Raw genomic sequence first — 114208 nt, 5'->3', positions numbered from 1 at the left:
TTCATCGACGTCGAGCTCACCCCCGAAGGCGCCGGCGAGCCCGCGGCGCACGCGACCACGGTCTACGCCTTCCCCGGCTGAGGCGGCCGGCACCGGTCCGGCAGCTCCCTTACAGCCCGCTCATCACCGTATCGCTGAATTCCCCGCCGTGCGCGGCGTGGTGGTGCGACAACCCGGCCGGGCCCGGCAACCATTGACCTCCCGTCAGATAATCGGTTTTTTTCGGGCTGGAGCGACGTGACTCGACGACCCCGCCGGGTGCGCCTGGCGATCTCGGTGGTGCTGGCGTGGAGCGCCCTGCTCGGCGGCGCGAGCGGTGCCGCCGCCGCGGTCGCCGGGGACGGACTGCGTTACGGCGCGATCAGCGTCCTCGCCTCGGGTGTGAACTACCGGACCTTCACCTACCGGGGAGCCCACGGCACGGTCCGCGGGCACCTGCTGACGGTGGATCTGCGCACGCCCGGCGTCGCGGTGGACCTGCTGCATCCCGGCGTCGTCGCCGGACGCGACAAGGTCTCGAAGCTCGCCGACGCCGCGGGCGCCGTGGCCGGCATCAACGCCGACTTCTTCAACATGAGCGAGAGCCAGCACCCCGGGGTGCCCGCGACCGGCGCCCCGGTCGGCCCGGCGGTCGCCGCGGGACGGGCCTTGAAATCGGCGGTGCCGCTGGGCCAGCGCTTCGGGCCCAAGCTGCCGCCGGGCGCGTCCACCGAGGACGTTCTCGCGGTCGGCACCGACGGGGTCGCGCGGCTCGACCGGCTCGGGCTGGCCGGTTCGGTCAGCTTCGCCGAGGGCACGGTGCCCCTCGGCGGCCTGAACCAGTACGCGCTCCCGGTCGGCGGCGTGGGCGTGTACACCCCGGACTGGGGCAGCGCCTCCCGGCTCCGCGCCGCCTGCGGCAACGACACCAAGCGCGCGGCGCCGTGCAGCGGCGACACCTACGAGGTCACGGTCAGCCAGGGCGAGGTCGTGGACGTCGGCGAGAGCCCGGGAGGGGGCGAGATCCCGCCCGGCACGGTGGTCCTCGTCGGCCGGGAGGCGGGCGCGGAGGCGCTGCGCCTGCTGGAGCCCGGCGACGCGGTCGACGTGCGGCAGCGGCTGGTGGCCTCCGCGTACGGCGGCGGCTACCGCTTCGCCGTCGGGGGCTGCCCGATCCTGCACGACGGCTACCCGCCGGCCGGCCTGGACGACGGCGTCGCGGCGACCCGCACCGCGGCGGGCTTCGGGGACGACGGGCACGTGATGTACCTCCTGGCCCTGGACGGCAGGGCCGAGTCCGGCGCCGGCCTCACGGTCCTCGAACTCGCGTCCGTGATGTCCGGCATCGGCGCCCAAGCCGCCGTCAACCTCGACGGCGGCGGCTCCTCCACCCTCGTCACGCGCGATCCCGGCGCGCCCCGCGTCAAGGTCCGCAACCATCCGTCGGGCGGCACGGAACGTCTCGTCGCCAACGGCATCGGCGTCTTCGCCGGCGGCTGAGTCCGCCCGCCACGGACGGCCACCCGGGGCGTCAGCCCCCCAGGCCCGGCGCGCCCCAGAGCGGGAACCAGCGGCCGAGGTCCTCCTCGAGGCGGAGGTCGTCGCCGAGCAGGGCCTTGACCTGGAGCTCCAGGGGGTTGTCGCGCTTCTCCCCCGGAAGCGGTGCGAACGGGTAGAACGAGCCGCGTTTGTAGAGGTAGACCAGCGCCAGGGTGCGCCCCGCGTCGTCGCGGAAGGCGGCCAGGGAGCAGAGCAACTGGGGGCCGTAGCCGTGCCCCTCCAGTGCCGAGTTGACCGCGTGGAGGTCCCCCACCAGAACCGGCAGGTCCTGCGCCGGGCGCCGGACGACCAGCCAGGTGTACCCGTACGCGTCGCGGACCGGCTCCACCGGGACGGCGCCCTGGCCGGTGTCCATGTCCAGGAGCGCCCGCACGTCCTGCTGCACCTCGGCGAACGCACCGCCCTCGACCGCGGCGAAGCACACCGAGCCCACACCGGTGGGCCGGAAGCCGGCCGCGGCCTCAAGGGTCACGGCCGCCGAGGGGAGCCCGAACAGCTGGTCGAGGTCGGGTCTGACGGGCTTGCTGCGGCCGAGCAGCGCGTCCAGGAACCCCATCAGCGCCGCCCCAGGTCGACGGAGATCCGGCCGAGCTGCTGCAGCCGCTGCTCCAGGGTGGGGTGCGTGGACAGCAACTGGGCCAGGCTCTGGCCACCGGCGAAGGCGGGGACGAAGTAGAAGGCGTTGAACGGCTCGGCCTTGCGCAGGTCCTCGGTGGGGATGCGCGCCATCTGGCCGGAGACCTTGGTCAGTGCCGAGGCCAGGACGGAGGGCCGCCCGGTGAGCAGTGCGGCGGAGCGGTCGGCGGACAGCTCGCGGTAGCGGGACAGCATCCGGGTCAGCAGGAAGCTGACGCAGTAGACGAGCGCGCTGACCAGCGGGATGAGGACGACCACGATCGCGGTGCCGGGGTCGCGGCTGTTGCGCCCGAGGCCGCCCCACAGGCCGATGCGGGTGACCACGCCGGCGAGAACGCCCAGGAAGGAGGCGATCGTCATGACCGCCACGTCCCGGTGCGCGACGTGGGAGAGTTCGTGGGCGATGACGCCCTCCAGCTCCTCGGGCTCCAGCCGGCGCAGCAGACCGGTCGTGGCGCACACCAGCGCCGCCTTCTCGTTGCGCCCGGTGGCGAAGGCGTTGGGGACGTCGCTGTCGGCGATGGCGACGCGGGGTTTGGGCATGTCGGCCAGGGCGCAGATCCGGTCGACGACGCCGTGCAGTTCGGGGGCCTGCTCGGGCGTGACCTCGCGGGCGCCCATGCTGAAGGCGGCGATCCTGTCGCTGAACCAGAACTGGGCGACGAACAGCCCGCCCGCGACGATCAGGATCAGCGGCCAGGCCCCACGCAGCAGTGCCAGCAGGACACCCACGAAGACGACGTAGAGCAGCCCGATCATGAACATGGTGACCACCATGCGGGTGGTCAGCCCCCGGTCGGGGGCGAAGCGGGTCCTGTCCATGGCCCCTCCCGTTCCTCCGGGCCGCCGGCCGCGGCTTCGTGCTCCGCTGTCGATTGTGCCTCCGCGCGGACGCGAACGGCGGCGGCGCGGACGCGGCCGGGCCCGTAGAGGTCAGCCTGCCGGGTCGAGCGTGAGCTTGCCGTAAGTACGGCGGGCACGCAGGTCCTCGTGGGCGCGGGTGACCTCGGACAGCGGGTACCTGACGCCCTCCTGGGGCCTCAGCCGGCCGTCGGCGGTCATGTCCAGCAGCTCGGCCATCGGCTCCCGGTACATGCCGGGGCGCCCCAGGCAGTGCATCAGCCAGAAACCGACGACGGCGCGGGAGCGGCCCATGAGCTGCGCCGCCTGGACCGGGGCCGGGGGAACGCGGGAGGCGAGTCCGTACGTCACCAGGCGGCCGAAGGGGGCGAGCGCGGCCAGCGAGGCGTCGAAGACCGGGCCGCCGGTCATCTCCAGCACGATGTCGACCTTCCTGCCGCCGTTGGCCTCGACGAGCCGCTCCTTCAGCCCCGCGGCGTCCGTGGGGTCCGCCTCGATCGCGACGTCCGCGCCGAGCTCCAGCGCGAGGTCGCGCTTCTCCTTGGAGGAGGCGGTGGCGATGACCCGTCCCGCGCCGAACTCCTTGGCGAGCTGCACGGCGAGCGAGCCGGTGCCGCCCGCGGCGGCGTGCACGACCACCGACTCGCCCTCCGCCATGCGGGCGCAGGTGCGCAGCAGGTGCCAGGCGGTGAGGCCCTGGACGACCAGGGCGAGCGCCTGGCCGTCGGTGACCCCCTCGGGCACGTCGTGGGCCAGGTACTCCTCGACGACGGCCCGCTCGGCGTAGCCGCCGTTGTCGGTGAGCGCGACAACGCGGCGGCCGCCGGCGGTGCGGCCGACCACCTCGGCGCCGGGCACGAGGGGCAGGGTCGCCTTGGCGAGATAGGAGTTCTCCACCATGTGCGTGTCGGCGTAGTTGACCCCCGCCGAGGAGACCTCGACCAGCAGTTGCCCCGGCCCCGGCACGGGTTCGGGCAGCTCGGCCTGCCGCAGCACCTCCGGCCCGCCGAACTCGGTGATCTGGATCGCGCGCACCGCGACTCCCTCCGCGTACGTACCTACGTCGTCCGGGCCACGATATCCCGTAACACCGACCAGTCGGTATGTGACTTTCCCCGGAGCACCGGGAGAATGTGGGGCACCCGCGCACCGCACGTCGTCCTCCGTCCCTCGTCCGGCATCGCAGGGAGAGCCCATGCTCAGGCGCACCAAACTGTTCGGCCGCAAGACGCGGATCACCTTCGCCCTCCCCGCCGGCCACCCGCCCGGCACCGTCAGCGTGGTCGGCGACTTCAACGGCTGGGAGCCCGGCCGGCACACCCTCGTCCCCCGCCGGGACGGCACCCGCACGGTGTCGGTGATCCTCCCGGCGGGTGTGCACCGCTTCCGCTACCTCGCCACTGGAGCGGTGTGGTTCGACGACGAGTCGGCCGACCGCGTGGACGGCCGGGGCAGCCTCCTGGAGCTGTAGTCCCGGCCCGCCCCGGGGGCGCGTCCGCACCCCGCCACCACGTGACGGCCGGATGCGCCGCCGGATGAGCGGTACGAGTCGCCGCACCGTATACGCATGGTCGCGCGTAGGTACGGCAGGGGTTGCGCCAGGGAGCGCCGCACGGCAGCGCGGGCGACCGCGGCGGAAGGGCACGAACGGCATGTGGCGGCGCCTTTCAGCGCGTCAGATCCTCGGTGCGGAACCGCTGTTGGCGGTCGCCCTGATCGTCCTGCGGCAGTGGCCGATGACGGACGCCGGTACCGGCCGGCTGGGTTCCGCCGACGCCGGGTGGCTGCTGGCGGCCGGGGCGGCGACGCTGCTCGCCCGAGTGTGCTCGGCGGCCGCCCGGCAAGGCGCGGTGCCGGAGCAACTGCCCGCGGGACGGCCTGGTCTTCTGCCGGCCACCCTTCGCCGCGCCCGCGGCCAACCACATCCTCCCGGCGGGCGTCTGCGGCGACGCCGTCAACCTGCGTTTCCCGTCGCCGGCGGGCGCGGCGCCGGCGTTACGGTACTCGTCATGTCCAGCAGCCCCGGCCCGGCAGCCGTCACCCGCCCCGCGCGACCCGCCGACCTGCCGTACCTGCTGCGGTGGGAACGCGAGTACATCCGTACCGTCGAACCGGCCGCCGAGGCGGCCTGGACCGGGGCGATCGACCGCAACCTGGCCCTGTGGGTGGACTGCCTGGACCGGACCCTGGTCCTGGAGGCCGACGGAGAACCGGGCGGCTCCATGATGTGGCTGCCCGCGGACGGCAGGGCGACGCTGGTCGGCATCCATGTGGTGCCCGCCCTGCGGCGCCGCGGCTTCGGCCGCCTGCTCCTCGACGCGTTCGCCACCCAGGCCCGCGCGGCCGGCCACGGGACGCTGGCGCTCGGCGTCCACCGGGACAATCCCGCCCTCCACCTCTACAAGGGCGCCGGCTACCACCGCACGGGCGAGGACGGCGACTACCTCCTGCTGGAACGCCCCGCGGCGCCCTGACCGGTCCGCGCGGCGGTCCGCGGCGTCACGCCGCGGGCACCGGCTGGGGCGGCACGGGGCCGACGTAGCGGGCCGCCGGGCGGATGATCTTGCTGTCCTCGGCCTGCTCCAGGACGTTGGCGCACCAGCCCACGACGCGGGCGCAGGCGAAGGTGGGGGTGAACATCTCGCGCGGCAGGCCGCACAGTTCCATGACGACGCCCGCGTAGAACTCGACGTTGGTGTGGAGTTCGCGGCCCGGCTTCAGCTCGGCGAGGATCGCCTCGACCCGCGCCTCGACCTGGACGGCGAGGTCGACGAGCGGCCCGCCGAAGGAGCGGGCGATCCCCTTGAGCATGCGGGAACGGGGGTCCTCGGTGCGGTAGACGGGGTGACCGAACCCCATGATGCGGTCGCCGGCCAGGACGCGTTCGCGGATCCACGGGTCGATGCGGTCCGGGGTGCCGATGGCGTCCAGGGTGTCCAGAGCGCGACTGGGGGCGCCGCCGTGGAGCGGGCCGGACAGCGCGCCGACGGCACCGGTGAGGCAGGCGGCGAGGTCGGCGCCGGTCGAGGCGATGACGCGGGCGGTGAAGGTGGACGCGTTGAAGCCGTGGTCGACGGTGGAGATCAGGTAGCGCTCGACGGCCCTGGCGCGGGCCGGGTCGGGCTCCTCGCCGGTGAGCATGTGCAGGTAGTTGGCCGCGTACGGCAGGTCGTCGCGTGGTTCGACCGGCTCCAGGCCCTGGCCGAGCCGGTACAGGGCGGTGAGCAGCGTGGGCACCGCGGCGGTCGCGGCGAGGGCGTCGGACAGCCGCCGCTCGGGGCCGACGTCGTACAGCGGGCGGAAGCCTTCGGCCGCCCCCAGCAGGGACAGTGCGGAGCGCAGCCCCGCGAGGGGGCCGCTGAGCGCGCCGGACCGGGCGACGGCCGGCAGCGCGTCGCGGACGGCGCCCGGGAGCCGGCGCAGCGGGGCGACACGCCGGGCGAAGGCTTCGCGCCCGGCCGCGTCGGGCAGCGTGCCGAGCAGCATCAGGTGCCAGACGTCCTCGAAGGTGCGGCTTCGCGCCAGGTCCACGGCCGAGTACTGGCGGTAGTGGTAGAAGCCCTCGGTGCCGCGCACGTCACCCAGCGCGGTCTCGGTGACGACGACTCCCTTCAGGCCGCGGGGTACGTCGGGGGTGACGGGCGTGACGGTCACGGTGGTCCTCCGGTCCTGCTGCGAACAACTCGACATTGATCAGACCATCCACCATTGATTCAATCCTCGTCAATATTGATTGGATCAATATGTGATGGGATGGAGTCATGACGACGGAGGAACGGCTGAGCACGCGCGCGGCGGCCGAACGGCTCGGGGTCAAGCCGGAGACGGTGTACGCCTACGTGAGCCGCGGCCTGCTGAGCAGCCGGCGCGCCCCCGGCGGCCGGGGCAGCACCTTCGACCCCGGCGAGGTCGACGCCCTGGCACGCCGCAACCGGCGCGCCGCGCAGCAGCCCGCCGAGGACGCCGGCACGGCCGCGGTGCGCACGGCGATCACCCTCATCGAGGCGGACCGCTACTACTTCCGCGGGGTCGACGCCACGGCCCTGGCCGGGCGGTACGGCTACGAGGAGGTGACGGAGTGGCTGTGGACCGGCGTCCTGCGCCACGGGGTGCGCTTCACCGCGCCGCCGGAGGCGCTGAAGGCCGCCCGGCGGGCGGTCGCGGCGCTGCCCGCGCACAGCGGCCCGATGGACCGCTTGCGGGCGACCGCCGTCGCGGCGGCCGTGGCTGACCCGCTGCGCTTCGACCTCTCCCCCGGGGCCGTGCTCGGCGCCGCCCGCGGCCTGATCCCCACACTCGTCCGCGCTCTGCCCGCGGCCGGGATCCCGCACCCGGGCGAGGGCCGGCTGGCCTGGCGGCTGTGGTCGCGGCTGTCCGGCCGGCCCTGCGACGAGGCGTCACTGCGGGTGCTGGACGCGGCACTCGTCCTGCTCATCGACCACGACCTGGCCGCCTCGACGCTCGCCGTGCGCATCGCCGCCTCCGCCCGCGCGCACCCGTACGCCGTCGTCTCGGCCGGCCTCGGGGCCCTCGACGGCCCGCTGCACGGCGCCGCCAGCGGCCTCGCCCACCGCATGCTGGCCGAGGTGCTCGACCGCGGCAGCGCGGCCGCCGTCGTCGCCGACCATCTGCGCGCCGGCCGCGGTGTCCCGGGGCTGGGCCACCGCCTCTACCGGGGCGAGGACCCGCGCGCCGTCATGCTCTTCCGGCTGCTCGAGGACGTCCCGTACGCGGAGCAGGCCCTGGCCGCCGCGCGCGAGGTGGCCGCCACGACGGCCCGCCACACCCCGCTCCACCCCAACGTCGACCTCGCCCTCGCCGTGCTCTCCGTCTCCGCCGGCATGGTCCCCGAGGCCGGCGAGACGGTGTTCTCCGTCGCCCGGACCGCGGGCTGGATCGCCCACGCCCTGGAGGAGTACGGGGAACCCCCGCTGCGTATGCGCCCGAGCGGCCACTATGTGGGGCCCCGCCCACCGGTGCCGGTGCCCTAGCCGTTCTCGTCCGGCCGGGGCTGGTGCGGTGCCCGTCAGCCGGCTGCCCGCCGCTTTGCGCCCGGAGGGCGCGAGACGGCCGGACATCTGACCCTCCGCCCGCGCCCACTCGCAGGGCCGACAGCGCGGGACCGGTCAAGGCGCCTGCGGCAGACGCACCTCGTACGTCAGGCCGTCACCCGGTGCCGTGCGGCGATCCACCGCCGCCGCGCGGGCGGCGGCGCGGACGTCGTCCTCGGCCAGGGCGAAGAGCGCCAGCTCCGGGGCCGGACCGGTGACGACGAGCCGGCCGCTCTCCGCCCGCATCGACAGCCGCGCCTCGGACTTGGCCCTGCGGACGGCGGTGATCGCGTCGCGGGCGGTGGCCAGCACGCGCGGGTCGCCGTCGCCGGCGAGGACCCGCAGCGCGTCCGCCTCGGGCCACTCGGCGCGGTGGACGGAGCCGTCCCGCCACCAGGACCAGACCTCCTCGGTGACGAAGGGGAGGAAGGGCGCGAACAGCCGCAGCAGGACGGACAGGGCGGTGCCCAGCGTGGCGAGGGCGGAGGTCTCGCCGTCGTACGCGCGGGACTTGACCAGCTCGACGTAGTCGTCGCAGAAGTCCCAGAAGAAGGTCTCCACGCGTTCCAGGGCGCGCGCGTGGTCGAAGTCCTCCAGGGCGTCCGTGGCGGCGGCGACGGTGGACGCGAGAGCCGCCAGGAGCGCGCGGTCCAGCGGCGCCGTGATCGCCGGGGCGTCGGCGTCCGCGGCGGCGCCGGAGGTGAGCACGAAGCGGCCGACGTTGAGGACCTTCATGGCGAGGCGGCGGCCGATCTTCATCTGGCCGGTGTCGAAGGCGGTGTCCGTGCCGGGCCGGGCGGCGGCCGCCCAGTAGCGGACGGCGTCGGAGCCGTGCTGCTCCAGCAGGTCGCCCGGGGTGACCGCCTTGCCCCGGGACTTGGACATCTTCTTGCGGTCCGGGTCCAGGATCCAGCCGGAGATCGCGGCGTGCCGCCACGGCAGGACGTCCTGCTCGGCATGGGCGCGGACGACGCTGCCGAACAGCCAGGTGCGGATGATCTCGTGGGCCTGGGGCCGCAGGTCCATCGGGAAGACCTTGGCGAACAGCTCGTCGTCGCTGCCCCATCCGGCGGCGATCTGCGGGGTGAGCGACGAGGTCGCCCAGGTGTCCATGACGTCCGGGTCGCCGGTGAAGCCGCCGGGCGCGCCGCGCTGCTCCTCGCGGTAGCCGGCGGGGACGTCGGTGCCGGGGTCGACGGGCAGCGCCGACTCCTCGGGGACCAGCGGCTTGTCGTGGACGGGCTCACCGGCGTCGTCCAGCGGGTACCAGACGGGGACGGGGACGCCGAACCACCGCTGCCGGCTGATCAGCCAGTCGCCGTTGAGCCCCCCGACCCAGCTCTCGTAGCGGACCCGCATGTGCTCCGGGTGCCAGCGCAGTTCGCGGCCGCGCTCCAGCAGCCGGTCCCGCAGGGCCTCGTCGCGGCCGCCGTTGCGCAGGTACCACTGGCGGGTGGTGACGATCTCCAGCGGCCGGTCGCCCTTCTCGTAGAACTTGACGGCGTGGACGACCGGTTCGGGCTCGCCCTCCAGTTCGCCGCGTTCGCGCAGCATCCTCACCAGCCGCTCGCGGCCGGTGTGCGCGGTGGCACCGGCCAGCTCCCCGTACGCCTCGCGGGCCCGCGCCGTGTCCAGGGCGGGCGGCGGCGCCGGCAGGAAGCGCCCGTCGCGGCCGAGGACCGGACGGGTGGGCAGCCGGAGTTCGCGCCACCAGGTGACGTCGGTGGTGTCGCCGAAGGTGCAGATCATGGCGATGCCGGTGCCCTTGGCCGGGTCGGCCAGCCGGTGGGCGTGGACGGGGACCGCGACACCGAAGACGGGGGTCGTGACACTGGTGCCGATCAGCCCGCGGTAGCGCTCGTCGTCGGGATGCGCGACCAGGGCGACGCAGGCGGGGAGGAGTTCGGGCCGGGTGGTGGCGACGACGACCCGGCCGCCGTCGGGGCGGTGGAAGGCCAGCCGGTGGTAGGCGCCGGGCCGTTCGCGGTCCTCCAGCTCCGCCTGGGCGACGGCGGTGCGGAAGGTGGTGTCCCACAGGGTGGGCGCCTCGGCGGAATAGGCCTCGCCGCGCGCCAGGTTGCGCAGGAAGGCGCGCTGGGAGGCGGCGCGCGAACGGGCGTCGACGGTCTGGTAGGTGAGCGTCCAGTCGACCGACAGGCCCAGGCGGCGCCACAGGTGCTCGAAGGTCTTCTCGTCCTCGGCGGTGAGGGCCTCGCACAGTTCGATGAAATTCCGCCGTGAGACGGGCTCCTGGTGCCTGCCCGGGCGCTCGGGCGGGGTGAAGCCGGGGTCGTACGGGAGCGAGGGGTCGCAGGCGACCCCGTAGTGGTTCTGGACCCGGCGCTCGGTGGGCAGGCCGTTGTCGTCCCAGCCCATGGGGTAGAAGACGGTCTGCCCGCGCATGCGCCGGTAGCGGGCGACGGTGTCGGTGTGGGTGTACGAGAAGACGTGGCCGATGTGGAGCGATCCGCTGGCCGTGGGCGGCGGGGTGTCGATGGAGAAGATCTCCTCGCGCGGCCGTGACCGGTCGAAGCGGTGTACCCCCGTCTCGTCCCAGCGCCGCGACCATTTCGCTTCGAGCCCGTCGAGGGAGGGCTTGCCGGGGACGTCGTGATGAAGAGACGGGGGGTTCATGCCCCCTCATGGTAGGCAGGCGGGCCCGCGCGGCCGAACGATTTATCCGCCGGATCATTCGTGCCACCGACGATTCGGTAACGGACCTTTTTGCTAGGCTCGGACCATGGGTCCCACGGCATCCGCGCCCGACTTCACCGGGCTGCTGCAATACGCCAGCCACGCCATGACGAACCGGCTGGCGGCCGCGCTGGCCGAGGTCGGGCTCACCCCCCGCGGGTACTGCGTGCTGCTGCACGCGCTCCCCGGGCAGCTGACACAGGCTCAACTCGCCGAGATCTCCCAGCAGGACAAGACCACGATGGTGGTCACCGTGGACGAGCTGGAGCGGGCCGGCCTCGCCGAGCGGCACCCCTCCCCCACGGACCGCCGGGCCCGCATCATCACCGTGACCGAGGCGGGCCGGGAGCTCGTCGCCCGCGGCAGGGAGATCACCGCGCGCGTCCACGGCGACCTGCTGGGAGCCCTTCCCGAGGACGAACGGGCGGTCTTCGCCTCCGCGCTGCAGCGGCTGGTGGACGGGCATCTCGCCGCCGCCGTGGATTCGCCGCGCCCGGTGCGGCGCGCGCGGCAGTCGCGCAAGTAGGCTCGGAACGTGAGCGACAAGGCGGCTTTCGAGCGGGGCACGGACGGTCCCAAGGTGATCGTGGCGGGACTGGACGGCTCGGAGTCCTCGTGGCGCGCCGTGGCGTACGCGGCGGGGCTGGCGCGCCGCCAGAATGCGCTGCTGGCGATCGTGTACGTGCAGCCGGTCCTGGCGGCGGGGGCCGCCTTCGGCGCCCCGGTCGCGGAGGCGACCGCCGAGATCGCGGACCAGCTCAAGGCGGAGATAGAGAAGGCCGCCGCCCGCTTCCAGGCGGTGTCCAGCCTGCGCTGGGAGTTCCACACCTTCACGGGCGACCCGTTCGGCGGGCTGTCGCAGGCCTCGAACGAGCTCAAGGCCGACGCGGTCGTCGTCGGCGCCTCCGAGAAGGCCGGGCACCGGATCGTGGGCTCGGTCGCGGTGCGGCTGGTCAAGGCGGGCCGCTGGCCGGTGACGGTCGTCCCGTAGGCTCCGCCCCGTCCCGGCCCGGGCGGTCAGACCCCGTCGGCGACGTGGATGACGACCTTGCCCCGGCGGTGCTCGTGCTCCAGTGCCTCATAGGCGGCGCGGGTCTCGGCGAGCGGGACCACGCGGTCGACCCGCGGGGTGAGCTTGCCGCCGTCGATGAGCCGGGAGACCGCCTCCAGGCCCGCCCGGTCCGGCTCGACGACGAAGAAGACACCGCGGGCGCCGTGTGCGCGGGCGCTCTCCGGGTCGGGCGGGGACACGATGCTGACCAGCAGTCCGCCGGGTCGCAGCACCGACCAGGAGCGGTCCTGCGTGTCCCCGCCGACGGCGTCGAAGACGACGTCCACGTCCGTCACCTCGTCCTCGAAGCGGCTGCCGGCGTAGTCGACGACCCGCTCCGCGCCGAGTGCGGCGACGAAGCCCGCGTCGCGCGCGGCGGCGGTCGCCGTGACCCGCGCGCCGAGCGCGGCGGCGATCTGGACGGCGAAGGAACCGACGCCTCCCGCCGCGCCGTGGACGAGGACGTGCCGACCCGGGGTGACTCCGGCGTGCCGGGCCAGCGCCTGCCAGACGGTGAGCGCGGCGAGCGGTACCGAGGCGGCGGCGTCGTGGTCGATCCGCCGGGGCTTGGGGGCCAGGATGCCCGCGGGGAGGGTGACGAACTCGGCGGCGGCGCCGTCGTGGACGAAGGGGATCAGCGCGTAGACGGCGTCCCCGACCCTCGGGGTGATGACGCCCGGGCCCACCTCGGCGACCACTCCGGAGACCTCGTGCGAGGGGATGGTGGGGGTGCGGTCGCGGCCCGAGCCGTCGAAGCTGTCGGTCCAGGTCGCGTCCCAGTAGAGCTCCCCGGCGGTCACGGAGGCGGCCCGCACCGCCACCAGCGCCTCGCCCGGGTCCGGCACGGGGCGGGGCGCGAGCTCGTAGTGGAGCTGTTCGGGTCCACCGCGCCGATGGGCCCGTACGGCGTGCATCGTCGTCACCATCGGCCGCTCCCGTGGTTCGCTCCCGCGCCTGCCCGGCGGGGGCGCATCGTGTCCCCGCTCCTTCCAGCATCCGGCCCCGGACGGCTCCCGGCATCCCGTTCAGCGGGGCGGCCCGGGGGGACGCGCCGGGGGACGCGCCGGGGACGGCGTCCGGAATAGCGCAGCGCTGCCTTCGGTTACGGTCAGTGGGTCCCGACCGACGGCACCCGGAAGCAGGTAAGGGAAACATGAGCACTGTTGAGCTCACCAAGGACAACTTCGACGAGGTCGTGGGCAACAACGATTTCGTACTGATCGACTTCTGGGCGTCCTGGTGCGGCCCGTGCCGGATGTTCGCCCCCGTCTACGAGGCTGCCGCGGAGAAGAACACCGACCTCGTGTTCGGCAAGATCGACACGGAGGCGCAGCCCGAGCTGGCCGCCGCGTTCCAGATCCAGTCCATCCCGACGTTGATGATCATCCGCGACAAGGTGGCCGTCTTCTCCCAGCCCGGCGCGCTGCCCGCGCCCGCGTTCGAGGACCTGATCAAGCAGGCCCGCGACCTGGACATGGACGAGGTCCGCAAGTCCATCGCCGAGCAGGGTGCGGGCCAGGAGGCCCCGAAGGGCTGACCTCGCACGAGGCACCAGCTGTGGTGCGACCGTATGGCGCGCACCGTCGCGGAGTCCGTCCAGCGCCAGTGAGGTGATCGGCGCCCCGGGCCGCCGTACGGGGCGCGCGGGCTCAGCCGCCATGACGTGGCAGCGGCTTCCGCCGCCCGCACGGCGCTCCTGGGCCCGCTGCCGCCCGGCGCCGAACCGCACGCGGGTACTCCTGGGCAACGTCCCGGAGTTCCCGCTCCGGCCCCGGCGCCGCGGCGTGTGCGGGGGCCTGGGCGGCCCGTCCCGGCGCGGTGCGGAGCCGGCCCGGGACATCACGCGCGCCTCATGCTCGCCGCGGGTCCCCGGTCGCGCGCACCTTTCGTCGCCGCGCGGACATCGCGCTCTCGCTGCCCGGGAACGGATCCTGGCCGTGGACGACCCGGCGTGTGCGGCCCAGCTCCGCCCGTACCAGGTCGCCGGTCCGCCGCGCGGCCGCGGACATCTCGTCGGCGAGGTTCCGCATCCGCCCCTTACCTGGGCAGACGCTCTCTGGAGATGCGCGCCGCCGGGTGGCGGTCCACTCTTGATTCGGACCGGACGGCAGAGGCCCCCCTCGACTCGGGTGTCACCTGCCGTCCCTCGCCCGTTCGTATGGGGCGCTCTTGAGCGGCCCGCACCGAAGGGCTTAGGTGGTACGGACACCGCCCGGCCGCGGCCGGGCGGATACGGAGAACCGCCTTCGACGGGAGGTCCCGCCCATGCCCGGCACCAGTCAGCGGATGGAGACATCCGAACCGATCAGCGAGACAGCGGCGGAGGATCATATACAGGGCATCTGTTTCAAGACCGGCCCGCCCCGCCGCATAGGCGTGGAACTGGAATGGTTCCTCCACGACCCGCACGACCCGGCCCGCCCGGTGGGCCCCGCACGGCTCGGCGCCGCCGTCGCCGGACTGCGTGACCTGTACCTCCGCTCCCGGCTCACGACCGAGCCCGGCGGACAGCTGGAGCTCAGCTCGCTGCCCGCCCCCTCACTGACCGCGTGCGTCAATGCCGCGGCCGCCGACCTCCACTCCGTACGCCACCGGCTCCGCCGGGAGGGCCTGGCCCTGGCGGGCCACGGCCACGATCCCTGGCGGCGGCCCCGCCGGCTGCTGGACGAGCCCCGGTACGCGGCGATGGAGGCGTATTTCGACCGCTCCGGACCCGCGGGCCGGGCCATGATGTGCTCCACGGCCTCCGTCCAGGTCTGCCTGGACTCGGGCACGGAGGAGCCCGGGCCCTTCGGGCTCGGCAGACGCTGGCTGCTGGCCCACCTGCTGGGCGCCGTCCTGGTGGCCGCGTTCGCCAACTCCCCGCTCAGCGAAGGCCGTCCGACCGGCTGGCGGTCCACGCGGCAGGCGGTGTGGAGCGCACTGGACCCGGGGCGCACCCTCGCCCCGCCCGCCGGGACCGACCCGCGGACGGCCTGGACGGCCTACGCCCTGGACGCCCCGGTGCTGTGCATCCGCGGCGACGAGGCACCCTGGACGGTGCCCGACGGGCTCACCTTCCGCGACTGGATCCGTGACGGGTCGCACCGGCGCCCGACCCTCGCGGACCTGGACTACCACCTGTCGACGCTGTTCCCGCCGGTGCGACCGCGCGGATACCTGGAGCTGCGCATGATCGACGCGCAGCCTGGGCGGGACGGCTGGATCGTGCCGCTGGCCGTCGCCGTGGCGCTCTTCGACGACGCCGCCGCCTCGGAGGTCGCCTACCGGGCGGTGAAGCCGCTCGCCGACGCGGCGGGCGGGGACCCGGCCCCCCGCAACCCGCTGTGGCGGCGCGCCGCCCGGTACGGCCTGGCCGACCCCGAACTCCACGCCATCGCCATGACCTGCTTCGCCGCGGCCCGCGAGGCCCTGCCCCGGCTCGGCGCGGACCGGGCAGTGCTGCGGGCGGTGGACGACTTCACCGAGCGCTATGTCGAGCGCGGTCGATGTCCCGCCGACGACCTGCTCGACACCTTTCGACGCAAGGAGAGCCGCACGTGACCGCACCCGCGCTCGACCCCGAAGTCCTGCGCCGGCGTGCGCTGGACGCCCTGACCACCGCCCGTGACCGCACCCGGGGACTCACCACCTGCGTCGACGATCATGAACTGACCGCGCAGCACTCCCCGTTGATGTCCCCCCTGGTCTGGGACCTGGCGCACATCGGCAACCAGGAGGAGCAGTGGCTTCTGCGCAACGTCGGCGGCCGTGAGGCACTGCGGCCCGACATCGACCCCATCTACGACGCCTTCGAGCACCCGCGCTCGGAGCGGCCCACGCTGCCGCTGCTGCCGCCCGCGGAGGCGCACGCCTACGCGGCGCAGGTGCGCGGCCGGGTGCTGGACATCCTGGAGCGGGCGCCCCTGCACGGCACCCCGCTGACCGACGCGGCCTTCGCCTTCGGAATGATCGCCCAGCACGAACAGCAGCACGACGAGACGATGCTGATCACCCATCAGCTGCGGCGCGGACCGGCGGCCCTGACCGCGCCCCCGCCGCCACCCGCACCCGCGGACGCGGCGCTGCTGCCGGCCGAGGTCCTGGTCCCCGGCGGTCTGTTCACCATGGGCACCTCGACCGAGCCGTGGGCGCTGGACAACGAACGTCCCTCGCACGTACGCGAGGTGGCGCCGTTCTTCATCGACACCGTGCCGGTGAGCAACGGCGCGTACCTCGCCTTCCTCGAGGACGGCGGCTACGAGGACGAGCGCTGGTGGACCGCGGCCGGCTGGGCGCACATCCGCGAGCACGGTCTGTTCGCCCCGCTGTTCTGGCGCCGGGAGGGCGGTGTGTGGCTGCGCCGCCGCTTCGGGGTGACCGAGCCGGTGCCGCACGAGGAGCCCGTGCTGCACGTGTGCTGGTACGAGGCCGACGCGTACGCCCGCTGGGCCGGGCGCCGGCTGCCCACCGAGACGGAGTGGGAGAAGGCCGCCCGGCACGACCCGGCGACCGGCCGCTCCCGCCGTTACCCGTGGGGCGACGCGGATCCCGGCCCCCAGCACGCCAACCTCGGACAGCGGCACCTGCGGCCGGCCCCGGTGGGCAGCTACCCGGCCGGTGCGTCACCGCTGGGCGTTCGGCAGCTGGTCGGCGACGTGTGGGAGTGGACGGCGAGCGACTTCCTGCCCTACCCGGGCTTCGCCCCCTTCCCGTACAAGGAGTACTCGGAGGTCTTCTTCGGCCCCGACCACAAGGTGCTGCGCGGCGGCTCCTTCGCCGTGGACGCCGTGGCCTGCCGGGGCACGTTCCGCAACTGGGACTACCCGATCCGGCGGCAGATCTTCTCCGGCTTCCGCACCGCCCGCGACGCCCGCCCGGAGCAGGTGTGAGCGCCGCGACGAGAGGGGGGCGCGGCTGATGTGCCGGCACCTGGCGTACGTCGGCCCGCCCGTCGCGCTCCGCGAACTCGTCATCGACCCGCCGCACTCGCTGTACCGCCAGTCGTGGGCGCCGCGCCGGCAGAAGTACGGCACGGTCAACGCCGACGGCTTCGGTGTCGGCTGGTACGCGGACGGGGATCCGCTGCCCGCGCGCTACCGGCGCTCCGGGCCGGTCTGGGACGACCCGTCCTTCGCGGACGTGTGCCGGGTGACGCGTTCGGGAGCGCTGCTCGGGGCGGTCCGCGACATCACCGAGGGCTCGGTCGCCGACGAGTCCGCCGCCGCCCCGTACACGGCGGGCCGCTGGCTGTTCAGCCACAACGGCGCGCTGCGCGGCTGGCCGCACTCCGTCGCCGAGGCGGCCCGCGCGCTGCCCGCGGAGGAGCTGCTGGCCCTGGAGGCGCGCTGCGACTCGGCCCTTGCCTGGGCGCTGACCCTGCACCGGCTGCGGGCCGGCGCCCCGGCGGACGAGGCACTCGCCGACACCGTCGGCCGGCTGGCCGCGCTGACCCCCGACTCACGTCTCAACTTCCTGCTGACCGACGGCCGGGCGATCGCCGCCACCGCCTGGGGCGACACGCTCTGGTACCTGGAGGTGCCCGGCCGCTCCCTCGTCGTGGCCTCCGAGCCGTACGACGACAGTCCGCGCTGGACCGAGGTCCCCGACCGCCACCTGCTGTACGGCGATCCCACCGAGGTCCTGCTGATCCCGCTCAAGGAGCCGCACCTGTGAGCCCGTTCACCCTCACCCGCACCCTGCCCGCCGACGCCACCGCGGCCGCGTTGCGCGCCGACGTGGCCCACGGGCTGACCCGCGCCCCCAAGCAGCTCCCGCCCAAGTGGTTCTACGACGCCCGCGGCAGCGAGCTGTTCGAGGAGATCACCCGGCTGCCCGAGTACTACCCGACCCGCGCCGAGCGGGAGATCCTGCAGGCGAGGGCGCCGGAGATCGCCGAGGCGACCGGCGCCCGCACCCTGGTCGAGCTGGGCTCCGGTTCCTCGGAGAAGACCCGGCTGCTGATCGGCGCGCTGGGCGCGCCGCTGACGTACGTGCCGGTCGACGTCAGCGAGTCCGCGCTCACCGGCGCGGGCGAGGCCCTCCTGGCCGACCACCGGGACCTGACCGTGCACGCGCTCGTCGCCGACTTCGAGCACGGGCCGGCCCTGCCCGAGACGCCCGGCCCACGGCTGGTCGCCTTCCTCGGCGGCACGATCGGCAATCTGCTGCCGCAGGAGCGGGCGCGCTTCCTCGCCTCGGTCCGCGCGCTGCTCTCCCAGGGCGACGCGCTGCTGCTCGGCACCGACCTGGTCAAGGACGAGGCGACGCTGGTGGCGGCCTACGACGACGCGCAGGGCGTCACGGCCGCCTTCAACAAGAACGTCCTGTCGGTCATCGACCGCGAGCTCGGCGCGGACTTCCAACCGGACGACTTCGACCACATGGCCGTGTGGGACCGCGAGGAGGAGTGGATCGAGATGCGCCTGCGGGCGCGCGCCGACGTGACCGTGAAGGTCCCCGCGCTCGACCTGTCCGTGGACTTCGCCCGTGGCGAGGAGATGCGCACCGAGGTCTCCGCCAAGTTCCGCGAGGAGGGCGTGCGGGCCGAGCTGGCCGCCGCCGGTCTCACCCTGCGGCACTGGTGGACCGACGCCGAGGGCCGGTTCGCGCTGTCGCTGGCTTTCCCCGCCTGATCCGTGCGAAGCGGTGGCCGGTCCCGGAACGGGGGGCCGGCCGCCGCGTTCGCGGGCGCGTGGCCGGCCGGCCGCCGGCTGGACACCCTCGTCGGCGCCGCGGCGGACCTGCCGGCCTTCGCCGTGCCGAACCGCCGGGCGGGGCACCGGGCGGGTGCCGCGCTGCGGCGCCTGGCGGAGGATCTCGCCGCTTTCGTCACCCGCGAGGCCGGCTCACGACGGCCCTGCTGGAGCTGCGCGAGGGCCGCCGGCACCGCCTCCGGCGAGTGGCGGACCCGGGCCCTGCCCCAGCGCCGGATCGCCGCCGCGGAGGAGCGCGGGCGCCTGCTGCCGGCAGGTCGGCGCGGGGACGACTGGTCCGTCACCGTGCCGTGACGACGCGTACGATCATGCGGACGCCGCCGGAGCCGCCGGCGTACGGAGGAAGGACGACGCGCGTGGAGGACGCCCTCGCGACGGTGCTGCGCCAGTGGCAGGACGTCTACCCGGACCTGGACTTCGGGCCGGTCGCCGTCATCGGCAGGCTGACCCGCTGTGCCGCCCTGCTGCAGCAGGTCACCGAGACGCCCCTGGGTCGCGAGGGCCTCACCCGCCCGGAGTACGACATCCTCATCGCCCTGCGCCGCGTCGGCGGCGAGCTGACACCGGGCCGGCTCGCCCGGGAGACCTTCGCCTCGGGTGCCGCGGTCACCAAGCGGATCAAGCTGCTCGAGGAGCGCGGCCTGGTCGCCCGCCGCCCGGACGGCCGCGACCGCCGGGTCTCCCACCTGCGACTGACCGAGGAGGGGAGGGCGCTCGTCGACCGCGTACTGCCCGAGCAGCTGGCCTACGAGACGGGGCTGCTGTCCGGGCTCCCGGAGGGCCGCCGCGAGGAGCTGGCGGACATCCTCGGCGAGCTCCTGCTGCTGCTCGAAGGCCACCTGGGCGCGCTTTCCGGGTGAAGCGGGCGGCCGGTGGACCCACGGCACCGGCACTTCAGCGAGCGCACATCTGCGCGCTCCGCCAAGGACACGCCAAGGCAAGGCCGCGACGGGACAGATAGGGGTGTCCCCCTCCCCCTGACCAGGGAATCGCGCCATGACCGCTTCGTACGAACTCGCTCCCGTCGTCGACACCCCTACCGACCGTCCCCGCTACTCGGTGAGCCTCGCCCAGGACGAGGCGGAGGTGCGGGCCGCGCAGCGTCTGCGGCACCAGGTGTTCGCCGGGGAGATGGGGGCCGTGCTGGACACGCCCGAGCCGGGCCTGGACGTCGACGCCCTCGACGCCTCCTGCGACCACCTGCTGGTGAAGGAGGACGCGACCGGCGAGGTCGTCGGCACCTACCGGCTACTCACCCCCGCCAACGCCCGCCGCGCGGGCCGCACTTACTCCGAGTCCGAGTTCGACCTGAGCCGGCTCGCGCCGATCCGGCACGACATGGTCGAGGTGGGCCGCTCCTGCGTGCACGCCGCCCACCGTGACGGGGCCGTCGTGGCGCTCATGTGGGGCGGCATCACCCGCTACATGGCGACCACCGGCCACAAGTGGCTCGCCGGCTGCTGCTCGGTGGGACTGGCCGACGGCGGCGCGACGGCGGCCGGCGTGTGGGACCGGGTCTCCGCGAGGAACCTGGCCCCTGAGGAGTACCGGGTCAACCCGCACCGCCCCTGGGACCCGACGGGCACAGCCCGCCCGGCCCGCACCGTACTGCCCCCGCTGCTCCGCGGCTACCTGCGGCTGGGCGCCTGGGTGTGCGGCGAGCCCGCCCATGACCCGGACTTCGGCGTCGCCGACCTGTTCATCCTGCTCTCGCTGGAGCGCACCGACGAGCGCTACCTGCGCCACTTCGGCGCCCTCGGCTCGCCCGGGTCGCTCGGGTCGGTCTGAGATGGCCGCTGCGTGGTGGTCGCCGGTCGCGCCCTGCACCCCGCGGGCGTGCATGACCGGCGACGGGCCGGAGGTGGGCCGGGTCCGGCGGCTGCTGCGGTACGCCGCCGCGCTGGTGGTGCTGCTCACCGGCGTCCTGCTGTCCGTGCCGCTCGGCGCGCTGTGCGGCACGGCGGGGCGCGAGCGGCTGATCCGGCGGTGGACCCGCTCGGTGGTGGCGGCCTTCGGCGTCCGGGTGCGGCTGCCCGAGCCGGCGCCGCGTGAGCCGGGCCGCGGCCTGCTGGTGGTCTCCAACCACGTGTCGTGGCTGGACGTCCCGCTGATCGCCGCGGTCTTCCCGGGCCGCAACGTCGCCAAGCGGGAGATCCGCGACTGGCCGGTGATCGGACGGCTGTGCGTGCGCGGCCGAACGATCTTCATCGACCGGGAGCGGATCCGCTCGCTGCCGGACACGGTGGCGGAGATCGCGCAGGCGCTGCGCTCGGGCGCGACGGTCGTGGCCTTCCCTGAAGGCAGCACCTGGTGCGGCCGTGAGGAAGGCCGTTACCGCCGGGCGCTGTTCCAGGCCGCGCTGGACGCGGGCGCCGACGTGCAGCCGCTTCTCATCCGCTACCGGCACGCCGACGGGACGCCCAGCACCGAGGCGGCGTTCCTCGGCGAGGACACCCTGATGGACTCGGTGCGCCGGGTGGTCGCGGCCCGCGGCCTGAGCGCGGAGGTGGCGGCGTTCCCGCGCATCGCGGCGAACGCGCTGCCTGACCGGCGTTCGCTCGCGGCCGCCGCCCGTCACGCCTGCGTCGTCCCCGCGCCGCGCGCGGCCGTACCGCTCCAGGCCGGTCCCCACCAGGGCGGGACGGGCGGCCGGACCGGCGCTCCGCCCGCCGGCCGGACGAGCGGGAAACGGGAGCGGGCTGCGCCCCGGTCGTCCACAGCGCGAAGTCGAACGGCGTCCACTCGTACCGGGCGCGCGACATGATCCCCAGCCGGTCCCCGAAGGCACCCGTACGCGAGCGGCCCCCTGGCCAGGGCCGTCACCTCGGCGCGGAACTCGGCCGCGGTCACGTCCCGCCGGCGGCCGTCCTCCTGGCGGCCCAGCCGCGCCCCGTCCGGGGCCTGCGCCGCGGTCTCGAACACCACGTCGGCGAGGCCGCCGGCGAGGGTGGCGGGGACCGGCGCGGGCAGACTGGATTCGCGCACGCGGGCACCTCGTGGGAGCCGGCGGGCGGAGAAACGTGACGTAACGGATCTCTCACGCACTGTCGGCCCGGGGTCGGTCACCGTCCTCCTTCTTCACCAAACCTCCCCCGGCGAGAGATCATGGATACAGGAGGTGACCTCCATGACCACCAGGATCCGACTCCACGGCGGCCCCGGGGACGGTCTCACCCTCGGCATCGCCCTGCGAGCCGGGGGGCAGCCCCCCGAGGGCATCCTGTACGACCCGCTGGCCATCAGCGTGCAGGACGCCGGGGCGCATCAGGCGTGGCCCGACAGCGCCGCGTACTACAAGCGCCTCGAGCACATGGCCGACGAGCCGTGGGACTACGAGTACGAGAGCGAGGCCACCGCTCCCCTGGAGTGACCCACCGGCACGCCGCGGACCGCCCCGGTGGCGCCCCGGGGAGCCGCCTGCGGCCGCCGGACACCGCACGGGCGAAAGCCGCCGTTTTGGCCGGGCGCCGATGCCTCCGTAGAGTTCCGCAGGACACCAGTGGGAACACACGATCCAGGGAACGACGGCGGGCATGACGGCGACCGAGAACGAGCAGAGCACGGCCACGGCATGGGACGGCGTCCCCGGCATAGACCCGGTACGCCTCGAACTGTGCCTCAGCGTGCTCAGGGAACTCGACGAGCTGCCGCTGGACCACCCCGACGCGATCACCGTGCGCAAGGCCACGGCCGGCATCTACCGGACCGTGAAGCAGCGCCGCCGCCAGGAGCGCCGGTCCGCCAAGACCGCCCACGACAAGTCCGTCACCGAGGCCACGGCCACCGGCTCCGCGGAACGCATCGACGACGAGACCCAGGGGCTGCTGCCGTCCTCGTCGACGATCGGCGAGATCGCCGGCATCCTGCAGCGGCCGCGCTCCTGCTACGTGTGCAAGAGCCGCTACGTCGAGGTCGACGCCTTCTACCACCAGTTGTGCCGGGACTGCGCGGCCTTCAACCGCGCCCGGCGGGACGCGCGCACCGACCTGACCGGCCGGCGCGCCCTGCTCACCGGCGGCCGGGCCAAGATCGGCATGTACATCGCGCTGCGGCTGCTGCGCGACGGTGCCCACACCACCATCACCACGCGCTTCCCCGCGGACGCCATCCGCCGTTTCAAGGCGATGCCGGACAGCGACGAGTGGATCGGCCGTCTCAAGATCGTCGGGATCGACCTCCGCGACCCGGCCCAGGTGGTGGCGCTCGCCGACTCGGTGGCCGCGCAGGGCCCCCTCGACATCCTGATCAACAACGCGGCGCAGACCGTGCGCCGCTCCCCCGCCGCGTACGCGGAACTGGTGGCCGCCGAGTCCGCGCCGCTCCCGGCCGGGGCTTTGCCGGCCTCCGAGGTCTTCGGCGCCTTCGGCAGCGGTGCCCAGCCCGCGCTGCCCGCCCCGCGTGCGGAGCTGTCGGCCCGGGCCCGGGAGGTCACGGACCTGGCTCTGGTGAGCGGTTCGGCCTCGCTCGCCCGGATCGAGGCCGGCACGGCGATCGACGCCGGCGGGCTGATCCCCGACCTGGACGCGGCGAACAGCTGGACCCGGGCCGTGGGCGAGGTCGACCCGGTCGAGATGCTCGAAGTGCAGCTGTGCAACGAGACCGCGCCGTTCATCCTGGTCAGCAGGCTGCGCCCGGCGATGGCCGCCGCCGCTGCGCGCCGCAAGTACGTGGTGAACGTCTCCGCGATGGAGGGCAAGTTCAGCCGCGGCTACAAGGGCGCGGGCCACCCGCACACCAACATGGCGAAGGCCGCGCTCAACATGCTGACCCGCACCAGCGCGCGGGAGATGCTGGAGACCGACGGCATCCTGATGACCAGCGTCGACACCGGCTGGATCACCGACGAGCGCCCGCACCCCGACAAGGTCCGCATGGCCGAGGCCGGCTTCCACGCCCCGCTGGACCTCATCGACGGCGCGGCCCGCGTCTACGACCCGATCGTCCGCGGCGAGCAGGGCGAGGACCTGGCCGGGGTGTTCCTCAAGGACTACGCGCCGACCGAGTGGTGAGGGCACCGGCACCGTCCCCCGGGGCCATGTGACGGCCCGTCGCGGGACGGACGGGACAGGCGGGGCGGCCGGTCCGCGGCTACGATCGAAGCGTGGCCGAGCGAGGTTTCGCGCCCACGGCGCCCAAGCTCGTGCTCGAGACCGACGGGGACACCCTGATCCTGGTCCCGGGTCGGGACTACCACGTCGGTCGCGACCCCGACGGGGACGTCGTCCTCGACGACCCCCGGGTGTCGTGGCACCACGCGGTGATCCGGCCCGCGGGGGACAGCTGGATGCTGAACGACATGGGCAGCACCAACGGCACCTTCGTCGGCGGCAGGCAGGTCCGGCAGTGGGGTGTGGGTCCGGGCAGCGTCATCCGCTTCGGGCACGCCGAGCAGGGACCCTGCGCCCGGCTGAGCAGCGCCGAGGCCCCCACCGGCGTCTACCGGGCGCCGCCGATGGCATCCCCCGCGGCGACCGGCACCTTCCGCCGGCCGACGTCGGTGCGGTCGCTGCCGCACCGCACGATCCACATCGGGCGCGCCGCCGACAACGATCTGGTCGTCTCGGACCTGCTGGTCTCGCGGCACCACGCCGAACTGCGGTCGCTGCCGGACGGCGGCTACGAGATCGTCGACCTGCACAGCCACAACGGCACCTACCTGGACGGCCGGCGCGTCGAGCGGGCGCCCGTGCACCAGGGCGACATCATCGACGTCGGCCACGCGGTGTTCCGGCTGGTCGGCGACAAGCTGCAGGAGTTCACCGACACCGGCGAGGTCTCGCTCAACGTCCGCGACCTTTCGGTGCGGGTGGGCGACGGCGGCAAGGTGCTGCTGGACGACATCAGCTTCCCCGTCGGCGAGAAGTGCCTGCTGGCGGTGGTCGGGCCGAGCGGCTCCGGCAAGTCGACGCTGCTGAACGCGCTGACCGGGCTGCGTCCCGCGAACGAGGGCACGGTGCTCTACGACGGGCGCGATTTGTACCGCGAGTACGCGGACCTGCGCCAGCGCATCGGCCTGGTCCCGCAGGACGACATCCTGCACCAGCAGCTCCCCGTGGGCCGCGCCCTGTCGTACGCCGCCGAACTCCGCTTCCCCGGCGACACCGCCAAGGAGGAGCGGCAGGCCCGGGTGGACGAGGTGATCGCCGAACTGGGCCTGGAGGCCCGGGTGAAGCAGCCGGTCCACACGCTCTCCGGTGGCCAGCGCAAGCGGGTGAGCGTTGCCCTGGAACTGCTGACCAAGCCCTCGCTGCTCTTCCTGGACGAGCCGACCTCGGGCCTGGACCCGGGGATGGACCGTTCGGTGATGACGATGCTGCGAGAGCTCGCCGACGACGGCCGCACGGTCATCGTGGTGACGCACAGCGTGCTCAGCCTGGAGGTGTGCGACCGCTTGCTGGTGATGGCCCCCGGCGGTCGCATGGCCTACTACGGGCCGCCCAGCAAGACGCTCCCCTTCTTCGGCTTCCGGCAGTGGCCGGAAGCCTTCGAGGCGTTCGAGAACGAGGAGAACCGCGACTGGGCCGGCCAGTATGAGGCCTCCCCGCTCTACGACGAATACATCGCGGCGGCACTGGAGCCCGCCGGCCCGGGGACCCCGGCGGAACTCGAACCGCTCGAGCCGCCCAAGCCACAGAGCTGGGGCGGCCAGTTGTGGACGCTGGTGCGCCGCTACACGGCGTCGCTGGCCGCCGACCGCACCTTCCTGGCGATCATGGTGGCGCTGCCCTTCGTGATGGGCGGGATGGCGCGGGCCCTGGCCGGCGGTTCGCTGGGCCGGAACAACGCGCTCAACGTGCTGCTGATCCTGTGCGTCGGCTCGGTGCTCACCGGGGCCGCGAACGCGGTCCGCGAGCTGGTCAAGGAACGCGTCATCTACCAGCGGGAGCGGGCGGTGGGCCTGTCCCGCTCGGCGTATCTGGCGTCCAAGGTCGTGGTGCTGGGGCTGGTCACCGTCGCCCAGGCAGTGGCCCTGACGATGGTCGCCCTCGTCGGCGTGCGTCTGAGACCCCAGGGCGGCAGCGGGGTCCTGATGCCGCCGCTGCTGGAGATCACCCTGGCGGTGGCGCTGCTGGCGTTCACCTCGATGATGCTCGGGCTGCTCATCTCCGCCCTGGTGCGCAAGGAGGAGGTGACCATGCCGCTGCTGGTGCTGCTCGCCATCGTGCAGGTGGTCTTCTGCGGTGCGCTGCTCCCCCTGCACGGGGTCCCGGGCCTGGAACAGCTGGCCTGGCTGGTGCCCTCGCGCTGGGCGCTGGGTGCGATGGCCGCCACACTGGACCTGCATGCCATCACGCCGAGCACCGTGACGTCGGACCCGCTCTTCCGGTCCGTCCCCTCGATGTGGCTCCTGGACATGGGCATGCTCGTGGTGCTGTCGGCGGTCTTCGGTCTCGTCGTCACCAGGCTGCTGCGGCGCCAGGAACCGGCCGTCATGCGGAGGTAGCCCGTGATGTACGAGCCGGAGTTCGTCCCGACCCACGTCGCACCCGCCGCGGGGCTGCCCACCTGGCGGGCGCCGGACGACTCCAGCCCGTCCGCCGGGCTGGACCCACTGCTTCCGGTGCGCGTCACCGAGCACCGGGGCGACTGGGCGCGGATCGTGTGCTCCAACGGCTGGTCCGCGTGGGTGGACGGGCGCCTGCTGATCACGGTGCCGCAGAGCCCCCCGGCGGTGGGCGGCTCCCCGGCGCGCACCGCCGACGCCCGCCCGCTGCTGGGCAGGCTCGTGGAGGCGCTCGACTCGTACCGGGCCATGGTGCAGGACCTCGCGGCCGGGAGGATCGACCTGGAGACCTTCGACCGGGTGACCAGCGGGATACGGATCGGCGCCGTCGTCGACGGCGACGCCGTCTGGCTCTTCGACGCCGAGCACGACCGCTGGTGCTACTGCGACGGCGCCCGCATGGCGACGTACGCCTCCGCCGAACCACCCGCCATACGGCCCGGCGACGCCCCGACCCCGGCGGAGCCGCCGCCCGCCAGCGACTCGTCCCCGACCCAGACCCATCCCATCACCTGGACGCACGAGCCCTGAGAACTCGCGAGCGGGCAGGCCGCGCCGCCCACCGCCGCGCGAAGCCGAACGCGGGCGACATGCCTCCGAGACCGGCCGCCGGCGCCCGTGCGCCGGCACCTGGACCGCGACCGGTCCGACCTGGCGGAGGGCCGACGCCCCAGGCACGTGCACGCGGCGGCGGGCGGGGGGGAGCCCTGAGGACGGCCGCCGCGAGGCGGCGTCAGCGGGGTGGGCGGGATCGTGCCAGGAGGCGGGTGGCCATGCTGCCCAGCAGGCCGGCCGCCACGCCCCACAGCGCGGCGATGCCGATCGCGGGGAGCAGGTTGGGGAGCAGGACGATCGAGCCGCCGAGGCCACCGGTGTCGGAGGGGTCGCCGATGCCGAACAGCGACAGGCCGTAGTGCGCGTCGATCCGGGTGAGCACGCCGATCAGCAGCATCGCCACCGCGGACGCCGCGGCCAGATGGAGGGCGTTGCGCACGTGCCCCGTGCCGGGCGGCGCGCGCCGGGCGGTGGCCCAGCCGGCGCCCAGCATCGCGACGACGGCGGCGACCACCAGCCACCACGCCCTGCCGTCGCGCTCGGACAGCGACGCGAGGTCCAGCGTGACGTCACCGTCCCCGCTGCGCAGGACGGCGGCCAGCGCCTCCGGCATCGGCACACCGAGCGCCCCCTGCACGCTGCCGTGCCAGGAGGCGCCCATGCCGATACCGAGGGCGAGCCAGGCCACGTTGGGCAGGCCGAGGAAGACGACGGCGAAGCTGTCGGCGGGCTCCGCGCGGGTGAAGGCGGTGACCACCGCGATCACGGCGCCGACGGCCACGTAGACGAGCAGCACGCCCACCATGGCGCGGGCGGCCGGCCGGACGACGCTGTGCACGGGCACCAGCCGGGAGGGCAGCGGCGCCCTCCGCGACACGGCGAAGGCCAGCAGGAGGACGATGGCCAGCCAGAGCAGCCCGGCGACGACCGTGACCGGGACGTCGGCGCGGAAACCGACGGTGGGCGTGATCCCGAGCAGATCGCCGAGGTCGCCCAGGAAGTCCTCGCCCGTGGAGACGGTGAAGGTGTGGCGCGCGCCGAGGGCGATCAGCAGCGTGACGAGGGCCCACAGCACACCCGTGCGGACGAAGAGCCACAGCAGCCGGTCCCCGGAGACCACCGCGTGCCGGCGCAGCGGGCGCACGACCACGTAGGCGGTGACGAGCGCGCCGGCGAGGGCGACGGACAGCGGGACGGCGGTCACCGCCGCGTCCGACTGGGCGATGGCTCCCGCGCCGCCCTCCAGGCCGATGCGGCCCCCGACGGCCATGACCACGGTGGCCGCGATGACGGGCAGGAAGGCGCCCTGCGGCAGCTCGGAGGCCCCCGCGAGCCAGAGGCCCAGGGCCGCCAGGACCACCATGACGGCGTACCCGGCCACCACCGCCGCCAGGGCGTGCAGCCAGCCGTGGGTGAGCCCCGGGGCGGGGTGCGGGGCGGGGGCCGGATGCCGGGTCACGGTGTCAGGCTAAGCAGCCCGGCGACAGCCCGCCCGTCCGGATTGCCCCGGCTTGCGGTCCCGTCGGAGCGTGGACGGAGAATGCGGGAGTGACGTCGCCCCCGCCCCAGGAGCCCCCCGGCGCGCCCGGCCCCGGCCAGGACCCGCCCGCGCACGCGCGCCGACGCTGGTGGACGTCGAGTGCCGGGCTGTCGGCGCTCGCGGCGCTGGGGGCCGCCGCGCTCGTCCTGGCGGTCTTCCTGGCCACACGGGGCGGGGACGGGGGCTCGGCCGCGCCGGAGCGGAGCCCGTCACCCACCCGGCCGCAGATCGTCCTCCAGCCGGCGCAGGCGGCGGGCCTCGACGCCTTCACCACGGGCACGGCCAGGGAGTTCCTCCCCCCGGACGCACCGGCGCCCACCCTGACCCCCAAGCCCTCCGCCACCTACGGGGCGCCGAGCGTCTCCGGGGGAACGCGCGCCCTGTACGGCGGCACCAAGGGCAAGGCGCCCTGCGCGGTCACCGAGCAGGCCGAGCACCTGACCGCGGACCCCGGCAAGGCGGCCGCCTTCGCCCGGGTGGCGGGCGTCCACGCCGACGGGATCGGGCGGTACCTGAAGTCGCTCACCCCCGCGCTGCTGCGCGCCGACACCCGGGTCACCGACCACGGCTTCGCGGACGGCTCCGCGACCTCCTTCGCCGCGGTGCTGGAGGCGGGCACGGCGGTGCTCGTCGACGACCGCGGGGTGCCCCGGGTGCGCTGCGCGGGCGGCAATCCGCTGTCGGCGCCGAAGGCGATCGCCGGTGCCGGCCACACCGGCCAGCCGTGGCCCGGCTTCCGGGCCTCGGAGGTGGTCGCGGTGCGCCCCGCCCCCGCGGCGCACCGGTCGTTCGTCCTGTACGACGCGGGACGCGACGAGCTGTTCCGCCGCCCGGTGGGAACCAGGGGCGCCGACGACACCTGGGTGAGGTGAGCCCCGGCTCCGGGGCTTGAGCCTCCAGCCGCTGGAAGGTCCAGACTCGTCGCCGGCCGTGCGGAGCGCTACCGGCAGTTGCCGGCGGTGCTCGCCGGTGAGCCGCCGCGTCCCACACGTGGCCGAATTCCGATGGCTGGCCGAGGCCCTCAGGTCGCGCCCCTGACGGCCGGCGGTGCCCTCAGGAGTGCTCCTGCAGGCGCGGCCCGTACATGTCGAGCATCCGCGCCCGGGCCGCCGCGAGCCGCTGGGAGATGGTCTGGGCCGCGGCCAGCACGATGGCCTGGCCCAGCACCGGGTCGTCCCGGCACAGGTCGCGGATCTCGGCCGCGTTGAACTCGTACGCGCCCACGGAGCCCAGCGCGTGGGCGCCGACCTGCCAGCGGTAGGGAGGGAACAGCCAGGACCAGCCGATGAGTTCGCCGGGACCCAGGGTCTCGACGGAGACCGCACCGCGGCCCGGCACGTCCATGTCGATGGAGACGGCGCCCGACTCGACCACCCAGAACCGGTCGGCGAATCTGCCCTCGCCGCAGATGCGCCAGCTCTGCGGGAAGCTGACCTTCCTGGCGTGTTCCAGGAAGGTCCTGCGGTGGGCCGGCGGGAGTGAGTCCAGCATGGTCACCGTGCTGCTCATCGGCGCATCCTCCTACTCCCGTCCGCACCCCTGACCTCAGGGTACGGTCATGGACCGGCCGTCGCAGGGAGGTGCCCGGCCAACCAGTCGCGGGCCAGGTGCGCCACCTCGTCGAGCGCTCCGGGCTCCTCGAACAGGTGGGTGGCGCCGGGCACCACGTGGAGCAGGCTGGGGCAGCTGAGCGCTTCCTGGGCACGCTGGTTCAGCTCCAGGACGGTGGTGTCCCGGCCGCCGACGATGAGCAGGGTGGGCGCCCTGACCTCGCCGAGCCGGGGCATGGCCAGATCGGGACGGCCGCCCCGGGACACCACCGAGGAGACGTACGGGGCGGCCCGGGGGTCGGCCGCGGCCCACAGCGCGGCGGCCGCGCCCGTACTGGCCCCGAAGTAGGCGAGCGGCAGGTTCTCCCCGCGGGCCCATTCGGTGACGTCGACCAGGCGGGCGGCGAGCAGTTCGATGTCGAAGACGTTGGCCCGGTCCGCCTCCTCGGCGGTGGTGAGGAGGTCGAACAGCAAGGTGCCGAGGCCGGCCTGGTTGAGGGCGGCGGCCACGGCCCGGTTGCGCGGGCTGTGGCGGCTGCTGCCGCTGCCATGGGCGAAGATCACCAGGGCCCGCGCGTCGGCGGGCATGGTCAGCGTCCCGGCGAGCCGCGCCCCTGTCTCGCCGCCCACGGCCAGATCCACCTCGGTGGTCCGCGGTCCCCGGGCGGCGGCCTGCTTGAGCAGCCCGGACACCTCGTCGTCGGCGGTCTGGGAGAAGTCGTCAAACCACTCCCCCACCGCGAAGAAGGCGCTCGGCGCCGACAGGCACACCACGTCGTCGGCGGCGTGCCGCAGGGCGGGCAGCGCCTGCGGCGAGGCCACGGGCACGGCGAGCACGACCCGGGCGGCGCCCTGGGCGCGGGCCACCTCGCAGGCGGCGAGGGCGGTGGCGCCGGTGGCGACGCCGTCGTCGACGAGGAGCACCGTGCGGCCGGCCAGTGGCGTGCGCGGGCGCCCCTCGCGGAAGCGGTGCGCCTGCCGGGCCAGCTCGGCCTCCTCGCGGTGCTCGACGGTGTCGATGTCGGCGCGCGAGACGTGGCTCATGCGGACGATGTCGTCACTGAGCACCTTGGCGCCGCCCTCACCGATGGCGCCGAAGCCCAGTTCCCGGTGGTACGGGACGCCCAGCTTGCGGACGACGATCACGTCCAGGGGGGCGTGCAGGGCCTGCGCCACCTCGTAGGCGACGACCACGCCGCCGCGCGGCAGGCCCAGCACGATGGGGTTGTCGAGGTCCAGATGCCGTAGCCGCTCGGCGAGCTGCCGTCCGGCATCCGCGCGGTCTGTGAAGTGCATGGTTCCACCCCCGCGAGCGGGGAGATGCGCGACTCCTTACGTCCTACCCTGAATAGGGACCAGCAAGCAACCGGCAGGGACCACGCGATGTCCGTGCTCGTGGGAACCTCGGGGTGGCAGTACCGGGACTGGCGCGGCGTGCTGTACCCGCCCCAGGTGCCGCAGCGGCTGTGGCTGGAGGTGTACGCGCGCCGGTTCGGCACGGTCGAGTGCAACAACGCGTTCTACCGGCTGCCGTCCCGGGAGACCTTCGCGAGCTGGCGCGAGCACACGCCCGAGGGCTTCGTGATGGCGGTCAAGGCCAGCCGCTACCTGACCCATATGAAGCGGCTGCGCGACCCCGAGGAGCCGGTGCGGCGGCTGCTGTCCCACGCGGCGGGCCTCGGCGACCGGCTGGGCCCGGTCCTGCTGCAGCTGCCGCCGAACCTCAGGGCCGACGCCCGCGTCCTGGAGACGTGCCTGCGCTGCTTCCCGCAGGGCGTGCGGGTGGCCGTCGAGCCGCGGCACGCTTCCTGGTGGACCCCCGAGATCCGCGCCCTGCTGAAGCGCCGCGGCGCCGCGCTCTGCTGGGCCGACCGGCGGGCACGCCCGGTGACCCCGTTGTGGCGTACCGCGGACTGGGGCTACGTACGCTTCCATGAGGGCATCGCCCGGCCGTGGCCCCGCTACGGCTCCCGGGCGCTGACCACCTGGGCACACCGCATCGCGGACACCTGGCCGGAGGGCTCCGACGTGTTTGTGTACTTCAACAACGACCCCGGCGGAGCGGCCGTCCTGGACGCCGACGCCTTCCGCGACGCGGTCCGCCAGGTGCGGCCGTCGTGATCCGGCGGCGGGTGGTCGTGTCGGGTGACGTGCAGGGGGTGTACTTCCGGGACACCTGCCGCACGACGGCGGCCGACACCGGTGCCGCGGGGTGGGTCCGCAACCGGCCGGACGGCACGGTCGAGGCGGTCTTCGAGGGCCCACCGGAGGCGGTGGAGCGGATGGTGGCGTGGTCACACGAGGGCTCTCGGCTGTCCATCGTGGACCGTGTGGAGGTCGTCGAGGAGGAGCCGGAGGGGCTCACCGGCTTCGAGATCCGTCCCACCCCGTGGCGCGGCTGAGGGCCTGCGCGACGAGGGCGTCCAGCCGCCCGTGGTGGGCGCCGGGCCAGTAGATCCGGGCGCAGTCGGCGCAGCGCGCGAAGGCGTCCTGGGTCCTGCGGGTGCCCGGTTGCAGCAGGTGGGCGATCTCGTCCTTGGCCACCGGCGCCAGGACGCCGTTGCAGGCGGTGCAGCGGGTCCACGGCGCCAGCGGGGGCGCGAACCGGTCCAGGACGTCGGCCAGTTGCTCGTCGGCGCGGTCACCGCGCACATAGGCCCCGCGGCGCAGGGCGCGGCGCGCCAGCAGGCCGCGGTCGCGGGTCAGCAGCACCCGCCCCTCGGCGTTGGCCCTGGCGACCAGTGTCGCGTCGTCGAGGTCGTTGCCGTACGCGGTGTCCAGGCCGAGGATCCGCATGCGCCGGGCGAGCTTGCCCAGGTGCACGTCGAGCAGGTAGCGGGCGGCGGCGGGCTGGGGCCTGGTCGCGGCGGCGACCTCCACCAGTTCCCCGCCCCGCGGCCGGTACGCCGGCCCGGCCGGACGCCCGTCCGCCGCCATCGCGCCGACCTCGGTCAGCGGCACCCCCAGCGACTGCACGACGTGCCCGAGCGTGGACACCCCGTCGGCCGCCACCCGCACCTCCCGTCCGCGCCGGGGCGCGGAGAGGAACGTCCCCAGTTCCGCGGCGAACCGCAGCCGCAGCCGGCTCCGGGGCGTGCGGCCGGGGCCGTCACCGGACATGGCGCAGGCTCTCGAGGTCGACCGGGGGCAGGTACTCGCGCACCAGGCTCCGCTCCCACCAGGCCCCCGTGGCGCGCAGGGTGCGCCAGTCGGTGAAGCGGTAGTGGTAGAGGCGGGCACGGACGTAGGTCGGCGGGGCGTGCGGGAAGGGGTTGCTGCGCAGCAGGCGGAGCGTGCGGGGATCGTTCTCCAGGAGCTTGACGACGAACGGGATGAACCAGCCCCACGCGTAGGCCGAGGAGATCCCGGCGAACCACATCAGCCAGTCCAGCCTCAGGTGGTACGGGGCGAACTGGCGCGGCATCCGGTGCCGGTCGGTGGGCTTGCCCTTGAAGCCGTACTCCTTCCACACGGCCTCGGGGCCGGGTTCGGCGGCGTCGGTGCCCTCGACGACGACCTCCAGGCGCATCCGGTTGATGCTGCCGAAGGCGCCGTAGGAGTTGACCAGGTGCAGCCGGTTGAAGGACACGTTCATCATCTGGCCGCGGGAGACCAGGTTGCGGGCCGGCCAGTAGCTGAGGACGGCGACGAGGACGGTGGCGGCGATCACCAGGGCCGCGTACCAGGCGGGCGGGGGGGCGGACGCGGCGGGCGGCGGCGCGGCGAGGTACGAGCCGTCGAGCGCGGCGACGGCGAGGACGATCGTCAGCCAGTTCAGCCAGGCGAAGTTGCCCGAGAGCACCAGCCACAGCTGGGTGACGATGACGACGCAGGCGGCGAGGCTCGCCACCGGTTGCGGGGTGAACAGGGCGACGGGCACCACCAGCTGGGCGAAGTGGTTGGCGGCGGTCTCCACCCGGTGGGCTCCGCGCGGCAGGTGGTGGAAGAACCAGCTGAGCGGGCCGGGCATGGGCTGCGTCTCGTGGTGGTAGTACAGGCAGGTCAGGTCGCGCCAGCAGGCGTCGCCGCGCATCTTGATCAGTCCGGCGCCGAACTCGACGCGGAAGAGCAGCCAGCGCATCAGCCACAGGACCAGCACCGGCGGCCCGGTGTCGCCGTTGCCGAGGAACACCGCCAGGAAGCCGGCTTCCAGCAGCAGGGACTCCCAGCCGAACGCGTACCAGGTCTGGCCGACGTTGACGATCGACAGGTAGAGCAGCCACAGCGCCGTCCAGATCACCATGGCGGCCCACAGCGGCACGAGGTCGGTCGCGCCCGCGACGACGGCGGCGGCCAGCGCGACACCGCCCCACGCGACGGCGGCGAAGAGGCGGTCGGAGTAGCGGAGGTGGAACAGGCTCGGCGCGTGGCGGAACGGCACTCGCCGCAGGAAATGCGGGACGGGCAGCAGTCCGTGCTCGCCGATGAGGGCGCGGAACTGGTTCGCGGCGGCGAGGAAGGCGACCAGGTAGAGCACGCCGAGACCGCGCTGGACGACGACGCGGCTCAGCCAGTGATCGGGTGCCGTGAACCAGTCCATGGCCGCTGCTTCTCCATTGCCCCGCCGGGGTGTCCGCGACCCGGCGGGACGCCGGCGGGGGGAGGTTCATCCGATGGGACGCGGGCGGGCGCGGGCTACTGGTGGTCGGCGACGAGGGAGAGCAGTCCGCCTTCCGGGTCACGGATGCCCGCGACCCTGCCGTAGGCACTGTCGAGCGGTTCGCCGGTGACCTCGCCGCCGAGGTCCTTGGCGCGCCGGACGGCCTCGTCGACGTCGGTGACGGTGAAGAAGACGTGCCACCGCGGGCGGACCTTGGGGTCGGCGGCCGCCTCGACGCCGCCGCCGCGGATGCCCGCGACGCTGTGCCCGTCGACGTAGAGGACGACGCGGTCGTTCTCCCATTCCACGACGTAGCGGGGGCCGCGCCGGTCCCAGTGGAAGACCTCGCCGTAGAACAGCGCCGCGGCGAAGGCGTCGCGGGTGCGCAACTCGATCCAGGAGGGGGCGCCGTGCAGCCGCAGTTTGCGGGCGGGGCCCTGCTCGCCCTCCCAGAGGCCGAAGGAGGCGCCCATCGGATCGGCGACCAGGGCGAGGCGCCCCGCGTCGAAGTCGAGCGGGCCGACGGCCACCGTGCCGCCGCGGTCGCGGATGTCCGAGGCGGTGGCGTCGGCGCTCTCGACCCCGAAGTACGTGGTCCAGGACACCGAGGTCTCCCAGTCCCTGGCGATGGCCCCGATGCCGGCGACCTCCGTGCCGTTCACCAGCGCGCGTTCGTACGCGCCCCAGCGCGAGGGCCCGGGTTCGAACTCCCAGCCGAGCAGTGGTCCGTAGAACGCCTTCGCCACGTCCAGGTCGCGTGCCATCAGGCTGACCCAGCACGGGGCGCCCGCCACACAGCAGATCTTCGTGGTGGACACGTACCGGCCTCCTTGTCCTGCCCCGTTCCCAGAATGGCGGCAGCAGGTCCCCGAGGCATCTTCGGCGGGTCCGTCGCACGAACGTCGTACGTACTGGTGGGCGGGTGCCACGTACTCCGGCCCGGTGGGTCAGTGGCCGAACAGGTGCATGCCACGGCGGCGGCCCGAGGCCGTGGGGGTCTTCTGGGCGGTGTCCGTCTCGTCGTCGGTCCTGGCGGTACCCGCGGCGGTCGTGGTACCGGTGGTGCCAGTGGTCGCGGTGGTACCGGTGGTGGCGGCCCGGCGGCGCAGCCGGCGCAGCTCCGCACGGCGGCTGCGCTCGCGTCCCGCGCCGGCCAGGGCGATGACCGAGGCCAGACAGAACACCAGGGCGAGCGCGAGACCGGCGAGGAACGCGCCGAGGGTGTCGACGGTGGCGACGTCCGAGCCGAACAGCGTCACGGTGTAGTCGGGACCTCCGCCGAGGTTCTCGGCGATCAGGAGTCCGGTGAAAGCGGCGGTGGCGCCCATGAGCACGAATCCCAGCAGCAGCATCGTGTCCTCCTCGATGTCGGGCGTGGTACGGGCCCTCACTGCCGCGCCTACCCCGGGCACGGTCACGGATGCGTACGGCTGCCCTTGCGCAGGAAGCGCCGCAGCCGGGTGAGCGGCCAGGCGTTGACGACGTCCTCCTCGGTGAGCCAGCCCCGCTGGGCCGTTCCGACGCCGTAGCGCATGAAGTCCAGGTGGACGGTGGAGTGCGCGTCACTGTCGACGGCGAACTTCACGCCGTACCGGCGGGCCCGCAGGATCAGCTCGTCGCCGAGGTCCAGCCGGTCGGGCTGGGCGTTGACCTCCAGCGCGGTGCCGGTGCGGGCGCAGGCGGCGAAGACCTCGTCGAAGTCGGCGTCTACGCCCGGGCGCCTGCCCAGCAGCCGGGCGGTGGGGTGGCCGATGATGTTGACGTAGGGGTTCTCGGCGGCCCGCACCAGGCGCCGGGTGAGGGCCTCGCGGTCCTGGTTGAAGTGCGAGTGGATCGAGGCGACGCACAGGTCGAAGCCGGCCAGGAACTCGTCCGGCCAGTCCACGCCGCCGTCGGGGTCGATGTTGAGCTCGGTGCCGTGCAGGACGCGCATGCCCTCGTGCGCGCGGTCCAGGCGGCGGGCCTCCTCGCGCTGGGCGAGGATCTTCTCGTCGGTCATGCGCTGCATGTACAGGTTGGGCGCGTGGTCGGTGACCGCGTAGTAGGCGTAGCCGCGCGCGGCCGCCGCGGCCACCATCTCCTCCAGGCCGGCGAGACCGTCGGTGAGGTCGGTGTGGGTGTGCAGGTCGCCGCGGACGGCGCGCGGGGCCAGCGGCTCGGGGAGCTCCCCGGCCAGCCCCGCCTGGATCTCGCCCCGGTCCTCGCGCAGGGTGGGCGGTATCCAGGGCAGGCCGAGCCGGGCGTAGACCTCCTCCTCGGTCCGGGAGACGACGCGCTCGCCGGTCCCGGTGTCGAAGAGCCCGTACTCGGAGAGCTTGAGGCCGTGGTGGACGGCCATTTCGCGGGTGCGGATGTTGTGGGCCTTGGAGCCGGTGAAGTACTGCAGCGCGGCGCCCCAGGATTCGGGCGGCACCACCCGCAGGTCGACCTGGAGGCCCTTGGTGGTACGGATCGAGGTCTTCTTGGCGCCCCGCACGATGACCTCGGCGGTGGTCGGCATCCGGGTGAACGCCTCCATGAAGGGCCCGGACCGCTCGGCGGCGACGAGGACGTCGACGTCGCCGACGGTCTCCCGCATGCGACGCAGCGAGCCGGCGTAGGTGCAGCGTTCGCAGCCGGGGAGCGCGGAGAGTTCGGCGACGACCTCCTCGGCGACCTCGGTGGCGACGTTCAGCGGGACCCGGCCGCCCGAGGACTGCATCAGGCCGATGCCGTGCAGGATGTTCTCCTCGGTGCGGGCACCGAAGCCGGGCAGGTCGCGCAGGCGTTCGGCATGGATGGCGTCGGCGAGTTCCCGCACCGAGGCGATGTGCAGCTCCTCGTAGAGCATCATGGCCCGTTTGGGGCCGAGCGACGGGATCGCGGTCATCTCCCGCACGCCCGCGGGGATGCGGGCACGTAGCTCCTCGACGGCGGGGACGGTGCCGGTGCGCAGGTACTCGGTGACCTTCTCGGCCACGGACTTCCCCACGTTGGGGATCTTCCGCAGCTCCTTGTCGTCGAGCCGGGAGACGTCCTCGTGGTAGCCGCCGATGGCGCGGGCGGCCTTCTCGTAGGCGCGCGCCTTGTAGGCGTCGCCGCCGGTGATCTGGATGAGGTCGGCGTACTCGCGGAGCAGGGCTTCGACCTCGTCGTTGGCCCTGGCCATGTGGAGCCCCTTCCCGTGACACGCCGTGGGCTAACGCCCCGGGGCGTCCTTCCCCTCGCGGCCCGACGGGCGGTGAGGCACCGTGGAGGAGCGGCGTCACCGCCCGTCCCACCGATGAGGGAGGCCCCATGACCGACCACACCTACCGGGTGACCGAGATCGTCGGCTCCTCCAGCGAGGGCCTGGACGCCGCCATCCGCAACGGGATCAGCCGCGCCTCGGAGACCCTGCGCAACCTCGACTGGTTCGAGGTGACGCAGATCCGCGGTCACCTGGAAGGCGGACGGGTCGGGCACTACCAGGTCGGGCTGAAGGTCGGCTTCAGGATCGAGGAGAGCGGCTGAGCGACTGTCGTACCCGTCGGGCAGCATGGGCCCCACCGGTGCAGGCACCGGGCGGGCCACTTCGACGGAGGCACACCATGGTCGCGTTCCAGCTCACGATCGACTGCGCGGATCCGGAGGTGCAGGCGCGCTTCTGGGCGGACGCGCTACGTTACCGGCTCGAGGACGCGCCGGACGGCTTCCCCACCTGGCGGGAGTACTGGCTCTCCATCGGTGTGCCCGAGGAGGAGCTCGGCGACGGGGACTGCTGCGACTCCATCGTGGACCCGGCCGGTGACGGGCCCCGGATCTGGTTCCAGCGGGTGCCCGAGGGCAAGGTGGTCAAGAACCGGCTCCACCTCGACGTCAAGGTGGGCGGCGACCGGGCCGAGGTCCCCCTGGAGACCCGCAGGGAACGGGTCGAGGCCGAGGCCGGCCGGCTGGTCGCGGCGGGGGCCTCCCGGCTGCGCGTGCTCGCCGAACCGGGCGTGGACCACTACGGGGTGGTGATGCGGGACCCGGAGGGCAACGAGTTCTGCGTGGTGTAGCCGGCGGGCCGGGGAGGGACCATCGGCGACGAGCCGCGCCGGCCGCGCTCAGGAGCCGGCGTCGCGGCGGCGCGGACGGCGGCGGATGTGGCGGGCGGTCAGGACGGCGGCGAGGAGGGCCACGGCGATCAGGGCGTAGAGCTGGAAACGGGTGAGCCAGGCGTAGAGGGCTCCGATCCGGGTTCCGGCGGCGTAGCCGAGGGCGGCCCAGACGCCGACCCAGAGGATCGCGCCGAGGGTGTTGCAGAGCAGGAAGCGCCACCAGGGCATGCCGGCGGTGCCGGCGATGATGCCGTTGGTCTGGCGCAGGACGTCGACGAAGCGGGCGAGGAGGACGACGAGGTCGCCGCGCCGGGCGAAGAACTCCTCGCCCCGCCGGAAGCGTTCGGGGGTCAGCAGGACGTAGCGACCCCAGCGGTGGACGAAGGCGCGGCCGCCGCTGCGGCCGATGAGGTAGCCGAGGCAGTCGCCCGCGACGGCCGCGGCGACGGCGACCGCGACGACGCCGGCGAGGTCCGTCCGCCCCGTGCCCGCGTAGGCTGCCGCGACGACGAGGATGGTCTGGCCGGGCACGGGGATGCCGCAGTTGTCGAGCACGACGAGGACGCCGACGGCCAGGTAGCCCCCGGCGTCGAGGAGCGGGGCCAGGTCCGCGAGGGGGCCGGGGAGGGGTGATGGGGCGGTGGCCGGGGCCATGCGCTCAGCCCGCGGTCGTGTCGCGTGGGCGTCCGGGAAGCGTGAGGTTGTCGCCGGTGGCCGGGTCGAAGACATGGGCCTGTGCGGTGTCCAGCCACAGCCGCAGGCGTTCGCCCTCGCGGGCCCGGGTCCTGGTGGAGAGCCGGGCGACGACCTCGGGCCCGCCGGCGCCGGTGTCGGCGAGGCCGGAGTCGGCGGCGAGCTCGGCCAGTTGCTCCGCGGCGGCCGCGCCGCCCTCCTGGGCGAGGTGGACGTAGACGTCGGAGCCGAGGGACTCGCGGACGTCGACGGTGGCGGTGAACGTGGCGCCGCCGCGGTCCCGGCCGACGAGCGCGGCGTCCTCGAAGTGCTCGGGCCGGAGGCCCACGACGACCTCGCGCGGCCCGGCGCGGCGGGCCAGGGCGGCGCGGAGGCGGTCGTCGAGGGGCAGCTCGCCGAGCGGGGTGCGCAGTCGGTCCTCCTCCACCACGGCGGGCAGGAAGTTCATCGCAGGCGAGCCGATGAACCCGGCGACGAAGAGGTTGCGCGGGCGGTCGTACAGCTCCTGCGGCGAGCCGCTCTGCTGGACGACCCCGCCGCGCATGACGACGACCCGGTCGCCGAGGGTCATGGCCTCGGTCTGGTCGTGCGTGACGTACACCGTGGTGGTGCCCAGGCGCCGCTGCAGCCGGGCGATCTGGGTGCGCATCTGGACCCGCAGCTTGGCGTCGAGGTTGGACAGCGGCTCGTCCATCAGGAAGGCCTTGGGCTCCCGGACGATGGCGCGGCCCATCGCGACGCGCTGGCGCTGCCCGCCGGAGAGGTTGGCGGGTTTGCGGTCGAGGTGGCCGGTGAGGTCGAGGACCCGGGCGGCCTCCTCGACCTTCTCCTTGATGACGGCCTTGTCCACGTGGGCCAGCCGCAGGGCGAAGCCCATGTTCTGGCGGACGGTCATGTGGGGGTAGAGGGCGTAGCTCTGGAAGACCATGGCGATGTCACGGTCCTTGGGGGCCTTGTCGTTGACCACCCGGCCGCCGATGCGGAGGGTGCCCTCGGTGATGTCCTCCAGCCCGGCGATCATGTTGAGGGTGGTGGACTTGCCGCAGCCGGACGGCCCCACCAGGATCACGAACTCGCCGTCGGCGATGGCGAGGCTGACGTCGCGGACGGCGACTGCGCCGTCGGGGTAGCGCTTGGTGACGCCTTCGAGGGTGATCTCGGCCATGTGCGGTCCTTCAGCCCTTCACTGCGCCGGAGGTCAGCCCGGCCACGATGCGCCGCTGGAACAGCAGCACGAAGACGACGATCGGGACGGTGATGACCACGGCGGCCGCCGCGATCGAGCCGGTGGGCTGCTGGAACTGGGAGCTGCCGGTGAAGAAGGCGATCGCCGCCGGGACGGTGCGCGCGGCGGTGGTGGAGGTCAGCGAGATCGCGAACAGGAAGTCGTTCCAGCAGAAGATGAAGACCAGGATGGCCGTGGTGAACACCCCGGGCGCGGCGAGCGGTGCGATGACCAGCCGGAAGGCCTGGGCGGGGGTGGCCCCGTCGACCTTGGCCGCCTTCTCCAGGTCCCAGGGGATCTCGCGGAAGAACGCCGAGAGCGTGTAGATCGCCAGCGGCAGCGAGAAGGTCATGTACGGGATGATCAGCCCGGCCCAGGTGTCGAACAGCCCGAGGAAGCGCTCGATGTCGAACAGCGGCGACACCAGGGAGATCGGCGGGAACATCGCGATCAGCAGCGAGGTGCCGATCAGCAGGCCCTTGCCGGGGAAGCGCAGCCGGGCCACGGCGTAGGCGGCCATGGTGCCCAGCGTGACGGCGACGACGGTGGAGATCAGGGCGATCCCGATGGAGTTGACCAGCGCGCGGGTGAACTCGGAGGTCGCGAAGATGCCCCGGTAGTTCTCCAGCGTCCAGGCGCGGGGGACGAAGCTGCCGTCGGAGAGCGTGGCGGGGTCCTTGAAGGACAGGGCGACGATCCACCACACCGGGAACAGCGCGTACAGCACCACGACGGTGTTGACCACGCTCCACCGGGCGATCCGCCGCCGCTGCGCCGGGCTCGTGCTCATCGACCGGTGTCCTCCGATCCCGGGGCGGCCGTGCCGAACAGCCGGATGAAGGCGAAGGCGATGACCGCCACGCAGAGGAAGATCAGCACGGAGATCGCCGAGCCGATGCCGAGGTTCAGGGCCGTGAAGAGATTGTCGTAGCCGAGGATCGACACGGAACCGGTGCCGTTGGAGCCCTGGGTGAGCACGTAGATGTTGTCGAAGATCCGGAACGCGTCGAGGGTGCGGAACAGCAGCGCCACCAGGATGGCGGGTTTCATCAGCGGCAGCGTGACCAGCCGGAAGCGCTGCCACCGGCCGGCGCCGTCGACCATGGCCGCGCGCAGGGTCTCCTCGGGCACCAGCGCCAGCCCGGCGAGCAGCAGCAGCGCCATGAAGGGCGTGGTCTTCCAGACCTCGGCCAGGATGATCAGCCCGATGGCCTTCCACTGGTCGGTCAGCGGGGCCTCCCCCGCCGCGTCGACGAGGTAGCCGATTCCGGGGGTCCAGGCGTACTGCCAGGAGAAGGCGGCGACGACGGTCACGATGCCGTACGGCAGCAGGACCGCGGTGCGCACCGCGGAGCGGCCGAGGATCGCCCGGTGCATGACGACGGCCAGGCCCATGCCGAGGGCCAGTTCCACCGCGACGGAGACGACGGTGATCAGGCAGGTCACCCAGAAGGCCTCCCACCAGAAACCGGAGCTCAGGACCGCGGCGTAGTTGTCCAGGCCCACGAAGCGGGCGAGCTGCGGGAAGCGCAGGTCGTAGCGGTGCAGGGACAGGTAGACGGCATAGAGGACGGGGTAGGCGGTCACGGTGAGCATGACGAGCACGGCGGGGGCGCAGAGCAGCAGGCCGAGCCGCCGCTCCTGCCGGGCACCCTCCGAGCGCCGCGTCACGGGACCAGCCCCTTGGACTGCAGGGCGTCCTCGATCTGCTCCCGCAGGTCCCGGATGGACTCGGCCGGCCGGATCGCGGCGGGCGGTGACAGGGTGTGGGACACCGCGATGGACACGTTCTGGTACGCCGGGGTCTGCGGGCGCAGGGCGGCGTTCTCCAGCTCGGCGAGGATGTCCTGGGCGAAGGGATAGCTGCGCTCGATCTCGGGATCGGCGTACAGGGGGCGCAGGGTCGGCGGCAGGCCGCCCCGCAGCGCGGCGGTCCGCTGGTTGTCCCGGTCGCGCAGGCACAGCGCCGCCTCGAAGGCCAGCTCGGGCCGCCGGCTGTAGGAGCCGACGGCGAGGTCGATCCCGCCGATGGTGACCCGCGCGGGGCGGCCGGCGTCGACCCGCGGGTAGCGGGCCCACCGGAAGTGCCGGAACAGCTGTGGGTTGTCGGCCTTCATCGCCGGATACACGAAGGGGTAGTTCAGCTCGAAGGCGGCGCTGCCGGACTCCATGGCCAGCCGGTTCTGGTCCTCCATCTGGTTGGGCAGCGACGGGTCGGCTGCCGGTGAGACGGCCAGGTCCCGCATGACGCCCGCGGCCCGGACCGCGGGCGGGCCGAGCGAGGGCGCGGTCGCTCCGGCGTCGAGGATCGATCCGCCGGCGCTGGCGACGAGCGTGTTGAACCAGACGGTGAGCCCCTCGTACTGGGCGCCCTGGACCTCGATCCGGTGGGGCTTGCCGGCCTTCGCCAGGGCGCGTGCCGCGTCGAGCATCCCGGCCCACGTCGTGGGTGGCTCCGGCACGAGGTCCGCGCGGTACCACAGCAACTGGACGTTGGTGTTGTACGGGACGGCGTAGAGGCGGCCCTTCCACATGGCCGTGCGCAGCGGGGCGGAGAGGGTGTCCCGGACGGCCTCGGCACGCCGGGTGCCCGTCCACGGGCGGATCCAGCCGGCCTCGGCGAATTCCGGGGCCCAGGTGACGTCCAGGCCGAGGATGTCGAGCGCGGGGTCGTGCGCGGCCAGCCGGCGTACGAGCTGCTGCCGTTGGCCGTCGGCCGTCCGGGGGAGTTTGTTGTAGCGGATGACGTAGCGTCCGCCGGAGGCACGGCTGCAGCGGTCGGCCGCCTGCTGCAGCGCGCCGGAGTCGTCGGGGAAGTTGTACCAGTCGAGTGTCGCCCGTCCGGAGGTCCGCGACGCACCGCCGGCGCACGCGACCGCGGCGGCCGCGAGGACGAGGACCGCGGCAAGGGCCCGGGAGCGCCGCACCGCGCACGCCATAGGCACCTCGCTCCCCTGCTCGGACACACTCCGGCCCCAGGCCATGAAGCCCCCGCCGGGGCCGCCGACGGCGTCTCAGAGGCGTGTCGGCGCCGGGTATTCACGCGGTCGGCGCAACCGTCCCCGCTGCCCCGGTGCCGACGTCCCGCCCCCGGGGAGACTGGCAGGGTGCCCGGCGTCCTCCCCGCCCCGCTCGCCGACCTCCTGCGGCGCAACAGCGACCCGATCGTCGTGCAGACGGTGCGCTCCACCGTGGCCGCGGTGCTGTCGTACGCCGTGGCCGTCTGGCTGCTGCCCAACCCCGCGCCCCTGACAGCGCCGCTGACGGCCCTGCTCGTGGTGCAGGTGACGCTCTACACGACGGTGACCACGGGCATCCGACGGGTGGTCAGCGTGGTGGCGGGCGTCCTCATCGCGGTGGGTTTCGCGGAGCTCATCGGGCTGACCTGGTGGAGCCTCGGGCTGATCATTTTGGCGTCGCTGGTGGTCGGTCACTGCATCCGCGTGGACGAGTTCGTGGCCGAGGTCGCGATCAGCGCCATGCTCATCCTGGCCGTCCCCGCCCCCTCCGGTGAGGCGGTGGACCGCATCCTGGAGACCCTGGTCGGAGCGGTCGTCGGGGTGCTGCTGAACGTCGTCGTGCCGCCCCCCGCCTTCGTGGAGCCGGCCGGAGACGCGGTGCGCGAGCTGGCCGAGCACATGCGGGCGCTGATGCTCCGTATGGGCCGGGAGGTGCGTGGCGGCGCCACCGCCGGGCAGGCCCGCTCCTGGCTGATGGACGCACGCCGGCTGGACAACGAGATCGCGCGGTTCGACGCCTCGCTGCGCAGGGCGGAGGAGGGGACCCGGCTCAACCCGCGGGTGAAACCGGCGGAGGGCGCGATGGCCCGGCTCCTGCTGCGCAGCGGGCTGGACACCTTGGAGGTGTCGACCGTGCTGCTGCGGACGCTGTGCCGCTCGCTGACGGAGCTGGACCGCGAGCGCGGTGTCCGGGAGCCGCTGTTCACCGGCGGGCTGGCCGTCGGCGTCGACGAGTTGTTCGCCGACATGGCCGACGCCGTCGACAGTTTCGGCCGGCTGATCGCGGCCCAGGTCACGGAGGGCGCGGACCAGGCGGAGGCCCGGCTGGAGGACGCGCTGCGGCGCGGCCGGGAGGAGCGGGACCGGATCGCGGCGCTGCTGCGGGCGGAGGCGGAACGGCGCTGGGAGAGCTGGGACCTGTACGGGGCGCTGCTGGCCAACATCGACCGACTGCTGGACGAGCTGGACCTCGAGAAGCGCTCGCTGTGGCTTTCGGAACAGCTCGTCGCCGCCGCGCCGCGCCCGCCGACGCTGTCCGGCCGGATACGCCGTCAGGCCCGCTCCGCCGCCGCCCGGCTGCGCCGCAGGTCACCCGGGGGGACCGGTTCCGGGCGGGACGGTCACTGATCATGCGTCATGCTGGAGGGATGGACCTGCTGAACGTGTGCGTCGCCGGGGCGACCGGCTGGACCGGGGAAGCGGTCGCGCGTGCCGTCCTGGAGTCCGCGGACCTGCGGCTGCGGACGGCGGTCGCGCGGTCGGCCGCCGGCGCGGACCTCGGGGCGGTGTGGGGCGGTCCGGAACTCGGGGTGCCGGTCTTCAGCACGGTCGACGACGCGCTGGACGGCGTGGACGTGTTGATCGACTACACCTCGCACACCGCGGTCGGGCGTCACGTGCGCAGCGCCGTGGTCCGGGGGGTCAACGTCGTGGTCGGCTCGTCGGGCCTGTCCGGCACCGACTACGAGGAGATCGCCGCGCTGGCCGAGGAGCACGGGGTCGGTGTCGTGGCCTCGGGGAACTTCTCGCTGACCGCCGCGCTGGCGCAGGCGGCGGCCCGGCTGGCGGCCCGTCACCTGCCGCACTGGGAGATCATCGACTACGCCTCCGCGACCAAGCCCGACGCCCCCAGCGGCACCGCGCGTGAACTCGCCGAACAACTGGCCGCCGTACGGCGGCCCGAGTACGCCGTGGACCCACAGCACACGGCCGGGCACCCCGAGGCCCGCGGCGCGTCGATCGCGGGCACGCAGGTCCACTCGCTGCGGCTGCCGGGCTACACCCTTGCCGTCGAGGCGCAGTTCGGGCTGCCGGACGAGCGTCTGGTGATCCGGCACGAGGCGGGCGCCTCCCCCGCCCCCTACGTCGCGGGGACCCTGCTCGCCGCTCGCGCGGCCGCGGCACACCGGGGTCTGGTGCGCGGTCTCGACGCGCTGTTGCTCAGCGGGGACTGACGTTCCGTAGCTCGTGGCACTGCGTCACTTCCTTGGCCACGTTGTCGCCCGGACGCTCCGCTCGACGGGCGGCCGTTTGCCGCGCGACGTACGACTGGATCGCGGGGCGGCGTCCGCCGCCCGCCACGCGTCCGAAGGAAGGACCCTCATGCGAACCAGTCTGATGCGCCGCAGCGCTCTCGGCGTCGCGACCGGACTTCTTGCAACCAGTCTATTGGCTGCCTCGACCGGCAGCGCCGTCGCCGCGCCGGGCAGTGACGACAGCAGGAACGGCTCCCACAGCAAGGGCAGTGACGACTACGGCGACGACGACAACGGCTACGGCGGCGGGGACAACGGCTACGGCGGCGGGGACAACGGCTACGGCGGCGGGGACAACGGGGACAACGGCTACGGCGACAACGGGGACAACGGCCGCGGCGGCGGGAACGGCCGCGGCGGTGGCGGGGGCAACGGGGACGACGACGGCGGGTACGGCGGCGGAAAGGGCGGCAACGGCCGCGGCGGTGGCGGGGGCGATGGCGGGTACGGCGGCGGGGGGAACGGCCGCGGCGGTGGCGGGGGCAACGGGGACGACGACGGCGGGTACGGCGGCGGCGGGGGCGATGGCGGGTACGGCGGCGGCGGAAAGGGCGGCAACGGCCGTGGCGGCGACGACGAAGACGACTGGGGCGACTACGGCTCCCGGGGTGGCGGCGGCGGCAAGGGCGGCAAGGGCGGGGGCGGCAACAACGACAACGGCGACAAGGCGACGTACAAGGACAAGGACGAGGACCACGGGAAGGGCGACAGCAAGGGAAAGGGCAGCAAGGGCAAGGGCAATAAGGGCAACAACAAGGGCGGCAAGGGGAGCAAGGGCCACGACAAGGGCCACCACAAGAAGCACAAGAAGCACAAGAAGCAGTGCAACGAGCACTTCCGGTTCAACTTCAGCTACCACTACAGCGTGAGCTATGGCTATGGCATCGGGTTCGGCAAGGGCGTCCGCACCCTCGGTCTCGGCAAGAGCCACGGCGGCCACGGAAAGGATGCCCGCTACGACGACCTCGGCTACGGGTTCGGCGACAAGTTCGGCCGCGGCTACGGCGGCCTGTACGACTACGGTCTGCTGAACGTGCTGATCTGACGCGGGGCTGCCGCCGGACACGACGAGGGCCGGGAGGAACGCTGTGTTCCTCCCGGCCCCGCGTATGTGCGGCCCTCCAGCCTCAGTTGAGGTCGGAGGCCTTGATGTAACCGCTGTCGACAAGCAACTTCTTGTAGTTGGACTTGTCGACGCCGACCGGGTCGAGGAGGTACGCCGGCACGATCTTGTTGCCGTTGTCGTTGGTCTGGTTGTCGTTGATCTCGGGCCGCTTGCCGCTGAGGATGTCCTGGGCCATCTTGACCGCGACGGCGGCGAGCTTGCGGGTGTCCTTGTAGACCGTCATCGACTGATCGCCGGCGATGATCTCCTTCACCGATTCGGTCTCGGCGTCCTGACCCGTGACGATCGGCATCGGCTTGGCGCTGGTGCCGTAGCCGGCCTTCTTCAGCGCCTTGATGACACCGCGCGCGATGCCGTCGTTGGGGGACAGGACGGCGTCCACGGTGGAGCCGCCCTTGTAGTGGTCCTTGAGCCGGGTCGACATCGTCTCGGTGGCGATGTCCGCTTCCCACTTGTAGGTGGTGACCTGGCTCAGCCGGGTCTGACCGCTCTTGACGACCAGCTGGCCGTCCCTGAGGTAAGGGGCCAGCGTGTCCATCGCGCCGTTGAAGAAGCCCAGGACGTTGTTGTCGTTGGCGTCGCCGGCGAACACCTCGAGGTTGAAGGGGCCGGCCTGGCCGCCCTTCTTCAGCCCGAGCTCCTTGATGATGTACTCGGCCTGGAGCTCCCCGACCTTGTAGTTGTTGAAGCTCGCGTAGTAGTCGACGTTGCTGGAGCCCAGCAGCAGCCGGTCGTAGGCGATGACCTTGACACCCGCCCGGTTCGCCTTCTGGAGGGCGTCACCCAGCTCGAACCCGTCGACCGCGCCAATGATCAGGAGCTTGTCGCCGCGGTCGATCATGTCCTCGACCTGCTGGACCTGCTTGTCGACGCTGTCCTCGGCGTACTGTTTGTCGGTCTTGTACCCCTGCTCCTTGAACAGCTTTTCCATGTTGTCGCCGTCGGCGATCCACCGGGTCTGCGCCCGGGTGGGGAGGGCGATGCCCACTGTGACTTCGCCACCCTGCCCACCCGAATCGTTGCCGCAGCCGGTGGCCGCGGCCGTCAGGGAGAGCGTGAGGACTGCCAGGGTCACGGTGCGCAGTCTGGCAGTGCCGCCAGCGTGCATGGGACTCAGTTCCTTTCGGGCCGAACAAAAGTGTGCTCTCATCGCCCACCCCCGAGAGCGACAGTGTCCGGGCCCGTCACGGAGGTCCGTGGCAGCCCAGCGATCCGCCGGAGCCCGGTGAACTGCTGATGCGTCAGGCCCGAGGAGTGCTGTGGGAGGACGACGGCAGCACGCCGCGCTCCCGGTGAGGTCCGTGACCACCGGACCTCACCTGGACGGATACCTCGAAGTTGGATCCGGACAATAGCACAGCCGCTCGTATGGACGTTCAGCCGACCGGCACCGCGTTCGGGCTCGCCTGGGTGGAGCTCCCGGGGACCGGCTCGGAGGCGTCGTCGCCCAGGGCGACGATCCGGTTGTCCGCGTCGACGTGCACCACCCGCGGCCGCAGCGCACGGGCCTCGGCGTCGTCGACCTGCGCGTAGCTGATGAGGATGACCAGGTCCCCGGGGTGCACCAGATGGGCGGCGGCACCGTTGATGCCGATCACCCCGGAACCGCGGCGGCCCTCGATGACGTAGGTCTCCAGGCGGGCACCGTTGGTGATGTCCACGATGTGGACCAGCTCGCCGGGCAGCAGGTCGGCGGCGTCCATCAGGTCGGCGTCCACGGTGACGGAACCGACGTAGTGGAGGTCGGCCTCGGTCACGGTCGCACGGTGGATCTTGGACTTGAACATTGTACGCATCATCGAGGCACTCCTGGATATAGGCTCCCTGCCTACGTTTTTGCAGGTCAAGGGCGGTTTCCTTACCCTACAACGAGTCGCATGCCCGGGCAGCATTCCCCAGGTTCTCCAGGATCCACGCTGCCCATTTGCCGACCTTCCTGATGCTTCGCCAGGCAACGGCAGGAGGGCTTCGCCCGCTCCGCCTGACCCACCGCGACAACGGCACAAGCCTACGCAGCACTCACCAATGGCGTCCGTGAGCGCCGTCACTCCGGCGGTCCGGGTGGCAGTCGGGAACGAGGACGGTCGACCGGGAGTCGGGTCGCGTACCGCCATGGATCGGCTGGCACCACACGGTCCTGCAAGCCTCGGCCTCCAGGCAACTCCCACCGAGATCACCGTCCATCGTGCCGGACGCGACCGCTCCCTGCCCGTGGGCCTGCCACGGGCAGGAAATCACCGTCCTGGACTGCGAATGACCGCCGACAACGAGGCCGGGTCAGCGGCTCTCGGGGGCGGCGATCTGCCGCTTGAGGATCTTGCCGGTGGGCCCCTTGGGCAGAGCGTCGACGAACCAGACCTCGCGCGGGTACTTGTAGGCCGCCACCCGTTCGCGGACGAACTCCCGCAACTCGTCCGCGTCCGCCACGGCGCCCGGGCGCAGGGCGACCGCCGCGGCCACCTCCTCGCCGAGGGAAGGCCGCGCGACGCCGATCACCGCGGCCTCGGCCACCGCGGGGTGCTCGTACAGCACCTCCTCGATCTCGCGCGGGTAGACGTTGTAGCCGCCGCGGATGATGAGGTCCTTCTTGCGGTCGACGATGTAGTAGTAGCCGTCCTCGTCGACGCGGGCCAGGTCGCCGGTGCGCAGCCAGCCGTCGACGATGGTCTCGGCGGTCGCCTCGGGACGGTTCCAGTAGCCGGCCATCACATTGTGGCCCCGGACGCAGAGCTCGCCGACACCGTCCTGCGGGTCGAAAAGACGCATCTCGACGCCCTCGACGGGTGTGCCGACGGAGCCGGGCTTGCGGGGCCGGCCGGGGTGGTTGAAGGAGGCGATCGGGGAGGTCTCGGACATGCCGAAGCCCTCCAGGATCGGACATCCGAAGGCGGCCTCGAAGGCGTGCAGCACCTCGACCGGGAGGGAGGCGGCGCCGGAGACGCACATGCGCAGCGAGCTCGTGTCGCGCTGCTCCGTACTGCGCTCGTGTTCGGCCAGTATGGCGGCGTACATGGTGGGCACGCCCTCGAAGACGGTGACGCCGCGCTCGTCGATGGTGCGCAGTGCCTCACCCGGGTCGAAGCGGGCGAGCAGGGTGAGTCGGGCACCCACCGCCACGGCGGCGTTCATGGCGCAGGACTGTCCGAAGGCGTGGAAGAGAGGCAGGCAGCCCATCACCACGTCGTCGGGGGTGAGCCGGAGCAGGGCGCGCCCGCCGATCTCGGCGTTGCGGGCCAGCCCGGCGTGGGTGAGCATGGCGCCCTTGGGCGTGCCCGTGGTGCCGGATGTGTAGAGGATGACGGCGAGGTCGTCGTCCTTCCGCGGGACGGCCGCTGCCGGGTCCGGGTGCCCGGCCAGCAGCGTCTCCAGCCCACCGGGCACGATCGGCACCACCGGGGTACCGGTGTCGTCGGCGCCGGCCCGGGCCTGGTCGGCGACGCCTTCCCAGGCCAGGAGCAGCGCCATGCCGGAGTCGCTCACCTGGTGGGCGATCTCACGCGGCTTGAGCAGGGGGTTCATCGGCACCACGACGGCACCGGCGCCCAGTACGCCGTAGTAGAGGGCGGGGAACTCGGGCAGGTTGGGCAGCATCAGGCCGACCCGGTCACCGGGGCCGACCCCATGAGCGGCGAGGAGTGCGGTGGTACGACCGGCAAGGGTGGCCAGCTCGGCGAAGCTCAGTCCCTGGTCGCCGAGTTCGACGGCACGGCGGTGGCCGTGCTCGGCGGCGGCGCGGACGAGGAAGTCGTTGAGGTTCATGAGAGGATCGGTTTCTGGTCAGCCGCGGAGTGCGGAGGCGAACACGGCGGGCAGTTGGCTGACGCCGGGTGCGGTGGTGAAGCCGGTGACGCGTTGCAGGGTGGTGCGCCCGGTGCGGTTGGTGACGAAGTACGGGGGGCGGGGCGAGAGCGACGGCGAGCCGGTGAACAGGCCACGCGGGGCGGGCGCGAAGGGCGCGCGCACCACGGTCTTCTCGACGTCCTCGAGCATGAAGGCGTTGTTGACGAAGCCGATGCCGCTGCCGACCGCCTGCCGGGTGTTGCCCGGGTAGGCGCCCCAGGGCGTGTAGCCGAGCAGGAAGCCTACGGCGGACCAGCAGTTGACGCCCAGGGTGCCGTAGCGCAGCTCGGCGATGGCCGCCTCCACCGCGGCCCGGTGGGCCCGCTCGGTGGCCGGGTGGACGATCAGGGTCGCGCCGAGGGTGCCCGGCAGGGTGCCGTTGGCGAAGTCGACGGCGTTGCCCAGGAACTCGGCCGGCGTCTCGCCGGACAGGCGCACCACGCCGAGGGCGCTGGCGAACACCTCACCGCTGAGCAGCACGTCATCGTGGTCGGCGATGTCCGGCACCAGCAGCCGACCGCCGTCGCCGTAGCTCTCGGCGTCCGGATGTGCCGCGCGGACCGCGGCCAGCCGCCGGTCGGCGCCCGGGTAGTAGTCGCTGCGGGCCGGCAGGGTGCGCAGCACCTCGCGGATCTCGTCGAGCAGCCGCTCGGTGCCGTCCCAGGCGCGGGGCAGCACCAGCACCTGGCTGGCGATGCAGTTGTGGCCGGAGTTGTTCATCTTGCTGGTGACGATGTGCTCGGCCTGGAAGCGGAAGTCCGCCGCGCTCCACTGCCCCGGCACCACGATGCACGGGCTGACTCCGCCCAGCTCGCTGGTGAACGGCTTGTCGACCAACGGCCGGTCGTCGCGGCGGCGCTGCTCGGACTGGTCGTCGGTGCCCCACAAGATGGCGTCGTGGGTGCGCTCGCTGCCGGTGACGTGGATGGAGTCCACGCCGTCGTGGGTGGTGAGGTACGCGCCCTCGGCAGGGCCGCCGTCGACGAACCGCAGCCAGCCGCGCTCGGCGAACTCGGCGAAGATGCGCTCGAAGTGGGGCCTCAGATAGGCGTTGACCGGGTTCATCTTGGCGACGACGACCTGGCCCTCGGCGTACAGCTTGTGCAGGATGTCCACGGCGGTCATGGCGGCGACGTTGCCCGCGCCGAGCACCAGCGCCACCCCGGCCGGCTCCGGGCGGCCGCGGTGCAGTGCGGCCGCCCGGTGGCGCACCTGCTCGGCGGTGGTGCCCGCCCCCATCCGGACCTGGGCCGAGTAGCCACTGAGCAGCAGCCGGTCCCAACCGGTGGCGGGGAAGACGTCCACCCGGGTACGGCCGCCGTGTTCGTGGACGGCCCGCGCGGGTAGCGGGTCCTGGCCGGCGGCGATCCGCCGCAGTACGTGGAGGCGTGCGCTGACGTTCTGAGCCAGCGCCCATGGGCCGCCCGCCCAGTCCTCGGCGGCCCAGGGAGAGTCAGGGCTGTACCCCTTGGCGGCGGCGCCGGCCGCGGCCAGCCCGGCCGCGGCGGCGCGGATCCGCGGCATCAGCCGCTCCAGCAGGCCGATCCGTTCGGCGAGCGGTGCCGCGGCCCATGAGGCGGCGTTCTCCCGCAGTTCGTGCAGGGCGCGGTCGAAGGCGGCGGCGTCGAGGGGGGTGCTGTTCACGTCACTCCTTGGGTGGCGAACAGAGGGAACGGAGTGCGTCATGCGGCCAGGCGGCGTGCGTCGCGGGCCGGGTCGATCAGGGTGACGGCAGCGGTGCCGCCGAGCAGCAGGAGCGCGCCCACGAGCAGGACGGCGTGCCGGTAGCCGGCCGGGCCCTGGGTGTCGACGAGGTGCCCGGTCAGGACGGGGGCCACCAGGCCGGCCGTCGTGACCACGGCGGTCATCAGGCCCAGGGCGCCCCCGCGGCGCCGGCCGGGGACGAGTTCGGCCACCGAGGTCACCGCCACACTCACCATGAGTCCGGGCAGTCCGAACCCGGCGAGCAGGAGCACGACGGCGAATGCGCCGCCCGCCAGTTGGGACAGGCCGAGACAGCACAGGGCACAGGCGATCAGCGTGATGCCGCCGACGCGGGCGCGGGCCCAGCGGCTGCTCACGCCGCGGCGCAGCAGCCATCCGGTCAGTCCGGCCTGGCCCAGCATGGCGACGCCGTTGACGGCCCAGAGCCCGGCGACCAGGTTCGCCGCGGTGGTGTCCGAATAGCCCAGCCCGTCGCGCAGGTAGGAGGGCACCCACACCAGCGCCAGCGCGGTCAGCCAGTAGGTGCTGAAGAAGGCGACCGTGCTGCCGATCCAGCTACCGGTGCGGAGGATGCGCAGGTAGGGGGCATCGGGGGCGGGGCTCGGGCCGCCGTCCTCCGTACCGGCATGCGCGGGGGTGTCCGCCGCGTGGCCGCCGTCCCGTCCGAGGACGACCCAGATCGCGGCCCAGACCACGCCCACTGCCGCGACCACGCCGAAGGCGGAGCGCCAGCCGTGCTGGTGGATCACCCAGGTCAGCCCGGGGGCCGCCACCACGACGCCCAGGGTGGTGCCGACGGTGATCAGGGAGCCGGGCAGGTTGCGCTTGCGGTCGGGGAACCAGGACAGGGCGCTGTGCTGGGCGACGGGGAAAGCCGGCCCCTCCGCGGCCCCGAGGAGGATCCGGGAGGCGACCAGCACGGCCACTCCGCCGCCCAGTGCCATGGGCAGCTGGGCGACCGACCACAGCAGCGCCATCCCCAGCAGCAGCCACCGCGGCCGTACCCGGTCCGCCAGCAGCCCGATCGCGGCGCCGCAGACGGAGAACAGCAGGAAGAACGCGCCGTTGGCCAGTCCGAAGGACGTCGCCGACAGGTAGAGGTCACGGCGGATCGAGTCGGCCGCGAGTCCCATGACCGACTTGTCGGCGAAATTGATCATCATGAAGACCACGAGCAACCCGGTGACGATCCACGCCCGTCGCCTGGAGTGGGGTGCCGCTGGGGAGGGGTCGGCGGTTCTGACGGGGACGACGTCGTTGTCGGTCACGATGGCTCCGGGAAGTCGGCTGTTGCGGACAGGGATCGAACGGGGCTCGGGGGGCGGGACGCCGGCGATCGCGATGCGCTCCACGACGCGCCGCTGCGGGTGGTGACGGCTGATGGCGTAGCGCTGGACGGCGATGTCGTCCCGGATGACGGTGGGGTCGGGCGGCCGGCGGAAGCGGACCTGGGACTCGGGAACGCGGGCTTGCGGGCCTGCGGGCCGGGCTCGTGCAGCAGCTCCCGGCACTCCCCGTCGGACAGCCCCACGGTGCTGGGTGATGAACGGCTGCGGTGTGCGTCCCCGCAGCACGCCGATCACCGGGACTACTGCACGGACACCATGGCCTGTGCCTCACCCGCCGGGTCCTCGCAGAGGTCGTCGCCGGCCTCCAGGACGACGTTCTCGATCCGCCCGCTGAACCGGCCGCCCGGGGTGCCGTAGTCGGTCACGGGTACGCCGTTGTCCTCGCCGACATCCAGCCAGTCGGTGGCGTGGTAGATGAACGGAACGGTGTGGTTCAGCCGCACCGACCCGGCCGGCTTGCCGTCGACGAACAGCTGACCAAGGCCTCCCTTGCCCACGCCGCCGCCGTCGTACGTGAAGCGGTAGCGCAGGGTGTGCCTGCCGGGGCCCAGTGGCTCGGGCGCGCTGATGTCGTAGTGCTCGCGGTCCACCCAGCTGTAGTGGAACGCCGGGGCGCCCTCGCGCAGGAACAGGGCCCAGCCGGCGAACCGGCCGCCTTGTGCGACCACCGCGCCGCGCGCCGGCTCGTCGCCGACCTCGATCTGCGCGGTCACCGTCCAGGACCGGTTCTTGGTGTCCGGCAGCACGCTCTCGTTGAGATGGCGCATTCCCGGGTAGAGGGTGACCGAGCGGCCGTTGCCGAGCCGCGGGCGGCCCACCAACTCGCTGTCCATCCGCACCACCTTGCGGTCGTCCAGCGGGAAGACGTCGTACTTGGCGGCCTCGATCAGGAACAGGTCCTGCAGCTTGCGCAACCGCTCCGGCTGCTCGGCCGCGAGGTCGAGGCACTGCGCGTGGTCGTCCGGCGCGTACAGCTCCCACACGTCCTCGGCGAACGGCCCCGGCCTGCCGGCGAGTTCCCACGGCACCTCGTGCTTGGTGCACGCCGACCAGCCGTTGTGGTAAATGCCGCGGTTGCCGAAGATCTCGAAATACTGGGTGGTGTGCCGCTCCGGGGCGTCCGCCTCGTCGAAGGCGTAGGCCATGGAGACGCCTTCCATGGGCTTCTGGGACACGCCGTTGACCGAGGTGGGCTCGGGGATGCCGGCGAGTTCGAGGATGGTCGGCGCCACATCGTTCATGTGGGTGAACTGGTGGCGGACCTCGCCGCGGGCCCGGATGCCGGCCGGCCAGTGCACGATGGTGCCGACCCGGGTACCGCCCCAGTGGGAGGCCATCTGCTTCGTCCACTGGAACGGGGCGTTCATGGCGTGGGCCCAGGCCACCGGGTACTGGGCCAGCGTGTCGGGGCCGCCCAGCTCGTCTACGCGCGCGAGCATCTCGGGGACGGTCTCCTTGACCCCGTTGTAGGACGCGTACTCGTTGATGCACCCGTGCGGGCCGGCCTCGGCGCTGGCGCCGTTGTCGCCCATGATGTACAGGATGATCGTGTCGTCGAGGACGCCCATCTTCTCGAGCGCGTCCACGACCCGCCCGACCTGCTCGTCGGTATGGGTGGCGAAGCCCGCGTAGCTCTCCATCATCCGTGCGTACAGCCGGCGGGCGTCCTCCGGCTGGTCCTCCCAGGCGCCGATCTCCGCCGGGCGCGGGCTGAGCTCGGTGTGCTGCGGGACGATCCCCAGCTCCTTCTGCCGGGCAAGGGTCCGCTCCCGCTGGTCGTCCCAGCCGTGGTCGAACTCGCCGCGGTAGGCGTCGATGGACTCCCGGGGCGCCTGCAGTGGCGCGTGGCAGGCACCGAAGGACAGATAGCTGAAGAACGGCTGGTCCGGACTGAGCGCCTGCTGCTCGCGGAGGTCGGCGATCAGCCGGTCGACCAGGTCCTCGCTCAGGTGGTAGCCGGGCCGGTCCGGGGTGGGGATGGGGCTGGTGCCCTCGAAGAGGGTGGGGCGCCACTGGTCGGTCTCGGCGCCCATGAATCCGTAGAAGCGCTCGAAGCCCTCACCGGTCGGCCAGCGGTCGAACGGGCCGGTCCGGCTGGTCTCCCAGGTCGGCGTCTGATGCCACTTGCCGAAGCAGGACGTGTTGTAGCCGTTCATCCGCAGGATCTCCGGCAGCGTCGCGCAGGACGCCGGGCGCGAGGAGGTGTAGCCGGGCTGGCTGGTGGCGATCTCGGTGATGCCGCCGGCTCCCACCGTGTGGTGGTTGCGGCCCGAGAGCAGGCTGGCGCGGCTCGGCGAGCACATCGCGGTGGTGTGGAAGCGCGCCAGGCGCAGGCCGTTCTCGGCGAGCCGGTCGGCCACAGGCATCCGGCAGGGGCCACCGAACGAGGACGAGGCTCCGTAACCCATGTCGTCGATGAGGATCAGGAGCACGTTGGGTGCGCCCTTCGGCGGTCGCAACCTGGTGACGGGCTCGGGCCTCCCGGCATCGCGCACGTCCATCGGCGTGGCCATCGGCCGCCTCGGCTCGTTGATGGGGAGTGTGGCGCGGTAGGCCGGATTGACCACGGGATGGTTCCTTTCCGAGTGCTGGGTGGCACGAATCACAAGCGGGGACGGAGCGTCGGCACGTGCCCGCGAGGTACGCCCGCCATCACCATCGCGAAGAACCCCGCGATCGGTCTTGCCTTCGGATGCCGACAATTTGGCTTCGCGCGACACCGTGCACCGGTGGTGCTGCCCAGTGCGGGGTGGATCGGGCGGAAGGGACGGACGGCACAACCGATGTGCGGCGGCACGGTCCGCCGCTCCGGTGTTGTGCGCGCGCACAGTGTCGCTCCCCGGTCGGCTGTCTAAGCTTTTCCGAAATGCACCGGCGACGACGTTCCGGGCCGGTCGGGGCCGCCTCCCCGGGCTGTCCACAGCGGCCACGGCGGCGGCGCCCGGCACCCCAGCAGCCGATACGGGCCGGGGGCCGGTGCCGGTGGGCCCGATGAGGAGGTACGGTCGCCGATGAGCCGAGAAGCAGCGGTCGCGCAGGACCTCAGGCAGGGTCGCTCCACCGGCGGGCATCGCGAGAGCCGGACCCGCCGGCCGGACCGCCCGCACGCCGCCACAGGACACGGGCTGGTCCGCGGGTCCGCGCTGAGCGGATTCCGTGAGCTGGTCACGGAGTTGGGCGGCGCGCCGGACGACCTGCTCCACTCCGCCGGGATCGAACCCGCGATGGCGGGCCGGTACGAGGAGTACCTGCCTTTTCGGCGTGTCATGGAGTTGCTGGAGGCCGCCGCCGAGAGCACCGGCACACCGGATCTGGGGCGCAGGCTGGGCCGGCGGCAGAGTGCGGACATCCTCGGACCCGTGGTACCCGCCGCGCGTACCGCCCGTACCCTCGCGGAGGCGGTCGAGGTCTTCAGCCGCTACCTCGGAACCTTCTCCACGGCCTGCTCGCTCTGGCTGGTCCCCCGACCCGCCGAAGGCCTGGCGTTCGTGGAGTTCCGCAGCGCCCTCGGCCGGCGGTGGCTCTATCCCCAGGGAGCCGAGGCGGTCCTGTCACGTGCGCTGACGGTGCTCAGGTTGCTGGCCGGTTCGCCCTTTCTTCCTGTCGACGTCCACGTTCCGCACCGCCCACTGACGTCTCAGGCCGACTATGAGAGCGACTACTGCACCACCGTGCTCTTCGACCAGCTCCGGCCGGGCTTCACCATCAGCGCCGCAGACCTGGACCGCCCCCTGGCCCACGACCCGGTCGCCCACCGCGTGCTCGTGGAGCATCTCAGCGAGACCACCCCGCGGCACAGCGCCTGCCTCGTACGCCCGGTCACGGAGCTCGCGGAGCAGATGCTGCCCATGGGAGTACCCACCGTCGAGGACATCGCCGCCCGCCTGGGGCTGCACTCGCGCGCCCTGCAACGGCGCCTCTCAGCAGAGGGGTTGTCCGTCACGGACCTGGTCGACGTGGTGCGCAGGGACACCGCCGAGCGGCTGCTCGCGGAGACGGACATGGCGTTGGGCCGGATCGCCCGCCGACTGGGCTACGCCGAGCAGAGCGCCCTGTCCCGTGCCTGCCGGCGCTGGTTCGGCATGACGCCCTCCGGCGTACGGCGCACGGCGCGGCAGAGCGGGACATCCGAGGCGGCCGCAGCGCACGCCTGACGTGGTTTGGACGCGCCGGCACAGTCTCGGTCGTGGTCCGTCCGGAGAACGAGCAAGCAGCAAAGGAATTCGCATGGGCCACCCCGACTCGCAGCTCCGCAGCTGCTGCCAGCCGCCACGCGCATCCGTGCCGGGCTCCGCGGAGTCCGTGGAACTGGTGCCCGGCTCGCGCAGGGCCGGTGGTGAGAGCGGATCAGTGGCGCTGCCAGGAGGCGAGTTCCTCATGGGGAGCGACAGCTCGGAGGGTTTCCCGGAAGACGGCGAGGGCCCGGTGCGCAGGGTGCGCGTCAACCCGTTCCGTATGGCCGTCCACACGGTGACCAACGCCGAATTCGCCCGGTTCGTCGAGCAGACCGGTCATGTCACCGAAGCCGAGCGGTTCGGCTGGTCGTACGTCTTCGCCTCCTTTCTGCCTGGCGCCCTGCGCAGGACCTCGCGCCGGCTGGGGGGCACCCCCTGGTGGTGCAGTGTCGAAGGGGCTTGCTGGCACGCGCCGGAGGGGCCGGGCAGCGACGTGGCGAGCCGGCGCGGGCATCCCGTCGTACATGTCTCCTGGAACGACGCCGACGCCTACTGCCGCTGGGCGGGTGGCCGACTGCCCACCGAGGCGGAGTGGGAGTACGCGGCACGCGGCGGGCTCGAGCAGCGTCGCTACCCGTGGGGGGACGAGCTGACTCCCGGCGGGGAGCACATGTGCAACATCTGGCAGGGCCACTTCCCCACGAAGAACACCGCCGAGGACGGCTACCGGGGTACGGCTCCGGTGGACGCGTACCAGCCGAACGGCTTCGGCCTGTACAACGTGGCCGGGAACGTCTGGGAGTGGTGCGCGGACGGGTGGACCACCGGCCACGGGGACCGTCCGCGCACCGATCCGGCCGCCCCTCGCACGGGCTCGGCGAAGGTCATCCGCGGCGGCTCCTATCTGTGCCACCGCTCGTACTGCAACCGCTACCGGGTGGCGGCCCGCACCTCCAACACTCCTGACAGCACCACAGGACACATGGGCTTCCGCTGCGCCTTCGACATCTGAGCCCACTCGTGTCTCTTCAGCTCGGGGCGGGCAGCCGACCGCCCGAACGACGAGAACCACCGGGTCGGCGACGAAGCGGGCGTCGCTGATCAGGAACGGTACTCACCGCGGCAGCGCCCGGCTGCCGAGGCGGTGCAGGAGCTCCAGGGCGAGGGACACGGCCAGGCGGCGCTCGGCGACCCGATACCCCAGCAGCGTCTCGGCGCGAGCGACCCGGTGGAGCACGGTGTTGCGATGGGTGTGCAGTCGCTCGGCTGTCCGCGGGGCGTTTCCGCCTTCGTCGAGGTAGACCCGCAGGGTCGACCGCAGGGTGAGGTGCGCCGGGTCGGCACCGCACAAAGGCCCCAGGGTGGAGGTGATGAACTCGGCCATGCGCTCCTCGTTCTGGCTGACGAGGGCGACGGCTTCGATCTCGTGGTAGGCGGTGAGCTGCTCTCCGTCGGGTGTGCCGGCGAGCAACCGCTGGGCGGCGAGCGCCGCGGCGTGGCTGCGCCTGAACCCGGTGATGCCGTCGCGGAGCGGTCCGAGGACCACACGAACCCTGGGAGCCGTGTGGGCCATGGCGTCGCGGAGTTCCTGCCAGTCCGGTTCGTGGCGGACGGGAAACCAGGCCCACAGCGTGCGCGTGCCGGCAGGAAGGGTGAGGGGCGGCCGGGAGCGGGCCGCTGTGGAGAGGGTTCCGGCAGCTTGCTCGAGCATTCCGTGGACCTCGCCCGGCGGATCGGACCACAGCACCGCGGCGACGTGTCTTGCGGTGAGGTCGTAGTTGAGCTGTCGGCCGGCTCGTTCGGCGCTGACGGGGGCTCCGTCAAGGAGAAGCCGGATCGTCTCGGCTCTCCGGGCCAGTGCCCCGGAGAGCAGGTCCTGGCGTTCCTGCTGCATCCGCGTGATGACCGTGTCCAGTACACGGTCGACGTATTCGTACATCAGGGCCGAAGACACCTGGAGCACCTCGACCAGGTCACCGCGGGACGGGACGGTCGCGGCTGCGAGGTCCATCCACCGCCGCCATGCCACGTTCTGGCCCCTGCGATAGGACTGCACGAGGGCGTCGAGCTCGGCGCCACGGCGCACCAGCGTCCGGGCCAGGTCGAGGGTCTCCAAAGGTGCGTCCCGGGAGACCGGCTCGCCGGGACGCATCTGCATGGCGGTCAGCCAGCGCAGCACGTTCGCCCGGCTGCTGGCCCGGCTCTCCGCGGCCAGCGTCGGGTCCTCGGCCAGGACCGGGGCCACCTCGAAGATGGCCGCGTCAATGTCCAGGAGGAGGGCGTCGACCTCGTCGAGGAGCCGTCCGGCGACCAGCTTGATCAAGGACGCGATGTCCGGGGCGGTCGACTCCATACCCTCAAGCTAACCACGCTGGTGCAGTGGCACAACGGACACCGCCGGTGCTGGGCAGCCGCACATCCTTCCGGCCGGCCGTTCCGACTTAACGTATGGCCACACCTGTCGCGGGAGGCGCACAGCGGTCGGCAGTGACGACCGCTCGCGGACGAATCCCGTGGGGCGGACTCCCGAAGTGGGCCCCCTCTCCCCGGACGGTGGCCGCCCTTGTCCCGCCCCTCGGAGGCTGACCATGACAACTCCCGCCGCCCCCCGTGACCACGGCCGGCCGCCGGAGGAGCACGAGCTCGCCTACGACGTCGTCGTGGTCGGCTCCGGCTTCGGCGGTTCGGTCGCCGCGCTGCGCCTGACCGAGAAGGGCTACCGTGTCGCCGTCCTGGAGGCCGGCCGCCGCTTCACCGCCGCCGACCTGCCGAGGAACTCGTGGGACCTGCGCAACTACCTGTGGGCTCCGGCTCTGCGCCTCTACGGCATCCAGCGCATCCACCTGCTGCGCAATGTGCTCGTCCTGGCCGGCGCGGGCGTCGGTGGCGGCTCCCTCAACTACGCCAACACCCTGTACGTGCCCCCGAAGGCGTTCTTCGACGATCCCCAGTGGGGCCACATCACCGACTGGCAGAAGGAGCTGGCACCCTTCTACGACCAGGCGCAGCGCATGCTCGGGGTGCGTCTCAACCCCACGCTCACCCCTTCCGACGTCCACCTGAAGACGGTTGCCGAGAAGATGGGGGTGGGGTCCAGCTTCCATATGGCGCCGGTCGGCGTGTTCTTCGGCGACGGCGAGGACGCGGGCTGCGGCCGCCGGACGCAGCCGGGTGAGGAGGTCGACGACCCGTACTTCGGCGGCGCGGGACCTGCTCGCCGGGCCTGCACCGAGTGCGGCGAGTGCATGACCGGCTGCCGCCACGGCGCCAAGAACATGCTCACCGAGAACTACCTGCACCTCGCCGAGCGCGGCGGCGCCGAGATCCACCCGCTCACCACCGTCACCCGGATCAGGGAGGAGGGCGACGGCTACGTCATCGACACCCGGCGCACCGACTCCCGCAGGCGCGGGCAGCGCAGCTTCACCGCCCGCCGTGTCGTGGTGGCCGCAGGCACCTACGGCACCCAGACCCTGCTGCACACCCTCAAGGCACGCCGCGACCTTCCGCACATCTCCGACCGGCTGGGCCACCTCAGCCGGACCAACTCCGAGGCCATCGTCACCGCACAGACCACGGACCGCCGCTACGGACGCCACGCCGACTTCACCAAGGGCGTGGCGATCACCTCCTCCATCCACCCGGACGAGAACACCCACATCGAGCCGGTCCGCTACGGCAGGGGCTCCAACTCCATGGGCCTGCTGGCCATACTCCAGGCCCCGGGTGGCGGCCGCGGGCCGCGATGGCTGAGCTTCCTCGCCACCTCTGTCCGGCACCCGGCCCTCTTCCTCCGCTCGCTGAGCAAACGCCGCTGGTCGGAGCGGACCATCATCGGTCTGGTCATGCAGTCCCTGGACAACTCCCTCACCGTCTCCCTCAAGCGCGTACGCAGGGGCAAGGGCGTGCTGACCTCTCGTCAGGGGCACGGAGCCCCCAACCCGACCTGGATCCCCGCCGCCGAGCAGGCCGCCGGCCTGCTCGCCGACGAGATCAACGGCTTCCCGGGCCACACCGTCGGTGAACTCCTCGACATCCCCTTGACCGCGCACTTCATCGGCGGCTGCCCCATCGGCGACAGCCCGGAAACCGGCGTGGTCGACCCTTACCACCGCCTCTACGGGCACCCGGGGGTCACCGTCGTCGACGGCTCCACCGTCTCCGCCAACCTGGGCGTCAACCCCTCCCTCACCATCACCGCCCAGACCGAGCGCGCCATGTCCATGTGGCCCAACAAGGGCGAATCCGACTCCCGGCCCACCCAGGGCGAGTCCTACCGCTACACCCCTCCGGTCAAGCCGAACCGTCCCGTCGTGCCCGACACCGCCTTCGCGGCCCTGCGCCTCCCGCTCCTCCCCATCCCCACCGTCCGCACGGAGACCGCCGACGGCCCCCAGCACGACGACTGAGCCGGCGGACCGGAGTTTCCGGTGCCGTCGAACCGCCACACGGACGGGGCCAGGTGGTCCGTGGCACCATCGAAGCGCTGGGCATGTGGCTCGCCAGGCGCGAGAGCGTCGCCCCGATGAACTCACCTTCGATCAGGTCCGCGACATGTGAGCGACTGCAGCTCCACCGACCATCACCCTTGCGGATCGCTCGGCTCCCACCGCGGCACGGCCGCGAACAATGCCACGACGTCCCACGGCGCGCACGGCCGATCACCGTGTGCGGGACGCCTGAGCCCTATTGATCACCCACCAGCCGAAAGCAGGAGTCTTGAACGCGAGCGAACTCGACTGGAACGACCCCACCGACCTGGAGAACGCCACCCGGGGCCTGGTCGGACGTCTCGACCCGTGCATCATCCGTGATGCGACCGGCAGTGTCGTCTGGGACAACGAGCGGTGGTCGTTCCTGGAGCAGAACTGCCCGGAGACCGCCCACCCCAGCCTGTGGCGGCAGGCCCGGCTGAACGCCCTCGACGGCCTCTTCGAGGTCGTGCCGGGCGTGTACCAGATCCGCGGCTTCGACATCTCCAACATGACCCTGGTCGAGGGTGACACCGGAGTGGTCGTCATCGACCCGCTGATCAGCGAGGAGTGCGCCGCCGCCGGGCTCGCCCTCTACCGCAGCCACCGCGGTGAGCGGCCGGTCAGCGCCGTCGTCTACACCCACAGCCACCTCGACCACTTCGGCGGCGTGGGCGGCGTGGTGGACCGTGCGGACGTCACCGCCGGCCGCGTCCCGGTGATCGCCCCGGAGGGCTTCATGGAGCACGCGGTCGGCGAGAACGTCATCGCCGGCCCCGCCATGCTCGTCCGTGCCGGCTACATGTACGGCAGGTCGCTGCCGGCCGATCCTGGCGGAATGATCGGTTTCGGCCTGGGCCAGGCCACCTCCAGCGGACGCATGGGCCTGATCGCCCCCACCGCGCTGATCGCCCGCACCGGGGAGGAGCTGGTCGTCGACGGCGTCCGGCTGGTCTTCCAGCTGACGCCGGGCACCGAGGCGCCCAGCGAGATGAACTTCCTGCTGCCCGACCACCGCGTCCTGCTGGTGGCCGAGAACGCCAACCACACACTCCACAACGTGCTGACCCTGCGCGGCGCCGAGGTCCGCGACGCGCAGGCCTGGGCCGGATACCTGACGGAGACCGTCCAGCTCTTCGCCGACCGCGCCGAAGTGCTGATCGGCTCCCACCACTGGCCCACCTGGGGCCGCGCGGAACTCACCACGCTCCTCTCCGAGCAACGGGACGCCTACGCCTACCTGCACGACCAGACCGTACGGCTGATGAACCGCGGCCTGACCGCGACGGAGATCGCCGAGGAGCTGCGGGAGTTCCCGGGAGACCTGGGCAGTGCCTGGCACGCCCGGGGCTACTACGGCACGCTCAGCCACAACAGCAAGGCCGTGTACCAGCGCTACATGGGCTGGTACGACGGCAACCCGGCCCATCTGTGGCAGCTCCCGCCCGAGGAGGCGGGCCGGCGCTACGTCGATCTCATGGGCGGCGCCGAGGCCGTGGTGAAGAAGGCCCGCGAGTCCTTCGACGCCGGGGACCTGCGCTGGGTCGCGGAGGTGCTCAACCACGTGCTGTTCGCCGAGCCCGACCACGCCGAGGCCCGAGAACTGCAAGCCGCGACCTTCGAACGGCTCGCCCACGGCGCGGAGAGCGGCATCTGGCGCAACTTCTACCTCTGCGGCGCCCACGAACTCCGCCGGCCCGCCGAGGCCCGGCGCGTCACGGCGGGCAACTCCGGCGCGGACATGATCCCGGCTCTCTCCACGCTGCAGATCTTCCAGTCCTGGGCGGTGCGCCTCGACGGTCCCGCGGCCGCGGCCCATCGGCTGCTGCTTCGGTGGGAGTTCACCGACACTGCGGAGACCTGGACGCTGCTGCTGGCCAACGGGGTGCTCACCCCGATGCGCGGCAACGTCCCCGGCGACGGGCAGCCGGACGCCGTACTCCGGCTGACCAGAGCCGAGTTCAACCGGGCGCTCCTGGGTGCGACGGACTTCGCCTCGGCCGAGGCCGCCGGAACGATCAGCGTCGAGGGCGACCGGCGCGCACTGCTCACCTTGCTGGGGCTGCTGGAGGAACCCGCCCTCACCTTCCCGGTCGCCCTGCCCTAGCAGTGCTTGTCCAGGTCGATATCGAGGTGGGCATGGCGCGGTGGCAGGTTGGGCAGGCGCCGGTCCAGGCAGCCAGGAGGATCTGCAGGTCGCACACGACCTGGCAGAGGCTCAGGCCGGCGCCGCGTCTTGGGCTCGGGCCCGTCGCTGCAGGGCAGAGAAGGCATGGGCGACGGATCACCCACGCCGTCGCTTCGGTCGGCGGCAGCATCCGCTCCCGGATGCGCCGCTGGCACCGGCCCGGGATTCCAGCGCTCGCGTCAGTCTCTGCCGCTTCCGCCCCGGCTCTAGGCACGTGGACCAAACGCCGGATATCTTCCGTCCCTGCCGCCCCTTGGAGCGGCACGGCACTGCTCGGGGAAGGGGGCGCCGTGCGCGAGTTCAGCCTTCCCCCCCGAGCGGAGCAGCTGCGGTCGGGGGGACTCGCCGACTCGGTGTACGAGGCGGCCGACAAGCGCCCGCACGCCGCTGTTCTGTCCCGGCGCGAGGGGCATGAAGGCGGCGTCTGGCAGGAGGTCGGGGCCGCGGCCTTCCGCGACGAGGTGGCCGAACTGGCCCGCGGTCTGGTGGCGGAGGGGATCCGCTTCGGCGAGCCGGTCGCGGTGATGGCCCGTACCCGGTACGAGTGGACGCTGTTCTCCTACGCGCTCTGGTCGGTGGGCGCCCGGATCGTCCCCGTCTATCCGACGTCCTCGGCGGAGCAGGTCCGCTGGATCCTCGCGGACTCCGGGGCGGTCGCGATCGTCGTCGAGCATGAGGACCACGCCATGACCGTGGGCGCCGTGTGCGACACGCTGCCCGCGCTGCGCCGGATCTGGCAGCTCGACGCGGGGTGCGTGCCGTGGCTGGCCGCGCGGGGCCGGCAGGTCCACCCGGTGCTGCTGAACCAGTTCCGCTGGGCGGTCGAGCCGCAGTCGGTGGCGGTGATCGCCTACACCTCGGGCACCACGGGGCCGCCCAGGGGCTGCCTGATCACCCACGCCAACCTCGCCGCCGAGTGCGACACCCTGCTGGCCGGGTACGGCTCGATCTTCGCCCCTCCGGGGGTGCGGCCCTCGGTACTGGCGTTCCTGCCCATGGCGCACATCTACGGGCTGATGGTGACCACCTGCGCGGTACGCGGGGGCGTGCTGCTGGGTCACCAGCCCGACCTGGCGCCGGGCGAACTCCTCCCGGCGTTCCGCTCCTTCCGGCCGACGATCCTGCTCGCCGTCCCGTACGTCTATGAGAAGATCATCCAGGGCGCGCGCAACGCCGCCGCCCGCGGCGGCAAGGCCCATGTCTTCGACCGGGCCGCGGACGTGGCGGTGCGGTACGCCGAGGCCGTGGAGCGGCACGCGCTGGGATCAGGGCCGGGGCCCGGACCGCTGCTGCGGGCGGCGCACTCGGCGTTCGAGCGGCTGGTGTACGCGCGGATCCGGGAGGTGCTGGGCGGCCGCGTGCACTACACCGTCTCGGGCGGGTCCCCGCTCAGCCGGGAGCTGTCGCTGCTGTTCGCGGGCGCCGGGCTCACCATCCACGACGGGTACGGGCTGACCGAGACCACCGCCGCGGTGACCGCGCAGCCGCTGGGGAAGGTGCGGTTCGGCACCGTGGGCCGACCGCTGCCGGGCAGCGCGGTACGGATCGCGCCGGACGGCGAGGTGCTGGTCCGGGGGACGACGGTCTTCGCCGGCTACCACGCCGACCCGGTAGCCAACCACGAGGTGTGGCGCCGCGGCGGCTGGATGGCGACCGGGGACATGGGCTCGCTCGACCCGGACGGGTACCTGACGATCACCGGACGCAAGAAGGACATCATCATCACCAGCGGCGGCAAGAGCGTGGCGCCGCTGGTGCTGGAGGAGCGGCTGCGGGCGCATCCGCTGGTCTCGCAGTGCATCGTGATCGGCGACAACAGGCCCTTCGTCGCCGCGCTGATCACCCTGGACCGGGAGGCCGTCCAGCTGCGGACCGCGATGACCGAGCCGGACGTGCACGCCGAGGTCCAGCGCGCGGTGTCGATGGCCAACGCGGCGGTCTCGCGCGCCGAGTCGATCCGGGCGTTCCGCATCCTGCCGCACGAGTTCTCGGTGGAGAACGGGATGCTCACGCCCTCGCTCAAGCTCCGCAGGATCAGGATCGTCAGCGAGTACGCGGCGCAGATCGAGTCGATCTACGCCTCGCCGGCCTCCTGAGCGGCCCCGCCCGCGCCGCCCCCGTCCAGCAGCCGGCCCAGCCGGTCGAGGAAGGTCCGTTGCGCGGAGAGGATCCTCCCGTGGGCTGCGGGGCCGAGCGGGAACCAGGCGGCCCGGTCGACCTCGGGGAACTCCCGGACCCGGCCGGAACCGCGGGGCCACTCCATGGAGAAGGTCCCGGGCACCACGAGGCCGGTGTCGAGGTCGCCCTCCAGTGCCCAGACGGTGACGATCTTCCCGTTGGGCTGCCGGTTCTCGCCGAGCGGCAGCAGCTCGCCCGCGGGCACCGGCAGGCCCAGCTCCTCCAGGAACTCGCGCCGGGCGGCCGCCTCGGCGGTCTCGTCGGGCTCGTACTCGCCCTTGGGGATGGTCCACGCCCCCTCGTCCCTGGACGCCCAGAAGGGGCCGCCCATGTGGGCCAGCAGCACCTCGGGCGCGCCGCCCGAGGTGCCGCGGAAGAGCAGGATCCCCGCGCTGCGCTTGACCGCCTTGTCCGCCATCCGACCAGTGTGGCCGGTCAGTCGTGGGCCAGCCACAGGTCGGGGCCGAAGACCTCGTAGTGCACCGCCGAGGCGGGCACACCCCGCTCGAGGAGCTGGGCCCGCACGGCGCGCATGAAGGGCAGCGGCCCGCACAGGTAGGCCCGCAGGCCGTCCGGCAGCGCGACGCCGGACAGGTCGACCCGGCCGGCGCGGTCGCCGGGGGCGGCGTCGGTGCCCGGGTCCTCGTACCAGAAGTGGGCTGCGCCCCCGGGGAGCTTCTCGGCCAGGGCGCGGTGGTCGGCGGCGTGGGCATGATGCCCCGGGGTCCGGTCGCCGTGGACCACGGTGACGGGCGCCTCGTAGCCGTCGCCGGCGAGCCGGTGCAGCATGGCGAGCATCGGGGTGCAGCCGATGCCGGCCGAGGCGAGCAGCAGCGGGCCGCCGTCGTCGGCGAGGACGATGTCGCCGTAGGGGGCCGACAGTTCGACGCGGGCACCCTCGCCGACGTGGTCGTGGAGGTGGCTGGAGACCTCGCCGTCGGGGCTCGCGGCGACGCCGCGCTCGCGCTTGACGGTGATCTGCCGGGTGCTGTCGCCGGGGGCGCCGGAGAGGCTGTACTGCCGGATCTGCCGGGCGCCGTCGGGGAGTTCGACGCGGACCGAGACGTACTGGCCGGGGCCGAAGTCGGGCAGCGGCGCTCCGTCCGCGGGACGGAGCCGGAAGGAGACGACGTCCTCGGTCTCCCGCACCTTCTCGGCGACCTCCCAGGGGCGCCAGGTGTCCCCGGCCAGGACGCCGCGCTCGGCGTACAGCCGCTGCTCGATGGCGATGAGGGCGTTCGCCATCAGCCAGTACACCTCGTCCCAGGCGGCGGCGACCTCCTCGGTGACCGCGTCGCCCAGCACTTCCGCGATGGCGGCGAAGAGGTGCTTCTGCACGATGTGGTACTGGCCGGGGGTGATGCCGAGCGACGCGTGCTTGTGGGCGATGCGGGCGAGCATCGCGTCGGGGCGCTGTCCGGGGTGCTCGACCAGGGCGGTGGCGAAGTGGGCGAAGGCTCCGGCGAGGGCCTCGCGCTGGGTGCCGGCCGCCTGGTTGCCACGGTTGAACAGGTCCCTCAGCAACTCGGGGTGCGCGGCGAAGAGCCGGTCGTAGAAGAGCGCGGTGATCTCGGAGATCGCGCCGCCGACGGCGGGCAGGGTGGCGCGGACGGTCGCTGCGGACTTCTCGCTGAGCATGAACGGCTCCCTAATTGGTATCTGAAAATCGCATTAAAGGGCGTGCGAAGGCCCGCCCTCGACGGGTGGTGGTCAGGTGGATCGGATCAGTCCAGCGGGCCGGGCGGACCGGAGCCGATCAGCCCCACCAGAACGGGTCCGGTGGGTGCGGCGGTCAGGTCGGTGACGGTCAGCGGGTCCAGGGAGGCGTAGAAGGCCTCCTGCGCCTGGCGCAGCGCGCCGCGGAGCCGGCAGGCACCGGCCAGCGGGCAGGGCGTATCGCCCTCGCAGTCCACGACATCGCCGACCCCCTCCAGCTCGCGCACCAGCCGGCCGACCGAGGCCGTCCGTCCGGCGGCGGTGAGCTCCAGGCCACCGCCGCGCCCGCGGCGGGTCTCGACGACCCCCAGGTGCTGCAGCCGGGCCACGACCTTGGCCAGGTGCGAGTACGGGACCCGCATCGCCTCGGCCACGTCCCGGGCGGTGGACGGCTCGTCCTTGACGGCGAGGGCCATCACCGCACGGAGCGCGAGGTCTGTGGACTTCGTCAGGCGCATGCCTTGAGGCTAGATAATACGAATCCGGGATTCAAGTTAAGACGGGGCCGTGCGGTCCACGTCACACGTACTCCGCGGCGGCGTCCAGCAGCCAGTCGGCGAGGTAGCCGGCGAAGGAGGAACGGACCAGCACCCAGAAGCCCGCCCTCGCCTCCTCCCGGGCCACCAGCACCACCTGGGCGCGGGCCAGGGTGGTCTGCGCGCAACTGCCGGGGGTGAACACCCGCGGGTCCAGGTCGAGCGAGCAGCCGTGCGCCAGCAGGTCGCGGGCGCGGGGGCCGGAGACCAGCAGGGTGGTGCGCTGGGCGGAGACGTCGGTGACGGAGACGTGCGCCTCGCCCGCGGCCTTGCGCAGCCGGGCCTCCAGGTCCTCCTGGGTACCGGGCGAACCGACGACGAGCCACTGGTCGGGACCGAGCCACAGGACCGCCAGGTCCCCGGTGCGAACGGCGGTGCACGGCTCCAGGGGCAGCGGCGCGCCCAGGGCGAGCCCGGTGGGCTCGGCGGCCGGGCCCCCGGGGTCCAGGCGCAGGTCGATCTGCGTCAGGAAAGGCAGTTCGGCCAGGTGCAGGGCGCCTCCCGACGCGCGGCTCACGGCGGCGAGCCGGCCGGCCGCGGCCGACAGCGGACTGAGGTGGGTGACGGTGTCAGCCATCGCGGCGGGCCCCCTCGGGGTCGTAGAGGACGGGGGAGGCGACGGTCACGGGCACCGGACGGCCGTCGACGGGTGCGTACAGCCGCTCCCCGACCCGTTCCCGGCCGCCCTTGACCAGGGCGAGCGCGAACGTGCGGCCGAGGGCGGCGCTGCGGTAGCTGGAGCTGACGTGGCCGAGGGCCGGGACGGGCGGCGCGGGCGGCACCGGTTCCGCGACGAGGTGGGTGCCCTCCGGGAGCAGCAGGCCCGGGTCCTCCGGCAGCAGGCCGACGAGCTGCTTGCGGTCGGGGCGGGCGGTGTCGGTGCGGGCGTGCGACCGCTTGCCGATGAAGTCGCGCTTCTTCTTCGACACGACCCAGCCCATGCCTAGGTCCTGCGGGGTGACCGTGCCGTCGGTGTCCTGGCCGACGATCGGATAGCCCTTCTCGGCGCGCAGCACGTGCATGGTCTCGGTGCCGTACGGGGTGGCTCCGGTGGCCCGCACCGCCTCCCAGAGGACCGTCGCCCGCCAGGGCGACACGTTGATCTCGTACGCGAGCTCCCCGGAGAAGCTGATCCGGCACACCCGGGCCGACAGCCCCGCCACCACGGCGTCGCGCCAGGCCATGAAGGGGAACTCGGCCTTGCTTACAGCCAGTTGGGGGGCGAGTGCGCCCAGCACCTCGCGGGAGCGCGGGCCCACGAGGGCGACGGTGGCCCACTGCTCGGTCACCGAGGTGCAGTGGACACGCAGTTCCGGCCACTCGGTCTGCAGCCACTCCTCCATCCAGTCCAGGACCGCCGCGGCATTGCCCGTGGTGGTGGTCACCAGGAAGCGGTCCTCCGCGAGCCGGATGACGGTGCCGTCGTCGAAGACCATGCCGTCCTGGCGGCACATGACGCCGTAGCGGATCATGCCCGGACGGAGGGTGGACATCAGGTTGGTGTACATCCGGTCCAGGAACTCCGCGGCGTCCGGGCCCTGGACGTCGATCTTGCCGAGGGTCGAGGCGTCCATGAAGGCCACGTCCTCGCGTGCGGCCCGGCACTCGCGCAGGACGGCGGCCGCCATGTCCTCGCCGGGGCGCGGGTAGTACCGGGGGCGCTTCCACTGCCCGACGTCCTCGAGGACCGCGCCGCCGGCGAGGTGGCGGCCGTGCAGCGCCGTCACGCGGACCGGGTCGTGGAGCGCGCCCCGGTCGCGGCCCGCGAGCGCGGCGAAGGACACCGGCGCGTACGGGGGGCGGTACGTCGTCGTGCCGAGGGCGGACACCTCCACGCCGAGCAGGCCGGCGACGACGCCCGAGGCCAGGACGCCGGAGGTCTTCCCCTGGTCGTTCGCGGTGCCCGCGGTGGTGTATCGCTTGGTGTGCTCCACCGAGCGCATCCCGGCCCCGGTGGCGCGCCGCAGGTCGGCCACGGTGACGTCGCGCTGCAGGTCGACGAAGCGCGGACCGGGGGCCGGTACGGGCACGTCGAAGAGGGTGAGCGGCAGGCGGCGGGGGTCCGGCTGCGCCGGCGGGACGCCGGGCCGGCCCGGCGTGAAGCCCTCGGCCGCGAGCGCCCGGGCGGCGGCCGCGACGCCCTCGGCGGGTGTGGCGGCGAACTCCACAGCCTGGTGCGTCGATCCGGGAACCGGGACGAAGGTGCCGCGGGCCTCGTCGTACCGCACGGCCCCGCCGGCCTGGCCGAAGAGGTGGCCGACGGGGTTCCAGCCGCCCGAGACCAGCAGCAGGTCGGCCGCGATCCGCCGGTCGCCGAGGAGCACGGCCGTCAGCCGGCCGGTCCCCTCCGTGCCGGTGACGTACACGCCGTCGCGCGCGTCGGCGACCGCCGCGATCTCCACGCCGGCGGCGGCCAGGTCGCGGGCGACGGCACCGGTGCTGTCGTTGGTGGTGAACACGACCGCCCGGCGGCCGGGGACGACCCCGTACCGGCGGACGTAGGCGCGGGCCGCGCCGGCCAGCATGACGCCGGGGCGGTCGTTGTCGGGGAACGCCAGGGAGCGCTCGTGCGCGCCGGTGGCCAGCACGACCCGCCGGGCGCGCACCCGGTGGACGCGTTCGCGGGAGACGTGGGCGGGGGCGGCGGCGCCGAGGTGGTTGGTGCGGCGCTCCAGGGCGAGGACGTGGTTGTCGTCGTAGTGGCCGAAGACAGTCGTCCGGCGCAGGACGCGGATCCCGGGTTCGGCGGCGAGGAGGGCCTCGGTCTCCGCGACCCACTCCAGGTGCTGTCCGCTGCCCAGCAGGCTGCCGCCCGGTTCCGGCTGGTCGTCGGCGACGATCACCCGCGCCCCGCTGCCGGCCGCCGTGGCCGCGGCCGCGAGCCCGGTGGGGCCCGCGCCGACCACGAGCAGGTCGCAGTGGGCGTGGACGGCGTCGTAGCGGGCCGGGTCGGGACCGGTGGCGAGCCTGCCCTGACCGGGCAGGCTCGTGGCGACGAGGCCGTCGTACAGCTCGACGGTCGTCGCGGGCAGCATCGGTTCGGGGAAGGGGGCCTCGATCTGCACCACGGCGTTGGGCTCCTCCACCCCGGCGGAGAAGATGCCGCGCGGACGCCCCAGTCTGATGCCGGTGCCGGTGGCGATGACCCCGCCCGCGAGCAGCGCGGAGGCAAGGGTGTCCCCGCGGTAGCCGGTGTACGTGACGCCGTCGAAGGTGAACGTCAGGGGCGTTGCGCGGTCGATCCGCCCGCCCTCGGCGAGCCGGAAGGGCTGCGCGGGGTCGCGGGCGGGCCGTAGGGACGGGACCGGGACCGCCTGCGCGCGCGGCACGGAGGGGCCGGGCGGGCGTTCCGGTACGGCGGCCGGGGCCGGGGCCGGGGAGGCGCCGCCGGCGAAGCGGTTCGTCGCCGTGTCGCGCACCGCGTCGAACCAGCGGCGGCATCCCGCGGCGTGCATCCAGCGCTCGGCAAAGGGGCCCTTGGGGTTGTCGCGGAAGAAGAGGTGGCGGGCCCACTCCTCGTCCGTCAGGGCCGCCGGGTCCGGCGGGTAGGCGAGGTGCGCCTGACCGCCGTAGTGGAACTCGGCCTCGTCTCGGGGCCCGCACCACGGGCAGGGGATGAGCAGCATCGATCGGGCTCCTCAGTGGGCGACCGCGGCCGCGCCGTGCTCGTCGACGAGCGCGCCGGTGGTGAATCGTTCGAGCGAGAAGGGCGCGGCCAGGGCGTGCGGGGTGTCGTGGGCGATGGTGTGCGCGTAGACCGAGCCCACACCGGGGGTGGCCTTGAAACCGCCGGTGCCCCAGCCGCAGTTGAGGTAGAGACCGCGCACGGGGGTGAGACCGACGATCGGTGACGCGTCCGGGCTGACGTCGACGATGCCGCCCCAGGTGCGCAGCAGGTGGGCACGGGCGAAGACCGGGAAGAGCTCCAGCACGGCGGCCATCTGCCGCTCGATCACGTGGAACGCGCCGCGCTGGGTGTAGGAGTTGTAGGCGTCGATACCCGCGCCCATGACCAGTTCGCCCTTGTGGGCCTGGCTGACGTACACGTGCACGGCGTTGGACATGACGACCGTGGGGTGCACTGGCTCCAGCAGCTCGCTCACCAGCGCCTGCAGTGGGTGGCTCTGCAGGGGCAGGTCGAAACCGGCCATTCGCGCCAGCACCGAGGAGTGTCCTGCCGCGCAGAGCGCCACCTTCCCCGCCGCGATGGGCCCGAGGTTCGTCCGTACCCCGGTGACCCGGCCGTCGCTGACGTCGATGCCGGTCACCTCGCAGTTCTGGATCAGGTCGATCCCCGCGGCGTCGGCCGACCGGGCCAGGCCCCACGCGACATGGTCGTGCTTGGCGATGCCCGCGCGCGGCTGGTAGGTCGCGCCCAGCACCGGGTAGCGGACGTCGGGGGAGGTGTTGACGATCGGGCAGACCTCCTTCACCTGCGCGGGGTCGAGCCACTGGGCGTCGACCCCGTTCAGCCGGTTGGCCTCGACCCTGCGGACGCCTTCCCGCACGTCCTGGAGGCTGTGGGCGAGGTTGAGCACCCCGCGCTGGGAGAAGAGGATCGGGTAGTCCAGCTCCTCCTCCAGGCCCTCCCACAGCTTCAGGGCGTGCTCGTAGATGCCCGCGCTCTCGTCCCACAGGTAGTTGGAGCGGATGATCGTGGTGTTGCGGGCCATGTTGCCGCCCGCGAGCCAGCCCTTCTCCAGCACGGCCACGTCGGTGATGCCGTGGTTGCGCGCCAGGTAGTGCGCGGTGGCCAGGCCGTGCCCGCCCGCGCCGACGACGACCACGTCGTAGGAGCGCTTGGGCTCGGGCGTGCGCCACAGGAAGTCGGGGTGCTCGGGAAGGCCGGCGCCCGGGGTGAGGGGGGTCATCGGGCGCCGTCTCCGTCCTGCGGCAGGCGCGGGTGGAGCGGGTGCGCGGCGGCGAGGGCCTCGGTACGGGCGCGCGGCGCGGGCAGGTCGGGGCCGGGGCACAGGGCGAGCGCGACGATGTCGGCGACCTCGGCGAAGGCGTCCTCGGTGAAGCCGCGCGTGGCCGGCGCGGGCGTGCCGATCCGCAGCCCCGAGGTGACCATGGGCGGCCGCGGTCCGAAGCGGACGGCGTTGCGGTCGACGGTGGCGCCGACGGGGTGCAGGAGGTCCTCGGCCTGCCGGCCGTCGAGGGCCATCTCCAGGGTGGAGCGCCGGCGGGCCGGTCCGGCCCGCAGCGCGGCGTGCGCCTCGGGGCCGAGCTCGGACAGGCGGGCGGTGAGCGGGTTCATGCGCGGGGCTTCCTCTCAGCGGCGGCGTCGGAGGTCTCGCGGTGGTGCCGTCCGCGGGGTGTCAGCCGCGGAGGCGGGACATGGCCGGGTCGAACAACGGCTCCGCGGCGACCCGCGCCTCCACGCGCCGGTCGAAGTACCCGATGCCGAGGGCGCACCCCGGCACGGCGAGCTCCGCCGGCAGCCACGCGTAGGCGATGCCCTTGCCGATCGTGTAGCCGTAGGCGGCGCTGGTGACGTAGCCGACGGGACGGTCGCCGTCGAACACCGGCTCCTTGCCCATCACCACGGCGCGGGGGTCGTCCACGGTGAGGCAGGTGAGCCTGCGCCGCACCTCCTCCCGGCGCCGGGCGAGCGCCGCCTTGCCGGTGAAGTCGTTCTTGTCCTCCTTGACGGCGAAGGCGAGGCCGGCCTCGTACGGGTCGTGCTCGAAGGTCATGTCGGTACCGAAGGAGCGGTAGCCCTTCTCCAGACGCAGGCTGTTGAAGGCCCCGCGCCCGGCGGGAACGCCGCCCAGCGGCCGGGCGGCGGCCAGCAGGGTGTCCCAGAGCTTGAGGCCCAGGTCCGCCGTGGTGTAGAGCTCCCAGCCCAGTTCACCGACGTAGGACAACCGCATCGCCGTGACGGGCACGGCCCCGACGTGCGCCCGCTTGGCGCGGAAGTACGTGAGCCCGGCGTCGGAGAAGTCTGCGTCCGCGAGCGGCTGCAGGACCTCGCGGGCGAGCGGTCCCCACAGGCCGACACAGCAGGTGCCCGCGGTGATGTCGCGGACCGCGACGGTGCCGTCGGCGGGCAGGTGCCGGGTGAGCCAGTCCAGGTCGAGGTTGCCGTTGACGCCGACCTGGAACAGGTCATGGGCGAGGCGGGCCACCGTGATGTCGCTGCGGATGCCGCCGTCGTGGTCCAGGAGCAGGGTGTAGGTCACCGACCCGACCGACTTGTCGACGTTGCCGGTGGTGAGCCGCTGCAGGAAGGCGGCGGCGCCGCCCCCGCCGACCTCCAGGCGCTTGAGCGCGGTCATGTCGTACAGCGCGACGGTCTCCCGGGTGGCCTGGGCCTCCGCGCCGACGACCGGCGACCAGTAGCGGGCCGCCCAGTCGCCGGGGGTGGGGATGGAACGGCCCGCCACCGCTGCGGCGTTGGCCTCGTACCACTGCGGCCGTTCCCAGCCGTTCGCCTCCAGGAAGAACGCCCCGAGTTCCTGCTGGCGGGGATGGAAGGGGCTGGTGCGGATCGGGCGCGGGGCGCCGGTGGGCTGGAGCGGGTGGATGATGTCGTAGACCTCGGCGAAGTTCCGGCAGCCGCGGGCGAGCACGTAGTCGGGGGCGAGCTGATGCGGCTCGAAGCGGTTGACGTCGCATTCGTGGAGGTCGAAGGACGAGCAGTGGCCGTCCACCAGCCATTCGGCCATCGCCCGGCCGACGCCGGCCGAGTGGGTGACCCAGACGGCCTCGGCGACCCAGAACCCCTTCACCTGCGGCGACTCGCCGAGCAGCGGCATACCGTCGGTGGTGAAGGAGAAGAGGCCGTTGATGCCCTCCTCCACTTTGGCGTCGCGGGTGGCGGGCAGCAGGGAGCGCGTCTCGGTCCAGGCGCCGGCGAAGTCGTCCTCGGTGAACTCCACGACGGACGGCATCCCGTCCGAGGCGCCGAACGCGGCGATGTCGTCGGCGTGGACCGGCATGGGGCGGTGACCGTAGGAGCCGATGCCGATGCGGTCGTGGCGGTCGCGGTAGTAGAGGCCGGCGTCCTGGTGGCGCAGGATCGGGCGGACGGCCTCGGCGGCCTGGCCCGCCAGGGCGGGGACGGGGCCGGTCCACGCGAACTGGTGGGCGAGCGGGGTGAGCGGCAGCTCCATGCCCGCCATCCGGGCGACCCTGGGGCCCCAGATCCCGGCGCAGCAGACGACCACGTCCGCCGCGAGCTCGCCGCCGCGGTCGGTGACCACCCCGGTGACACGGCCGTCGTCCTGCGTGACGGCGAGGACTTCGTGGCGCTCGAGGAAGCGCACGCCGCGCGCGGCGGCGCGCCGGGTCTGCGCCTCGACGGCGAGGACGGCCTTGGCGAGGCCGTCGGTGGGGACGAACAGCCCTCCCAGGACGCGTGAACGGTCCAGCAGGGGGTGGAGCGCGGCGCACTCGTCGGGCCCGGCGACCCGGCCTTGGACGCCCCACGACGTCAGCCAGCCGAGCCTGCGGTGCAGTTCGGTCAGGCGCTCCGGAGTGGTGGCCACCTCCAGGCCGCCGACCTGGAGGAAGCAGGGCTGTCCGTCGACGTCGAGGGAGCAGAGCTTCTCGACGGTGTAGCGGGCGAGTCCGGTCATGGTCTTGGAGGGGTTGGCCTGGAAGACCAGGCCGGGGGCGTGGGACGAGGAACCGCCGGTGGCGGGGAGCGGGCCCTGGTCGACGACCGTGATGTCGGTCCAGCCGGCGGAGGACAGCTCGTCGGCCAGCGCCGCCCCCACGACGCCCGCTCCGATGATGACCACGCGGGGTCCCGTCATCGCCACACCTCCCAGTTGCTGTCAGCGCAACATGATTCAGGTTGCGCAACTCAATGTGCCGGGCGCCGGAGAGGGTGTCAAGAGGCCCGCCAGGGGCGGGAGAAGGGCGGCCGCAGGCCCCCTCGGGGCCTGCGCGACGGCAGGGCGACGCCCGGGAACGACGGTGCCCGGCGGGCTGTCGGAACAGCCCGCCGGGCACGGGAACGACGCGATGGGGTGGTGGGGTGCGAAACGCTGCGGGGCTACTTGACCCAGGCGTCGACCTTGCCGGGGTTCGCCTTCACCCACTTCTCGGCGGCGGCTTCGGGGGTCATCTTGTCCACGGCGATGTACTTGGCGACGAGGTTCTGGTCCTCGTTCGTCCAGTTGAAGTTCCTCACCAGGTCGTAGGCCGGGCTGCCGGAGCCCGCGAACTTCTTGCTGACGATCTTGTCCAGGTCGTAGACCGGGTAGTCGCAGGCGACCTTCTCCGCGTCGGCGTCGCAGCCGGCCTCGTACGGCGGCAGTTCCACCTTGGCGAGCGGGACCTCCGACAGGAACCACTGCGGCTCGTAGAAGTAGCCGAGCAGCCACTGCTTCTTGGCCTCGGCCTGCCGGAAGGCCTGGATCAGCGCGGTCTCACTGCCCGCGTACACGACCTTGAAGTCCAGCTTGAGGTTCTTCACCAGGGCGGCGTCGTTGGTGACGTACGACGGGTCGCCGTCCAGGAGCTGGCCCTTGCCGCCGGACTCCGAGGTGCGGAACTTGTCGGCGTACTTGCCGAGGTTCTCCCAGTTCGTGATGTCCGGGTACTTCTCCGCCAGCCACGGCGGCACGTACCAGCCGATCACGCCCTTGTTGCCGGTCGGGCCGGCCTCGACGGCGGTCTTCTGCTGCTCTATGTACTTCTTCTTCAGGTCGTCGTGGCCCCAGTTCTCCAGGATCGCGTCGACCTCGCCGGTGCCGAAGCCCTGCCAGGCGATCTCCTCCTTGAGGTCCTTCTTCCTGACCGTGCAGCCCAGCTTCTCCTCGGCGACGTACGCCACGACCGCCGCGTCCGCCTCGTAGCCGACCCACGGGTTGACCGCCAGGTTGAAGGTGCCGCACTTGCCGGAGGAGCTGCCGGAACCGGCGTCCGACTCGCCGACCTTGGCACCGCCGCATCCGGTCAGGACGAGCCCGAGCACCGCGGCTCCGGCCGCCCCGGCACGCCATCGCACGGACCGGCCGTCCGCCGTCGGGGGGTGTGTTGTCATGTGTCTTCCGCCTCCTGCCTAGCGCCCGCCGGGCACCCTGGTGGTGCGCCCGGCCGCGGCCTGGGTGATCCGGTCGGACATCACGCCGAGCAAGACGATGGCGAGCCCCGCCGCCAGCCCCTTGCCGTAGAGCTCGCCCTGTGAGAAGCCGGCCACGACGTCGTAGCCGAGGGCGCCCGCACCGACCAGGCCGCCCACCACGACCATCGACAGCACGTAGATCAGGCCCTGGTTGGTCGCGAGAACCAGGGCGCCGCGCGACATCGGCAGCTGGACCTTGGTGACGAGCTGCCAGGTGCCGGACCCGGCGGCCGTCGCCGCCTCCACGGTCGTCTCCGGCACGCCCCGTACGCCGTCGGCGACGATCTTCATCGTCACGGGCGCGGCGTACACGACGGCCGCCACGATCGCGGTGAAGCGGCTCGCGCCGAACAGCGCGAGGAAGGGCACGAGGTAGACGAAGGGCGGCATGACCTGCGCCGCGTCCAGGCCGGGCCGGACGATCCGGTCGGCGAGCGCGCTGCGGCCCATCCACACGCCCACCGTGATCCCGAGCAGCATCACCAGCAGCGTCGCCACGACGGTCGAGGCGAGCGTGGTCATCGCGTCCTGCCACAGGCCGGTGCCCAGCAGCAGCCCCACGCACACCGCGGCGGTGGCGCCGGCGCCGAGTCCGCCGAGGACCGCGCCCAAAGCCACGAGCACGAGGCCGGTGAGCCACCACGGGGAGTCGGTGAGCAGTGTCTGGAAGGGGTTGAGGAGGGCGGTGGTGAGCGCGTCGCGGATGCCGTTGGTGGCCCCGGACAGATGGTCCTGTGCCCAGGTGGTCACGGTGTCGGCGGCGCTCGCCAGCCGGAGTCCCGCCGCGCCCTCGCCGGGGAACTCCGCGGCCCAGACGTAGGTGTGGGACAGCCAGGCGGCGACCGCCGCGGCCACGGCGCCCGCCGCCGTCAGCGGCCCGCGCCACCGCCGCAGCCGGCCGCCCGGGCGCCGCGCCCGCTCCGTCCCGGCGGCGGCCGCGGTGGTGACCCGGTCCAGGACGATGGCCATGACGACGATGGCGAGGCCGGCGTTGAAGGCGGTGCCGACGTCGAGCGACTGCAGTGCCTGGACGACGGTCTTGCCGAGGCCGGGGGCGTCGATGAGGGCCGCGATGGTCACCATGGACAGGGCCGCCATGATCGTCTGGTTGACGCCCATCACCACGGTGCGCCGGGACATCGGCAGCAGCACCTTGGTGAGGGTCTGCGCCCTGGTGGAACCGAGCGACTCCGCCGCCTCCACGGTGGTGGCTGGGACCGAGCGGATCGCGTGCGCGGTGATGCGGACGGCGGGCGGCGCAGCGTAGATCAGGGTGGCGATGGTGGCGGAGGCCGGCCCGATGAGGAAGAAGAGGGTGAGCGGGGCCAGGTAGACGAAGGCCGGCATCGTCTGCATGAAGTCGAGCACCGGTGTCACCACGCGGTTCACCCGCGACGACAACCCGGCCCACACGCCCAGCGGGATGCCGAACAGCAGCGCCACCAGCACCGCGGACAAGGTGAGCGCGAGGGTGTCCATGCTCTCCTGCCACAGGCCCTGGAGCCCGAGGAAGGTGAAGCCCGCCACGGCCAGCAGCGCCACGCGCCAGTTGCCCATCGCCCAGGAGACGTAGCCGGCGATGGCGACGACGCCGAGCCATCCGGTCTGCGGCACCGGGCGGCCGTCGGCCGGCTGCGAGATCAGGGTCTGGACGAAGGTCACCAGGGTGTCGATGACCAGCCGGATCTCGTTGAAGAAGTAGAGGAAGAGCGGATTGCTGTTGCGGTCCGCCCCGATGGTGTCGTTGACGTCGTTGAACCAGCGGTGCAGCGAGGTCAGGTCGGCGGCCGCGAGGGCGAGCGTGTGCCGGCCGCGCAGGAGTGCGAAGAGCACCAGCCACAGCACGACGATGCCCGCCACGACCACCCGGCGGCGCAGCCGGACGGGCGCGAGCCGTTCCCGCGCCCCCGAGGCGACGACCGCCATCACGCGCCGCCTTCCCCGCCCGCGACGACGGCGAGGATCTCCTCGTCGCCGACGACGCCGAGCAGCCGTCCGTCCTCGACGACCCTGACCGGCTTCTCGGCGGCGAGCACGGCCCGGGTCGCCTCGCGGACGACGACGCCCGGGCCGAGTTCGGGGCCGTCGAGGGCGTCGTCGGGCCGGGGGTCGCGCATGATCCAGCGGAGCGTCAGCACGTCGGCCCGCGGTACGTCCTTGACGAAGTCGCGCACGTAGTCGTCGGCCGGGGCGCCGACCAGTTCGTCGCCCGTGCCGCACTGCACGGTCCTGCCGTCGCGCATGATGAGGATGCGGTCGCCGAGTTTGAGGGCCTCGGACAGGTCGTGGGTGATGAAGACCATCGTCTTGCCGACCTCGCGGTGCAGCCGGATGACCTCGTTCTGCATGTCGCGCCGGATCAGTGGGTCGAGCGCGGAGAACGGTTCGTCGAAGAAGAGGATGCCGGGGTCCCCGGCCAGCGCCCGGGCGAGGCCGACGCGTTGCTGCATGCCGCCGGAGAGCTGGTCGGGGTAGGAGTTCTCGTAGCCCGCCAGGCCCACAAGTGCGACGACCTCCAGGGCCCGCTTCGTGCGCTCGGCCCTGCCCATGCCGCGGATCTCCAGACCGTACGCGACGTTGTCGACGACCCGGCGGTGCGGCAGCAGGCCGAAGTGCTGGAAGACCATCGAGAACCTGTTGCGGCGCAGTTCGCGCAGCCGTTTGGCGTCGGCGGCGCGGATGTCCTCGCCCTCCAGGACGACCTCGCCCGCGGTGGGTTCGACGAGCCGGGTCAGGCAGCGCACCAGCGTCGACTTGCCGGAGCCGGACAGGCCCATCACGACGAAGACCTCGCCGGGCGCGACGTCGAAGTGCACGTCGCGCACGGCCGCGGTGCAGCCGGTGCGCTCCATCAGCTCGCGGCGGCCGAGCCCGCACAGTTCCTGCGACCCCGGTACCCGGTCGGCCTTCGGCCCGAACACCTTCCACAGCCCGCGCACGGAGATGACCGCGTTCCGGTCCCGGTCCTGGTCCTGAGCCTCGTCGTGGGACGCGCCGCGCCGCTGCGGCACATCGGTCGGTGCTGGGGTCACGGTCGGCCTCTCTTCGGCGTTCAGCCGCGGAACCAGTGCTGCGGCCTGGGTCGGATGTTCTGCCAGATGTGCTTGGGCTCGCGGTACTCGTCCAGGCCGGTCGGTCCCAGCTCCCGGCCCACGCCCGAGTGCCCGAAGCCGCCCCATTCCGCCTGCGGTACGTAGGGGTGGTAGTCGTTGATCCACACGGTGCCGTGGCGCAGCCGGCGGGCGACCCGCTGCGCGCGCCCGGCGTCCCGCGTCCAGACGGCGCCGGCGAGGCCGTACTCGGTGTCGTTGGCGATGCGTACGGCGTCGTCCTCGTCGGTGAAGCGCTCGACGGTCAGCACCGGCCCGAAGGACTCCTCGTGGACGACGCTCATCCCCTGGTCGCAGTCGTCGAGGACGGTCGGCGGGTAGTAGAAGCCGTCCTGGAGTGCCGGGTCCGCGGGGCGGGCGCCGCCGCAGCGCAGCACGGCGCCCTCGGAGATCCCGGCGGCGACGTACGCCTCGACCTTGTCGCGGTGCGCGGCGGAGATCAGCGGGCCGGTCTCGGCCGCGGGGTCGAAGGGGCCGCCGAGGCGGATCGCCGAGGCGCGCCGTACGACCTCGCCGACGAAGGCGTCGTGCACCGTGTCCTGCACGATCAGCCGGGCCCCGGCGGAGCAGACCTGCCCGGAGTGCAGGAAGACGGCCGTGAGCGCGAAGTCCACGGCCGTCTCGAAGTCGGCGTCGGCGAAGACCACGTTGGGGTTCTTGCCGCCGAGTTCGAGGGCGACCCTCTTGACCGTGGCGGCGGCCGCGGCCATCACGCGTCTGCCGGTCTCCAGGCCGCCGGTGAAGGAGACCATGTCGACGCCGGGGTGCTCGGTGAGCGGGGCGCCGGCCTCCGGCCCCGCGCCGAGGACGAGGTTGGCGGCCCCGGCCGGGAGTCCGGCCTCCTCCAGGGCCCGCATCAGCAGCACGGAGGTGGAGGGGGTCAGCTCGCTGGGCTTGAGGACGACCGTGTTGCCCGCGACGAGCGCGGGCGCGACCTTCCAGGACGCCTGTAGCAGCGGGTAGTTCCAGGGGGTGATCAGGGCGCAGACGCCGACCGGCTCGTACTCGACGCGGCTGACGGCGTCGTCGCGGCCGGTGTCGACGACGCGTCCGGCACCGGTGCCCGCGATCCCGCCGTAGTGGCGCAGGCAGGCGACGACGTCGGCGATGTCGTACTCGCTCTCCGCGAGCCGCTTGCCGGTGTCGAGGGATTCGGCGCGGGCGAAGTCCTTGGCGTCCCGTTCGATGATGGCGGCGGTGCGGAGCAGGAGGGCGCCGCGCTCGCGTTCCGGGGTGCGCGGCCAGGGGCCGTGGTCGAAGGCGGCGCGGGCCGCGGCGACCGCGGCCTCCGCGTCGGCGCGGGTCGCCTCGGAGACCGTCGCGACCAGGGCTCCGTCGGCGGGGCAGCGGATCTCCCGGCGGCCTCCGGCCGCCGCTTCGCGCCACTCTCCGTCCAGATACAGGTCTGCCACGCGCGGAGTCCTCGCTTCGTTGCACATAGCGCATCGAATTGCTTGTGATGGAACACCCTGTCCGAACGCCCACCGGCCGTCAAGGGGTCGCACGGCGCGTACGGCATCTCTGGATCCGGTGAACGCCGCACCGGGCGAGGTCAGTTGGCGGCGGCGTCGCGGTGCCGGTAGTACTGCGCCTTCGAGGGCGGCAGCGGCTCCCGGCCGAGGATCAGATCGGCCGCCTTCTCGGCGATCATCATCACGGGCGCGTAGATGTTCCCGTTGGTCACGTAGGGCATCACGGACGCGTCGACCACGCGGAGCCCGTCCACACCGTGCACCCGCAGGCCGGCGGGGTCTACCACGGCCATCTCGTCGGTGCCCATCCTGCAGGTGCAGGACGGGTGGAGGGCGGTCTCGCCCTCCTTGGCCACCCACGCCAGGATCTCCTGGTCGGTCTCGACGCCAGGGCCGGGCGAGATCTCGCCGCCGTTGAAGGGGGCGAGCGCGGGCCGGCCGAGGATGTCGCGGGCGACACGTACCGCCTCGACCCACTCGCGGCGGTCCTGTTCGGTGGAGAGGTAGTTGAAGCGCAGCGCGGGCTTCTCGCGCGGGTCGGCGCTCCTGATCTTCACCGAGCCGCGCGCGTCGGAGTACATCGGCCCCACGTGCACCTGGTAGCCGTGGCCGCCGGCCGGGGCGGAGCCGTCGTAGCGCACCGCAATGGGCAGGAAGTGGAACATCAGGTTGGGGTAGTCCACGTCCTCGTTGCCGCGCACGAAGCCGCCGGCCTCGAAGTGGTTGGTGGCGGCGGGACCCTTGCGGAAGAGCCACTGCAGGCCGATGAACGGGTAGCGCCACTTGGCCAGGTACGGCTGCATGGAGACCGGCTGCGTGCAGGCGTACTGGACGTAGACCTCCAGGTGGTCCTGAAGGTTCTCGCCGACGCCGGGCAGGTCGTGGACGACGTCGATGCCGAGCGCGGCCAGTTCCGCCGCGTTGCCGACGCCCGACAGCTGCAGCAACTGGGGCGAGTTGATCGCGCCGCCGCAGAGGACCACCTCGCGGGCGCGCACCTGCCCGCGGGCGCCCCCGCGGCGTTCGTACTCCACGCCGACGGCCCGCTTGCCCTCGAACAGGACCCGGGTGACCAGGGTCCGGGTCCGCACCGTGAGGTTGGGACGCCGGCGCACGGGGTCCAGGTAGGCCCGGGCGGCGGAGAGCCGGCGGCCGCGGTGGACGTTGCGGTCGAAGGGCGCGAAGCCCTCCTGGCGGTAGCCGTTGACGTCGTCGGTGAGCGGGTGGCCCGCCTCCCGGACCGCCTTGAGGAAGGCGGGGAAGAGCGGGCTGGAGGCGGGACCGCGCTCCAGGACGAGCGGACCGTCGTGGCCACGGAACTCGTCGTCGGCATCGGCGGCGAGGCAGTTCTCCATGCGCTGGAAGTACGGCAGGCAGTGGGCGTAGTCCCACTGCTCCATGCCGGGGACCTGGGCCCAGCGCTCGTAGTCCATGGGGTTGCCGCGCTGGAAGATCATGCCGTTGATGCTGCTGGAGCCGCCGAGCACCTTGCCCCGGGCGTGGTAGATCCGCCGTCCGCCCATGTGGGGCTCGGGCTCCGACTCGTAGCCCCAGTCGTAGAAGCGGCTGCCGATGGGGAAGGTGAGCGCCGCCGGCATGTGGATGAACACGTCCCACGGATAGTCCGGACGGCCGGCCTCCAGCACCAGGACGCGGTTGCCGGGATCGGCGGAGAGCCGGTTCGCGAGGGCGCAGCCGGCGGATCCCCCACCGACGATGACGAAGTCGTACTGAACGGGAGCCATGTCAGCCTCGTCTCACTGGTCTCGCGTGTCTCGCCGGTCTCACCTGTCTCGCTGGTGTCGTTGGCGCGGTCGACGGGTGGACTGGCGCAGCATGCTAGTACGGTGCCGCTATGCGCACCAGGTTGCGAACCGCGCAACTTGCCACCGGGGTTTCGGTCTTGTTTCTCCCCGGGCTCCGTCCGCGGGACCCTCACGCCGTTGTTTACCGCGCGTATAGTTTCGCTGTGAGCAACCTCAGCGCGGATACCGAAACAAGCGGTGCGCAGCCGGGCGGAGTCCAGTCCGTCGACCGGGCCATCAGCGTGCTGGAGATCCTGGCGCGGCGCGGCGAGGCGGGCGTGAGCGAGGTGGCCGCCGAGATCGAGGTCCACAAGTCCACGGCGTTCCGGCTGCTCGGCGCGCTGGAGGCGCGCGGACTGGTGGAGCAGGCGGGCGAGCGCGGCAAGTACCGGCTGGGCTTCGGCATCGTACGGCTGGCCGGCGCGGTGACCGGCCGCATCGACATCACGCAGCAGGGCCGGCCGGTGTGCGAGCGGCTCGCCGAGGAGATCGGCGAGACCGTCAACATCGCCGTGATGGAGAAGCACTTCGCCATCAACCTGTATCAGGTGCGCGGACCGGCGGCGGTCACCGCGCACGACTGGGTGGGCCGGCTCACGCCGTTGCACGCGACCTCCAGCGGCAAGATCCTGCTCGCCCACCTTCCCGCGGCGCGGCGCGCGGAACTCCTCACCGAGGCGGGCCTGGAGAAGCTGACCCCGCACACCCTCACCTCGCGGACGAGGCTGGAGAAGAACCTCGCCGAGGCGAGGGAGCGCGGGTACGCCTGGACGCTGGAGGAACTGGAGATCGGACTGCACGCGATGGCCGCCCCGGTCCGCTCCCACGACGGCGAGGTCATCGCCGCCGTCAGCGCCTCCGGCCCCTCGTACCGCTTCACGCCGGAGCGCATGCACGAGCTCGCGCCGCTGCTGGTCGCCGGGGCCGCCGAGATCAGCCATCGCATGGGTTACCTGGGCTGAGGCGTGCCGAGGCGCTCGTGCACCCAGTCGTGGAAGCCGGCGATGTGGTGCTCGCTGGGGACCAGGACCCCGCCCTTGGCGTAGAGCCGGGAGCCCATCGCGGGCTGGCAGCGCTCGCAGGCCTCGAAGTCCTGGCGGTTGACCCGGTCGAAGAGCTCCACCGAGCGGCTGACGTCCTTGCCCGCGGTGACGACGTCCTCCAGGTAGAGCCAGTCGCACTCGACGACCGTGCGGTCGGCGGCGACCGGGTACATGCGGTGGAAGATCACGTGGTCGGGCACCAGGTTGACGAAGACCTGGGGCTTGATGGTGATCGCGTAGTAGCGCCGGTCCTGGGCCGCGGAGACCCCGGGTATGCGATCCAGTCCCGGCGAGCCGTCCACCGTGAAGCCCTGCACGTCCGCGGCGAACTCGGCGCCGTGGCCGACGTAGTACTGCGCGGCGTAGCCGTCGGCGAACTCCGGCAGCACCTCCGTCAGTTCGGGGTGGATCGTGGCGCAGTGGTAGCACTCCATGAAGTTCTCGACGATGAGCTTCCAGTTGGCCCTGACGTCGTAGACGATCCGCCGGCCGACCCTCAGGTCCTGGATGCCGTAGCGGTCCAGGGACTCCGCGTCCCCCAGGCGGGTGACGACCTCGCCGACCACCTGCTCCTCGAAGGAGGGCGGGTCCTCGGCCAGGCAGACCCAGACGTAGCCCAGCCATTCGCGGACGTGGACGGGGACGAGCCCGTACTCGGTGCGGCCAACGTCCGGCATCTTGGTGAGGTTGGGCGCCGCCACGAGCCTGCCGTCCAGGTCGTACGTCCAGGCGTGGTACGGGCATTGGAAAGCCCGCCTGACCTCGCCGGCCTTCTCGGTGAGCAGCCGGGCGCCCCGGTGCCGGCACACGTTGTAGAAGGCGCGCACCGCGTGGTCCCGGGACCGGGTCACCAGGACGCTCTCGCGGCCGACGTCCACCGCCTTGAAGGCGCCCGGCCTGCCGAGTTCGCAGGAGCGCGCCACACAGAACCACATCGCCTCGAAGATGCGCTCCTGCTCCTGGACGAAGATCCCGGGGTCCGTGTAGTAGGAGCCGGGGAGGGTGGCGATCAGGCTGTCCGGCAGACCGGTCGGGGTCACGGGCACTCCTTGCGAATGTTGTGTAATGAGCAACGGAGTGTGCACTGCGCAACTGCAGGATGTGGCGCCGGACCGGCGCTGTCAAGACGCCGCGGCGGCCAGCCGCTTGCGCCAACGGGTGAACGAGCGGGGCCGGTTCATCCCCAGTACGGCGACCGGCACCCCGCCCCTGCGGTAGACCGCGAGGACGTCGCGCTCCTCCGGGGCGCCCTCCTCGACGGCGACGGTGTCGGCCCCCTCGGCACGGCCCACGAACTGGATGCGCACGCCGTACTGGTCGGACCAGAAGTACGGCGGCCGCGGGGCCCGTGGCGCACCCGCACCGCCGGTCAGCAGCGCGGCGACGGCGACGGCCGGACGCTCCAGGGCGCCCGTCCAGTGCTCCACGCGGTGGTGCGTGCCGGCGGCCGGGTCGTACCAGGCGGCGCAGTCGCCGACGGCGACGACATCCGGCAGGCTCGTCCGCCCGTCCGTCCCGCAGCGGACACCGTCGCCGAGCCCGATCCCGGACCCGGCGAGCCAGTCCACGCAGGGGCGCGCCCCGATGCCGACGACCACCGTGTCCGCGGGCAGCCTGCGGCCGTCGGCCAGGAGCACGGCCGCCACCCGCCCGGCGCCGTCCGCCTCGGTCCCCCGCACCCCCGTGCCGCACAACAGCCGTACGCCGTGGTCGCCGTGGAGGCCCGAAACGACACCGCCCATGGTCTCGCCGAGCGGCCCCGACAGCGGGGTGGGCGCCGCCTCGACGACGGTGACGTCCAGGCCGAGGGCGTAGGCGGTCGAGGCGACCTCGGCCCCGACGAAGCCGCCGCCGATGACGACGAGCCGCCCACCGCGCGCCAGATCGGCGCGCAGCGCGCGGGCGTCGTCCAGGGTGCGCAGGGTGTGCACACCGGACCGTGCCGCAGCGCCGGGCAGCGTACGGGCCGCGGCCCCGGTGGCGATGACGACGCCGTCGGCGGTGACGGCGCGGCCGTCCGCGAGCCTGACGCCCCGTGCGCCCGGGTCGAGCGCCACGGCCCGGGCGCCCAGCAGCCATTCGGCCCCCAGGTCCTCGCCGTCCGCCTCCAGGCCCAGGGCCGCCTCGTCGGCCCGTCCGGCGAGGAACTCCTTGGACAGCGGTGGCCGGTCGTAGGGCCGGTGCGGTTCATCCCCCACGACCACCAGCCGACCGTCGTACCCCTGGGCGCGCAGCGCCCGCGCCGCCGACAGCCCCGCCAGCGAGGCGCCGACCACGAGGACCGCTCTCACCCGGCTCCCCCGGCGAGCCGGGTGGCCGCGCACGGCGGGGAGCCGGGGCCGGGGACCGACAGGCGTACGTGGATCACGCCGTCCTCGACCACGACCTCGTGCGTCCGCACGGGTCGCCTGGCCGGGGGCGCGTCCACCGCGCCCGTCCGCAGGTCGAACTTCGAGGCGTGCAGCGGGCACTCGACCTCGCACCCCTCCAGCCAGCCGTCCGCGAGCGACGCGTCCTGGTGGGTGCAGGTGTCGTCGACGGCGTAGAGCTCGCCCTCATCGGTGTGGAACACCGCGACGGGCGGGTCGGTTTCGAGCCGGAAAGCCTCGCCACGCGGGAGATCCGCGAGCCGGCACACGGGAATCATCATGACACCTCGGTGCGTATGGCGGAACTGATTGCGGTTGACGCAACATCAGTGTGGAGGTGCCCCCCACCCCTGTCAAGGCATCCCCCGCACCCCCGGACGCCCATCTGACGGGCGATCACCCGCCGCCCGCCGGGAGCCCGCCGGGAGCCCGCCGGGCGCGGGCTGCGCGCGGGCTGGGTCCAGCCGGACGCGGACACCCACGAGGTGTGGCGGCGCGGCGGGCCGGTCCAGGTCTCGGTGACCGAGTTCGCGCGCTGCTCCGCTTCCTGCTGGAGAACCCGGACCGGTGGCGTCCAAGGGCCAGACCCTCGACGCCGTGTGGAGCTGCGGCTTCCAGGGCGAGTCCGGGATCGTGGGGACCTGCGTCTCCTACCTGCGCCGCAAGCTCGGCGACACCGACCAGTCGCTCATCCGCACCGTGCGAGGGGGCGCGCCACCTGCTGAGAGCCGCCCAGGCCATCGATACGGCTTCGCGCTGACGGTGCCCGCGCCCGGCGCTATGTTGGCCTTCGGAGGAAGAGCCGAAGAGAAGAGGGCATGATCCCGAACGAAGCCGCCGCCCAGGAGCCTGAAGCGCCGCTCGAGCAGCCGGGAGCGGAGCGGCTCGGGCTGCTCCGGTCCTCGGGCGACGAACAGGGCGAGCGCGAGGCGCTGCGACTGGGGTTGCAACAGGCCGTGGCGGCGCTGAACGGCTTGGGCGGACTGGTCCACCTGCGCGGGCAGGAGGCCCGGGGCGGAGTGTCCCTGCGCCTGGCCGCGAGCAGTGGCCTGCCCCGGAACCTCACCCGGGGCTGGCTCTTCCTCCCCCCGCAGGACGGCACCGCGCCCGGGCGCGCGGCGACCGGCGGCGAACCGGTGTGGCTGCCCACGACGGAGACGACCCCCGGCCCGCTGCCCGGCAGGTCCGGACTCGCCTCCGTACCGCTCCCCGGCCCCGAGGACTCGCTCGGCGCGCTCTCGGTGGTGACCGCGAACGCCGCGCCACCGGGACCCGGCGAGTGGGAGCTGCTGGGCGAGATCGCCGCGTGGGTGTCGGAGCGGCTGGGCCGGACGGCGGCTGTCGAGTCGCGCGAGCGCTGGCGCCTGGCGGAGGGCGGCTCGGGCTCCCGGCCCCGGGAGACCCCTTCCGACGTGGGCATCGGCACCTGGGAGTGGAACGTCCGCACCGGCGAGGCCTACCTCGACGAGACCGCGCGCTCCGTCTTCGGGATGTCCCCGCAGATGTACGACGGGCGGCTGGAGACCTGGGTGGAACTGGTCCACCCCGAGGACCTTCCCTGGGTGATCGCCGACGCCGAGGAAGCCGCCCGCGCCGCCGGCGGCTTCGCCTGGGAGTACCGGGTCCGCCGGCCCGACGGGAGCTTCCGCTGGGTGCAGGCCCGCGGCCGCAGCGTGCTCGGCGAGGACGGCAAGGCCGTCCGGCTCGCCGGTGTGCTGTGGGACAGCACCGAGACCCGGGTCGCGATGGACGCCGTCGGCCGGGCCCTGCGCCACATGAGCGACGGTTTCCTGGCGGTCGACGACGACGGCCGCATAGCCTTCGCCAACCCCCAGGCGGAGCGGTTGCTCGGGGCGAGGCGGCCGCTGGTCGGCGAGGTGCTGTGGGGCCTGCCCGGGGTGCCCGGCTCGGGGCTCGAGAGGCACTGCAGGCGGGCGGCCGAGGGCGACGCGACCGTCAGCGTGGACGTCGAGTGGGACGGCGGCGAGCGCCGCTACCACCTGCGTGTCATGCCGGTGCCCGACGGCCTGACCCTCTACCTCACCGACGTCACCGAGCGCCGGCTGGCGGAGGAGGCCCGCGCCGAAGCCGCACGCGCCGCGGCCGACCGCGCCGCGCACATCGGCCGGCTCACCACCGCGCTCGCCGAGGCCGTCACCGTCAAGGACGTCGTCGCCGCGGTCGCCGACCGCGTGCTGCCGCTGTTCGACGCCACCGGGCTGATCATCAAGACGCTGGAGGGCGACCTGCTCCGGGTGGCCGGCTTCGTCGGCTACCCCCCGGGCCTGATGGAACGCCTCAGCCGGACCCGGCTCACCGAGGACAGCCCCGGCGCCGACGCCATCCGTGACCGCGTGCCCCGCTACATCACCTCCGCGAAGGAGTTCCGGGAGAGATACCCGCACCGGATCGCCTTCCAGGAGTGGTCCCAGAAACACGCCTGGGCCTTCCTCCCGCTGATCGTCTCCGGGAAGGCGGTCGGCTCCTGCGTCGTCTCCTTCTCCGAGCCGCGCCCGTTCAGCGAGGAGGAGCGCACCCTGCTGACCGCGCTCAGCGGACTGGTCGCCCAGGCCCTGGAGCGGGCCCGGCTGTACGACGCCGAGCACGGGCGGGCACAGGAGCTGCAGCGCGGCCTGCTGCCGCGTCTGCTGCCCGAACTGCCGGCGGTCAGCGCCGCGGCGCGCTATCTGCCCGCCGTCGAGGGGACGACGGTCGGCGGGGACTGGTACGACGTCATCCCGCTCTCCGCCGACCGGGTCGCGCTGGTCATCGGCGACGTGATGGGGCACGGGATCTCCGAGGCCGTGACGATGGGGCGGCTGCGCACCGCGGTGCACACGCTCGCCGGTCTCGAACTGTCCCCCGACGAACTGCTGGCGCACCTCAACGACCTGGTCAGCGACCTGGGGGACGACTTCTACGCGACCTGCCTGTACGCGGTGTACGACCCGGCCGGCCGCACTTGCACCTTCTCCCGGGCCGGGCACCCGCCGCCCGCGCTGGTGCTGCCCGACGGGACCGTCCACTTCGCCGGGCACTCGCCGGACGCCCCGCTGGGCGCGGCCACACCGCCGTTCGCGACCGTGGAGCTGGAGATCCCGGAGGGCAGTCTGCTGGTGCTCTACACCGACGGACTGGTCGAGTCCTCCCGCCGGGACATCGACACCGGCATGGCCGGGCTGGCCAAGGCCCTCACCGGCGCGCGGGCCGCGGCGCCCACTCGGCCCGCGGAGGGCCGCCGGGGCGAGGCCGAACGGCTCGGGAGGCTCTGCGACGAGGTGGCCGCGGCCCTCGACCCGCACCAGCAGCACGCCGGGGACGACGCGGCCCTGCTCATCGCCCGCACGCACGCCCTGGCGCCGGGTGACGTCGCCACCTGGTCCCTGCCCGAGGACCCGCTCGCCGCGGGCGAGGCGCGCGAGCACGTCCGCCGCCGACTGGACGCCTGGGGCCTGGACGAACTGGTCACCACGACCGAGCTGATCGCCAGCGAGCTGGTGGGCAACGTGGTGCGGCACGCCAAGGGCCCCATCAACCTGCGGCTGATCCGCAGCCGTACCCTCGTCTGCGAGGTGTCGGACGGCAGTCTGAGCACCCCGCGGATCCGGCACGCCGGCGACACCGACGAGGGCGGTCGCGGGCTGCAGCTGGTGGCCGCGCTGTGCCAGCGCTGGGGCACCCGCTACGTCCCCGGTGGCAAGTGCATCTGGACCGAGCAGGCGATGCCGGAGCGCTCGTGGCCTGGGGCGATCCCCAGCGCCGACTCTGATGGCGCTGTGATGTGACTTTGCTGCGCCGAGCGGGGCCACCGGCGCAGCCGGCGCCGCCTGCCGGGTGTCTCCCCGTGCCCACCCCTCGTTCGGTTCCGGCCGCTTCCGAGCAGATACTGGGACAGGCCCTGGACACACCCGTTCGACCGATCGAGCCGAGGAGCACGCACCATGCGCATCGCCGTCCTGGACGACTATCAGAAGGCTGCGCACCGGTTCGCCGACTGGGACGCGCTGGGAGCGAAGGTGGTCTTTTTCCACGATCACATCGCGGGCACGGCCGAGCTGGCCGAGGCGCTGGACGGCTTCGACGTGGTGGTCGCCATGCGCGAGCGCACGCCCTTCACCGAGGAGCGCTTCGCGGCGCTGCCGGCGCTGCGCCTGCTGGTGACCACCGGGATGGCGAACGCGTCCATCGACCTGGACGCCGCCCGTCGGCACGGTGTGACGGTGTGCGGCACGCAGAGCGTCCCGCACGCCACGGCCGAACTGACCTGGGGGCTCGTCCTGTCGCTGGTCCGGCACATCCCCGAGGAGACGGCCGGGATGCGGCACGGGAAGTGGCAGCACACGATCGGCGGGGACCTGCACGGCCGGACGCTCGGGGTGGTGGGGCTGGGCCGGCTGGGCGCGCGGGTCGCCGCGATCGGCGCCGCCTTCGGGATGCGCGTCCTGGCCTGGAGCGCCAATCTCGACCCGGAGCACGCCACCGCGTGCGGCGCACGGGCGGTCGGCAAGCGGGAGCTGTTCTCGCGGTCCGACGTCGTCACCGTGCACTACAAGCTCAGCGGGCGCAGCACCGGTCTGGTCGGCGCCGAGGAGCTGGGCTGGATGAAGCCCACGGCGCTGCTGGTCAACACCTCGCGCGGGCCGCTCGTCGACACCCCGGCGCTGGTCGCCGCGCTGCGCGAGCGCCGGATCGCCGGTGCGGCACTGGACGTGTACGACACCGAGCCGCTGCCCGCCGGGGACGTGCTGCGGACCCTGCCCGGCACACTGCTCACGCCGCACCTGGGCTACGTCACGGAGGCGACGTACGAGGTCTTCTACCGGCACGCGGTCGAGGACATCACGGCCTTCCGTGACGGCACACCGCTGCGGGTGCTCACGGCCTGAGCGGCGCGGCGTTTTCCGGCCGAACCGGCGTCCCGGCTCCCCGCGGGGCGCCGGTCCGCGTTTTCCGGGCCGGGTGGTGGGCAGAAGCTCCGTGTACAACTGTTCACTAAACGCCGGAATCGGAGCACAGGGAAGGACCGGCATGCTGTTCCTGGTGGTCGCACTGGCCCTGTTCGGGCTGCTGCTCGGACCGGTCGCGCATCTGCCGCTGCCCGTGAGCGTCGCCCTCGCCGCCGTCATCGTCGTGTGGCTCGCGCTGTACGCGGTGCGGCGGCGCGTGGCGCGCCGCAGGGAGGGGTGAGGGATGCCCGGGACACCCGCCGCGCCGCGCCGCGCGCACTCGGACGGCGTCGCGGCGGCGTCGTTCGTCCTCGGACTGGTGGGCCTGCTGGTCTTCAGCGTGGTCCTCGGCCCCGCCGCCCTGGCGCTGGGCTCGATGGCACTGTTCCAGGGCACCGCCCGCCGGGGACGGGCCGTACTGGGGCTCGCGCTCGGGGTGGCCGATCTGGTGGTGCTCGCGGTCGTGACCGCGGCCGACCACGCCTACGTGTGGTCGCTCTGACCGCCGCCGAACCGCGCGGGGACCGGAGCCGTCCGGCTCCGGTCCCCGCGGGCACGGCGGTCGCGAGGGCTCAGTGGCCGCGGGCGATCCACTCGTCCAGATGAGGGGCCTCGGCGCCGATGGTGGTGCTGTCGCCGTGGCCGGTACGTACGACGGTCTGCGGCGGCAGGGTCAGCAGCCGGTCGCGGATGGAGCCGATGATGGTCGGGAAGTCCGAGAAGGACCGCCCCGTGGCGCCCGGTCCGCCCTGGAAGAGGGTGTCGCCGGTGAAGACGGTGCCGAGGGCGGGCGCGTACAGGCAGACGGCCCCCGGCGCGTGGCCCGGGGTGTGCAGCACCGTGAGCTCGGTGCCGGCCACCGAGATGACCTGACCGTCCGTCAGCTCGCCGTCCGGGGACCGCTCGGGGTGGGTCTGCTTCCACAGCGGCAGGTCGTCGCCGTGCAGCAGGATGGGCGCGCCGGAGCGCGCCGCGAGCGCGGGCGCGGCGTCGATGTGGTCGTTGTGGGCGTGGGTGCTGACGATCGCGATCAGGCGGCGGCCGCCCAGCGCCTCGGCGATGGCTTCGGCGTCGTGGGCGGCGTCGACGACGATCGCCTCTGTGTCGTCGCCGACGATCCAGACGTTGTTGTCGACGTCCCAGGTGCCGCCGTCCAGCGAGAAGGTGCCCGAGGTGACGAGGTGGTCGATGCGTGCGGCCATCAGAAGACCACCACCGAGCGCAGCACGTCGCCGCGGTGCATCCGCTCGAAGGCCTTCTCCACCTCGTCCAGGGCGATGGTCTCGGTGACGAAGGTGTCCAGGTCCAGCCGGCCCTGCTGGTGGAGGTCGATGAGCATGGGGAAGTCACGGGAGGGCAGGCAGTCGCCGTACCAGGAGGACTTCAGCGCGCCGCCGCGGCCGAACACGTCCAGCAGCGGGAGTTCCAGCTTCATCTCGGGCGTGGGCACACCGACCAGCACGACGGTCCCGGCCAGGTCGCGGGCGTAGAAGGCCTGCTTGTACGTCTCGGGACGGCCGACCGCGTCGATGACGACGTCGGCGCCGAAGCCGCCGGTGAGCTCGCGGATGGCCTCGACGGGGTCGGTCTCCTTGGAGTTCACGGTGTGCGTGGCACCAAGCTTCTTCGCCGTCTCCAGCTTCCGGCCGTCGATGTCCACGGCAATGATCTTCGCGGCGCCCGCGAGCCGGGAGCCCGCGATCGCGGCGCCGCCGACGCCGCCGACGCCGATGACGGCGACGGAGTCGCCGCGGCCGACCTGGCCGGTGTTGATGGCCGCGCCGAGACCGGCCATGACGCCGCAGCCCAGCAGCCCGGCCACGGCCGGGGAGACGGCCGGGTCCACCTTGGTGCACTGGCCGGCGTGGACGAGGGTCTTCTCGGCGAAGGCGCCGATGCCGAGGGCCGGGGAGAGCTCGGTGCCCCCGAGCAGTGTCATCTTCTGCTCGGCGTTGTGGGTGTTGAAGCAGTACCACGGGCGGCCGCGCAGACAGGCACGGCACTGACCGCACACCGCACGCCAGTTGAGGACGACGAAGTCCCCGGGGGCGACGTCGGTGACGCCCTCGCCGACCGACTCCACGACGCCGGCCGCCTCGTGGCCGAGCAGGAACGGGAAGTCGTCGCTGATGCCGCCCTCGCGGTAGTGCAGGTCGGTGTGGCAGACCCCGCAGGCCTGGATCCGCACCAGCGCCTCCCCCGGCCCCGGGTCGGGCACGACGATCGTTTCCAGGCTGACGGGGGAACCCTTCTCCCGGGCGACGACGGCACGGACCTGGTGAGCCATGGGGCACTCCTCGGCTGGTTGTCGTTTCTCATTACGGCACATTCCGCACGTAACGCAACGCAAGCATTGACGACGGCCGACAGAGCGGTCAAGAACCGCGCCGCCGGGCCGGCGGGCATGCTTCATTCTTACCGAGGATCATGCCCGGCGCCCCCGTTCGGCGGGCCACGGCGCCCGGTGTCCTCCCGCCGCCGCGCGTTCCCCGTCACTGCGCGTTGAGCAGCATCCGCGGATTGCGGTCGCCCGCAGCCCGGGACGCGGGCAGCAGCGAGACCGCCACCGCGACCGCGACGCACACGCCGACGATCAGGACCAGCACGGCTCCCGGTGGGGACTGGGCGATGCCCGCGCCGACGCCGCTGGAGCTGCCCTGCAGGTCGATCAGCCAGTCGGAGGCGAACATCCCCGCGGTGACCCCCGCCGCGGCGGCGGTCAGGACGAGCAGGCCGACGCCGGTGACGACGGTCGCCACGGTCTGCTGGGGCGTCAGGCCCACCGCGCGGTAGGCGCGCATGTCGCGGGCGTGGTCGCGGATGCCGCTGCCGACGGCCGTGGACAGTTCGGCCAGGGCGATCAGCGCGAGCACGCTGACCAGTCCGATGATCACGCCGCGCACCGGGGAGAGTTCGGCGCCGGGGCCGGTGACCTCGCGCACCTCCAGGGCGCCGTGCGACGCGTCGGAGAGGGCGCCGCGCACCGCGCTGCGGTCCGCGCCGGGCCGCACCATCAGGCTGTAGTACGAGGGACCGACGGAGGCGTCCTGGGCCCGCAGTACGTCGAGCGGCGCGGAGATCACCCGTCCGCCGTGCCCGGTCTCGATGCTGCGGCCGACGATGTGCAGGATGTGCGGGGTGCCGCCGACGGTGATCCGGACCCACTGGCCGACCTCGACGTGGAGCGCGTCGAGCAGGCCCTGTCCGGCGAGTGCCTCGTCGGGTCCGGCGGGGCGCCGGCCCTCCGCGACGGCGAAGGGGTAGGGGTCGGCGGTGGTCCCGATGCCCCGCAGGGTGACGGACTGCGACTGGCCCGGGGCGAGCGCGGGGAGTTCGACGCCCGGGTGGACCGCGGCGATCTCCGGTCGCGCGGCGAGCAGTCGCCGGACGGCGTCGTCGGTGAGCCCGTTGGGGCGAGCGGTGAGGGCGCCGGCCTGGCCGAGCTGCTCCGGGTGGTGCTCGAAGCGGTCCAGGGTGGCCCAGGTGCCCAGCGCCACGGTGACCATCAGGACCGGCAGGGCGAGCCGGGCCACGGCGGCCGCGGAGCGGGCGGGCCGGTGCAGGACGCCACGGCAGCCGAGCACCAGGGCGGGCGGGGTCCCCAGGCGCAGCGCGACCCGGGCCGCCCCGGACATCCTCCGGCGGCCCGGAACGGTCCCCCGGGCGGCCGGGATCGGCGGCACACGGCCGGCCCGCCAGGCGGCGAGCACCGTGGCCAGGGCGATGACCAGCACGGTCGCCGCGGCCGTGCCGGGGAGCGCCCAGGTGTGCTGCGGCAGTCCCTGCCATAGCCCCATGGCATCCCCCATGGGCCCGGGGATGCCCGGCGCGAGCGCCTCCGCGGCCACCGATCCGAGCACCACGCCCGCGATGGCCAGCACCGCGTGCTGCACGAGGAACATCCGCACCACCTGGGCCGGGGTGAAGCCGACCGCCTTCAGGACCGAGATGTCGCGGACGTACGCCAGGACGCGGGTGGCGATGCCCCCGGTCACCGCGATCGCGGCGGCCAGCAGCGCGGCCAGCCCGAACAGGCCGAGCAGCAGCCCGAGAAGGTGGTTGTCCCCCTCGGCGTCGGCACGGGCCTCCCGCCAGGTGGCGACACTGGTGACGCGGTCCGAACCGACGGCGGTGACGGCCCGCTGGACGACGAAGGCGGTGTCCGCCGGATCCTTAAGCCGCAGGCCCACCGTCTGGCCCGCTCGCGCCGGGCCGGTGGTGAGGCCGTTCACGAGCGTGGGCGAGGCCCAGGCGACACCGGGGTTGTCGCCCGGGGAGTAGAGGGGTTCGGCGGTCCCGGCGACACCGACCACGCGGACGGTGCTCCGCTGTCCGTCGCGGGTCACGCTGATCTCGTCCCCCGGCTCGGCCCACAGCGCGGACGCCACCGACCGTTCCAGCACGACGCCGTCGCCCGCGCCGCCGTCCAGCCAGCGCCCGCGGTCCATCAGCGGCCGGCCCACCGACGGCGGGTTCGTGCCCGCCGCCCGCAGGTCGAGGGCGGCCTTCTCCCGGCCGTGCTGCGCGGTGACGGTGAGGGTACGGAAAGGACCGGAGACCGCGGCGACCCCGTCGATGCGGGACAGCGCACCGGTGTCGGCGCCGCCGTCCGTGCGCAGCCAGACGTGGGCGCCCTCGGTGGCGGTGAACATCCGCTGCCATGGGTTGGCCGCGTACACCAGCAGGGCGACGGAGAGCAGCAGCGCCACGGTGATGCCCGCGGTGGCCAGGACGATGGACAGGGCCTGGCCGCGGTGGGTGCGCAGATCGGCGAGGGCCCAGCGGACGGTGGCGCGCACGGCGGTCAGCCCTGCAGCTTCACGACGTCGGCGGCGGCGCGGGAGGGACGCGAGGCGTACGGCGCGGCGTCGAGGGTGACGTCGTCGACGACCTCGCCGTCGAAGAGGCTGATCACCCGGTCCGCGGCGCTGGCCACCTTGGCGTCGTGTGTGACGAGCAGGATGGTCTGGCCGCGTTCGTGGCAGCGGGTCAGCAGCCGCAGCACCTCGCGGGTGCCCTTGCTGTCGAGGCTGCCGGTGGGCTCGTCGGCCAGCAGCAGGGCCGGGCGGTTGACCAGGGCCCGGGCGAGGGCGACCCGCTGCTGCTCACCGCCGGACAGGTCCGCGGGGGTGCTGTCCTCCTTGCCCGTCAGGCCGAGTTCGGCCAGCAGTTCCCGGCGTGCGGCGCGCACCTGGCGGGGGGAGCGGCCGGCGAGCAGGCCGGGCAGTTCGATGTTGTCGGCGACGGTGAGGGTGGAGACGAGGTTGAAGAACTGGAAGACGATGCCGACGCCGCGCCGGCGCAGTACCGCCCAGCGCGCCTCGCCGAGCTGGTCGACCCGCTGCCCGTCCAGCCATATCCGCCCCCGGTCGGGACGTTCGAGGCCGCCGAGCAGATGCAGGAGGGTGGACTTGCCGGCGCCGGAGGGGCCGGTGACGGCGACGAACTCGCCCGGCCGCACCTCCAGGTCGACCCCGCGCACGGCCCTGACCTCGCCGCCGTCCACGCGGTGCGTCTTGACCAGGCCCTCGACCCGGAGCATGTGCGGCGCCGCGGGGGGCGGCTCGGCCCTTCTCATTCCAGCTCCTCCTGGCAGCGCTCGAGCCAGTCGAGGTCCGCCTGCAGATGCAGCGTCGCGCCCTCGATCAGCAGCTGCGCGACGGTGTTGTCCCGGTCCTCCCCCGCGGCGAGCCGGGACATGGCGCGCATGAGGTTGAGGTAGTGGCGGCGCTGCATGTTGATCAGGGAGACCTGATCGGCCATGCCCGTGGCCGGGGCGAGGGCGAGTTTCATGAAGAACTCGTCGCGCACCCGCGGTTCGCTGGACGGCTCGTCGAACCAGGCGGCGACCGCCTCCCGCCCGGCGTCGGTGAGTTCGTAGATCCGCTTGTTGGGCCGGCCGGACTGGGTGACGTCCTCGCCCCGGATCAGCCCCGACTTCTCCAGGCGCGCCAGCGTCACGTAGATCTGGCCGATGTTCGGCTGAGGATAGGCAGCACCGAAAAGCTTCTCAAGTGCCGTTTTGAGCTCGTAACCATGGGCGGGCCCCTTGGCGAGGAGCGCCATGAGAGGAAGGCGCACGCTCGTCCTCCCTCCTCCCCGGCTACCTGCTTGTTAGGGGCCGCTCACCGGCCCGATCATCGATGAGCAGGCCATCTTGCCGCAATGGCTAGTATCGCGCATGTCCAACAGGTATACATGTCCCTTCGGACGACGACGCCGTCTCCGGAAGCGGGACCTGGAGGATCGTATGCGCTGGGCGCGGGCCGCGGGCAGGGCTCTGCTCGCCGCTGCCCTGCTGCTGACCGGGTACGCCTCCGCGGGCGCCCGCGCCGCCGACGGCCCGCCCGGCACGACGGGCCGGGGCCCGGTGACCCTGGCGACCGGACGCGACCTGACCGGGTACCTCCAGCACGTGCTGGACGGCTGGAACCGTGCCCACCCACTGGAGAAGGCGACCCTTGTCGAATTGCCCGAGGCGGCCGACGAGGTGCGGGCGCAGATGGCCGAAAGCCTGCGCTCCGGCAGCGACCGCTTCGACGTGCTCAACATCGACGTGGCCTGGACCTCGGAGTTCGCGGGCGCGGGCTGGATCGCGCCGGTCGACCCCCGCGGCCTGCCGATGGACCGGCTGCTGGACTCGGTGAAGAGCGCCGCCACCTTCCGCGGGCGGCTGTACGCGGTCCCGTACGTCACCAACGCCGGGCTGCTCTACTACCGCAAGGACATCCTCGACCGGGAGCATGTGGCCCCGCCGCGCACCTGGGCGGAGCTGGAGCGGCAGGCGAAGACCCTCGCCCCGAAGTACGGAATCGACGGCTATGCCGGGCAGTTCCTGCCCTACGAGGGGCTGACCGTCAACGTGACCGAGGCCGTGCAGTCGGCCGGGGGCGGCATCCTCGGCGGCGAGGGCAGCCGGGTCACCGTGGACTCCGCCGCCGCCCGCGAAGGTCTGGGCTTCCTGGTGCGCGGGGTGCGCGAGGGCTGGATCCCGCGCGAGGCGCTGCGCTTCAAGGAGGAGGAGTCCCGCCGGGCCTTCCAGGACGGCCGGCTGCTCTTCCTGCGCAACTGGCCCTACGTCTACGACCTCGCTTCGGCGCCGGGCTCGCGGGTGGCGGGACGCTTCGGCGCGGTGCCGCTGCCCGGCCCCGACGGGCCGGGGGCGAGCGTGTTGGGCGGGTCCAACCTGGCGGTCAACACGCACTCGCGGCATCCCCGGACGGCCGCCGACCTCATGGCCTACATGACGGGTGAGTCCGTGCAGCGGCAGGTGCTCACGGAGGGCTCGCTGCCGCCGGTGTGGGCCGATCTCTACCGGGACCCGGGGCTGGTGCGCCGCTACCCGTACCTGCCGGTGCTGGAACAGAGCCTGCGGGCCGCCAAGCCCCGCCCGAAGAGCGCCCGTTACGAGCAGGTGAGCCTGGCGGTGGCGGCGGTGGGCCGGGACGCGCTGGCGCTGCACACCACTCCGGAGCAGGCCGTCGCGCGGCTGGACCGCGAGCTGCGGGAGATCGTGCGGGACCGCTGATCCCGCGGTGCCCTTCGGTGGATGTCCACCACCACCTACTCACATGTTAAGTATCGGCCGTGATGCTCACGCGCCTGAGTCACTGCATTTACCCTCACAAATCAGTCCAGTAAGCGCCGTCTATCAGCAGTTCCGTTGACACCTTCCTGACATTGCTACTTAACATGCATGCATAACGAGCCACCCCGCGCGGCGCGCACTGTCGTGTTCGTCCGCGCGCCCGCAGTCAGGATGGTGACGGGTGTTCACAGCCCCTCTGGAGGACGGTTCCTCCACCGCCGCCGCCCCCTCCCCCGCACTCACCGCCGTACGCCCCTGGTGGCGCGACGCGGTGGTCTACCAGGTCTACGTGCGCAGCTTCCTGGACAGCACCGGCGACGGTGTCGGGGACCTGGCCGGCGTCCGGGCCGGTCTGCCCTACCTGCGCAAGCTGGGAGTCGACGGGATCTGGCTGAGCCCCTTCTACCCCTCGCCGCAGCACGACCACGGCTACGACGTCGCCGACTACACCGCCGTCGACCCGCTCTACGGCGACCTCGCGGAGTTCGACCGCCTCGTCGCCGACGCGCACCGGCTGGGTCTGCGCACCGTCCTCGACGTCGTGCCCAACCACTGCTCCACCGCCCACCCGTGGTTCCGCGATGCGCTGGGGCAAGGGCCGGGCGGCCCCGCCCGGTCGTTGTTCCACTTCGCCGACGGACGCGGCGAGCACGGCGAACTGCCGCCCAACAACTGGCGGGCGATGTTCGGCGGACCCGCGTGGACCCGGGTGTCCGAACCGGACGGCCGGCCCGGCCAGTGGTACCTGCACCTGTTCACCCCGGAGCAGCCCGACCTCAACTGGCGCGACCCGCGGGTCGGCGAGCACTTCGAGCACGTGCTGCGCTTCTGGCTGGACCGGGGCGTCGACGGCTTCCGCATCGACGTGGCGGCCGGCCTGTACAAGCACCCCGGCCTCCCCGACTCCCCCGACCCCGCGGCCGACGAGCGGTCCCGCGACTCCGTCAACCCGCTGGCCTGGAACCGCCCCGAGGTGCACGGCGTGTGGCGGCGGTGGCGCGAAATCTGCGAGGAGTACACCGCCCGCGACGGACGCGAACGCCTGCTGGTCGGCGAGGTCTCCGTCCCCACCCCGGCCGAACAGGCCCGCTACGTCCGCCCCGACGAGCTCCACCAGGCCTTCTTCTTCCACCTGCTGAGCGCGCCCTGGAGCGCGCGGGCGTTCCGCACGGCCATCGCCGAGGCGCTGCGCGACATCGCCGGGACCGGGTCCACCGTCACCTGGGTGCTCAACAACCACGATCAGGTCAGGACCGTCACCCGGTACGCTGGCGGCCCTGCCGGGCACTTCGGTGCCGCCCGGGCGCGGGCCGCGGCACTGCTGATGCTGGCGCTGCCGGGGGCCGCGTACATCTACCAGGGCGAGGAACTGGGGCTGCCCGAGGTCGTCGACCTGCCGGACGAGGTGCTGACCGACCCGATCTTCCACCGCACCGGCAGCCGCCGTTTCGTCCGGGACGGCTGCCGGGTGCCGCTGCCCTGGTCGGGCCACGCATCGCCGTTCGGCTTCACCGCCGAGGGCAGCACGGCCCGGCCCTGGCTGCCGCAGCCGGACTGGTTCGCCGAGCACAGTGCCGACCGCGCGCTGCTGGACACCGGTTCCTTCTGGCACCTGTACCGGGACGCGCTCGGCCTGCGGGCCCGGCTGCCCCAGCTCGGCGAGGGGACGCTGCGCTGGCTGGAGGCCCCGCCCGGAGTGCTCGCCTTCATCCGCGGCGAGGGCCTGGTCTGCGCCGTGAACTTCGGCGACGAACCGGTCCCCGCCCCGGTGCCCGGCCGGCCGCTGCTGTCCAGTGCCCCCTGCCCGCCCGGGGTTCTCCCCGGCAACGCCGCTGCCTGGTGGGTCCACGACCCGGCGCACACCTGACCGTTCCGCACCACCACACCACCCCACCGAAGAAGGGACACCACCTCTATGAAGCGCACCCTCGTCGCGGCCACCGCCATATGCGGTCTGGCGCTGGCGACCACCGCCTGCGGCGGTGACACCAAGGCCTCCTCCGACTCCGGCCCGGGAGCCGGCGGCCAGAAACTCAAGGGCCAGACGGTGACCGTCGCGGCCGTCTGGACCGGCGTCGAGCAGCAGAACTTCCAGAAGGTCCTGGACGGCTTCACCGCCAGGACCGGGGCGAAGGTGGCGTACGTCTCCACCGGCGACAACTTCGCGACCGTCCTGGGCAGCAAGATCGAGGGCGGGGACTCGCCCGACGTCGCGATGGTCCCGCAGCCCGGCGTGCTCAAGGAGTTCGCGGGCAAGGGCTGGCTGCAGCCGCTGTCGCCGGACGTGAAGGGCGCCGCGGAGAAGAACTACGCCAAGATCTGGCAGACCTTCGGCACGGTCGACGGCACCTACTACGGCCTGTACTTCAAGACGTCCGACAAGTCGACGGTCTGGTACAGCCCGCAGGCGCTGGAGACGGCGGGCGTGCAGCCGCCCAAGACCTTCGCGGAGATGCTGGACGCCGCCCGCGCCGTCTCCGACTCGGGCCTGCCCGCCTTCGCCGTCGGCGGCTCGGACGGCTGGACGCTCACCGACTGGTTCGAGAACGTCTACCTCTCCCAGGCCGGGCCGGAGAACTACGACAAGCTGACCCGGCACGAGATCCCCTGGAGCGACCCCACCGTCGTCAAGGCGCTCACCACCTTGTCCCAGCTGTTCGGCGAGGACGACCTGCTCGCGGGCGGCCGCAAGGGCGCCCTGGCCACCAGCTTCCCGGACTCCGTCGCGCACGTCTTCGGCAAGAGCCCCAAGGCCGGCCTGGTCTACGAGGGCGACTTCGTCGGCGGCGTCATCTCGGGTGACCTGGGCGGCAAGGTCGGCGAGGACGCCAAGTTCTTCCCGTTCCCCTCCGTCGACGGCGGCCCGGCGCCGGTGGTCGGCGGCGGCGAGGCCGCCGTGGCGCTGAAGTCCGGCAAGAACGCCAAGGCGGCCATGGAGCTGATCTCCTATCTGGCCACTCCCGAGGCCGCGGAGATCTGGGCGAAGGCGGGCGGCTTCCTGTCCCCCAACACCAAGCTGGACCCCGCCGCCTACGCGGACGACACGCTGCGCACGGCCGCCAAGTCCCTGGTCGACGCCGGTGACACGGTGCGCTTCGACATGTCCGACCAGACCCCGCCGGCCTTCGGTGGCACGCCCGGCAAGGGCGAGTGGAAGATCCTCCAGGACTTCCTGCGCGACCCGTCGGACCCCAAGGCCACCGCGGCGAAGCTCGAGGCCGCGGCCGCCAAGGCGTACAAGGGCTGAGGCCGGGTCATGTCCGCCCTCACCCGCAAGGTGCCGTCCGCTCCGGCGGGCGGCACCGCCCCGGCCTCCGTCCGGCGGCGATCGCGCCGGGCCAAGATCACGGCGATCGCCTTCGCGCTCCCGGCGCTCGCCCTGCTCGGCGCCCTCGTCGGCTATCCCATCCTCTTCTCGGTCGGCCGCAGCCTGTTCGACGCGAGCGGCGACCGCTTCGTGGGGCTGGCCAACTACCAGGAGATGTTCAGCGACCCGGCCACCTTGAAGGCCGTCCGCAACACCGCGATCTGGGTCGTGGCCGCGCCGGCGCTGCTCACCGGCGTCGGCCTGGTGCTGGCCGTGCTCACCGAGAAGATCCGCTGGGCCACCGCCTTCAAGCTGCTGATCTTCATGCCGATGGCGGTCTCCTTCCTCGCCGCGGGCATCACCTTCCGGTTGGTGTACGACCAGGACCCGCAGCGCGGCGTCATGAACGCGGTCGCCGTCACCGTCCACGACACCTTCACCGACTCCTCCGCCTACCCCGGCGCCCGCCCCCGCGGCACGGACGTGCTGAAGGGATCCGGCGACGGCGGCTACCGGGCGGTCGCGCAGGTGGAGCCCGGCAAGGACGTCACGCTGGGCCTGGTCGGCCTGCCGCCCACGTCCCTCCCCGCGAGGGCCCGTCCGGCCGCGCCGGCGCAGGCCTCCGACGACGCCGTCACCGGCGTGGTCTACCTCGACTTCGTCCCGGGCGGCGGGGGCACGCCCGGCACCGTCGACCCCCAGGAACGCGGCCTGCCGCACATGACCGTCGAGCTGACCAAGGGCGATGCCGTGGTCGCCACCACGACCACCGGCGACGACGGCTCCTTCCGCTTCCCGGACGCGCGAGGCGGCCCCTACGGCGTCCGGCTGCCCGGGAAGAACTTCGCGGAGCCGTACGCGGGCATCGACTGGCTCGGCCCGACACTGATCACGCCGGCGATCATCGGCGCCTACCTGTGGATCTGGACCGGCTTCTCGATGGTGCTGATCGGCGCGGGACTGTCCTCACTGCCGCGCGAGACGCTGGAGGCCGCCCGGATGGACGGCGCGAGCGAGTGGCAGATCTTCCGCAGGATCACCGTGCCGCTGCTCGCGCCCGTGCTGAGCGTGGTCTTCGTGACGCTGGTGATCAACGTGATGAAGGTCTTCGACCTCGTCTACATCATCGCGCCGGGCCCGGTGCTGGAGGACGCCAACGTCCTGGCGCTGCAGATGTGGCTGGTCTCCTTCGGCGGCGGCAACAACCAGGGCCTGGGCAGCGCGATCGGCGTCGTCCTGCTGCTGCTGGTACTGCCCGCCATGGCCCTCAACATCCGACGCTTCCGCAGGAGCAACCGATGACCGTGCAGACCGCCGCTCCGCGCCCCGCTCCGCCCGCCCCGCCGGCCGGCCGGGCCCCCGGGCGTCCCTCCGTGGCGGCACGGCTGGTCCAGGTGCTGCGCGGAGGGCTCGTCCAGGTGCTGCTGACGGTCGTCGCGCTGGTCTGGCTCACCCCGACCGCCGGACTGTTCGTCTCCTCGCTGCGGAACTCCGACGACAACGCCGGATCCGGCTGGTGGACCGCGCTCCTTCATCCCGGGTCGCTGACCTTCGACAACTACTCCGCGATCCTCGGGGACAGCGGGATCACCCAGGCGTTCTGGAACACCGTGCTGATCTCGGTGCCCGCCACGGCGGCCGTGGTGGTCCTCGCGGCACTGGCCGGGTACGCCTTCGCCTGGCTGGAGTTCCCGGGGCGCGACTGGGTCTTCCTGGTCGTCGTGGGGATGCTCGTGGTGCCGGTGCAGATCGGGCTGCTGCCGGTGGCCAGGCTGTTCCGGGAGGTCGGCCTGTTCGGCACGACAGCGGGCGTGGTCCTCTTCCACGTGGCGTACGGGCTGCCGTTCGCGATCTTCCTGCTGCGCAACTACTTCGCCGAGATCCCGCGCGAGATGCTGGAGGCCGCCCGCATGGACGGCGGATCGGAATGGATGATCTTCCGGAAGCTGGTGCTGCCGGTGGGCCGTCCGGCGATCGCGAGCCTGGCCATCTTCCAGTTCCTGTGGGTCTGGAACGACATGCTGGTCGCGCTGATCTTCGCCGACGCCGGTTCGCAGCCGCTCACGGTCGCCCTGCAGTCGCAGATGCGGCAGTTCGGCGCCAACATCGACGTGCTGGCGCCGGGCGCCTTCCTGTCGCTGATCGTGCCGCTGGTGGTCTTCTTCGCCTTCCAGCGGCACTTCGTGGAGGGGGTCATGGCCGGATCGGTGAAGTAGCGGCCGGGACGCCGCGAGGGCGGCGCGCGGCACGTGCGGCGAGTGCGGCACGTCACCGACGGAGCCGTTCGAGTGCCGCGTCGGTGAGGACGGCCTCACGGGTCTCGGCGCCCATGGCGAGGACGGTACGGGGACGGTGGTGCGCACCGGTCACATGACGGCTCCCGCTGTGAGACCTGGGAACAGGTTGAACGGGCGCCATCATTCGCACGGGGCCGGGTGACGTCAAGGGCGGACCCGGCCCGGTCGATCCGGACGAAGGACACGCTCACGGAGCGCTCACGGACCGCTCGCCGGACGCTCGCCGCGCGCGGGCGGCGCCGGCAGGGGGTACCGGGCCGGGAGCCGAGCCGGCCCGGTACCCCCATCCTCGGTCAGCGGCCCGCGGTGAGCACCTGCTCGTAGCCCGGCAGGACGACGTCGCGGATGATCGCGTTCCGCTCGTCGAAGGGAACGAACGCGCTCTTGAGCGCGTTGACGGTGACCTCGCGCAGGTCCTTCGCCGTCCAGCCGGCCTCGGTGACGAGCAGTTCCATCTCGCGGGTCATGGTGGTCGCCGAGACCAGCCGGTTGTCGGTGTTGAGGGTGACGCGGAAGCCGAGGTCGCGCAGGAGGGTGACGGGGTGCTCCGCGATCGAGGTGGCGGCGCCGGTCTGCAGGTTGGAGGTCGGGCAGATCTCCAGCGCGATGCGGCGGTCGCGTATCCAGCCCGCGAGGCGGCCGAGCTTGCCGTCGACGATGTCCTCGGTGAGGCGGACGCCGTGGCCGATCCGCAGCGCGCCGCAGACCTGCACCGCCTGGTGGATGCTGGGCAGGCCGTGGGCCTCGCCCGCGTGGATGGTGAAGGGCACGTTCTCGCGGCGCAGGTACTCGAAGGCGGCGAGGTGGTCGGCGGGCGGGAAGCCGTCCTCGGCGCCCGCGATGTCGAAGCCGACGACGCCCGAGCCGCGGTGGGCGACGGCGAGGCCGGCCACCTCGCGGCTGCGGTCGGTCATGCGCATCGCGCACAGCAGGGTCCCCACGCGGACCGGCGTGCCCGCGGCGGCGGCCTTCGCCATGCCGGCGGCCAGGCCCTCCTGGACGGTCTCGACGACCTCGGCGAGGGTGAGGCCGCGGTGCACCAGCAGCTCGGGGGCGTAGCGCACCTCTCCGTAGACGACGCCGTCGGCGGCGAGGTCCAGGACGTACTCCTCCGCGACGCGCAGCAGGCCCTCGCGGGTGCCCATCACGGCGATGGTGTGCTCGAAGGTGGCGATGTAGCGGACCAGGTCGCCGGAGTTGGCGGCGTCGTAGTACCAGGCGGCCAGCTCGCCGGGGTCGGTGGCGGGCAGCACGTGGCCGATCCCGGCGGCCAGTTCGAGCAGGGTGGCCGGGCGCAGGCCGCCGTCCAGGTGGTCGTGGAGGACGGCCTTGGGGAGCCGGCGTATCAGGTCGGTGTCGAGGGCGGTCACGCGGTGTGCTCCTGGTCGGTGGGGGCGGTGGCGGCGGGCTGGAGGAGGTCCCAGCGGTTCCCGTACGGGTCCTGGAAGACGACGACCGAGCCGTACACCTCATGGCGGGGCTCCTCCAGGAAGGTCACCCCCGCGGCGCGCATCCGCGCGTGGTCGCCCGCGAAGTCCTCGGTGTGCAGGAAGAAGCCGACCCGTCCGCCGGTCTGGTCGCCGACCCGTGACAGCTCCGCGTCGTTCTTGGCGCGGGCGAGCAGCAGCCCGCTGCCCGCGGCGCCACCGGGCGGACGCACGACGACCCAACGGCTGCCGCCGGGGCGCGGCTCGTCCTCGACGAGCTCGAAGCCGAGGGCGCCGGTGTAGAAGGCGATGGCCTCGTCGTAGTCGCGGACGACGAGGGTGACCAGGGCGATACGGGACATGCGCGCACGTTATACGTAACACCACGACCCGGGCAAGACGCCTCCGGGCGCGTGCGGGCGCCCGCCTCCCTCCGGACCGCCCGCAGCGCTCACGCTCCGCACGCCCGCGGCGTCGTGCCGGGTACGGGTGCGGCGCACACCCCGTGCGGACCGGTCCGGCACCGGCACGCCACCGCCCAGCCGGGCCCCGCCCGCGACATGACGGCGTGGCCGAGCCCGGCCGCCGTCACGCACAGCACCGCGAACACCGCCGCGAACACCCGGCGCGTACGGGGCGGAAAGCGGGCCCGAAGGTCATGGCCAGCCATGGCGCCCAAAGCACCGCACCGGGGCCACACGTCCCGAACTCCCTCTCCCCCAGGGCCGCGTGATTCCCGTGAATCACTTTCATGGGTGCGGGGCCGCGGCGAAGGCCCCGCCGACCCGTTGGCGCTCCTCCTGGCCGGGGTCTGTTCCTCGCGGCGGGTGTGTGGCTCCTGACCGCGACGGCCAGGGACACCCTGGCCGTGCGCTCCGGCTTGCCGGCCGGCATCAAGGGAAGGCCGCTGGGCCACTGTTGCCACGGTGGTACCGAGTATGGTTCCGAGGGGCGATGATCCGACCGGTCACAGCGCGTCGTCACCGTGCCGTCAGGCGAGGAGGGGGACACGTGTGCGATCACGTCATGACATGAGCGTAGTCTGTGTGACCCTCACCGCTCCGCGGTGACCTGGTCGACCACTCGCAACACTGTTACGGGCATCGAGAACGGGGGGCATGGTGCCGGGCTTCGTCTTGCTGCGCCTGCGCGCGCACCGGCTGCTGCTCGCTGCCGCACTGCTGTCTGTCGTCCTGACCACGTGCGCCGTGGCCGCGCTCGCCGCGTTCAGCGGCGCGGTGGGGGACGCGGGGCTGCGGCGCGCGCTTCAGGGGCCATCAGCCGCCAGGAGCCTGATCGACGTGACCTCCGAAGTGGCGGAGCAGGACGCGGGGCGGCTCGACTCCACGGTGCGCAAGACCCTGGCGGGGGCCTACGACGGGCTGCCGGTGCGGGTCTGGTCCAGCACCCGCTCCGGCGCGTACGGGCTGCCGCGGAGCCTGCGCCCGGCGGACGCGCCGCGGTCGGACAACCCCGACCTCACCCTGCTCGCCACGTTCGACCGCTCCCGGGTCACCATGGTCGGCGGGACCTTCCCGGGCGCGCCGAAGGCCGCGGGTCCGGTGCCGGTCGCGCTGCCCGACACGGCCGCACAGGCCCTCGGTGTGACGCCCGGCGACGTGATCACGCTCGCCGACCGGCGCAACGGACCGTCGCTGCGCGTGCGGCTGACCGGCCTGTACCGGCCCGCGGACCCGGCCGCGCTGTACTGGCGGCTCGACCCGCTGGAGGGACGCGGCGTGCGGACGCTGTCGTTCACCACCTACGGCCCGATGCTCGTGGACCCGCGGGCGTTCACCGCGGACGCGGTCCCGGCCGCCGAGGTCCAGTGGACGGCAGGCGCCGACTTCTCCGCGATGACCACCGCCCGCCTCGACCGCGTCGGCCAGGACGTCCGGCGGACGGTGGGGCGGCTCGACGGCACGGTGCTGAACGGGGACACGACGGCCGACAGCGAGCTGCCCGCCCTGGCGGACGACCTGAGCCGCAATCTGCTGGTCAGCCGCTCCACCCTGCTCATCAGCGCGTTGCAGCTGGCCGTGCTCGCGGGTCTGGCCCTGATGCTCGTCGCGGGTCTGCTCGCCACCGAACGCTCCGAGGAGACCGCCCAGCTGCGGGCCCGCGGCGGTTCCCGGTCCCGCGTCGCGGGCCTGGCCGCCACCGAGGCGCTGCTGCTGGCGCTGCCGGCGGCGGTGCTGGCACCGCCGCTGGCCGGACCGCTGGTGCGGCTGCTCGCCGGACACGGGGCCCTGGCGCGGGCGGACGTGCACCTGGACGTACCGACCGCGACGGCCTGGTGGGCGGGCTTGCTGGCCGCGCTCGCGTGTGCCGTCGCGGTGGCCTCGCCGGCGCTGCGCCGCACGGGCACGTACGCGGGCGAGCGGGAGGCACGCTCCCGCAAGGGCGCGCTGCCGGGTGCCGTGCAGTCGGGCACCGACCTCGCACTGCTGCTCGTAGCGGGCCTGGGTTACTGGCAGCTGTCCCGGCGCGACGGCGGGACGGGCGCGCTGTCGACCGACACCGCCGGCAAGCTCAGCCTCGATCCGGTCCTGATCGTGGCCCCCGCGATCTGCCTGCTGGCCGGAGCGGTACTCGCGCTGCGCCTGCTGCCGGCGGCCGCCCGCCTCGGCGAGCGGCTGGCTTCCGGGTCCCGCGGCCTGCCCACCGCACTGGCCGGATGGCAGCTGGCCCGGCGGACCGGCCGCGGCGCCGTCCCGGCCCTGCTGCTGGTCCTCGCGGTGTCGATCAGCATGTTCGCGATCGGCGAGAACGCGAGCTGGGAGCGGTCCCAGCGCGACCAGGCCGATTTCACCGTCGGCGCGGACGTCCGCGTCGCCGCCACCTCCACCCTGCCCTTCGGTCAGGGCGGCGTGTACGACCACATCCCCGGGATCGCCGCGGTGACCCCGGCGAACCGCAGCACCGTGCCGCTGCCCCGGGGCCGCGAGGCCACCGTGCTCTCGCTGGACGCCGCCACGGCCGCCAAGGTCACCGACCTGCGCGACGACCTCTCCGACCGGCCGTTCCGGGACCTGCTGCGCTCCCTGAGCCCACAGGACGCCGCCTCGCGAGAAGCCGGATTCACGCTGCCCAAGAGCACGGCCCGCCTTCTCCTGACGGTCCGCCTGCAAGCCTTGGACTTCCGCGGCCGACCCACCGTGAGTGGCGTCACCACCCGCCTTTCGGCGACATTCACGGACCGCTTCGGCGTCCCCTACACGATCGCCCTGGGCAAGGTCCCCGCCGACGGCGGACGGCACGTCGTGGTGGCGGACATCGCCGCCGAGGCCGGCCGGGCCGCCGGGGCCGGCCCGGCCGGTCCGCTGCGGCTGACCGGGCTCAAGGCCGAGTACGCGGTGCCCCAGGGCACCGAGCACCACCGCTTGTCCCTCGTGCGCCTGCAGGCGGAGTCCGACGACGGCTCCGCGCAGGCCGTCCCAGTGCCGGGGGACTCGTCGTGGCAGGCACGCGCCACCATGGGCAACCCGGACTTCGCCGAGGACGCGAACCACCGCGTCGCCACAGCGGACACCCCTCGCTCCGACGCGCGGACGCCGCTCACCATCGAGTACGACACCGGACAGATGCTCCCCGGGGGCTATTTCGCGGCCGGCTTCGACGAGGCGTCCGTGACCGTGACCTCGGGCCCGAAGGCCCCGGCCGCGTTGACGGGAGTCGCCACCGACTCCTTCCTGCGGGCGGTCGGCGCCGAGGTGGGCGACTCGGTGCAGATCCAGCTGGCCGGCGTGACCGTGCCGGTCCGCGTCACCGCCGCCGTGCGTGCCCTGCCCACCGCCACGGCCACGACCTCGGACACCGACGGCGGGGCGCTGCTGCTGGACCTGCGCTCGGTGAACACCCTGCTGAACAGCACCGGCCGCGGCTCACTGGTGCCCGGCGAGTGGTGGCTGGCGGCCGAGCCCGGCGCGACCGCCCACGTCGCCTCCGCCCTGCGGGCCCGCGGCGACATCACCTCGCTCCTGGTCCGCGACGAGCAGCGGACCGAACTGCAACGGGACCCGCTCGGCGCCGGGCCGCTGTCCGCGCTGCCCGCCGCCGTGGCGACCGCCGCGGTGCTGGCCGCGGTCGGCTACGTCGTCGCGGCGGCCGGCGCACTGCGCGAACGCTCCCAGGAATTCGCGATGCTGCGGGCCCTGGGCACCCCGCGCCGCTGGCTCGCCCGGGTGATCGCCGCCGAACAGGGCCTGCTGGTCCTGGTCGCCGTCGGCGTCGGCGCCGTACTCGGCGGGCTGCTGACCCGCCTGGTCGTCCCCCTGATCATCCTGACGGCGCACGCGGAGAACCCGGTACCCGGCGTCCGGGTGGAACTGCCGTCCGGCCCGCTGGCCCTGCTGCTGATCACCGTCACCGCGCTGCCCCTGCTCGGCGTCATGCTGACGGCATCGCGGTCCGCCGACCCGGCCCAGGCGCTGCGGCGCCAAGGAGGTGAATGACGTGGCCGAGCCCCATACCCAGCGCAGCGGTGACGTCTCCTGGATCCGCGCCCGGCTGCGCGCCGCCCCCGGCGGGACGCTCGCCCTGGCCGCACTGGTGCTGGTGACCGCGTTCCTGGTGGCCGCGCTGCCACGAGCCGTCGACGGCTACGAGGACACCGCACTGCGCGACACGGTGTCACACGCGCCGCTGCCGGGGCGAAGCGTCACCATGTCGCTCCAGGTGTCACGGCTGTCCGTCCCCTTCGACCCCGAGGCCCTGCTGACCTCCACGTCGCTGAAGGAGACGGAGAAGGAGTTCCAGAAACTCGTACGGCCCCCGCTGACCCTGGAACGGGACCAGACCGTCTACGGCGTGAGCTCCGTGGACACGTCCGCCACCGACCCCGGCCTGCCCCGGATACCCGGTGACACCCCGCTCCCCCCGAAGGGCACCCTCGTGGCCCAGCCGGACCTGGCGGCGAACACCCGCCTGGTCGAGGGACGCCTGCCGCACCCCCGCGCCGACGACCGAAGCGTCGAAGCGGTGATCACCGACCGCACGGCCAAGGTCATGAAGCTGCGCACCGGCTCGGCGTTCCACCTCCAGGACCCCCTCGGATCCGTCATGACCGTCCGGGTCACCGGCATCGTCGCACCCCGGACAGCCGGCGCGGCCTGGTGGAACGCGGAGCCCGACCTGCGCAGGCCCAGTCTGGCCGTGCTGCCGAACCCGAAGCAGGGCGGCGATCCCATCCAGTACTGGCACTTCACCGCCCTCATCCACGAGAGCTCCACGAACGTCCTGCTCGGCCTGCAGGACGGCGCGCGGGCCTACTGGCACCACCCTGCCGACATCGGCGCGCTCACCGCGCACGACGTCCCCGCGCTGCGCGACCGGCTCTCCGCGCTGACGGCGGGCCCGGCCGCGGCACATCTGCAGACCAAGCAGCGCGGCCTGCACGTCGAGGAGCAGGGACTCGCCGAACGCCTCGGTCCCTTCGCCGACGAGCGCGCCGCCGCCCAGCCGCTGGTGCTGGTCGCCGCCGTCGGCGTGGGCACCGTGGCCGTCGTGGTCCTGCTGATGGCGGCGGGCCTGTCGGCGAACCGGCGCAGGGCCGAGTTCACACTGCTGCGGGCCCGCGGCATCAGCATGACCTCGCTGACCGGCCGGCTGCTGGCGGAGAGCGCCGCGGTCGCGGTGCCCTCCGCGGCGGCGGGGCTGGCCCTGGCCCTGCTCCTGCTGCCGGCCGAACGCGCGGCGCTCGCCGTCTTGTCCTCCGCCGCCGTGGCCCTCGTGGCCTCGGTGAGCCTGCCGCTGCGCGCGGCGGCCACGGCCCGCCGGCCGCGCCCCGGACAGCGTGAGGACATCGTCGCGGCCCGGCCCTCCCGGCGCCGCACGGTGGCCGAGCTGGCGGTGGTGGCCGTCGTCACCGGCTCCGTGGTGGCGCTGCGACAGCGCGGCACGGCCGACGGCGGCGCGGACGTGCTGACCGCCGCGGCGCCGGTGCTGCTGGCCGCGGTCACCGCGCTGATCATGCTGCGGCTCTACCCCTGGCCGGTACGGCTGCTGGCGCGGCCCTTCGCACGGCTCGACGGGGCCGTGCTGCACCTGGGCCTGGCCCGGGCCGGACGCGCCCCCTCCACGACGGCACTGCCCCTGCTGGCCGTACTGGTCGCGCTCACCGTCACCTCCTTCGGCGGGGCCGTCCTCGCCGGCGTGGAGTCGGGACGCGACCACGCCGCGGTGACCTCGGTCGGCGCGGACGCCCGCGTGCAGACCCTCGGCGCCCTGCCGCGAGGACTCGACGCCCAGGTCCGGAAGATCGCGGGGGTCCGCGAGGTCACCGGCGTCCGGATCGAACCCGGGCAGCAGATCATGAGCAGCCGTACCCGGTTCGACCTGCTGGTCGTCGATCCGAAGCCGTACGCCCGGCTCGTGGCGGCCACCGGACTGGGCTCCTCGTTCCCCGCCGGCAAGCTCGACTCGGGCACGTCGCAAGCCCTCCCCGCCATCGCCTCCCCCGCGGTCGCGCGAACCTTCGGGAACGGCGTCGGCGACCCGGAGACCGTCAGGTCCTCGGTCGGGCGGATCATGGTGCACATCGTGGCCACGCAGGACGCCACCCCGGCAGCCCCCAACCACGAGTTCCTCATCGTGTCGAGGGCCGCCCTGGCGAAGGCGGCACCCGCGACCAAGGAACCGGCGCACGGCCCCTCGGCGCTGTACGCGACGGGCACCGGCATCGACGTACGGGCGCTGCGCGCCGTCGTCACCAAGACCGCGCCCGGGGCGCAGGTCACGCTGCGGACCGAGCTGCGCGCCTCCTACGGCAGGACCTCGGCCCTGCAATCGGGCGCGCGACGGGTGTACGTGGCGGCGGTGGCCACCAGCGCCGGCTACAGCGTGCTGGCGTTGCTGCTCTCGCTGCTGCACAACGCGCCGCAGCGCAAGGCGCTGCTGGCGCGGCTGCGCACGATGGGCATGACGGGCCGG

Annotated in this window: 95 protein-coding genes and 2 pseudogenes (1 of these 97 cut by a window edge); 46 read left to right on the top strand and 51 right to left on the bottom strand. The window is 73.2% G+C overall.

Annotated elements, in window-relative coordinates; all coding sequences use genetic code 11:
- On the top strand, positions 1-81 hold the 3' portion of the coding sequence (locus ACRWNP_RS11935; protein ID WP_431961074.1) for a PaaI family thioesterase. 333 nt of this gene lie to the left of the window's left edge; 81 of the gene's 414 nt are visible here — the last part of the coding sequence; the start codon falls outside the window, past its left edge; it ends in the stop codon at positions 79-81.
- Positions 82-237: 156 nt separating this feature from the next.
- Positions 238-1479: a phosphodiester glycosidase family protein gene (locus ACRWNP_RS11930; protein WP_431961073.1), complete on the top strand. Its 1242-nt coding sequence runs from the start codon at positions 238-240 to the stop codon at positions 1477-1479.
- A 31-nt stretch (positions 1480-1510) separates the two neighbouring features.
- On the opposite strand, the gene pspAB is transcribed toward ACRWNP_RS11930, so the two are convergent.
- From pspAB to ACRWNP_RS11915, 3 genes are all read right to left on the bottom strand, one after another.
- Positions 1511-2095 carry a PspA-associated protein PspAB gene (pspAB, locus tag ACRWNP_RS11925; protein WP_431961072.1) on the bottom strand — a complete coding sequence of 195 codons (585 nt, stop codon included), beginning with the start codon at positions 2093-2095 and terminating at the stop codon, positions 1511-1513.
- Positions 2095-2997: a zinc metalloprotease HtpX gene (gene htpX, locus ACRWNP_RS11920; RefSeq protein WP_431961071.1), complete on the bottom strand. Its 903-nt coding sequence runs from the start codon at positions 2995-2997 to the stop codon at positions 2095-2097. Before htpX ends, pspAB begins: the two co-directional genes overlap by 1 nt.
- A gap of 111 nt (positions 2998-3108) precedes the next feature.
- Positions 3109-4071: a quinone oxidoreductase family protein gene (locus ACRWNP_RS11915; protein WP_431961070.1), complete on the bottom strand. Its 963-nt coding sequence runs from the start codon at positions 4069-4071 to the stop codon at positions 3109-3111.
- Between the two features lie 160 nt (positions 4072-4231).
- On the opposite strand from ACRWNP_RS11915, the gene ACRWNP_RS11910 reads away from it, so the two are divergent.
- On the top strand, positions 4232-4507 hold the full coding sequence (locus ACRWNP_RS11910) for an isoamylase early set domain-containing protein (protein ID WP_431961069.1): 276 nt from the start codon (positions 4232-4234) through the stop codon (positions 4505-4507).
- 538 nt (positions 4508-5045) lie between these two features.
- Positions 5046-5510 carry an N-acetyltransferase family protein gene (locus ACRWNP_RS11905; RefSeq protein WP_431961068.1) on the top strand — a complete coding sequence of 155 codons (465 nt, stop codon included), beginning with the start codon at positions 5046-5048 and terminating at the stop codon, positions 5508-5510.
- Between the two features lie 25 nt (positions 5511-5535).
- Here ACRWNP_RS11905 and ACRWNP_RS11900 read toward each other — a convergent pair whose 3' ends face one another.
- Entirely contained in the window at positions 5536-6726 is a 1191-nt protein-coding gene (locus ACRWNP_RS11900) for a citrate synthase (protein WP_431961067.1), read from the bottom strand.
- A gap of 71 nt (positions 6727-6797) precedes the next feature.
- Here ACRWNP_RS11900 and ACRWNP_RS11895 point away from each other — a divergent pair, with 71 nt between their 5' ends.
- On the top strand, positions 6798-8027 hold the full coding sequence (locus ACRWNP_RS11895; RefSeq protein WP_431961066.1) for a citrate/2-methylcitrate synthase: 1230 nt from the start codon (positions 6798-6800) through the stop codon (positions 8025-8027).
- Positions 8028-8162: 135 nt separating this feature from the next.
- Here ACRWNP_RS11895 and valS read toward each other — a convergent pair whose 3' ends face one another.
- Positions 8163-10721, bottom strand: coding sequence for a valine--tRNA ligase (gene valS, locus ACRWNP_RS11890; RefSeq protein WP_431961065.1), 2559 nt, complete (start codon positions 10719-10721; stop codon positions 8163-8165).
- A gap of 106 nt (positions 10722-10827) precedes the next feature.
- Here valS and ACRWNP_RS11885 point away from each other — a divergent pair, with 106 nt between their 5' ends.
- Both ACRWNP_RS11885 and ACRWNP_RS11880 read left to right on the top strand, forming a co-directional pair.
- Entirely contained in the window at positions 10828-11307 is a 480-nt protein-coding gene (locus ACRWNP_RS11885; protein WP_431961064.1) for a MarR family winged helix-turn-helix transcriptional regulator, read from the top strand.
- 9 nt (positions 11308-11316) lie between these two features.
- A complete protein-coding gene (locus tag ACRWNP_RS11880; RefSeq protein ID WP_431961063.1) occupies positions 11317-11772 on the top strand; it encodes a universal stress protein in 456 nt (151 codons plus the stop codon).
- A gap of 26 nt (positions 11773-11798) precedes the next feature.
- Here the strand turns inward: ACRWNP_RS11880 and ACRWNP_RS11875 are convergent, their stop codons facing one another.
- Positions 11799-12758: an NADP-dependent oxidoreductase gene (locus tag ACRWNP_RS11875; RefSeq protein WP_431961062.1), complete on the bottom strand. Its 960-nt coding sequence runs from the start codon at positions 12756-12758 to the stop codon at positions 11799-11801.
- A 227-nt stretch (positions 12759-12985) separates the two neighbouring features.
- On the opposite strand from ACRWNP_RS11875, the gene trxA reads away from it, so the two are divergent.
- Complete coding sequence (trxA, locus tag ACRWNP_RS11870; RefSeq protein ID WP_431961061.1) at positions 12986-13369, top strand: thioredoxin; 384 nt, start codon at positions 12986-12988, stop codon at positions 13367-13369.
- A gap of 313 nt (positions 13370-13682) precedes the next feature.
- Here the strand turns inward: trxA and ACRWNP_RS11865 are convergent, their stop codons facing one another.
- Complete coding sequence (locus tag ACRWNP_RS11865; RefSeq protein ID WP_431961060.1) at positions 13683-13862, bottom strand: hypothetical protein; 180 nt, start codon at positions 13860-13862, stop codon at positions 13683-13685.
- A 256-nt stretch (positions 13863-14118) separates the two neighbouring features.
- Here ACRWNP_RS11865 and egtA point away from each other — a divergent pair, with 256 nt between their 5' ends.
- From egtA to ACRWNP_RS11825, 8 genes are all read left to right on the top strand, one after another.
- A complete protein-coding gene (gene egtA / locus ACRWNP_RS11860; protein WP_431961059.1) occupies positions 14119-15375 on the top strand; it encodes an ergothioneine biosynthesis glutamate--cysteine ligase EgtA in 1257 nt (418 codons plus the stop codon).
- Complete coding sequence (gene egtB, locus ACRWNP_RS11855; RefSeq protein WP_431961058.1) at positions 15372-16703, top strand: ergothioneine biosynthesis protein EgtB; 1332 nt, start codon at positions 15372-15374, stop codon at positions 16701-16703. The genes egtA and egtB overlap by 4 nt, the downstream gene beginning before the upstream one ends.
- Before the next feature lie 28 nt (positions 16704-16731).
- Positions 16732-17487, top strand: a complete 756-nt coding sequence (gene egtC / locus ACRWNP_RS11850) for an ergothioneine biosynthesis protein EgtC (RefSeq protein ID WP_431961056.1) — start codon at positions 16732-16734, stop codon at positions 17485-17487.
- The gene (egtD, locus tag ACRWNP_RS11845) at positions 17484-18446 is read left to right on the top strand and encodes an L-histidine N(alpha)-methyltransferase (protein WP_431961055.1); all 963 of its coding nucleotides are present in this window, start codon (positions 17484-17486) and stop codon (positions 18444-18446) included. The genes egtC and egtD overlap by 4 nt, the downstream gene beginning before the upstream one ends.
- Before the next feature lie 3 nt (positions 18447-18449).
- A complete protein-coding gene (locus ACRWNP_RS11840) occupies positions 18450-18821 on the top strand; it encodes a hypothetical protein (protein ID WP_431961054.1) in 372 nt (123 codons plus the stop codon).
- 14 nt (positions 18822-18835) lie between these two features.
- Positions 18836-19387: a MarR family winged helix-turn-helix transcriptional regulator gene (locus ACRWNP_RS11835; protein ID WP_431961112.1), complete on the top strand. Its 552-nt coding sequence runs from the start codon at positions 18836-18838 to the stop codon at positions 19385-19387.
- Between the two features lie 136 nt (positions 19388-19523).
- A complete protein-coding gene (locus ACRWNP_RS11830) occupies positions 19524-20315 on the top strand; it encodes a GNAT family N-acetyltransferase (protein WP_431961053.1) in 792 nt (263 codons plus the stop codon).
- Positions 20316-20367: 52 nt separating this feature from the next.
- A complete protein-coding gene (locus ACRWNP_RS11825) occupies positions 20368-21291 on the top strand; it encodes a lysophospholipid acyltransferase family protein (protein ID WP_431961052.1) in 924 nt (307 codons plus the stop codon).
- Here ACRWNP_RS11825 and ACRWNP_RS11820 read toward each other — a convergent pair.
- Positions 21203-21512, bottom strand: a pseudogene (locus tag ACRWNP_RS11820) (long-chain fatty acid--CoA ligase); the annotation flags it as partial. The gene ACRWNP_RS11825 and the pseudogene ACRWNP_RS11820 overlap by 89 nt on opposite strands.
- Positions 21513-21654: 142 nt before the next feature.
- Here ACRWNP_RS11820 and ACRWNP_RS11815 point away from each other — a divergent pair.
- The 4 genes from ACRWNP_RS11815 (at position 21655) to ACRWNP_RS11800 (ending at position 26562) form a co-directional block, all read left to right on the top strand.
- Positions 21655-21897, top strand: coding sequence for a hypothetical protein (locus ACRWNP_RS11815; protein ID WP_431952569.1), 243 nt, complete (start codon positions 21655-21657; stop codon positions 21895-21897).
- A gap of 163 nt (positions 21898-22060) precedes the next feature.
- A complete protein-coding gene (locus tag ACRWNP_RS11810) occupies positions 22061-23536 on the top strand; it encodes an SDR family NAD(P)-dependent oxidoreductase (protein ID WP_431961051.1) in 1476 nt (491 codons plus the stop codon).
- A gap of 92 nt (positions 23537-23628) precedes the next feature.
- Entirely contained in the window at positions 23629-25971 is a 2343-nt protein-coding gene (locus ACRWNP_RS11805) for an FHA domain-containing protein (RefSeq protein WP_431961050.1), read from the top strand.
- 6 nt (positions 25972-25977) lie between these two features.
- Complete coding sequence (locus tag ACRWNP_RS11800) at positions 25978-26562, top strand: hypothetical protein (protein ID WP_431961049.1); 585 nt, start codon at positions 25978-25980, stop codon at positions 26560-26562.
- Positions 26563-26764: 202 nt separating this feature from the next.
- Here ACRWNP_RS11800 and ACRWNP_RS11795 read toward each other — a convergent pair whose 3' ends face one another.
- Entirely contained in the window at positions 26765-28045 is a 1281-nt protein-coding gene (locus tag ACRWNP_RS11795) for a streptophobe family protein (protein WP_431961048.1), read from the bottom strand.
- A gap of 89 nt (positions 28046-28134) precedes the next feature.
- Here ACRWNP_RS11795 and ACRWNP_RS11790 point away from each other — a divergent pair, with 89 nt between their 5' ends.
- Positions 28135-28998, top strand: a complete 864-nt coding sequence (locus ACRWNP_RS11790) for a DUF6777 domain-containing protein (protein ID WP_431961047.1) — start codon at positions 28135-28137, stop codon at positions 28996-28998.
- Positions 28999-29179: 181 nt separating this feature from the next.
- Here the strand turns inward: ACRWNP_RS11790 and ACRWNP_RS11785 are convergent, their stop codons facing one another.
- Entirely contained in the window at positions 29180-29635 is a 456-nt protein-coding gene (locus ACRWNP_RS11785) for a Crp/Fnr family transcriptional regulator (protein ID WP_431961046.1), read from the bottom strand.
- A gap of 47 nt (positions 29636-29682) precedes the next feature.
- Positions 29683-30972, bottom strand: coding sequence for an alpha/beta family hydrolase (locus ACRWNP_RS11780; protein WP_431961045.1), 1290 nt, complete (start codon positions 30970-30972; stop codon positions 29683-29685).
- A gap of 87 nt (positions 30973-31059) precedes the next feature.
- On the opposite strand from ACRWNP_RS11780, the gene ACRWNP_RS11775 reads away from it, so the two are divergent.
- Both ACRWNP_RS11775 and ACRWNP_RS11770 read left to right on the top strand, forming a co-directional pair.
- Positions 31060-31797, top strand: a complete 738-nt coding sequence (locus tag ACRWNP_RS11775; protein ID WP_431961044.1) for a DUF72 domain-containing protein — start codon at positions 31060-31062, stop codon at positions 31795-31797.
- Complete coding sequence (locus tag ACRWNP_RS11770) at positions 31794-32078, top strand: acylphosphatase (protein ID WP_431961043.1); 285 nt, start codon at positions 31794-31796, stop codon at positions 32076-32078. Before ACRWNP_RS11775 ends, ACRWNP_RS11770 begins: the two co-directional genes overlap by 4 nt.
- Here ACRWNP_RS11770 and ACRWNP_RS11765 read toward each other — a convergent pair.
- From ACRWNP_RS11765 to polX, 5 genes are all read right to left on the bottom strand, one after another.
- On the bottom strand, positions 32038-32796 hold the full coding sequence (locus ACRWNP_RS11765) for a Mut7-C RNAse domain-containing protein (RefSeq protein ID WP_431961042.1): 759 nt from the start codon (positions 32794-32796) through the stop codon (positions 32038-32040). The genes ACRWNP_RS11770 and ACRWNP_RS11765 overlap by 41 nt on opposite strands.
- Positions 32786-34216, bottom strand: a complete 1431-nt coding sequence (locus ACRWNP_RS11760; RefSeq protein WP_431961041.1) for a lipase maturation factor family protein — start codon at positions 34214-34216, stop codon at positions 32786-32788. Before ACRWNP_RS11760 ends, ACRWNP_RS11765 begins: the two co-directional genes overlap by 11 nt.
- Positions 34217-34311: 95 nt before the next feature.
- Positions 34312-35094 (bottom strand): VOC family protein, encoded by a 783-nt coding sequence (locus ACRWNP_RS11755; protein WP_431961040.1) that lies wholly within the window; start codon positions 35092-35094, stop codon positions 34312-34314.
- A gap of 129 nt (positions 35095-35223) precedes the next feature.
- The gene (locus ACRWNP_RS11750) at positions 35224-35667 is read right to left on the bottom strand and encodes a hypothetical protein (protein WP_431961039.1); all 444 of its coding nucleotides are present in this window, start codon (positions 35665-35667) and stop codon (positions 35224-35226) included.
- Positions 35668-35690: 23 nt separating this feature from the next.
- The gene (gene polX / locus ACRWNP_RS11745; RefSeq protein ID WP_431961038.1) at positions 35691-37424 is read right to left on the bottom strand and encodes a DNA polymerase/3'-5' exonuclease PolX; all 1734 of its coding nucleotides are present in this window, start codon (positions 37422-37424) and stop codon (positions 35691-35693) included.
- 128 nt (positions 37425-37552) lie between these two features.
- On the opposite strand from polX, the gene ACRWNP_RS11740 reads away from it, so the two are divergent.
- Together ACRWNP_RS11740 and ACRWNP_RS11735 are read left to right on the top strand one after the other, a co-directional pair.
- On the top strand, positions 37553-37768 hold the full coding sequence (locus ACRWNP_RS11740; protein WP_431961037.1) for a dodecin: 216 nt from the start codon (positions 37553-37555) through the stop codon (positions 37766-37768).
- A 77-nt stretch (positions 37769-37845) separates the two neighbouring features.
- Positions 37846-38295, top strand: coding sequence for a VOC family protein (locus tag ACRWNP_RS11735; protein ID WP_431961036.1), 450 nt, complete (start codon positions 37846-37848; stop codon positions 38293-38295).
- A gap of 48 nt (positions 38296-38343) precedes the next feature.
- Here the strand turns inward: ACRWNP_RS11735 and ACRWNP_RS11730 are convergent, their stop codons facing one another.
- From ACRWNP_RS11730 to ACRWNP_RS11710, 5 genes are read right to left on the bottom strand one after another with little or no spacing between them, the layout of a single operon-like run.
- On the bottom strand, positions 38344-38991 hold the full coding sequence (locus tag ACRWNP_RS11730; RefSeq protein ID WP_431961035.1) for a DedA family protein: 648 nt from the start codon (positions 38989-38991) through the stop codon (positions 38344-38346).
- A 4-nt stretch (positions 38992-38995) separates the two neighbouring features.
- Complete coding sequence (locus tag ACRWNP_RS11725) at positions 38996-40195, bottom strand: ABC transporter ATP-binding protein (protein WP_431961034.1); 1200 nt, start codon at positions 40193-40195, stop codon at positions 38996-38998.
- 10 nt (positions 40196-40205) lie between these two features.
- Positions 40206-41045, bottom strand: coding sequence for a carbohydrate ABC transporter permease (locus tag ACRWNP_RS11720; protein ID WP_431961033.1), 840 nt, complete (start codon positions 41043-41045; stop codon positions 40206-40208).
- On the bottom strand, positions 41042-41926 hold the full coding sequence (locus tag ACRWNP_RS11715) for a carbohydrate ABC transporter permease (protein ID WP_431961032.1): 885 nt from the start codon (positions 41924-41926) through the stop codon (positions 41042-41044). The genes ACRWNP_RS11720 and ACRWNP_RS11715 overlap by 4 nt, the downstream gene beginning before the upstream one ends.
- Entirely contained in the window at positions 41923-43194 is a 1272-nt protein-coding gene (locus ACRWNP_RS11710) for an ABC transporter substrate-binding protein (RefSeq protein ID WP_431961031.1), read from the bottom strand. The genes ACRWNP_RS11715 and ACRWNP_RS11710 overlap by 4 nt, the downstream gene beginning before the upstream one ends.
- Before the next feature lie 168 nt (positions 43195-43362).
- Here ACRWNP_RS11710 and ACRWNP_RS11705 point away from each other — a divergent pair, with 168 nt between their 5' ends.
- From ACRWNP_RS11705 to ACRWNP_RS11695, 3 genes are all read left to right on the top strand, one after another.
- The gene (locus tag ACRWNP_RS11705) at positions 43363-44622 is read left to right on the top strand and encodes an FUSC family protein (RefSeq protein ID WP_431961029.1); all 1260 of its coding nucleotides are present in this window, start codon (positions 43363-43365) and stop codon (positions 44620-44622) included.
- A 20-nt stretch (positions 44623-44642) separates the two neighbouring features.
- On the top strand, positions 44643-45449 hold the full coding sequence (gene dapB / locus ACRWNP_RS11700) for a 4-hydroxy-tetrahydrodipicolinate reductase (RefSeq protein WP_431961028.1): 807 nt from the start codon (positions 44643-44645) through the stop codon (positions 45447-45449).
- A 148-nt stretch (positions 45450-45597) separates the two neighbouring features.
- Positions 45598-46575, top strand: coding sequence for a hypothetical protein (locus ACRWNP_RS11695; protein WP_431961027.1), 978 nt, complete (start codon positions 45598-45600; stop codon positions 46573-46575).
- 82 nt (positions 46576-46657) lie between these two features.
- Here ACRWNP_RS11695 and chvE read toward each other — a convergent pair whose 3' ends face one another.
- The 6 genes from chvE to ACRWNP_RS11665 all read right to left on the bottom strand — a co-directional run bounded on the left by chvE (position 46658) and on the right by ACRWNP_RS11665 (position 56137).
- Complete coding sequence (chvE, locus tag ACRWNP_RS11690) at positions 46658-47764, bottom strand: multiple monosaccharide ABC transporter substrate-binding protein (protein ID WP_431961026.1); 1107 nt, start codon at positions 47762-47764, stop codon at positions 46658-46660.
- Positions 47765-48032: 268 nt separating this feature from the next.
- Positions 48033-48455: an aspartate 1-decarboxylase gene (panD, locus tag ACRWNP_RS11685; protein ID WP_431961025.1), complete on the bottom strand. Its 423-nt coding sequence runs from the start codon at positions 48453-48455 to the stop codon at positions 48033-48035.
- 478 nt (positions 48456-48933) lie between these two features.
- Positions 48934-50415 carry a long-chain-fatty-acid--CoA ligase gene (locus ACRWNP_RS11680; RefSeq protein ID WP_431961024.1) on the bottom strand — a complete coding sequence of 494 codons (1482 nt, stop codon included), beginning with the start codon at positions 50413-50415 and terminating at the stop codon, positions 48934-48936.
- Between the two features lie 18 nt (positions 50416-50433).
- Positions 50434-52140 carry an aldehyde dehydrogenase family protein gene (locus ACRWNP_RS11675; protein ID WP_431961023.1) on the bottom strand — a complete coding sequence of 569 codons (1707 nt, stop codon included), beginning with the start codon at positions 52138-52140 and terminating at the stop codon, positions 50434-50436.
- Between the two features lie 38 nt (positions 52141-52178).
- Positions 52179-53732, bottom strand: a complete 1554-nt coding sequence (locus ACRWNP_RS11670; RefSeq protein WP_431961022.1) for an MFS transporter — start codon at positions 53730-53732, stop codon at positions 52179-52181.
- Positions 53733-53809: 77 nt separating this feature from the next.
- On the bottom strand, positions 53810-56137 hold the full coding sequence (locus ACRWNP_RS11665; protein ID WP_431961021.1) for an arylsulfatase: 2328 nt from the start codon (positions 56135-56137) through the stop codon (positions 53810-53812).
- A 444-nt stretch (positions 56138-56581) separates the two neighbouring features.
- On the opposite strand from ACRWNP_RS11665, the gene ACRWNP_RS11660 reads away from it, so the two are divergent.
- Positions 56582-57724, top strand: a complete 1143-nt coding sequence (locus tag ACRWNP_RS11660) for an AraC family transcriptional regulator (protein ID WP_431961020.1) — start codon at positions 56582-56584, stop codon at positions 57722-57724.
- A gap of 73 nt (positions 57725-57797) precedes the next feature.
- Positions 57798-58757 carry a formylglycine-generating enzyme family protein gene (locus ACRWNP_RS11655; RefSeq protein ID WP_431961019.1) on the top strand — a complete coding sequence of 320 codons (960 nt, stop codon included), beginning with the start codon at positions 57798-57800 and terminating at the stop codon, positions 58755-58757.
- Positions 58758-58859: 102 nt separating this feature from the next.
- Here ACRWNP_RS11655 and ACRWNP_RS11650 read toward each other — a convergent pair whose 3' ends face one another.
- A complete protein-coding gene (locus tag ACRWNP_RS11650) occupies positions 58860-60098 on the bottom strand; it encodes a PucR family transcriptional regulator (RefSeq protein ID WP_431961018.1) in 1239 nt (412 codons plus the stop codon).
- 235 nt (positions 60099-60333) lie between these two features.
- Here ACRWNP_RS11650 and ACRWNP_RS11645 point away from each other — a divergent pair, with 235 nt between their 5' ends.
- From ACRWNP_RS11645 to ACRWNP_RS11635, 3 genes are all read left to right on the top strand, one after another.
- Positions 60334-62154, top strand: a complete 1821-nt coding sequence (locus tag ACRWNP_RS11645) for a GMC oxidoreductase (protein WP_431961017.1) — start codon at positions 60334-60336, stop codon at positions 62152-62154.
- Positions 62155-62464: 310 nt separating this feature from the next.
- Positions 62465-64324 (top strand): alkyl/aryl-sulfatase, encoded by a 1860-nt coding sequence (locus ACRWNP_RS11640; RefSeq protein WP_431961016.1) that lies wholly within the window; start codon positions 62465-62467, stop codon positions 64322-64324.
- A 371-nt stretch (positions 64325-64695) separates the two neighbouring features.
- Positions 64696-66501 (top strand): AMP-dependent synthetase/ligase, encoded by a 1806-nt coding sequence (locus ACRWNP_RS11635; protein WP_431961015.1) that lies wholly within the window; start codon positions 64696-64698, stop codon positions 66499-66501.
- On the opposite strand, the gene ACRWNP_RS11630 is transcribed toward ACRWNP_RS11635, so the two are convergent.
- The 13 genes and pseudogenes from ACRWNP_RS11630 to betA all read right to left on the bottom strand — a co-directional run bounded on the left by ACRWNP_RS11630 (position 66480) and on the right by betA (position 84241).
- Entirely contained in the window at positions 66480-67001 is a 522-nt protein-coding gene (locus ACRWNP_RS11630) for an NUDIX domain-containing protein (RefSeq protein WP_431961014.1), read from the bottom strand. The genes ACRWNP_RS11635 and ACRWNP_RS11630 overlap by 22 nt on opposite strands.
- A gap of 17 nt (positions 67002-67018) precedes the next feature.
- Positions 67019-68221, bottom strand: a complete 1203-nt coding sequence (locus tag ACRWNP_RS11625) for a globin domain-containing protein (RefSeq protein WP_431961013.1) — start codon at positions 68219-68221, stop codon at positions 67019-67021.
- An 86-nt stretch (positions 68222-68307) separates the two neighbouring features.
- Positions 68308-68757 carry an RrF2 family transcriptional regulator gene (locus tag ACRWNP_RS11620; protein WP_431961012.1) on the bottom strand — a complete coding sequence of 150 codons (450 nt, stop codon included), beginning with the start codon at positions 68755-68757 and terminating at the stop codon, positions 68308-68310.
- Positions 68758-68818: 61 nt separating this feature from the next.
- On the bottom strand, positions 68819-69412 hold the full coding sequence (locus ACRWNP_RS11615) for a sarcosine oxidase subunit gamma (RefSeq protein WP_431961011.1): 594 nt from the start codon (positions 69410-69412) through the stop codon (positions 68819-68821).
- Positions 69405-72461 (bottom strand): sarcosine oxidase subunit delta, encoded by a 3057-nt coding sequence (locus ACRWNP_RS11610; protein WP_431961010.1) that lies wholly within the window; start codon positions 72459-72461, stop codon positions 69405-69407. Before ACRWNP_RS11610 ends, ACRWNP_RS11615 begins: the two co-directional genes overlap by 8 nt.
- 12 nt (positions 72462-72473) lie before the next feature.
- On the bottom strand, positions 72474-73706 hold the full coding sequence (locus ACRWNP_RS11605) for a sarcosine oxidase subunit beta family protein (RefSeq protein WP_431961009.1): 1233 nt from the start codon (positions 73704-73706) through the stop codon (positions 72474-72476).
- A pseudogene (locus ACRWNP_RS11600) lies at positions 73703-73996 on the bottom strand (serine hydroxymethyltransferase); the annotation flags it as partial. The gene ACRWNP_RS11605 and the pseudogene ACRWNP_RS11600, both read right to left, overlap by 4 nt.
- A 160-nt stretch (positions 73997-74156) precedes the next feature.
- Positions 74157-76598 (bottom strand): GcvT family protein, encoded by a 2442-nt coding sequence (locus ACRWNP_RS11595; RefSeq protein ID WP_431961008.1) that lies wholly within the window; start codon positions 76596-76598, stop codon positions 74157-74159.
- A 242-nt stretch (positions 76599-76840) separates the two neighbouring features.
- The gene (locus ACRWNP_RS11590) at positions 76841-77833 is read right to left on the bottom strand and encodes an ABC transporter substrate-binding protein (RefSeq protein ID WP_431961007.1); all 993 of its coding nucleotides are present in this window, start codon (positions 77831-77833) and stop codon (positions 76841-76843) included.
- Between the two features lie 18 nt (positions 77834-77851).
- The gene (locus ACRWNP_RS11585; RefSeq protein ID WP_431961006.1) at positions 77852-79840 is read right to left on the bottom strand and encodes an ABC transporter permease subunit; all 1989 of its coding nucleotides are present in this window, start codon (positions 79838-79840) and stop codon (positions 77852-77854) included.
- A complete protein-coding gene (locus ACRWNP_RS11580) occupies positions 79840-80946 on the bottom strand; it encodes a quaternary amine ABC transporter ATP-binding protein (protein ID WP_431961005.1) in 1107 nt (368 codons plus the stop codon). The genes ACRWNP_RS11585 and ACRWNP_RS11580 overlap by 1 nt, the downstream gene beginning before the upstream one ends.
- 20 nt (positions 80947-80966) lie before the next feature.
- The gene (locus ACRWNP_RS11575; RefSeq protein ID WP_431961004.1) at positions 80967-82436 is read right to left on the bottom strand and encodes an aldehyde dehydrogenase family protein; all 1470 of its coding nucleotides are present in this window, start codon (positions 82434-82436) and stop codon (positions 80967-80969) included.
- A 140-nt stretch (positions 82437-82576) separates the two neighbouring features.
- Positions 82577-84241: a choline dehydrogenase gene (gene betA / locus ACRWNP_RS11570; RefSeq protein ID WP_431961003.1), complete on the bottom strand. Its 1665-nt coding sequence runs from the start codon at positions 84239-84241 to the stop codon at positions 82577-82579.
- Positions 84242-84465: 224 nt separating this feature from the next.
- On the opposite strand from betA, the gene ACRWNP_RS11565 reads away from it, so the two are divergent.
- The gene (locus ACRWNP_RS11565) at positions 84466-85263 is read left to right on the top strand and encodes an IclR family transcriptional regulator (protein WP_431961002.1); all 798 of its coding nucleotides are present in this window, start codon (positions 84466-84468) and stop codon (positions 85261-85263) included.
- Here ACRWNP_RS11565 and ACRWNP_RS11560 read toward each other — a convergent pair.
- The 3 genes from ACRWNP_RS11560 to ACRWNP_RS11550 all read right to left on the bottom strand — a co-directional run bounded on the left by ACRWNP_RS11560 (position 85251) and on the right by ACRWNP_RS11550 (position 87994).
- Positions 85251-86384: an aromatic ring-hydroxylating oxygenase subunit alpha gene (locus tag ACRWNP_RS11560; RefSeq protein WP_431961001.1), complete on the bottom strand. Its 1134-nt coding sequence runs from the start codon at positions 86382-86384 to the stop codon at positions 85251-85253. The two genes, ACRWNP_RS11565 and ACRWNP_RS11560, sit on opposite strands and share 13 nt — an antisense overlap.
- Before the next feature lie 81 nt (positions 86385-86465).
- Positions 86466-87635 (bottom strand): NAD(P)/FAD-dependent oxidoreductase, encoded by a 1170-nt coding sequence (locus ACRWNP_RS11555; protein ID WP_431961000.1) that lies wholly within the window; start codon positions 87633-87635, stop codon positions 86466-86468.
- Positions 87632-87994, bottom strand: coding sequence for a bifunctional 3-phenylpropionate/cinnamic acid dioxygenase ferredoxin subunit (locus ACRWNP_RS11550; protein WP_431960999.1), 363 nt, complete (start codon positions 87992-87994; stop codon positions 87632-87634). The genes ACRWNP_RS11555 and ACRWNP_RS11550 overlap by 4 nt, the downstream gene beginning before the upstream one ends.
- Positions 87995-88280: 286 nt before the next feature.
- Here ACRWNP_RS11550 and ACRWNP_RS11545 point away from each other — a divergent pair, with 286 nt between their 5' ends.
- The 5 genes from ACRWNP_RS11545 (at position 88281) to ACRWNP_RS11525 (ending at position 93161) form a co-directional block, all read left to right on the top strand.
- Complete coding sequence (locus ACRWNP_RS11545) at positions 88281-88535, top strand: winged helix-turn-helix domain-containing protein (protein ID WP_431960998.1); 255 nt, start codon at positions 88281-88283, stop codon at positions 88533-88535.
- Positions 88532-91498 (top strand): SpoIIE family protein phosphatase, encoded by a 2967-nt coding sequence (locus ACRWNP_RS11540; protein WP_431960997.1) that lies wholly within the window; start codon positions 88532-88534, stop codon positions 91496-91498. The genes ACRWNP_RS11545 and ACRWNP_RS11540 overlap by 4 nt, the downstream gene beginning before the upstream one ends.
- A 156-nt stretch (positions 91499-91654) precedes the next feature.
- Positions 91655-92599, top strand: coding sequence for a D-2-hydroxyacid dehydrogenase family protein (locus ACRWNP_RS11535; protein WP_431960996.1), 945 nt, complete (start codon positions 91655-91657; stop codon positions 92597-92599).
- 142 nt (positions 92600-92741) lie between these two features.
- Positions 92742-92900 (top strand): hypothetical protein, encoded by a 159-nt coding sequence (locus ACRWNP_RS11530; protein ID WP_431960995.1) that lies wholly within the window; start codon positions 92742-92744, stop codon positions 92898-92900.
- 3 nt (positions 92901-92903) lie between these two features.
- Entirely contained in the window at positions 92904-93161 is a 258-nt protein-coding gene (locus tag ACRWNP_RS11525) for a DUF4190 domain-containing protein (RefSeq protein WP_431960994.1), read from the top strand.
- 70 nt (positions 93162-93231) lie between these two features.
- Here ACRWNP_RS11525 and ACRWNP_RS11520 read toward each other — a convergent pair whose 3' ends face one another.
- The 5 genes from ACRWNP_RS11520 to ACRWNP_RS11500 all read right to left on the bottom strand — a co-directional run bounded on the left by ACRWNP_RS11520 (position 93232) and on the right by ACRWNP_RS11500 (position 98740).
- Positions 93232-93861 carry an MBL fold metallo-hydrolase gene (locus tag ACRWNP_RS11520; protein WP_431960993.1) on the bottom strand — a complete coding sequence of 210 codons (630 nt, stop codon included), beginning with the start codon at positions 93859-93861 and terminating at the stop codon, positions 93232-93234.
- Positions 93861-94946 carry an S-(hydroxymethyl)mycothiol dehydrogenase gene (locus ACRWNP_RS11515; RefSeq protein ID WP_431960992.1) on the bottom strand — a complete coding sequence of 362 codons (1086 nt, stop codon included), beginning with the start codon at positions 94944-94946 and terminating at the stop codon, positions 93861-93863. The genes ACRWNP_RS11520 and ACRWNP_RS11515 overlap by 1 nt, the downstream gene beginning before the upstream one ends.
- A 205-nt stretch (positions 94947-95151) precedes the next feature.
- Entirely contained in the window at positions 95152-97458 is a 2307-nt protein-coding gene (locus ACRWNP_RS11510) for an FtsX-like permease family protein (protein ID WP_431960991.1), read from the bottom strand.
- Positions 97459-97463: 5 nt separating this feature from the next.
- A complete protein-coding gene (locus tag ACRWNP_RS11505) occupies positions 97464-98237 on the bottom strand; it encodes an ABC transporter ATP-binding protein (RefSeq protein ID WP_431960990.1) in 774 nt (257 codons plus the stop codon).
- Entirely contained in the window at positions 98234-98740 is a 507-nt protein-coding gene (locus ACRWNP_RS11500) for a PadR family transcriptional regulator (RefSeq protein WP_431960989.1), read from the bottom strand. Before ACRWNP_RS11500 ends, ACRWNP_RS11505 begins: the two co-directional genes overlap by 4 nt.
- A gap of 169 nt (positions 98741-98909) precedes the next feature.
- On the opposite strand from ACRWNP_RS11500, the gene ACRWNP_RS11495 reads away from it, so the two are divergent.
- The 5 genes from ACRWNP_RS11495 (at position 98910) to ACRWNP_RS11475 (ending at position 105770) form a co-directional block, all read left to right on the top strand.
- The gene (locus ACRWNP_RS11495) at positions 98910-100187 is read left to right on the top strand and encodes an ABC transporter substrate-binding protein (RefSeq protein ID WP_431960988.1); all 1278 of its coding nucleotides are present in this window, start codon (positions 98910-98912) and stop codon (positions 100185-100187) included.
- Between the two features lie 241 nt (positions 100188-100428).
- On the top strand, positions 100429-102114 hold the full coding sequence (locus tag ACRWNP_RS11490; protein ID WP_431960987.1) for a glycoside hydrolase family 13 protein: 1686 nt from the start codon (positions 100429-100431) through the stop codon (positions 102112-102114).
- Between the two features lie 48 nt (positions 102115-102162).
- Positions 102163-103494, top strand: a complete 1332-nt coding sequence (locus tag ACRWNP_RS11485) for an ABC transporter substrate-binding protein (protein WP_431960986.1) — start codon at positions 102163-102165, stop codon at positions 103492-103494.
- A 9-nt stretch (positions 103495-103503) separates the two neighbouring features.
- On the top strand, positions 103504-104856 hold the full coding sequence (locus ACRWNP_RS11480; RefSeq protein ID WP_431960985.1) for an ABC transporter permease subunit: 1353 nt from the start codon (positions 103504-103506) through the stop codon (positions 104854-104856).
- Positions 104853-105770 carry a carbohydrate ABC transporter permease gene (locus tag ACRWNP_RS11475; RefSeq protein ID WP_431960984.1) on the top strand — a complete coding sequence of 306 codons (918 nt, stop codon included), beginning with the start codon at positions 104853-104855 and terminating at the stop codon, positions 105768-105770. The genes ACRWNP_RS11480 and ACRWNP_RS11475 overlap by 4 nt, the downstream gene beginning before the upstream one ends.
- A 374-nt stretch (positions 105771-106144) precedes the next feature.
- Here the strand turns inward: ACRWNP_RS11475 and ACRWNP_RS11470 are convergent, their stop codons facing one another.
- The gene (locus ACRWNP_RS11470; RefSeq protein ID WP_431960983.1) at positions 106145-107221 is read right to left on the bottom strand and encodes an adenosine deaminase; all 1077 of its coding nucleotides are present in this window, start codon (positions 107219-107221) and stop codon (positions 106145-106147) included.
- Complete coding sequence (locus tag ACRWNP_RS11465; RefSeq protein ID WP_431960982.1) at positions 107218-107640, bottom strand: VOC family protein; 423 nt, start codon at positions 107638-107640, stop codon at positions 107218-107220. Before ACRWNP_RS11465 ends, ACRWNP_RS11470 begins: the two co-directional genes overlap by 4 nt.
- 756 nt (positions 107641-108396) lie before the next feature.
- Between ACRWNP_RS11465 and ACRWNP_RS11460 the strand changes: the two genes are divergently transcribed.
- Both ACRWNP_RS11460 and ACRWNP_RS11455 read left to right on the top strand, forming a co-directional pair.
- Entirely contained in the window at positions 108397-111732 is a 3336-nt protein-coding gene (locus tag ACRWNP_RS11460; RefSeq protein WP_431960981.1) for an FtsX-like permease family protein, read from the top strand.
- Position 111733: 1 nt separating this feature from the next.
- On the top strand, positions 111734-114208 hold a 2475-nt coding region (locus ACRWNP_RS11455), incomplete at its 3' end, for an ABC transporter permease (protein WP_431960980.1).

It is taken from the genome of Actinacidiphila sp. bgisy160 (genome assembly GCF_965342435.1).
In the GTDB taxonomy this organism is placed as follows: Bacteria; Actinomycetota; Actinomycetes; order Streptomycetales; family Streptomycetaceae; genus Actinacidiphila.
Note: the sequence above shows the minus strand (reverse complement) of the source record. Positions and strands in the feature narration are given on the sequence as shown.

Bases quoted from the DNA above. Each gene is read 5' to 3' on its own strand.
- ACRWNP_RS11905 (WP_431961068.1), top strand. From the start codon at position 5,046: ATGTCCAGCAGCCCCGGCCCGGCAGCCGTCACCCGCCCCGCGCGACCC.
- egtC (WP_431961056.1), top strand. From the start codon at position 16,732: ATGTGCCGGCACCTGGCGTACGTCGGCCCGCCCGTCGCGCTCCGCGAA.
- ACRWNP_RS11520 (WP_431960993.1), bottom strand. From the start codon at position 93,861: ATGGCCGCACGCATCGACCACCTCGTCACCTCGGGCACCTTCTCGCTG.
- ACRWNP_RS11605 (WP_431961009.1), bottom strand. From the start codon at position 73,706: ATGACCCCCCTCACCCCGGGCGCCGGCCTTCCCGAGCACCCCGACTTC.
- valS (WP_431961065.1), bottom strand. From the start codon at position 10,721: ATGAACCCCCCGTCTCTTCATCACGACGTCCCCGGCAAGCCCTCCCTC.
- ACRWNP_RS11475 (WP_431960984.1), top strand. From the start codon at position 104,853: ATGACCGTGCAGACCGCCGCTCCGCGCCCCGCTCCGCCCGCCCCGCCG.
- ACRWNP_RS11620 (WP_431961012.1), bottom strand. From the start codon at position 68,757: ATGCGCCTGACGAAGTCCACAGACCTCGCGCTCCGTGCGGTGATGGCC.
- ACRWNP_RS11525 (WP_431960994.1), top strand. From the start codon at position 92,904: ATGCCCGGGACACCCGCCGCGCCGCGCCGCGCGCACTCGGACGGCGTC.
- ACRWNP_RS11595 (WP_431961008.1), bottom strand. From the start codon at position 76,598: ATGACGGGACCCCGCGTGGTCATCATCGGAGCGGGCGTCGTGGGGGCG.
- ACRWNP_RS11800 (WP_431961049.1), top strand. From the start codon at position 25,978: ATGTACGAGCCGGAGTTCGTCCCGACCCACGTCGCACCCGCCGCGGGG.
- ACRWNP_RS11835 (WP_431961112.1), top strand. From the start codon at position 18,836: ATGCGGACGCCGCCGGAGCCGCCGGCGTACGGAGGAAGGACGACGCGC.
- ACRWNP_RS11725 (WP_431961034.1), bottom strand. From the start codon at position 40,195: ATGGCCGAGATCACCCTCGAAGGCGTCACCAAGCGCTACCCCGACGGC.
- polX (WP_431961038.1), bottom strand. From the start codon at position 37,424: ATGGCCAGGGCCAACGACGAGGTCGAAGCCCTGCTCCGCGAGTACGCC.
- ACRWNP_RS11825 (WP_431961052.1), top strand. From the start codon at position 20,368: ATGACCGGCGACGGGCCGGAGGTGGGCCGGGTCCGGCGGCTGCTGCGG.
- ACRWNP_RS11900 (WP_431961067.1), bottom strand. From the start codon at position 6,726: ATGTCGAGTTGTTCGCAGCAGGACCGGAGGACCACCGTGACCGTCACG.
- ACRWNP_RS11775 (WP_431961044.1), top strand. From the start codon at position 31,060: ATGTCCGTGCTCGTGGGAACCTCGGGGTGGCAGTACCGGGACTGGCGC.
- ACRWNP_RS11540 (WP_431960997.1), top strand. From the start codon at position 88,532: ATGATCCCGAACGAAGCCGCCGCCCAGGAGCCTGAAGCGCCGCTCGAG.
- ACRWNP_RS11780 (WP_431961045.1), bottom strand. From the start codon at position 30,972: ATGCACTTCACAGACCGCGCGGATGCCGGACGGCAGCTCGCCGAGCGG.
- ACRWNP_RS11875 (WP_431961062.1), bottom strand. From the start codon at position 12,758: ATGGTGACGACGATGCACGCCGTACGGGCCCATCGGCGCGGTGGACCC.
- ACRWNP_RS11785 (WP_431961046.1), bottom strand. From the start codon at position 29,635: ATGAGCAGCACGGTGACCATGCTGGACTCACTCCCGCCGGCCCACCGC.
- ACRWNP_RS11625 (WP_431961013.1), bottom strand. From the start codon at position 68,221: ATGCTCAGCGAGAAGTCCGCAGCGACCGTCCGCGCCACCCTGCCCGCC.
- ACRWNP_RS11585 (WP_431961006.1), bottom strand. From the start codon at position 79,840: ATGGCGGTCGTCGCCTCGGGGGCGCGGGAACGGCTCGCGCCCGTCCGG.
- ACRWNP_RS11630 (WP_431961014.1), bottom strand. From the start codon at position 67,001: ATGGCGGACAAGGCGGTCAAGCGCAGCGCGGGGATCCTGCTCTTCCGC.
- ACRWNP_RS11535 (WP_431960996.1), top strand. From the start codon at position 91,655: ATGCGCATCGCCGTCCTGGACGACTATCAGAAGGCTGCGCACCGGTTC.
- ACRWNP_RS11660 (WP_431961020.1), top strand. From the start codon at position 56,582: ATGAGCCGAGAAGCAGCGGTCGCGCAGGACCTCAGGCAGGGTCGCTCC.
- ACRWNP_RS11830 (WP_431961053.1), top strand. From the start codon at position 19,524: ATGACCGCTTCGTACGAACTCGCTCCCGTCGTCGACACCCCTACCGAC.
- htpX (WP_431961071.1), bottom strand. From the start codon at position 2,997: ATGGACAGGACCCGCTTCGCCCCCGACCGGGGGCTGACCACCCGCATG.
- ACRWNP_RS11815 (WP_431952569.1), top strand. From the start codon at position 21,655: ATGACCACCAGGATCCGACTCCACGGCGGCCCCGGGGACGGTCTCACC.
- panD (WP_431961025.1), bottom strand. From the start codon at position 48,455: ATGATGCGTACAATGTTCAAGTCCAAGATCCACCGTGCGACCGTGACC.
- ACRWNP_RS11460 (WP_431960981.1), top strand. From the start codon at position 108,397: ATGGTGCCGGGCTTCGTCTTGCTGCGCCTGCGCGCGCACCGGCTGCTG.
- ACRWNP_RS11480 (WP_431960985.1), top strand. From the start codon at position 103,504: ATGTCCGCCCTCACCCGCAAGGTGCCGTCCGCTCCGGCGGGCGGCACC.
- ACRWNP_RS11810 (WP_431961051.1), top strand. From the start codon at position 22,061: ATGACGGCGACCGAGAACGAGCAGAGCACGGCCACGGCATGGGACGGC.
- ACRWNP_RS11495 (WP_431960988.1), top strand. From the start codon at position 98,910: ATGCGCTGGGCGCGGGCCGCGGGCAGGGCTCTGCTCGCCGCTGCCCTG.
- ACRWNP_RS11710 (WP_431961031.1), bottom strand. From the start codon at position 43,194: ATGGCGTGCGCGGTGCGGCGCTCCCGGGCCCTTGCCGCGGTCCTCGTC.
- ACRWNP_RS11610 (WP_431961010.1), bottom strand. From the start codon at position 72,461: ATGCTGCTCATCCCCTGCCCGTGGTGCGGGCCCCGAGACGAGGCCGAG.
- ACRWNP_RS11530 (WP_431960995.1), top strand. From the start codon at position 92,742: ATGCTGTTCCTGGTGGTCGCACTGGCCCTGTTCGGGCTGCTGCTCGGA.
- chvE (WP_431961026.1), bottom strand. From the start codon at position 47,764: ATGCACGCTGGCGGCACTGCCAGACTGCGCACCGTGACCCTGGCAGTC.
- pspAB (WP_431961072.1), bottom strand. From the start codon at position 2,095: ATGGGGTTCCTGGACGCGCTGCTCGGCCGCAGCAAGCCCGTCAGACCC.
- ACRWNP_RS11680 (WP_431961024.1), bottom strand. From the start codon at position 50,415: ATGAACCTCAACGACTTCCTCGTCCGCGCCGCCGCCGAGCACGGCCAC.
- ACRWNP_RS11740 (WP_431961037.1), top strand. From the start codon at position 37,553: ATGACCGACCACACCTACCGGGTGACCGAGATCGTCGGCTCCTCCAGC.
- dapB (WP_431961028.1), top strand. From the start codon at position 44,643: ATGGACCTGCTGAACGTGTGCGTCGCCGGGGCGACCGGCTGGACCGGG.
- ACRWNP_RS11765 (WP_431961042.1), bottom strand. From the start codon at position 32,796: ATGTCCGGTGACGGCCCCGGCCGCACGCCCCGGAGCCGGCTGCGGCTG.
- ACRWNP_RS11735 (WP_431961036.1), top strand. From the start codon at position 37,846: ATGGTCGCGTTCCAGCTCACGATCGACTGCGCGGATCCGGAGGTGCAG.
- ACRWNP_RS11485 (WP_431960986.1), top strand. From the start codon at position 102,163: ATGAAGCGCACCCTCGTCGCGGCCACCGCCATATGCGGTCTGGCGCTG.
- ACRWNP_RS11695 (WP_431961027.1), top strand. From the start codon at position 45,598: ATGCGAACCAGTCTGATGCGCCGCAGCGCTCTCGGCGTCGCGACCGGA.
- ACRWNP_RS11865 (WP_431961060.1), bottom strand. From the start codon at position 13,862: ATGCGGAACCTCGCCGACGAGATGTCCGCGGCCGCGCGGCGGACCGGC.
- ACRWNP_RS11730 (WP_431961035.1), bottom strand. From the start codon at position 38,991: ATGGCCCCGGCCACCGCCCCATCACCCCTCCCCGGCCCCCTCGCGGAC.
- trxA (WP_431961061.1), top strand. From the start codon at position 12,986: ATGAGCACTGTTGAGCTCACCAAGGACAACTTCGACGAGGTCGTGGGC.
- ACRWNP_RS11615 (WP_431961011.1), bottom strand. From the start codon at position 69,412: ATGGCTGACACCGTCACCCACCTCAGTCCGCTGTCGGCCGCGGCCGGC.
- ACRWNP_RS11910 (WP_431961069.1), top strand. From the start codon at position 4,232: ATGCTCAGGCGCACCAAACTGTTCGGCCGCAAGACGCGGATCACCTTC.
- ACRWNP_RS11550 (WP_431960999.1), bottom strand. From the start codon at position 87,994: ATGATGATTCCCGTGTGCCGGCTCGCGGATCTCCCGCGTGGCGAGGCT.
- ACRWNP_RS11590 (WP_431961007.1), bottom strand. From the start codon at position 77,833: ATGACAACACACCCCCCGACGGCGGACGGCCGGTCCGTGCGATGGCGT.
- ACRWNP_RS11760 (WP_431961041.1), bottom strand. From the start codon at position 34,216: ATGGACTGGTTCACGGCACCCGATCACTGGCTGAGCCGCGTCGTCGTC.
- ACRWNP_RS11515 (WP_431960992.1), bottom strand. From the start codon at position 94,946: ATGGCTCACCAGGTCCGTGCCGTCGTCGCCCGGGAGAAGGGTTCCCCC.
- ACRWNP_RS11885 (WP_431961064.1), top strand. From the start codon at position 10,828: ATGGGTCCCACGGCATCCGCGCCCGACTTCACCGGGCTGCTGCAATAC.
- ACRWNP_RS11650 (WP_431961018.1), bottom strand. From the start codon at position 60,098: ATGGAGTCGACCGCCCCGGACATCGCGTCCTTGATCAAGCTGGTCGCC.
- betA (WP_431961003.1), bottom strand. From the start codon at position 84,241: ATGGCTCCCGTTCAGTACGACTTCGTCATCGTCGGTGGGGGATCCGCC.
- ACRWNP_RS11895 (WP_431961066.1), top strand. From the start codon at position 6,798: ATGACGACGGAGGAACGGCTGAGCACGCGCGCGGCGGCCGAACGGCTC.
- ACRWNP_RS11465 (WP_431960982.1), bottom strand. From the start codon at position 107,640: ATGTCCCGTATCGCCCTGGTCACCCTCGTCGTCCGCGACTACGACGAG.
- ACRWNP_RS11645 (WP_431961017.1), top strand. From the start codon at position 60,334: ATGACAACTCCCGCCGCCCCCCGTGACCACGGCCGGCCGCCGGAGGAG.
- ACRWNP_RS11505 (WP_431960990.1), bottom strand. From the start codon at position 98,237: ATGAGAAGGGCCGAGCCGCCCCCCGCGGCGCCGCACATGCTCCGGGTC.
- ACRWNP_RS11720 (WP_431961033.1), bottom strand. From the start codon at position 41,045: ATGAGCACGAGCCCGGCGCAGCGGCGGCGGATCGCCCGGTGGAGCGTG.
- ACRWNP_RS11655 (WP_431961019.1), top strand. From the start codon at position 57,798: ATGGGCCACCCCGACTCGCAGCTCCGCAGCTGCTGCCAGCCGCCACGC.
- egtA (WP_431961059.1), top strand. From the start codon at position 14,119: ATGGAGACATCCGAACCGATCAGCGAGACAGCGGCGGAGGATCATATA.